95 protein-coding genes and 1 tRNA gene (1 of these 96 running past the window's edge) are annotated in these 115,343 nt (G+C 71.9%); 23 read left to right on the top strand and 73 right to left on the bottom strand.

What is annotated here, in order from left to right; genetic code table 11:
* From QSK26_RS36445 to pyrG, 7 genes are all read right to left on the bottom strand, one after another.
* Window positions 1–506 carry the 5' end (the start) of a pseudouridine synthase gene (locus QSK26_RS36445; RefSeq protein WP_285779896.1) on the bottom strand. 1,627 nt of this gene lie to the left of the window's left edge, so only the first 506 of its 2,133 coding nucleotides appear in the window; the start codon lies at window positions 504–506; its stop codon lies off the left edge, out of view.
* The gene (scpB, locus tag QSK26_RS36440) at window positions 503–1,072 is read right to left on the bottom strand and encodes an SMC-Scp complex subunit ScpB (RefSeq protein ID WP_285779895.1); all 570 of its coding nucleotides are present in this window, start codon (window positions 1,070–1,072) and stop codon (window positions 503–505) included. The genes QSK26_RS36445 and scpB overlap by 4 nt, the downstream gene beginning before the upstream one ends.
* A complete protein-coding gene (locus tag QSK26_RS36435) occupies window positions 1,065–1,889 on the bottom strand; it encodes a segregation and condensation protein A (RefSeq protein ID WP_285779894.1) in 825 nt (274 codons plus the stop codon). Before QSK26_RS36435 ends, scpB begins: the two co-directional genes overlap by 8 nt.
* A gap of 40 nt (window positions 1,890–1,929) precedes the next feature.
* Window positions 1,930–2,877, bottom strand: coding sequence for a ParA family protein (locus QSK26_RS36430; protein WP_502888793.1), 948 nt, complete (start codon window positions 2,875–2,877; stop codon window positions 1,930–1,932).
* 93 nt (window positions 2,878–2,970) lie between these two features.
* The gene (locus tag QSK26_RS36425) at window positions 2,971–3,867 is read right to left on the bottom strand and encodes a site-specific tyrosine recombinase XerD (protein WP_285779893.1); all 897 of its coding nucleotides are present in this window, start codon (window positions 3,865–3,867) and stop codon (window positions 2,971–2,973) included.
* Between the two features lie 33 nt (window positions 3,868–3,900).
* On the bottom strand, window positions 3,901–4,509 hold the full coding sequence (locus QSK26_RS36420; RefSeq protein ID WP_285779892.1) for an NUDIX domain-containing protein: 609 nt from the start codon (window positions 4,507–4,509) through the stop codon (window positions 3,901–3,903).
* Complete coding sequence (pyrG, locus tag QSK26_RS36415; protein WP_285779891.1) at window positions 4,506–6,191, bottom strand: CTP synthase; 1,686 nt, start codon at window positions 6,189–6,191, stop codon at window positions 4,506–4,508. The genes QSK26_RS36420 and pyrG overlap by 4 nt, the downstream gene beginning before the upstream one ends.
* 160 nt (window positions 6,192–6,351) lie before the next feature.
* On the opposite strand from pyrG, the gene QSK26_RS36410 reads away from it, so the two are divergent.
* From QSK26_RS36410 to QSK26_RS36395, 4 genes are all read left to right on the top strand, one after another.
* Complete coding sequence (locus tag QSK26_RS36410) at window positions 6,352–7,035, top strand: acyltransferase (RefSeq protein ID WP_285779890.1); 684 nt, start codon at window positions 6,352–6,354, stop codon at window positions 7,033–7,035.
* Between the two features lie 24 nt (window positions 7,036–7,059).
* Window positions 7,060–8,193 carry an NAD(P)H-dependent flavin oxidoreductase gene (locus QSK26_RS36405; RefSeq protein WP_285779889.1) on the top strand — a complete coding sequence of 378 codons (1,134 nt, stop codon included), beginning with the start codon at window positions 7,060–7,062 and terminating at the stop codon, window positions 8,191–8,193.
* A gap of 35 nt (window positions 8,194–8,228) precedes the next feature.
* Window positions 8,229–8,837 carry a DUF4126 domain-containing protein gene (locus QSK26_RS36400; RefSeq protein ID WP_285779888.1) on the top strand — a complete coding sequence of 203 codons (609 nt, stop codon included), beginning with the start codon at window positions 8,229–8,231 and terminating at the stop codon, window positions 8,835–8,837.
* A 336-nt stretch (window positions 8,838–9,173) separates the two neighbouring features.
* Window positions 9,174–9,824, top strand: coding sequence for a hypothetical protein (locus QSK26_RS36395; RefSeq protein ID WP_285779887.1), 651 nt, complete (start codon window positions 9,174–9,176; stop codon window positions 9,822–9,824).
* A gap of 284 nt (window positions 9,825–10,108) precedes the next feature.
* Here the strand turns inward: QSK26_RS36395 and uvrB are convergent, their stop codons facing one another.
* On the bottom strand, window positions 10,109–12,214 hold the full coding sequence (uvrB, locus tag QSK26_RS36390; RefSeq protein ID WP_285779886.1) for an excinuclease ABC subunit UvrB: 2,106 nt from the start codon (window positions 12,212–12,214) through the stop codon (window positions 10,109–10,111).
* A gap of 192 nt (window positions 12,215–12,406) precedes the next feature.
* Here uvrB and QSK26_RS36385 point away from each other — a divergent pair, with 192 nt between their 5' ends.
* From QSK26_RS36385 to QSK26_RS36375, 3 genes are read left to right on the top strand one after another with little or no spacing between them, the layout of a single operon-like run.
* Complete coding sequence (locus tag QSK26_RS36385) at window positions 12,407–14,023, top strand: SPFH domain-containing protein (protein ID WP_285779885.1); 1,617 nt, start codon at window positions 12,407–12,409, stop codon at window positions 14,021–14,023.
* Window positions 14,020–15,267 carry an SPFH domain-containing protein gene (locus QSK26_RS36380; protein ID WP_285779884.1) on the top strand — a complete coding sequence of 416 codons (1,248 nt, stop codon included), beginning with the start codon at window positions 14,020–14,022 and terminating at the stop codon, window positions 15,265–15,267. The genes QSK26_RS36385 and QSK26_RS36380 overlap by 4 nt, the downstream gene beginning before the upstream one ends.
* Window positions 15,268–15,295: 28 nt before the next feature.
* On the top strand, window positions 15,296–16,069 hold the full coding sequence (locus QSK26_RS36375) for a sporulation protein (RefSeq protein ID WP_285779883.1): 774 nt from the start codon (window positions 15,296–15,298) through the stop codon (window positions 16,067–16,069).
* A 51-nt stretch (window positions 16,070–16,120) separates the two neighbouring features.
* Here QSK26_RS36375 and QSK26_RS36370 read toward each other — a convergent pair whose 3' ends face one another.
* From QSK26_RS36370 to polA, 5 genes are all read right to left on the bottom strand, one after another.
* Window positions 16,121–17,296 (bottom strand): ArsB/NhaD family transporter, encoded by a 1,176-nt coding sequence (locus tag QSK26_RS36370; RefSeq protein ID WP_285779882.1) that lies wholly within the window; start codon window positions 17,294–17,296, stop codon window positions 16,121–16,123.
* Window positions 17,297–17,323: 27 nt separating this feature from the next.
* Window positions 17,324–17,920, bottom strand: coding sequence for a dephospho-CoA kinase (gene coaE, locus QSK26_RS36365; protein WP_285779881.1), 597 nt, complete (start codon window positions 17,918–17,920; stop codon window positions 17,324–17,326).
* Window positions 17,920–18,378: a GNAT family N-acetyltransferase gene (locus tag QSK26_RS36360; protein WP_285779880.1), complete on the bottom strand. Its 459-nt coding sequence runs from the start codon at window positions 18,376–18,378 to the stop codon at window positions 17,920–17,922. Before QSK26_RS36360 ends, coaE begins: the two co-directional genes overlap by 1 nt.
* A 115-nt stretch (window positions 18,379–18,493) precedes the next feature.
* A complete protein-coding gene (rpsA, locus tag QSK26_RS36355) occupies window positions 18,494–19,981 on the bottom strand; it encodes a 30S ribosomal protein S1 (RefSeq protein WP_285779879.1) in 1,488 nt (495 codons plus the stop codon).
* A 748-nt stretch (window positions 19,982–20,729) separates the two neighbouring features.
* Window positions 20,730–23,417, bottom strand: coding sequence for a DNA polymerase I (gene polA / locus QSK26_RS36350; protein WP_285779878.1), 2,688 nt, complete (start codon window positions 23,415–23,417; stop codon window positions 20,730–20,732).
* Between the two features lie 605 nt (window positions 23,418–24,022).
* Here polA and QSK26_RS36345 point away from each other — a divergent pair.
* Genes QSK26_RS36345 through QSK26_RS36330 form a run of 4 tightly spaced genes read left to right on the top strand, consistent with a single transcriptional unit; the run spans window position 24,023 to window position 28,159 of the window.
* Complete coding sequence (locus QSK26_RS36345; RefSeq protein WP_285779877.1) at window positions 24,023–25,324, top strand: branched-chain amino acid ABC transporter permease; 1,302 nt, start codon at window positions 24,023–24,025, stop codon at window positions 25,322–25,324.
* Between the two features lie 13 nt (window positions 25,325–25,337).
* Complete coding sequence (locus QSK26_RS36340) at window positions 25,338–26,327, top strand: branched-chain amino acid ABC transporter permease (protein WP_285779876.1); 990 nt, start codon at window positions 25,338–25,340, stop codon at window positions 26,325–26,327.
* The gene (locus QSK26_RS36335) at window positions 26,317–27,339 is read left to right on the top strand and encodes an ABC transporter ATP-binding protein (protein WP_285779875.1); all 1,023 of its coding nucleotides are present in this window, start codon (window positions 26,317–26,319) and stop codon (window positions 27,337–27,339) included. Before QSK26_RS36340 ends, QSK26_RS36335 begins: the two co-directional genes overlap by 11 nt.
* The gene (locus tag QSK26_RS36330) at window positions 27,332–28,159 is read left to right on the top strand and encodes an ABC transporter ATP-binding protein (RefSeq protein ID WP_285779874.1); all 828 of its coding nucleotides are present in this window, start codon (window positions 27,332–27,334) and stop codon (window positions 28,157–28,159) included. Before QSK26_RS36335 ends, QSK26_RS36330 begins: the two co-directional genes overlap by 8 nt.
* Before the next feature lie 365 nt (window positions 28,160–28,524).
* Here the strand turns inward: QSK26_RS36330 and QSK26_RS36325 are convergent, their stop codons facing one another.
* Window positions 28,525–29,820, bottom strand: coding sequence for an ABC transporter substrate-binding protein (locus tag QSK26_RS36325; protein WP_285779873.1), 1,296 nt, complete (start codon window positions 29,818–29,820; stop codon window positions 28,525–28,527).
* 365 nt (window positions 29,821–30,185) lie between these two features.
* Between QSK26_RS36325 and QSK26_RS36320 the strand changes: the two genes are divergently transcribed.
* Complete coding sequence (locus QSK26_RS36320) at window positions 30,186–31,100, top strand: hypothetical protein (RefSeq protein ID WP_285779872.1); 915 nt, start codon at window positions 30,186–30,188, stop codon at window positions 31,098–31,100.
* A gap of 14 nt (window positions 31,101–31,114) precedes the next feature.
* On the opposite strand, the gene QSK26_RS36315 is transcribed toward QSK26_RS36320, so the two are convergent.
* Complete coding sequence (locus QSK26_RS36315) at window positions 31,115–31,714, bottom strand: ANTAR domain-containing response regulator (RefSeq protein WP_285779871.1); 600 nt, start codon at window positions 31,712–31,714, stop codon at window positions 31,115–31,117.
* Window positions 31,715–31,832: 118 nt separating this feature from the next.
* Here QSK26_RS36315 and QSK26_RS36310 point away from each other — a divergent pair.
* Window positions 31,833–31,905, top strand: a tRNA-Leu gene (locus QSK26_RS36310).
* 340 nt (window positions 31,906–32,245) lie between these two features.
* Here the strand turns inward: QSK26_RS36310 and pyk are convergent.
* From pyk to QSK26_RS36215, 19 genes are all read right to left on the bottom strand, one after another.
* Window positions 32,246–33,676, bottom strand: a complete 1,431-nt coding sequence (gene pyk / locus QSK26_RS36305; protein ID WP_285779870.1) for a pyruvate kinase — start codon at window positions 33,674–33,676, stop codon at window positions 32,246–32,248.
* 78 nt (window positions 33,677–33,754) lie between these two features.
* Window positions 33,755–34,126, bottom strand: coding sequence for a DUF2784 domain-containing protein (locus tag QSK26_RS36300; RefSeq protein WP_285779869.1), 372 nt, complete (start codon window positions 34,124–34,126; stop codon window positions 33,755–33,757).
* Between the two features lie 78 nt (window positions 34,127–34,204).
* A complete protein-coding gene (locus QSK26_RS36295) occupies window positions 34,205–35,878 on the bottom strand; it encodes a S8 family peptidase (protein WP_285779868.1) in 1,674 nt (557 codons plus the stop codon).
* Window positions 35,879–36,060: 182 nt separating this feature from the next.
* Window positions 36,061–37,545, bottom strand: coding sequence for a glutamate synthase subunit beta (locus QSK26_RS36290; protein WP_285779867.1), 1,485 nt, complete (start codon window positions 37,543–37,545; stop codon window positions 36,061–36,063).
* A 16-nt stretch (window positions 37,546–37,561) separates the two neighbouring features.
* Window positions 37,562–42,070, bottom strand: a complete 4,509-nt coding sequence (gene gltB, locus QSK26_RS36285; RefSeq protein WP_285779866.1) for a glutamate synthase large subunit — start codon at window positions 42,068–42,070, stop codon at window positions 37,562–37,564.
* A 338-nt stretch (window positions 42,071–42,408) separates the two neighbouring features.
* Window positions 42,409–43,053 (bottom strand): hypothetical protein, encoded by a 645-nt coding sequence (locus QSK26_RS36280; RefSeq protein ID WP_285779865.1) that lies wholly within the window; start codon window positions 43,051–43,053, stop codon window positions 42,409–42,411.
* Between the two features lie 28 nt (window positions 43,054–43,081).
* A complete protein-coding gene (locus QSK26_RS36275; protein WP_285779864.1) occupies window positions 43,082–43,900 on the bottom strand; it encodes a hypothetical protein in 819 nt (272 codons plus the stop codon).
* A 25-nt stretch (window positions 43,901–43,925) separates the two neighbouring features.
* Complete coding sequence (gene lgt / locus QSK26_RS36270) at window positions 43,926–45,071, bottom strand: prolipoprotein diacylglyceryl transferase (protein ID WP_502888791.1); 1,146 nt, start codon at window positions 45,069–45,071, stop codon at window positions 43,926–43,928.
* 110 nt (window positions 45,072–45,181) lie between these two features.
* Window positions 45,182–45,931, bottom strand: coding sequence for a DsbA family protein (locus QSK26_RS36265; RefSeq protein ID WP_285779862.1), 750 nt, complete (start codon window positions 45,929–45,931; stop codon window positions 45,182–45,184).
* The gene (locus QSK26_RS36260; protein WP_285779861.1) at window positions 45,931–46,461 is read right to left on the bottom strand and encodes a MauE/DoxX family redox-associated membrane protein; all 531 of its coding nucleotides are present in this window, start codon (window positions 46,459–46,461) and stop codon (window positions 45,931–45,933) included. Before QSK26_RS36260 ends, QSK26_RS36265 begins: the two co-directional genes overlap by 1 nt.
* A gap of 224 nt (window positions 46,462–46,685) precedes the next feature.
* A complete protein-coding gene (trpA, locus tag QSK26_RS36255; RefSeq protein ID WP_285779860.1) occupies window positions 46,686–47,480 on the bottom strand; it encodes a tryptophan synthase subunit alpha in 795 nt (264 codons plus the stop codon).
* A gap of 53 nt (window positions 47,481–47,533) precedes the next feature.
* Window positions 47,534–48,724, bottom strand: coding sequence for a tryptophan synthase subunit beta (gene trpB / locus QSK26_RS36250; protein WP_285779928.1), 1,191 nt, complete (start codon window positions 48,722–48,724; stop codon window positions 47,534–47,536).
* A gap of 50 nt (window positions 48,725–48,774) precedes the next feature.
* Window positions 48,775–49,614, bottom strand: coding sequence for an indole-3-glycerol phosphate synthase TrpC (trpC, locus tag QSK26_RS36245; protein ID WP_285779859.1), 840 nt, complete (start codon window positions 49,612–49,614; stop codon window positions 48,775–48,777).
* 224 nt (window positions 49,615–49,838) lie between these two features.
* On the bottom strand, window positions 49,839–50,276 hold the full coding sequence (locus QSK26_RS36240; RefSeq protein WP_285779858.1) for a DUF2752 domain-containing protein: 438 nt from the start codon (window positions 50,274–50,276) through the stop codon (window positions 49,839–49,841).
* Window positions 50,276–50,728 carry a CD225/dispanin family protein gene (locus QSK26_RS36235; RefSeq protein WP_285779857.1) on the bottom strand — a complete coding sequence of 151 codons (453 nt, stop codon included), beginning with the start codon at window positions 50,726–50,728 and terminating at the stop codon, window positions 50,276–50,278. Before QSK26_RS36235 ends, QSK26_RS36240 begins: the two co-directional genes overlap by 1 nt.
* Window positions 50,729–50,872: 144 nt before the next feature.
* Window positions 50,873–51,490, bottom strand: coding sequence for a TIGR02234 family membrane protein (locus QSK26_RS36230; protein ID WP_285779856.1), 618 nt, complete (start codon window positions 51,488–51,490; stop codon window positions 50,873–50,875).
* The gene (hisI, locus tag QSK26_RS36225) at window positions 51,490–51,840 is read right to left on the bottom strand and encodes a phosphoribosyl-AMP cyclohydrolase (protein WP_285779855.1); all 351 of its coding nucleotides are present in this window, start codon (window positions 51,838–51,840) and stop codon (window positions 51,490–51,492) included. Before hisI ends, QSK26_RS36230 begins: the two co-directional genes overlap by 1 nt.
* A 97-nt stretch (window positions 51,841–51,937) precedes the next feature.
* Window positions 51,938–53,704, bottom strand: coding sequence for an ABC transporter ATP-binding protein (locus QSK26_RS36220; protein WP_285779927.1), 1,767 nt, complete (start codon window positions 53,702–53,704; stop codon window positions 51,938–51,940).
* A 2-nt stretch (window positions 53,705–53,706) separates the two neighbouring features.
* The gene (locus tag QSK26_RS36215; protein WP_285779926.1) at window positions 53,707–55,533 is read right to left on the bottom strand and encodes an ABC transporter ATP-binding protein; all 1,827 of its coding nucleotides are present in this window, start codon (window positions 55,531–55,533) and stop codon (window positions 53,707–53,709) included.
* Between the two features lie 153 nt (window positions 55,534–55,686).
* On the opposite strand from QSK26_RS36215, the gene QSK26_RS36210 reads away from it, so the two are divergent.
* From QSK26_RS36210 to QSK26_RS36200, 3 genes are all read left to right on the top strand, one after another.
* Window positions 55,687–56,319 carry a TIGR03085 family metal-binding protein gene (locus tag QSK26_RS36210; protein ID WP_285779854.1) on the top strand — a complete coding sequence of 211 codons (633 nt, stop codon included), beginning with the start codon at window positions 55,687–55,689 and terminating at the stop codon, window positions 56,317–56,319.
* A 229-nt stretch (window positions 56,320–56,548) separates the two neighbouring features.
* Window positions 56,549–56,710, top strand: coding sequence for a hypothetical protein (locus tag QSK26_RS36205; protein WP_285779853.1), 162 nt, complete (start codon window positions 56,549–56,551; stop codon window positions 56,708–56,710).
* Window positions 56,711–56,874: 164 nt separating this feature from the next.
* Entirely contained in the window at window positions 56,875–58,263 is a 1,389-nt protein-coding gene (locus QSK26_RS36200; RefSeq protein ID WP_285779852.1) for a glutamine synthetase family protein, read from the top strand.
* Window positions 58,264–58,275: 12 nt separating this feature from the next.
* Here the strand turns inward: QSK26_RS36200 and QSK26_RS36195 are convergent, their stop codons facing one another.
* From QSK26_RS36195 to hisD, 15 genes are all read right to left on the bottom strand, one after another.
* The gene (locus QSK26_RS36195; protein WP_285779851.1) at window positions 58,276–58,788 is read right to left on the bottom strand and encodes a MarR family winged helix-turn-helix transcriptional regulator; all 513 of its coding nucleotides are present in this window, start codon (window positions 58,786–58,788) and stop codon (window positions 58,276–58,278) included.
* A 94-nt stretch (window positions 58,789–58,882) separates the two neighbouring features.
* Window positions 58,883–59,995, bottom strand: a complete 1,113-nt coding sequence (locus tag QSK26_RS36190) for an LLM class flavin-dependent oxidoreductase (RefSeq protein ID WP_285779850.1) — start codon at window positions 59,993–59,995, stop codon at window positions 58,883–58,885.
* Complete coding sequence (locus tag QSK26_RS36185; protein ID WP_285779849.1) at window positions 59,992–60,993, bottom strand: ABC transporter substrate-binding protein; 1,002 nt, start codon at window positions 60,991–60,993, stop codon at window positions 59,992–59,994. The genes QSK26_RS36190 and QSK26_RS36185 overlap by 4 nt, the downstream gene beginning before the upstream one ends.
* Entirely contained in the window at window positions 60,990–61,760 is a 771-nt protein-coding gene (locus QSK26_RS36180) for an ABC transporter ATP-binding protein (RefSeq protein WP_502888789.1), read from the bottom strand. Before QSK26_RS36180 ends, QSK26_RS36185 begins: the two co-directional genes overlap by 4 nt.
* Window positions 61,733–62,557 carry an ABC transporter permease gene (locus QSK26_RS36175; protein WP_285779848.1) on the bottom strand — a complete coding sequence of 275 codons (825 nt, stop codon included), beginning with the start codon at window positions 62,555–62,557 and terminating at the stop codon, window positions 61,733–61,735. Before QSK26_RS36175 ends, QSK26_RS36180 begins: the two co-directional genes overlap by 28 nt.
* Window positions 62,558–62,684: 127 nt before the next feature.
* Complete coding sequence (gene bioB / locus QSK26_RS36170) at window positions 62,685–63,764, bottom strand: biotin synthase BioB (RefSeq protein WP_285779847.1); 1,080 nt, start codon at window positions 63,762–63,764, stop codon at window positions 62,685–62,687.
* Between the two features lie 100 nt (window positions 63,765–63,864).
* A complete protein-coding gene (locus tag QSK26_RS36165; RefSeq protein ID WP_285779846.1) occupies window positions 63,865–64,635 on the bottom strand; it encodes a pirin family protein in 771 nt (256 codons plus the stop codon).
* A 180-nt stretch (window positions 64,636–64,815) separates the two neighbouring features.
* Complete coding sequence (hisF, locus tag QSK26_RS36160; RefSeq protein WP_285779845.1) at window positions 64,816–65,586, bottom strand: imidazole glycerol phosphate synthase subunit HisF; 771 nt, start codon at window positions 65,584–65,586, stop codon at window positions 64,816–64,818.
* A gap of 70 nt (window positions 65,587–65,656) precedes the next feature.
* On the bottom strand, window positions 65,657–66,379 hold the full coding sequence (gene priA, locus QSK26_RS36155) for a bifunctional 1-(5-phosphoribosyl)-5-((5-phosphoribosylamino)methylideneamino)imidazole-4-carboxamide isomerase/phosphoribosylanthranilate isomerase PriA (RefSeq protein ID WP_285779844.1): 723 nt from the start codon (window positions 66,377–66,379) through the stop codon (window positions 65,657–65,659).
* A 4-nt stretch (window positions 66,380–66,383) separates the two neighbouring features.
* Window positions 66,384–66,722 (bottom strand): hypothetical protein, encoded by a 339-nt coding sequence (locus tag QSK26_RS36150; protein WP_285779843.1) that lies wholly within the window; start codon window positions 66,720–66,722, stop codon window positions 66,384–66,386.
* 38 nt (window positions 66,723–66,760) lie between these two features.
* Window positions 66,761–67,396: an imidazole glycerol phosphate synthase subunit HisH gene (gene hisH / locus QSK26_RS36145; protein ID WP_285779924.1), complete on the bottom strand. Its 636-nt coding sequence runs from the start codon at window positions 67,394–67,396 to the stop codon at window positions 66,761–66,763.
* Entirely contained in the window at window positions 67,387–67,542 is a 156-nt protein-coding gene (locus QSK26_RS36140; protein WP_285779842.1) for a CG2302 family histidine operon protein, read from the bottom strand. Before QSK26_RS36140 ends, hisH begins: the two co-directional genes overlap by 10 nt.
* Window positions 67,539–68,132 (bottom strand): imidazoleglycerol-phosphate dehydratase HisB, encoded by a 594-nt coding sequence (gene hisB, locus QSK26_RS36135; protein WP_285779841.1) that lies wholly within the window; start codon window positions 68,130–68,132, stop codon window positions 67,539–67,541. The genes QSK26_RS36140 and hisB overlap by 4 nt, the downstream gene beginning before the upstream one ends.
* The gene (locus QSK26_RS36130) at window positions 68,129–69,223 is read right to left on the bottom strand and encodes a histidinol-phosphate transaminase (RefSeq protein WP_285779840.1); all 1,095 of its coding nucleotides are present in this window, start codon (window positions 69,221–69,223) and stop codon (window positions 68,129–68,131) included. Before QSK26_RS36130 ends, hisB begins: the two co-directional genes overlap by 4 nt.
* Window positions 69,220–70,527 carry a histidinol dehydrogenase gene (hisD, locus tag QSK26_RS36125; protein WP_285779839.1) on the bottom strand — a complete coding sequence of 436 codons (1,308 nt, stop codon included), beginning with the start codon at window positions 70,525–70,527 and terminating at the stop codon, window positions 69,220–69,222. Before hisD ends, QSK26_RS36130 begins: the two co-directional genes overlap by 4 nt.
* 139 nt (window positions 70,528–70,666) lie before the next feature.
* Here hisD and ybaK point away from each other — a divergent pair, with 139 nt between their 5' ends.
* Window positions 70,667–71,164: a Cys-tRNA(Pro) deacylase gene (gene ybaK / locus QSK26_RS36120; protein ID WP_285779838.1), complete on the top strand. Its 498-nt coding sequence runs from the start codon at window positions 70,667–70,669 to the stop codon at window positions 71,162–71,164.
* A 13-nt stretch (window positions 71,165–71,177) separates the two neighbouring features.
* Window positions 71,178–72,635 (top strand): amidase, encoded by a 1,458-nt coding sequence (locus tag QSK26_RS36115; protein WP_285779837.1) that lies wholly within the window; start codon window positions 71,178–71,180, stop codon window positions 72,633–72,635.
* A gap of 1 nt (window position 72,636) precedes the next feature.
* Here QSK26_RS36115 and QSK26_RS36110 read toward each other — a convergent pair whose 3' ends face one another.
* Window positions 72,637–73,146, bottom strand: coding sequence for a hypothetical protein (locus QSK26_RS36110; protein WP_285779836.1), 510 nt, complete (start codon window positions 73,144–73,146; stop codon window positions 72,637–72,639).
* A 101-nt stretch (window positions 73,147–73,247) separates the two neighbouring features.
* Between QSK26_RS36110 and murA the strand changes: the two genes are divergently transcribed.
* Window positions 73,248–74,567, top strand: a complete 1,320-nt coding sequence (gene murA / locus QSK26_RS36105; protein ID WP_285779835.1) for a UDP-N-acetylglucosamine 1-carboxyvinyltransferase — start codon at window positions 73,248–73,250, stop codon at window positions 74,565–74,567.
* 53 nt (window positions 74,568–74,620) lie between these two features.
* Window positions 74,621–76,999, top strand: coding sequence for a transglycosylase domain-containing protein (locus QSK26_RS36100; RefSeq protein ID WP_285779834.1), 2,379 nt, complete (start codon window positions 74,621–74,623; stop codon window positions 76,997–76,999).
* A gap of 20 nt (window positions 77,000–77,019) precedes the next feature.
* Here QSK26_RS36100 and QSK26_RS36095 read toward each other — a convergent pair whose 3' ends face one another.
* The 5 genes from QSK26_RS36095 to QSK26_RS42000 form a co-directional block, all read right to left on the bottom strand.
* A complete protein-coding gene (locus QSK26_RS36095; RefSeq protein ID WP_285779833.1) occupies window positions 77,020–78,066 on the bottom strand; it encodes a PHP domain-containing protein in 1,047 nt (348 codons plus the stop codon).
* 106 nt (window positions 78,067–78,172) lie between these two features.
* Entirely contained in the window at window positions 78,173–79,210 is a 1,038-nt protein-coding gene (locus QSK26_RS36090; protein ID WP_285779832.1) for a hypothetical protein, read from the bottom strand.
* 28 nt (window positions 79,211–79,238) lie between these two features.
* Complete coding sequence (locus QSK26_RS36085; RefSeq protein WP_285779831.1) at window positions 79,239–79,580, bottom strand: PadR family transcriptional regulator; 342 nt, start codon at window positions 79,578–79,580, stop codon at window positions 79,239–79,241.
* Window positions 79,581–79,677: 97 nt separating this feature from the next.
* Complete coding sequence (gene dnaE, locus QSK26_RS36080) at window positions 79,678–83,199, bottom strand: DNA polymerase III subunit alpha (RefSeq protein ID WP_285779830.1); 3,522 nt, start codon at window positions 83,197–83,199, stop codon at window positions 79,678–79,680.
* Window positions 83,200–83,314: 115 nt separating this feature from the next.
* Window positions 83,315–84,232 carry a chorismate mutase gene (locus QSK26_RS42000; protein ID WP_352244464.1) on the bottom strand — a complete coding sequence of 306 codons (918 nt, stop codon included), beginning with the start codon at window positions 84,230–84,232 and terminating at the stop codon, window positions 83,315–83,317.
* 429 nt (window positions 84,233–84,661) lie between these two features.
* On the opposite strand from QSK26_RS42000, the gene QSK26_RS36065 reads away from it, so the two are divergent.
* Together QSK26_RS36065 and QSK26_RS36060 are read left to right on the top strand one after the other, a co-directional pair.
* Complete coding sequence (locus tag QSK26_RS36065; protein ID WP_285779829.1) at window positions 84,662–89,557, top strand: serine/threonine-protein kinase; 4,896 nt, start codon at window positions 84,662–84,664, stop codon at window positions 89,555–89,557.
* A gap of 77 nt (window positions 89,558–89,634) precedes the next feature.
* Window positions 89,635–91,122 carry a serine/threonine-protein kinase gene (locus QSK26_RS36060; protein WP_352244463.1) on the top strand — a complete coding sequence of 496 codons (1,488 nt, stop codon included), beginning with the start codon at window positions 89,635–89,637 and terminating at the stop codon, window positions 91,120–91,122.
* A gap of 57 nt (window positions 91,123–91,179) precedes the next feature.
* On the opposite strand, the gene QSK26_RS36055 is transcribed toward QSK26_RS36060, so the two are convergent.
* The 3 genes from QSK26_RS36055 to QSK26_RS36045 are packed head-to-tail and all read right to left on the bottom strand — an operon-like array spanning window position 91,180 to window position 93,136.
* Window positions 91,180–92,112: an RluA family pseudouridine synthase gene (locus tag QSK26_RS36055; protein WP_285779828.1), complete on the bottom strand. Its 933-nt coding sequence runs from the start codon at window positions 92,110–92,112 to the stop codon at window positions 91,180–91,182.
* Window positions 92,109–92,765: a signal peptidase II gene (lspA, locus tag QSK26_RS36050; protein WP_285779827.1), complete on the bottom strand. Its 657-nt coding sequence runs from the start codon at window positions 92,763–92,765 to the stop codon at window positions 92,109–92,111. The genes QSK26_RS36055 and lspA overlap by 4 nt, the downstream gene beginning before the upstream one ends.
* On the bottom strand, window positions 92,729–93,136 hold the full coding sequence (locus QSK26_RS36045) for a TraR/DksA family transcriptional regulator (RefSeq protein WP_285779921.1): 408 nt from the start codon (window positions 93,134–93,136) through the stop codon (window positions 92,729–92,731). The genes lspA and QSK26_RS36045 overlap by 37 nt, the downstream gene beginning before the upstream one ends.
* Window positions 93,137–93,623: 487 nt before the next feature.
* On the opposite strand from QSK26_RS36045, the gene ileS reads away from it, so the two are divergent.
* A complete protein-coding gene (gene ileS / locus QSK26_RS36040) occupies window positions 93,624–96,791 on the top strand; it encodes an isoleucine--tRNA ligase (RefSeq protein ID WP_285779826.1) in 3,168 nt (1,055 codons plus the stop codon).
* 344 nt (window positions 96,792–97,135) lie between these two features.
* Here ileS and QSK26_RS36035 read toward each other — a convergent pair whose 3' ends face one another.
* The 15 genes from QSK26_RS36035 to QSK26_RS35965 form a co-directional block, all read right to left on the bottom strand.
* A complete protein-coding gene (locus QSK26_RS36035) occupies window positions 97,136–98,992 on the bottom strand; it encodes a hypothetical protein (protein WP_285779825.1) in 1,857 nt (618 codons plus the stop codon).
* Window positions 98,993–99,037: 45 nt separating this feature from the next.
* Window positions 99,038–99,913, bottom strand: coding sequence for a DivIVA domain-containing protein (locus tag QSK26_RS36030; protein WP_285779824.1), 876 nt, complete (start codon window positions 99,911–99,913; stop codon window positions 99,038–99,040).
* 49 nt (window positions 99,914–99,962) lie between these two features.
* Window positions 99,963–100,250, bottom strand: a complete 288-nt coding sequence (locus QSK26_RS36025) for a YggT family protein (protein ID WP_285779823.1) — start codon at window positions 100,248–100,250, stop codon at window positions 99,963–99,965.
* Window positions 100,251–100,345: 95 nt separating this feature from the next.
* Window positions 100,346–100,837, bottom strand: a complete 492-nt coding sequence (locus QSK26_RS36020; protein WP_285779822.1) for a cell division protein SepF — start codon at window positions 100,835–100,837, stop codon at window positions 100,346–100,348.
* Window positions 100,838–100,958: 121 nt separating this feature from the next.
* On the bottom strand, window positions 100,959–101,663 hold the full coding sequence (locus tag QSK26_RS36015; RefSeq protein ID WP_285779821.1) for a YggS family pyridoxal phosphate-dependent enzyme: 705 nt from the start codon (window positions 101,661–101,663) through the stop codon (window positions 100,959–100,961).
* Window positions 101,664–101,789: 126 nt separating this feature from the next.
* Complete coding sequence (gene ftsZ, locus QSK26_RS36010) at window positions 101,790–103,217, bottom strand: cell division protein FtsZ (RefSeq protein ID WP_285779820.1); 1,428 nt, start codon at window positions 103,215–103,217, stop codon at window positions 101,790–101,792.
* 227 nt (window positions 103,218–103,444) lie between these two features.
* The gene (locus tag QSK26_RS36005; protein WP_285779819.1) at window positions 103,445–104,182 is read right to left on the bottom strand and encodes a cell division protein FtsQ/DivIB; all 738 of its coding nucleotides are present in this window, start codon (window positions 104,180–104,182) and stop codon (window positions 103,445–103,447) included.
* Window positions 104,179–105,585: a UDP-N-acetylmuramate--L-alanine ligase gene (murC, locus tag QSK26_RS36000; protein ID WP_285779818.1), complete on the bottom strand. Its 1,407-nt coding sequence runs from the start codon at window positions 105,583–105,585 to the stop codon at window positions 104,179–104,181. Before murC ends, QSK26_RS36005 begins: the two co-directional genes overlap by 4 nt.
* A gap of 43 nt (window positions 105,586–105,628) precedes the next feature.
* Window positions 105,629–106,729, bottom strand: a complete 1,101-nt coding sequence (murG, locus tag QSK26_RS35995) for an undecaprenyldiphospho-muramoylpentapeptide beta-N-acetylglucosaminyltransferase (protein ID WP_285779817.1) — start codon at window positions 106,727–106,729, stop codon at window positions 105,629–105,631.
* A 19-nt stretch (window positions 106,730–106,748) separates the two neighbouring features.
* Window positions 106,749–108,056, bottom strand: a complete 1,308-nt coding sequence (ftsW, locus tag QSK26_RS35990) for a putative lipid II flippase FtsW (RefSeq protein WP_502888788.1) — start codon at window positions 108,054–108,056, stop codon at window positions 106,749–106,751.
* Window positions 108,053–109,435 carry a UDP-N-acetylmuramoyl-L-alanine--D-glutamate ligase gene (murD, locus tag QSK26_RS35985; protein WP_285779816.1) on the bottom strand — a complete coding sequence of 461 codons (1,383 nt, stop codon included), beginning with the start codon at window positions 109,433–109,435 and terminating at the stop codon, window positions 108,053–108,055. The genes ftsW and murD overlap by 4 nt, the downstream gene beginning before the upstream one ends.
* Window positions 109,432–110,493 (bottom strand): phospho-N-acetylmuramoyl-pentapeptide-transferase, encoded by a 1,062-nt coding sequence (gene mraY / locus QSK26_RS35980; protein ID WP_285779815.1) that lies wholly within the window; start codon window positions 110,491–110,493, stop codon window positions 109,432–109,434. The genes murD and mraY overlap by 4 nt, the downstream gene beginning before the upstream one ends.
* Window positions 110,490–111,863 (bottom strand): UDP-N-acetylmuramoyl-tripeptide--D-alanyl-D-alanine ligase, encoded by a 1,374-nt coding sequence (locus QSK26_RS35975; protein WP_285779814.1) that lies wholly within the window; start codon window positions 111,861–111,863, stop codon window positions 110,490–110,492. The genes mraY and QSK26_RS35975 overlap by 4 nt, the downstream gene beginning before the upstream one ends.
* Entirely contained in the window at window positions 111,860–113,395 is a 1,536-nt protein-coding gene (locus QSK26_RS35970; RefSeq protein WP_285779813.1) for a UDP-N-acetylmuramoyl-L-alanyl-D-glutamate--2,6-diaminopimelate ligase, read from the bottom strand. The genes QSK26_RS35975 and QSK26_RS35970 overlap by 4 nt, the downstream gene beginning before the upstream one ends.
* 40 nt (window positions 113,396–113,435) lie before the next feature.
* A complete protein-coding gene (locus QSK26_RS35965; RefSeq protein WP_502888795.1) occupies window positions 113,436–115,166 on the bottom strand; it encodes a peptidoglycan D,D-transpeptidase FtsI family protein in 1,731 nt (576 codons plus the stop codon).
* Window positions 115,167–115,343 lie beyond the last annotated feature (177 nt).

Below are 115,343 nucleotides of genomic sequence, written 5' to 3'. Positions count from 1 at the left end.
CCGTAGCCGCGGTCGTCGCGGGAGGAGCCGCCGTAGGAGCCGCGGGAACCCGCGCCGCGCGAGTCGGAACCACGCGAGTCGCGGGAGTCACGGGAGTAGGAGCCGCGGGAGTCGCCGGAACGGCCCGCGCCCGGCCGGCCGCCGGACGGGCGGCCATCGGAGGAACGTCCGCCGGACGGGCGGCCGTAGCGGTCGCCGGAGCCTTCGCCCCGGCCGCGGTAGTCGCCGGAGCCGCCGGCACGCCCGCGGGAGGCGTCGCCGGAGCCGCCGGTACGGCCGCGGGGGGCGCCGCCTGAGCGCTCGCCGCGGAAACCGCCGCGGTCGCCTTCCTGGCGGCCGTAGCGCTCGCGGGAGCCGCCACGGCTCGCGCGGAGGGCGCCGCCACCCGAGCGGCCACCGGAGGCGTCGCGGCCGCCTGAGCCGCGCCTGCCGTCGTCGCGCCGGCCGCTGTCGCCGCCGCGTGCTCTACCGCGTCCATCACCGGACGGGGTACGCCTGTCGTTCACTTGGTCTCCTCTAGAGATTCCACATCGTCAGGAAGGAAGGGCGCGAGTTCGGGGAGCTCGTCGAGGCTCCTCAGGCCCAGTCGTTCCAGGAAGTAGGAAGTGGTCCGGTAGAGCACGGCCTGGCTCTCCGGGTCTGTGCCGGCCTCTTCGACGAGGCCCCTGGCGACAAGGGTGCGCATGACCCCGTCGCTGTTGACGCCGCGGATCGCGGCCACCCTCGCTCGGCTCACGGGCTGCCGGTAGGCAACCACGGACAAAGTTTCGAGGGCGGCCTGCGTCAGCCGCGTCTGCTGGCCGTCGCGGACGAACCGCTCGACCAACGGCGCGCACTCGGCCCGCGTGTAGTAACGCCAGCCTCCGGCGACCTCTCTCAAGTCGAAACCACGCCCGCCCTCGGTGTATTCCTGGGACAGCTCGCGCAACGCGGCGGCGACCTCGTGGGTGGGACGCTCGACGACCTGGGCGAGCGTGATCTCGGCGACCGGCTCGTCGATCACAAGCAGGATCGCCTCCAGCGCCGCGCGCAGGGTCGGCTCGGCGCCCTCGTGCGTGCCTTCCTCACTCATCGGCCGGCTTCTTCCCCGCGCTCTCGTCGTAGTCGTCGGTCACGGCGACGTCTCCGTCGTCGCTGCCCGTCCAGGTCACATGCAGCTCTCCGAGCGGCTCGATCTGCTCGAAGGAGACGGCCGCCTCCCGGAAGAGCTCCAGAACGGCCAGGAATCGCGCGACCACCTCGAAGGGACCCTCGCAGTCGGCGGTGAGCGCCCGGAACGTCGCCGTGCGGGCACGCCGGAGCCGCTCGACAAGGATAGCCGCTTGTTCACGCACGCTGGCGAGCGGTTGGTAGATGTGCGCGGTGGACACGGATGGCGGCAGCTTCGGCTTGAAGGCGTTGGCCGCGATCCTCACCAGTTGGTCGGGGCCGATGCCCAGGATCAGCTCGGGGAGCAACCCGGCGAACTGCGGCTCCATCGGCACGATCCGCGGGAAGCGGAGCGCCTCGGCGGCCATCCGCCCGGAGAAGACCTTGGCCACCTCCTTGTAGGCGCGATATTGCAGCAACCGCGCGAAGAGCAGGTCGCGCGCCTCCAGCAGGGCGAGGTCCTCCTCGTCCTCCACCTCGCCGGTGGGCAGCAGCCTGGCCGCCTTGAGGTCGAGCAGGGTCGCGGCGACGAGCAGGAAGTGGCTCGCCTGGTCGAGGTCCCACTCCGGGCCGCGGGCGCGGATGAAGGCGATGAACTCGTCGGTGACCTTGTGCAGCGACACCTCGGTGATGTCGAGCTTGTGCTTGCCGATGAGCCCGAGGAGCAGGTCGAAGGGGCCCTCGAACACGTCCAGATGCACCTGGAACGTGTCGGGCCGCGTCGCCGGCTCCTCCGTCACACTCCCATTGTCCTCCGGATCACCACCTGCGAGGCGGCGGTCACGCACTGGGGTCCGGCCACCTCGCCAGAACCTCGCGGGCCAGCTCGCGGTAGGCGCTGGCGCCGAGCGAGGAGGAGTCGAAGCTGGTGATGGGCTCGCCGGCCACGGTCGCGTCGGGGAACCGGACGGTGCGGTTGATCACCGTGTGGAAGACCTTCTCGTCGAACGCCTCCACCACGCGGGCCAGCACCTCACGGCCGTGCAGGGTGCGCGCGTCGTACATCGTGGCGAGCAGGCCCTCGATCTCCAGGTCCTCGTTGAGCCGCTCCTGGACCTTGGTGATGGTGTCCATCAGCAGGGCGACTCCGCGCAGGGCGAAGAACTCGCACTCCAGCGGGACCATGACGCCGTGCGCGCAGGTGAGCGCGTTGATCGTGAGCAGGCCGAGGGACGGCTGGCAGTCGATCAGGCACACGTCGTACTCGGGGAGCAGCGGCTTGATCACCCGGCCGAGCACCTGCTCGCGGGCGACCTCGGTGACGAGCTGGACCTCGGCCGCGGACAGGTCGATGTTGCTCGGCAGCAGGTCCATGCCGTCGACGTTGGTCTTCAGCAGCACCTCTTCGGCCGTGACGCCGCGCTCCATGAGCAGGTTGTAGACCGTGAGGTCGAGCTGGAGGGGGTTGATGCCGAGTCCCACGGACAGGGCGCCCTGCGGGTCGAAGTCGACCAGCAGCACCTTGAGCCCGCATTCGGCGAGCGCGGCGCCCAGGTTGATCGTGGTGGTGGTCTTGCCGACGCCGCCCTTCTGGTTGACCATGGCGACGATCCGGGCCGGTCCGTGCGTCGTACGCGGGCGCGGCTCGGGGAAGATCGGGCGAGGGCGCCCGGTCGGACCGAGCACTCCGCCGCCACGAGGGGTCGTGGCGGTCTTGGTGTCACCCCAGGGGTTGTCAGGGGTGCCGGGGGTCGCGTCCCGGTTAGAAGCGTCGGTGGTCAAAGTCACCAGTTGAACCTCCCTGACGGCCCCGAACCGGACCGTCCGGACGGACACTATGGCGTCAACACGTATGCGGCAAGGCGGCACGCCCTGCGACGGTCACGGCCTGGCGCGGGGGTGCGCCGCGGCATAGACCTCGCGGAGCTTATCAACCGTGACCAAGGTGTACACCTGGGTGGTGGTCACCGAGGCATGGCCGAGCAGTTCCTGCACCACCCTAACGTCCGCACCGCCGTCCAGGAGGTGAGTTGCGAACGAATGTCGCAACATATGCGGCGAGACTCCGGCCAGCCCGGCCCGCTCGGCGGCGGCCTGGAGCACCTCCCAGGCCCCCTGGCGGGTGAGCCGGCCGCCCCTGGCGTTGAGGAACACCGCGGGGGTGCCCCGGCCGTGCGCGGACAGGACGGGCCTGGCGCGCACGAGATAGGCGTCCAGCGCCTTCCTCGCGTACCGCCCGAGCGGCACGATCCGGCTGCGGCCGCCCTTGCCGCGCAGCAGGACCTGCTCGGGCTCCAGGTCGTCGACGACCAGGCCGACGGCCTCGGAGATGCGGGCGCCGGTGCCGTAGAGGAGTTCCAGGAGGGCTCTGTTGCGGAGGGTGAGCGGCGCGCCGTCGGGGCCGGCGGCGGCGATCAGCCGCTCGGCCTCGTCGACGCTGATCGCCTTGGGCAGCCTGCGCAGGCCGCGCGGCGGCCGTACCTCGTGCGCCGGGTCGTGGCCGGCGACGCCCTCGCGCAGCGCGAAACGGTGCAGCCCGCGCACCGCGGAGACGGCGCGCGCCGCCGAGCCCGCGGCCAGGGCCTGGTGGGCCTCGTCGCCCTCGCACAGCGCGGCGAGGAAGGCGAGGACGTCGTCCTCGGCCACCTCGCCGAAGGTGTGCCGGCCCCGGCCGGTCAGATGGTCCACGTAGCGCCGCAGGTCGCGCCGGTAAGAGGCGAGCGTGTTCGCCGCGAGGCCGCGCTCCACCGCCAGGTGGGCGAGGTAACTCGACAGCACCGCCTCCGTCTCGCTCAGGGCGCTACCTCCTCATCACTCCGGAGCGTCGGCGGGCCGCAGCGAGGCGAACCCGTCGGCCGAAGCCGCGTATGCGGCGAGGATACCGGCCACGGCCGGAGAATTGTGGATCTCACCCGCGAGCGCCTTCTGAACCGCCTCTACCAGCGGAATCCACACCACCGGCATGTCGATCTCCTCGTGGTGGTGCTCGAAGTCCCGCTCGTCCTGCGGGATCTCGGAGACCCCGCGGGCGAGGAAGACCCGGATCCGCTCGTCGCTCATCCCCGGCGAGTTGAACAGGTCCAGCAGCGTGTGCCAGGTCTCGGCCCGGTAGGCGGCCTCCTCGGCCAGCTCCCGCTCCGCGGTCCGCACCGGCGCCTCGCCCGCCACGTCGCGCAGGCCGGCGGGCAGCTCCCACAGCAGCCGCCGGACCGGGTGGCGGTACTGCCGCAGCAGCAGCACCCGGTTCTGGTCGTCGAGGGCGAGCACCGCGACGGAGCCGGGGTGCACGACATAGTCGCGGTCGGCGACGGCGTCGCGGGGCATGCGCACCGTGTCGGTGCGCACGCCGATCACCCGCGCCTGGAACCGCTCGGCGGTGGCGAGGACCTCCCACTCCTCCGGGACGTCGGCGACCTTCACTGCCCCCTCCCCGCCTTGACGGCCACACCGCGCGAGTCGGCGAAGGCGAGGGCGGCGGCGACGAGACCCTTGAACAGCGGGTGCGGCCGGGTCGGACGGGACCGGAACTCCGGATGCGCCTGGGTGCCGATGAAGAACGGGTGCAGGTCGGCAGGCAACTCGGCGTACTCCACCAGGCGGCCGTCGGGCGAGAGGCCCGAGAACACCATGCCGGCCTTCTCCAGCCGCTCCCGGTAGGCGTTGGCCACCTCGTAGCGGTGCCGGTGGCGCTCCTCCACCCGGGCCTTGCCGTACAGCCGGCGGGCGAGCGAGCCCTCGGCGAGGTTGGCCGGGTAGAGGCCGAGGCGCATGGTGCCGCCCATGTCGCGCTCGCCGGCCACGACGTCCTCCTGGTCGGCCATCGTGGAGATCACCGCGTGCTCGACCTCGGGCAGGAACTCGGAGCTGTTGGCGTCCTCGATGCCGGCGACGCTGCGGGCCACGTCGATCACCATGCACTGCATGCCCAGGCAGATGCCGAGCAGCGGCACCTTGTTCTCCCTGGCGTGGCGCACCGCGCCGACCTTGCCCTCGATGCCGCGCACGCCGAAGCCGCCGGGCACCAGCACGCCGTCCACGCCGTCGAGCTCGCGGGCGGCGCCCTCCTCGGTCTCGCAGTCGTCGCTCTTGACCCAGCGGATGTTGACCCGCACGTCCGAGGCGAAGCCGCCCGCGCGCAGCGCCTCGGTGACGCTGAGGTAGGCGTCGGGCAGGTCGATGTACTTGCCGACCAGCGCGATCGTCACCTCCTTGGCGGGGCGGTGCACCCGCCGCAGGAGCTGCTCCCACTCCTTCCAGTCCACGTCGCGGAAGGGCAGGCCGAGCCGCCGCACGACGTAGGCGTCGAGGCCCTCGGTGTGCAGCACCTTCGGGATGTCGTAGATCGACGCCGCGTCCACCGCGCTCACCACGGCGTCCTCGTCCACGTCGCACATCAGGCTGATCTTGCGCTTGAGGCTGGTGGTGATCGGCCGGTCCGAGCGGCACACGATGGCGTCGGGCTGGATGCCGATGCTGCGCAGCGCCGCGACCGAGTGCTGCGTCGGCTTGGTCTTCAGCTCGCCGCTCGGCCCGATGTACGGCAGCAGCGACACGTGCAGGAAGAAACAGTTGTCCCGGCCCACCTCGTGCCTGACCTGGCGGACGGCCTCCAGGAACGGCAGCGACTCGATGTCGCCGACGGTGCCGCCCACCTCGGTGATCACCACGTCGACCTCGGGACCGGCCATGCTCCGGATCCGGTCCTTGATCTCGTTGGTGATGTGCGGGATCACCTGGACGGTGTCCCCGAGGTACTCCCCGCGGCGCTCCTTGGCGATCACGTTGGAGTAGACCTGGCCGGTGGTGACGTTGGCCGAGCCGTGCAGCTCGGTGTCGAGGAAGCGCTCGTAGTGGCCGACGTCGAGGTCGGTCTCGGCTCCGTCGTCGGTGACGAAGACCTCGCCGTGCTGGAACGGGTTCATCGTCCCGGGGTCGACGTTGAGGTAGGGGTCGAGCTTCTGCATCGTGACCCGCAGGCCGCGCAGTTTCAGCAGGCGCCCGAGGCTGGAGGCGGTCAGCCCCTTGCCGAGACTGGAGGCGACGCCGCCGGTGACGAACAGATGCTTGGTCTGCGTTTTTCTCGAATGGGCGGCGCTGTGCAAGAAGGGCTCCCGTGGTCGATGCGATCAGGGGCCAACCCTGAAGTGGGCGGCCTCTCGGTCCACGGGCTCTCAGATTATCAAACAACGCCCGCGAAGTGCCCTAACGGGGTCATGCCCCGAGGTTACCCGCGAAGGTGACCTAGCAGTAACTTGGTCGCTTATGTCGATCCGTGATGCCCTGCGGCGGTTCACCGGCGCTCTGATCCACCGTGGCTGGGCCGCGATCCGCGAGGCCGGGGCGGTGACGCCGCTCAGCCCGGGAGGCTACCGGTTCCGCGCGCTGGGCGAGGGGGCGTGCATCGCGTTCCCGGTGGGAGCCATCTTCGGAGAGGCATGGATCGAGATCGGCGACCACACGCTGGTCGGCGAACGGGTGTCGATCTCCGCGGGCATGGGCCCCGGCGTGGACCTCGGTCCCGGCTCCGTGGTGCGGATCGGCCGGGCGTGCTCGATCGGCCGCGGCTCGCACATCGTCGGCCACCAGTCCATCGACATCGGCGACGACGTCTTCACCGGCCCCTACGTCTACATCACCGACCAGAACCACGTCTACGACGACCCCGAGACGCCGATCGGCCGCCAGTGGCCGCGTAACAACCCGGTGGTGATCGGGCCGGGCTCCTGGCTCGGCGCGGGCGCCATCATCCTGCCCGGCACCCGGCTCGGCCGGCAGACCGTGGTCGCCGGCGGCGCCGTGGTACGCGGGGAGTTCCCCGACCACTGCGTGCTGGCCGGCGTGCCCGCGAGGGTCGTCCGCCGCTACGACGCCGCGCACGGCTGGCAGGCCCCGGATCCGGACGGCCCGCCCCCGGCCGTGTGCGCCGGCGGGCACCTGGACCTGTGAGAGGCCCCGGGTTACGGTCGCCGCATGCGGACCGCGATCTGTGCACGCTTCGGCGTCGAATTCCCGCTCTTCGCCTTCAGCCACCGCAGGGACGTGGTCGCCGCGGTCACCAACGCGGGCGGCCTGGGCGTGCTCGGCGCGGTCGGCTACTCCGCCGACCGGCTGGAGGCCGAGCTGTCCTGGATCGACGCCCAGGTGGGCGGCCGGCCGTACGGGGTGGACGTGCTGGTGCCCGGCCGGATCGACGCCGCCGCGGCCGGGCCGGGGACGCGGCTGGCGGATCTCGTCCCCGAACGGCACCGCGACTTCGTCAGCCACCTGTTCGCGAAGTACGGCGTGAGCGGGGGCGAGCCCTACGGCGGGGGGCCGGTCACGCAGCCGGCGGAGTTCGGCCACCGGATCACCGGGGAGGGCGCCACCGGCCTGGTCGAGGTAGCGCTGAAGCACCCCGTCGCGCTCGTCGCCGCCGCGCTGGGGCCGCCGCCGCCCGAGCTGGTCGCCCTGGCGCGGCGGGCGGGCGTGCCGGTCGCCGCGCTGGTCGGCACGGTCGAGCACGCGCGCAGGCAGGTCGCCGCCGGGGCGGACCTCATCGTGGCGCAGGGCGGCGAGGCGGGCGGGCACACCGGGGAGATCTCCACCATGGTGCTGGTCCCCCAGGTGGTGGACGCCGTGGACGTGCCGGTGCTGGCGGCGGGCGGGATCGCCTCCGGCCGCCAGATGGCCGCCGCGATGGCCCTGGGCGCCGAGGGCGTGTGGTGCGGGTCGGTCTGGCTGACCACGGAGGAGGCGGAGACGCCGCCGGTGGTCGTGCGCAAGCTGCTCGCCGCGACCTCGCGGGACACCACCCGGTCGCCGTGCAGGACCGGCAAGCCCGCGCGGCAGCTCACGTCGGCGTGGACCGAGGAGTGGGACGACGCCACCGAGAGCCCGGGGCCCCTTCCCATGCCGTGGCAGGCGCTGCTCGCCGAGGGGGCGATGTCGCGGATCATCCGCTCCGCGGAGTCCGGCGACGAGGGCGCCCTGCGGCTCGCCAGCCACTTCGTCGGCCAGGTCGTCGGCCAGCTCAACGAGGTGAAACCGGTCCGCCGGGTCGTCCACGAGATCATGGAGGAGTTCGCCGGCGCCGCCGAACGGCTGCGGCGCATCTCCGCCGGATGACGCGCCGGGGGCCGGATCGGGGGTAGGAAGGGCCCATGCTCGCGATGCTCACCGGGCTGGGCCTGTCCACCGCGGCGGGTCTCAACGCCTACATCCCGCTGCTCGTGGTCGGCGTCCTCGCCAACGCCTCCGACGCCGTACGGCTGCCGCCGGAGTACGCGTGGCTGTCGAACGGCTGGGTGCTGGCCGTCATCGGCGTCCTGCTGCTCGCCGAGCTGGTGCTGGACAAGCTGCCGGTGGTGGACCACGTCAACGATTTGATCCAGACGGCGGTGCGCCCGGCGGCCGGCGGCGTGGTGTTCAGCGCCACCTCTGCCGCCGCCGAGCTGGAGAACTCCAACTGGATGACCGAGCGCCCCTGGGTGGGCTGGCTGCTGGGGATCGGCCTGGCGCTCGCCGTGCATCTGATGAAGGCCGCCGCGAGGCCGGTGGTCAACGCGGGCACCGGCGGCCTGGGCGCGCCGGTGGCGAGCACGGTGGAGGACGCCGGGTCGCTCGGGCTCAGCCTGGTCGCGATCTTCCTACCGGTCCTCGTCGTGCTGATCCTCGCCGCCCTGGCCGTACTCGCCTGGCTCACCATCAGCCGAGCACGCCGCCGCCGCACCCGCGGCACCCCACTCCCCACCCACGACCCCGAAGGCTAGCCATCCCGCCCGAGGGCTCAGGTACGAAGATCCGTCCACATCCGTAGATCGCCCATCACCCGTCACCCGTCTTTAGTCCCCGGTCCCCGGTCCCCGGCCCCGGGTCGGCGGTCGCCGTTCCCCGGCCCCGGGTCGGCGGTCGGTGGGCGCCGCGCGTCGGGCGGTAAGCGGTGGGCGCCGGACGGCGGCGCCGATCCCGGTTCCAGTCGGCGGACGGCGGGCGGTGGGTGGTGGGTGATCATCCAGCGTTGGGGGGCGGGGGCGGTTATGCTCGATGGCGTCCGACTCTCCGGTGCGGAGGTGCCTGCGATCGACACCCTCATCACGATCATCTTGGTGATCTTCTTGTTCCTGCTGGTCGTCGGCGGCGTCGGGATCTATGTCGCGATCAAGCTGGGCAAGGCCGCCGCACGCAAGGCACGCACGGTCTCGACCAAGCTCGTCACCCAGGTCAACGCGATGGGGACGGGTGAGGCGGCGGAGACCGAGCGGCTGCGGGTGAGCCTGCGGCGCGAGGTCTCGACGACCCGCCAGGCCGTGGACCACGCGCTGCGTCAGGGGTGGGGCCTCGGCGACCTCCCCGCGCTGATCAAGGAGATCGAGGAGCACGCCGCGGTGCTCGACTCCCAGCTCGGCATGTACGCCCAGCACCGGCGCGCCTCCGGCTTCATCGACCACGTCACCCTGGAACGGCTGCGCGACCACTACGCCAAGCTGACCACCACCTGCGCCCGGGTCCGCGCCGACCTGCTCGACAGCCAGGTCGGGCACGCCGCGACCGGCCTGTCCGACCTGCACGACCGGACCGAGCTTGAGCTGGAGGCCCGCCGCGGCAGCGCTGTCCGCGACCCCCTGGACGAGATCGACGAGCTCTACCGGCGAACCGTAGAGCAGCCCCACCCGGTCCAGCAACCGCACCAGCAACCGCATCCGCTACAGCAGCCCCACCAGTACCGGCAACCTCACCCGCCGGAGGACCGCGCCTGACCACGGCCCGCGCCTGACCACGGCCCGCGCCTGACCACGGCCCGCGCCTGACCACGGCCCGCGCCTGACCACGGCCCGCGCCGCGCCCCTAACCACAGCGCAACCGTGGCGAGCACACCACGACCGTTGTGGGCACCCCACGACGAAGCCGGCACAGCGCAACGAAGCCGGCACAGCGCGGCCCGTGCCGGCTACCGTCGCGTAACCCCCTTGGCACCCGTCGCATGGCCCGCTGAGCCACCGGTGGGCGATCGGGGAGCCCGTGGCGGGTGATCGGGGGGCGGTCAGCCGACGCCGGCCTCGCGCATGTCGCGGACCTCGCGTTTGAGCTCCTTGATCTCGTCGCGGAGGCGGGCGGCCACCTCGAACTGGAGGTCGGCGGCGGCCTGGTGCATCTGCTCGGTGAGGGACTCGACGAGCGACTCCAGCTGGGCGCGCGGCATCTCGCCCGCGATGGTCTTGGCGTGCCTGCCCGCCTGCTTGGCGAGGCCGGGGACCGGCGCCTTGCCGCGGCTCACCCGCCGGCCGCCGCCGAGGAGCTGGTCGGTGTCGGCGTCTTCCCTGGCGAGCTGGTCGAGGATGTCGGCGATCTTCTTGCGCAGCGGCTGCGGGTCGATGCCGCGCTCCTCGTTGTACCGCACCTGCTTGGCGCGGCGGCGGCTGGTCTCGTCGATGGCCCGCTGCATGGACGGGGTGATGGTGTCCGCGTACATGTGCACCTGGCCGGAGACGTTTCTGGCGGCGCGGCCGATGGTCTGGATCAGGGAGGTCTCCGAGCGCAGGAAGCCCTCCTTGTCGGCGTCGAGGATGCTGACCAGCGAAACCTCGGGCAGGTCGAGACCCTCGCGGAGCAGGTTGATGCCGACCAGCACGTCGAACTCGCCCATCCGCAGCTCGCGCAGCAGCTCGATGCGGCGCAGCGTGTCGACCTCGCTGTGCAGGTAACGCACCCGGATGCCGAGCTCCAGCAGGTAGTCGGTGAGGTCTTCCGACATCTTCTTGGTCAGCGTGGTGACCAGGACCCGCTCGTCCTTCTCGGCGCGGTCGCGGATCTCGTACACCAGGTCGTCGATCTGCCCCTTGGTGGACTTGACGATCACCTCGGGGTCGACCAGGCCGGTGGGGCGGATGACCTGCTCCACCACCTCGCCCTTGACCCGGCCCAGCTCGTAGGAGCCGGGGGTGGCCGAGAGGTAGACCGTCTGGCCGATGCGGTCCAGGAACTCCTCCCACTTCAGCGGGCGGTTGTCGATCGCCGAGGGGAGCCGGAAGCCGTGGTCGACCAGGGTGCGCTTGCGGGAGGTGTCGCCCTCGTACATCGCGCCGATCTGCGGGACGGTCTGGTGCGACTCGTCCAGCACCAGCAGGAAGTCCTCCGGGAAGTAGTCGAGCAGCGTGTGGGGCGCGGTGCCGGGGCCGCGGCCGTCGATGTGCCGGGAGTAGTTCTCGATGCCGGAGCAGGTGCCGATCTGCCGCATCATCTCGATGTCGTAGGTGGTGCGCATGCGCAGCCGCTGGGCCTCCAGCAGCTTGCCCTGCCGGTCGAGCTCGGCGAGCCGCTCCTCAAGCTCCTGCTCGATGCCGCGGATCGCCCGCTCCATCCGCTCGGGGCCCGCGACGTAGTGCGAGGCGGGGAAGATGTAGAGCTCCTCGTCCTCCGTGATGACCTCGCCGGTGAGCGGGTGCAGGGTGGAGAGCCGCTCGATCTCGTCGCCGAACATCTCGATCCGGACGGCGAGCTCCTCGTACTGCGGGATGATCTCGATCGTGTCACCGCGGACCCGGAACGTGCCCCGGGAGAAGGCCACGTCGTTGCGCGCATACTGCATGTCGACGAGGCGGCGGAGCAGGCGGTCGCGCTCGAACTCCTGGCCGGTGCGCAGCCGGACCATCCGGTCGACGTATTCCTGCGGGGTGCCCAGGCCGTAGATGCAGGAGACGGAGGCGACCACGATCGTGTCACGCCGGGTGAGCAGCGAGTTGGTCGCCGAGTGCCGCAGCCGCTCGACCTCCTCGTTGATCGAGGAGTCCTTCTCGATGTAGGTGTCGCTCTGCGGGACGTAGGCCTCGGGCTGGTAGTAGTCGTAGTAGGAGACGAAGTATTCGACCGCGTTGTTGGGCAGCATCTCGCGCAGCTCGTTGGCGAACTGCGCGGCCAGGGTCTTGTTGGGCTGCATGACCAGCGTGGGCCGCTGCAGCCGCTCGATCAGCCAGGCCACGGACGCGGTCTTGCCGGTGCCGGTGGCGCCCAGCAGGACGTTGTCCTTCTCCCCCGCCTTGACGCGCCGCTCCAGCTCGGCGATCGCCGCCGGCTGGTCACCGGAAGGTGTCATCTCGGTGACGACCTCGAAAGGGGCCACCCTGCGCTGCAAATCTGTTACCGGCCTCACCTGACCCACTCTAGGCGGCGCCACCGACAGAACCGGCCGGACCGGAAGCCGCGCAATCGGCCGTCAAGCGGTTCGCAAGGCCGCCCCCCTTGACTATCCCTGCAGTTACACGTTTCAGCCAATAAAAGTGTACGTACAACTACGTGACGTGATATATCCACCTGTCCAGGTGAATATACGGAGGTGTGATGGATGTCTCGACCACGACAGGCGATCCTCGACCAGGCGATGGGCGTCGCCCAGAGCGTCGCCGGAGGAGGTGACCCGCGCTCGGCGGTCGGGCAGATGGTCGGCGGGCTGGTGAACCAGGCCGCCGGCCAGCTCCAGGGCGGGCAGGGCGCGGCCTTCCGCCTCGACCCGCACGACTTCGCCGCCGCCCGGGACCAGGCGGCGTCGACCGGCACCCAGATCGAGGCCCGCCCGGCCTCCCTCGCCGAGGCCGGCGAGATCCTCAACCGCAGCTTCTCCGGGCAGGGCGAGGGCGGCCGTGCCATGCACGTCATCTCGCCGGTGGTGATCCCCAGGAGCGGAGCGGTGAAGCTGGTCGTGCCGCTGGTGGTGCTCGTGGCGCTCGGCCTGGCCGGGCTGGTCGCCACCGGCCTGCCCGACGGCGCCCGGGTGCTGTTCGGCCCGCACTACTGGGCCGTGCTGCTGGTGGCCGCGGTCTTCCTGTGGTGGCGCCGCAGCGTGGTGATGGTGCCGGAGGGCTGCCGCGCGCTGATCACGAAGTTCGGCAAGCTGGTGGAGATCGCCGAACCGGGCCGGGTGACGCTGTTCAACCCGTGGAAACGGGTCAGCTACATCGTCAACACGACCCGCGAGTACCCCTTCAACGCGCCGATCAGCGAGGCCCCCACCCAGCAGGGCGTCAAGGCGAGCGTCGACCTCTTCCTGCAGTTCCGGATCGAGGACCCGGCGGAGTTCATCTTCGTGCTCGGCTCGGTCGGCGGCTTCCAGGCCAAGCTGCAGAACGCGATCAGCGAGGTCACCCGCAGCCTGATCTACGCCCAGCGCGCCGAGGACATCTACGACCTGGTGGGCGAGAACACGCACGGCATGCTGGAGAACCTCAACCAGCAGTTCCTGCCGGCCGTACGCCTCACCGACGTCAACATCACGCACGCCGAGCCCTCCAGCCAGGAGTACCGGATGGACCTGGCGGCGCCGGAGATGGTGCGGGTCGCCAAGGAGGCCTACACCTACGAGTACGAGCTCCAGCTGCGCAAGGAGCAGAACGAGGGCGACCTGGCCAAGGAACTGGCCGGGCTGCACGAGACGCTGTCCGCGATCCACGCCGAGATCGCCGGTTACCAGGCGCAGATGGACACCGCCCTGGAGCGGGAGTCCCACAAGGCCAAGGCGCAGGCCCGGCAGCGGCTGGTGGAGGCGGAGAGCACGGCGAACGCCAACGCGGCCCTGCTGGAGGCCCAGGCGCTGGACATCAGGGCGCTGTCGGCCGCCGGGGCGCCGGAGATCCTCGACTACCGGTTCCAGACCGACCTGCTGGACAAGCTGGAGTCGGTCGCCGCGCGGCTGCCGCGCGTCGTCCAGGTCGGCGACGGCGGGGCCGGCGGGGACATCGACTTCCTGGCCCTGGCCCAGCAGCTCATCGGCGGCCGCGGCGCCGCGCTGTTCTCCGCCGAGGACATGGCGGCGATCCGGTCCAGGATGGGCGAGATCCGCGACCGGGTCGCGGCGCGGGAGACCGAGATCGCCGCCCTGCTCGCCGCACCCGACCAAGGCTCCGCCGTACGGCCGAGCGCACCGGTCCCGCCGCACCCGGCGGGTGCCGGGGAGGAGGTCCGATGAACCGCGAGTTCTCCAAGATCAAGGATTCCCTGGCCTCCTGGTCCGAGATCCGCCAGTTGCTCCGCGGCGGCGAGCAGGGCCAGCTCGTCCCCGTGGTGATCCCCAAGGACCGGCGCGGCCTGGCGTGGACGTCGCTGCTCTTCCTGGCCCTCTACCTGGCCGGCACCGGGATCTTCGCCGGCGGAGCCCTCGCGCTGTTCGCCTGGCTGGGCGCGGCGGTCTCCCTCGCCGCCGGGCTGGTCTGGGTGTGGCGGCGCTCGATCATCGAGATCGAGCAGGGCACCACGGGCGTGCGGAGCAGGTGGGGGGCGATCACCGGCACGCTGGAGCCGGGCCGGCACTACCTGTGGCTGCCGTGGGACCGGGTGGACGCGGTGGTGGACACCTCGACCGAGATCCCCTACACGGCGCCCATCTCGGCCTGCCCGACGGCCGAGAACGTCCCGCTGAAGGCGATCGAGTTCTTCCTGAAGTTCCGCATCGTCGACCCGGTGGCGTTCGTCCGGACGATCGGCGCGGGCAACTTCGACCTGGTGCTGTCCAGCGCCGTGCAGGACGCGATCCGCCAGCGCAGCCGCAAGGTGCACACCGAGCGCGCCTACGACCTGCGCGGCTCTGATGTGGGCGACATGCAGGACGCGCTGAACCGCCAGCTCGGCAGGTACGGCGTCCGGGTCACCGGCGCGAACATCCCCGACGTGCAGTTGCCCGACACCTACCAGCAGCACCTCGCCACCCGGGAGAAGGTCGCCAAGGAGCTGTCGGCCTACGAGCGGGAGTGGGAGCTGACCAGGAAGCGCAGGATCGACACGCTGCTGATGGAGATCGAGCGGGCGAAGAAGACCCGCGACGCCCGGATCGTCGAGGTCAAGGCGGCCCACAACACCGCGCGCAAGGACGTGGCGCGGATGCTGGAGGAGCACGAGACCGAGGCGCAGCGGGTGCGCTGGGAGATCGAGGCCAGGGGCCGCGCCGAGCTGACCTCCGCTGAGAACGAGGCCAAGGCCCTGCGCCGGCTGGCGGACTCCTACCGCGACAATCGCGCGGTGCTCCAGTACGAGCTGGCGCGCCGCAGGCTCGACGTGGGCGCCAAGCTCACCGAGAGCGCGCCGCAGCCGATCGTGGTCAGGACGGCACAGGGGGCCGGGGACTCCTCGGCGCTGTCCACGCTGCTGCTCGCGCAACTCCTGCCCGGGATCACGGGCGGGAACGGGCGGGTCAAGCCGCCCGTTGAACCCAACTGACAACCCACCTCACCCTGGAGTCCACCCGATGGTGTTCCGCAAACTCATGGCCGCGTTCGGCGCCGGTGTCGAGGTCGACACGGTTCTGCACAACTCCAACGTCCGTCCCGGTGAGCTCCTCCGCGGTGAGGTGAACTTCCGTGGCGGTTCCGCCGACCACAAGGTCGACGGCATCTTCATCGACTTCACCGCCGTCGTCGAGGTCGAGAGCGGCGACAACGAGTACCAGTCGAACTACAGCTTCCTCCGCCAGCAGATCACCGGCCCGTTCCAGCTCGCCGCCGGGCAGTCCAACACCGCGCGTTTCGAGATCGCGGTGCCGTGGGAGACGCCGATCAGCGCCATCGGCGGCCACCCCCTGCACGGGATGCGGCTGGGCGTGGCCACCGAGCTCGCCCTGGCCGGCGCGCTGGACAAGGGCGACCTCGACCCGCTGTTCGTCAACCCGCTCCCCGCCCAGGACCACCTGCTGCGCGCGCTGGACAACGCGGGCTTCCGGTTCAAGAAGGCCGACCTGGAGCGCGGCACGCTGCGCGGCTCGACCATGCCGTTCTTCCAGGAGATCGAGTACTACGCGGGCCACGACTGGCGCCGCCACTTCAACGAGCTGGAGCTCACCTTCATCGCCGGCCCGCAGTCGATGGACGTCATCCTGGAGGCCGACACCCGCGGCGGCTTCCTCAACTCCAGCCACGACACCTACAACCGCTTCACCGTCCGCTACGACGGCAACCCGGCCACGGCCGAGCAGGCCCTGCACGCCGGTCTCCAGTCCATGGCCCGCCACCGCGGCTGGTTCTGACCTCCCCGCCCCGTACGGCTCCCGCCGCCCGGCGCCGGCCGTACGGGGCCCTCAGGCGGTCAGCAGCAGCGCGGCGACCGCCGAGCCCACGGCGGCGACCGCCAGGCCGGCGCCGGTCAGCACGACCTTCGCCACCGGCACCCGCACCCGCCCGCGGCGGCACCACTCGAACCACAGCAGCGTGGCCAACGAGGCCCACGGCGTGACCAGCGGCCCGGCGTTGGCGCCGATGAGCAGGGCCAGCGTCTGGTCGCCGTGGTGCAAGGGGACGGCCTGCCGCGCGGCGGCGTAGGCGGGCAGGTTGTTGACCAGGTTGGCCAGCCCCGCGCCGGTGAACGCGGTGCGGTAGGCGCCGCCGCCGCCGATCAGCGTGTTCATCAGGTCGGTCAGGCCGAGGCGGCCCAGGGTGGGGACGACCAGGAAGAGCCCGGTGACGAAGACCAGGAGCCGCCACGGGACCAGGCTCCACACGAGCCGCCGCGGCGCGCGCACCGCGAAGAGCGCGAGCACGAGGACGGCGGCCGCCGCCGCCGCGACGCCCACGGCTACCCCGGCGAAGATCGCGGCGACGAAGGCCAGGCAGGCGCCCCCCGCCCCGGCGCACAGCACCGGGTCCGCGACCGGGACCGGCGCGGGCGGCTCGTAGCGCTCGGCCCCGCGCGCGCCGCGCCGCCAGAAGAACGCCCACAGGAACGCCAGCGTCACCGCGATCGAGGCGGCCTGCGGCGCCCACATGCGTCCGGCGAACTCCACCGTCGTCAGGTTCAGGCTGCTCATCGCGAGCAGGTTCGTCAGGTTGGAGACCGGCAGCAGGAGGCTCGCGGTGTTGGCGAGCCACAGGGTGACCATCGCCAGCGGCAGCGCCGCGATGCCGGCCCTGGCCGCCAGCGCGAGCATGACCGGGGTCAGCAGGATCGCCGTGGTGTCGAGGTTGAGGAAGATCGTGACCAGCGAGGCGAAGGCCGTGCACAGGAAGAACAGCGCGGGATAGCTGCCCTTGCCGGCGATCGCCAGCCGGGTGGCCACGACGTCGAAGACCTGCGCCTCCCTGGTCAGCTCCGAGAGGACGACGACGCCGGCGAGGAAGAGCAGCAGCGGCCCGATCTCCGCCATCGCCGCGGCCGCCTCGCCCAGCGGCAGCAGGCCGGTGGCGACGCAGAGCGCTCCGGTGGCGAGCAGCGCGAGCCGGAGGAGGTCGGGTCCGCCGATGCGCGGCACGCGGCCCATGATCCCACACGCCCGCCGGGCGGCTCGCTAGAGGGCCGCCTGCCGCAGGTGGTGCCAGACCTCGTCCACCCGTGCGTCCAGTTCCTCCAGCGGGCCCTCGTTGGGGATGATGAGGTCGGCGACGGCCAGCCGCTCGTCCCTGGACGCCTGCGCGGCGATCCGGGCCTTCGCGTCGGCCTCGGCCATGCCGCGGGCGTGCACCAGCCGGTCCAGGCGGATCTCGTCGGCGGCGTCCACCACGATCACCACGTCGTACATGGGGGCGAGGTTGTTCTCGGCGAGGAGCGGCACGTCGTAGACCACGATCGCGTCGCCGGGGGCGGCGGCCTGGAGGCCGGCGACCCTGGTGCCGACCAGGGGGTGCACGATCGCGTTGAGCGAGGCGAGCTTCTCCTTGTCGGGGAAGACGATCGAGCCCAGCTTCTCCCGGTCGAGGGCGCCGTCCGCGCGCAGCACACCCTCGCCGAAGACCTCGACGATCCGCGCCAGGCCCTCGGTGCCCGGCTCGACGACCTCCCTGGCGATCTTGTCGGCGTCGATCACCACCGCTCCGCGGGCGGACAGCCGCCTGGCCACCTCGCTCTTGCCCGACCCGATGCCACCGGTCAGGCCCACCTTGAGCATCAAGAACGCTCCTTCCGCAGGTGCACGAGGGTGAGGTGGTCGTGGACCCGCTCGCGGCCGGTCTCACGGTAGCCGTGCCGCCGGTAGAGCCGCAGGTTGCCCTCGGACAGGTGACCGGTGGACGACGCGAAGGCCGTGGCGTCCGGCACCTGCTCGTGCAGGGCGGCGAGCAGCGCGCCGCCGACCCCCCGCCCCTGGCTGTCGGGCGCCACCACCAGGCGGCCCACCAGGCAGGTGGCGTCGGCCATCTGACCGCGCACCGCCCCGATCAGCCGGCCCTCCTCGCACGCCTTGAGCACCGTGCCGGACTCGATGATCTTCCGGATCCGCTCGGCGGTCTCCACCAGCGGGGAGATGAACGGGTCGCCGTAGAGCTGGGCCTCCGTCACGTAGGCCGCCCGCTGCACGGTGAGGATCTCTCCGGCGTCTTCGGGGGCGGCCCGCTCGATCCGCGTCACGGCGCCCACCTTACTCGCTGCCGCGCCCGGCCCGGCTCGGCCCGCCTGGGCGTGAACGCGGACGAGGGCCCCGCCGGAGCGGGGCCCTCGTTGTTACGCGTCGGCTAGAAGCGGGTCAGCTCTGACCGCCGGCCAGCTTCTCGCGGAGCGCGGCCAGCGCCTCGTCGGAGGCGAGGGCGCCGCCGCCCGAAGCGTTGGACGAGCTGGAGCCACCGGCCGCCGGGGCGGTCTCACCCGAGTAGGTCTGCGGGATCTCGCCGGCCTCGGCCTCGGCCTTGCGGGCCTCTTCGACCTGCTTCTTGTGCGCCTCGAAGCGGGTCTGGGCCTCGGCGTACTGCCGCTCCCACTCCTCACGCTGCTTCTCGAAGCCTTCGAGCCACTCGCCGGTCTCCGAGTCGAAGCCCTCGGGGTAGATGTAGTTGCCCTGGTCGTCGTAGGTCGCCGCCATGCCGTACAGCGTGGGGTCGAACTCGACGTCGGCGCCGATCGCGCCCTCGTTGGCCTGCTTGAGGGACAGCGAGATGCGACGGCGGTCGAGGTCGATGTCGATGATCTTGACGAAGATCTCGTCGCCGACCTGGACGACCTGCTCCGGGATCTCCACGTGGCGCTCGGCCAGCTCGGAGATGTGGACCAGGCCCTCGATGCCCTCCTCGACCCGGACGAACGCACCGAACGGCACCAGCTTGGTGACCCGGCCGGGAACGACCTGGCCGATCTGGTGGGTACGGGCGAACTGCTGCCAGGGGTCCTCCTGCGTCGCCTTGAGCGACAGGGAGACCCGCTCGCGCTCCATGTCGACGTCGAGGACCTCGACGGTGACCTCCTGGCCGACCTCGACCACTTCGGAGGGGTGGTCGATGTGCTTCCAGGAAAGCTCGGAGACGTGCACCAGACCGTCGACACCGCCGAGGTCCACGAAGGCGCCGAAGTTGACGATCGAGGACACGACGCCCTTGCGGACCTGGCCCTTCTGCAGGGTGTTGAGGAACGTCTGGCGAACCTCGGACTGCGTCTGCTCCAGCCAGGCGCGGCGGGACAGGACCACGTTGTTGCGGTTCTTGTCCAGCTCGATGATCTTGGCTTCGAGCTCGCGGCCGACGTAGGGCTGCAGGTCGCGGACGCGGCGCATCTCGACCAGGGACGCCGGCAGGAAGCCGCGCAGGCCGATGTCGAGGATGAGGCCGCCCTTGACGACCTCGATGACCGTGCCGGTGACGATGCCGTCCTCGTCCTTGATCTTCTCGATCGTGCCCCAGGCGCGCTCGTACTGCGCGCGCTTCTTGGACAGGATCAGGCGGCCTTCCTTGTCCTCCTTCTGGAGAACCAGGGCCTCGACGTGCTCGCCGACCTCGACGACCTCGGCCGGGTCGACATCGTGCTTGATCGAGAGCTCACGCGAGGGGATGACCCCCTCGGTCTTGTAACCGATGTCGAGCAAGACCTCGTCTCGATCGACCTTGACGACGGTGCCTTCGACGATGTCGCCGTCGTTGAAGTACTTGATGGTCTCGTCGATCGCGGCGAGGAAGGCCTCTTCGGAACCGATGTCGTTGACCGCTACCTGCGGGGTGTTCGAGGTGGCCTCGGTGCTGCTCGTCATGTGTGGAATTGCTCCGAACGCGGACAGATGTCGATGTGGCTGACGCGCGGCAGGCCCTCATCCAAGCCGAGGAATCGTCGTCGACAAGTCGAGCGCGAGCCCGCTCCGTCTGAGGCGCGCGCGAGCCCACAGCGCAGCGATCAGCATATGAGACCTGACGAGCCTGGTCAATCCGGAGGCATGCCCGAATGGAGGATCCTCACTCCTGTGCGGGCGTCTGCGGCCACTGACCTGGCAGATCCGCTTGGTGGTGATATTACCGCGATTTTCTCCATGCTGGAGATCATCATCGCCACCCCGAACGCCGGCCCCCGCTCCCGATCATCATCGCCCCGCGTCGGCTCCCCCGCCCCGGAAGGACGCCGGGACCGGCCCGTAAGCCCGTGACCGGCGAGCGGAACGCCAGGAGGATCATACTCCCGCCACCCCGGACTTTCACCTTCCCCAACCCCACAAAAAGGATATGCAGCCCTAAATCCCCATTAAGGGAAAATTTCCGGATAAGTGCGTCGAAGTCGCCCTCTCGGTGGGTAGAGACCGGGGCCGCCACCGCCACGCCGAAGCGAGCCCGGAGCATCCGGCGAACACGCGCCCCACGCACCCGGGCGAGCCCCGACGCACACACGCGGCCACGAGCCCGGGGCGAGCGCAGACGGACACGCGCGGCCACGAGTCCAGGGCGAGCGAAGGCGGACACGGGCGCGCCTGCCGCCACCGACCGGCGTGGCGAACCCGTCGCCGGAACTGCTCAGTGCCCGGCGTCCTCCCAGGTGCGGCCCACGCCCACGGAGACCTCCAGCGGGACGCGCAGCCGGTAGGCGGCGGCCATCTTGCCGACGACCAGCTCGCGGAGCGCCGCCAGCTCGCCCGGCGCGACCTCGAACACCAGCTCGTCGTGCACCTGCAGGAGCATGCGGGAACGCAGGCCCTGCGCCTCCAGCTCGCGCCGCACGTTGAGCATCGCGACCTTGATGATGTCGGCGGCCGAACCCTGGATCGGCGCGTTGAGCGCCATCCGCTCGGCCATCTCGCGGCGCTGCCGGTTGTCGCTGGTGAGGTCGGGCAGGTAGCGGCGGCGGCCCATGATGGTCTCGGTGTAGCCGTCGGTGCGCGCCTGGGCCACGATCGCCTGCAGGAAGTCGCGGACGCCGCCGAACTCCTCGAAGTATTCGTCCTTCAGGGCGCGGGCCTCGGCGACCGGGATGTTGAGCTGGCCGGACAGCCCGAAGTCGGACAGGCCGTAGGCGAGGCCGTAGTTCATCGCCTTGATCCGCGCGCGCAGCTCGCCGTCGACCTGCTCCGGCGGCAGGTCGAACACCCGCGCGGCGGTGGCCTGGTGGAAGTCGTGCCCGGACTCGAAGGACGCGATCAGCGACTCGTCGCCGGACAGGTGGGCCATGATGCGCAGCTCGATCTGGCTGTAGTCGGCGGTGAACAGGGTCTCGTAGCCCTCCCCCACGACGAAGCCCTGGCGGATGCGGCGGCCCTCGGCGGTGCGGATCGGGATGTTCTGCAGGTTGGGCTTCTCGGAGCTGAGCCGGCCGGTCGCCGCGATGATCTGGTTGAAGGTGGTGTGGATGCGGCCGTCGTCGCCGATCTCCTTGATCAGTCCTTCGACCGTGGTGCGCAGCTTGGTCTGGTCGCGGTGGCGCAGCAGGATGGTGGGCAACTCGTGCTCGGTCTGCCCGGCCAGCCAGAGCAGGGCGTCGGCGTCGGTGGTGTAGCCCGTCTTGATCTTCTTGGTCTTGGGCAGGGCGAGCTTGCCGAACAGGATCTCCTGGAGCTGCTTGGGCGAGCCGAGGTTGAACTGCTCGCCGACCGCGCGGTGCGCCTCCTCCACCGCCTGCTTCACGGCCGCGCCGAACTCCGCCTCCAGCGCGGCGAAGTGGGCGCGGTCGGCGGCGATGCCGTCGCGCTCCATCTCGGCGAGCACGGTCACCAGCGGCAGCTCGACGTCGGTCATCAGGTGGGTGCCGCCGCGGTCGGACAGGAACGTCTCCAGGCCGTCGGCGAGCTCCCTGACGGCCTCCGCGCGCAGGGCGAGGTCGCGGGCCTCGGCCTCGTCGTCGTCGCCGAAGAGCGTGCCCTGACCGCCGGGCTCGGCCTCGGTGCGCAGCTCGCGCCTGAGGTAGCGGATGGCGAGGTCGTCGAGCTTGAAGTCGCGCTGGCCCGGGGTGGCGAGGTAGGCCGCGAGGGCGGTGTCGCAGGTCACCCCGCGCAGCTCCATGCCGTGGGCCCACAGGGCGAGCATCGGCCCCTTGGCTCCGTGCACCGCCTTGGGCCGGCCGGGGTCGCCCAGCCAGGCGCGCAGCGCGGCCTCGTCGTCCTCGGTGAGCGTGGTGGGGTCGAGATGGGCGGCGGCGCCGCCGGGCGCGGCGACGGCGAGGGCGTCGACCCGCCCCGTGCCGCTGCCGTAGACGCAGCGCATGGCGAGGCCGGCGCGCCCCTCCCGCATGCCGCCCAGCCACCCGGCCACCTCGCCGGGGCCGAGCGTGGCCAGCTCGATCTCGAAGGCGTCCTCGGCCTCGGGCTCGACCGCGCCGAAGGTCTTGAACAGCCGCTCGCGCAGCTCGCCGCGGATCTGCAGCGAGTCGAGGAGTTTGTGGATGCCGTCGCGGTCGAACTCGCCGAGGCGCAGCTCCTCGACCTCGGCGTCGACCGGGACGTCGCGCCGCAGCTCGGTGAGCCTGCGGTTCATCATGACCTGGCCGAGGTGCTCGCGCAGCTTCTCGCCGACCTTGCCCTTGACCTCGTCGACCCGGTTGACCAGCTCCTCCAGCGAGCCGAACTCGCGGATCCACTTGGCCGCGGTCTTCTCGCCCACGCCCGGGATGTTCTTGAGGTTGTCGCTGCTGTCGCCGCGGATGGCCGCGAAGTCGGGATACTGCGCGGGCGTCAGCTCGTACTTCTCGACGACCGCCTCGGGGGTGAAGCGGGTCATGTCGCTGATGCCGCGGCGGGTCATCAGCACCGTCACCCGGTCGTTGACGAGCTGGAGCGCGTCGCGGTCGCCGGTGACGATCAGCACGCTCATGTCCTGCTCCGACGCGCGCGTGGCGAGCGTGGCGATCAGGTCGTCGGCCTCGAAGCCGGCCAGGGACAGCCGGGGCACCCTGAGCGTGTCGAGCACCTCGAAGATCAGGCTGACCTGGCCGCGGAAGTCCTCAGGGGTCTCGCTCCTGTTGGCTTTGTACTCGGCGTATTCCTCGTGCCGGAAGGTCGGCTCGGACCGGTCGAAGCACACCACGACATGGCTTGGCCGCTCGTCGCGCAGCACGTTGACCAGCATCGAGGTGAAGCCGTAGACCGCCTCGGTGTGCTGGCCGTCGGTGGTGACGAGGTTGGCCTTCTCCAGCGCGTAGAACGCCCGGTAGGCCAGGGAGTGCCCGTCGAGCAGGAGGAGACACGGACGAGTGGTGGCTTCGGTCTTCGGCACATTGGCAGCCTAGCCGCCTCCTCTGACAGAAAACGTGAGGTCGACCGAGAGGAGGCCGCCGCTTGACGCCCGCGGGGAACCGCCGCACCCCTCTTCCCTCCGGTCGCAGGGCGGCTCACCTGTTTCTTTGCCAACGTCGGCCCCCGGTCGCTACCGTTGTGGCTCAGCGGAGCCCGGGGGATGACCGAGTAGACAACGTGCTGGGCCGGGGAAGCCCAGCACGGCACCAAAGGTCGCCCCCGGGCTCGACTCCTCCGGGACCGTCCGTCCCGTCGAGCCATCTCTTCCGCATGTGCCGGCCGTGAGCGCCCGGACACCGGTCGCGTTCACGGCTTTCCGCATTCCCACCCCCTTCGGAAGGGGGGTAATCAGCCAAACAGTAAGACATCCCTGTCAAGAATTCACTTCGTGAGTAAACCCGCTCTGACCAGGCCCCTTTTTTCTCACGTCAGTGAAACACCCTGGTCACCGATTGGTGACGGACGACCCGGAACCGGTCATCTCGGAGCTAAGCTCCGCCCAGCGTTGCAGGCCGATTTTGCGATGCGCGAGTCGAGTTTGGGGGGGCACCACACCCCCCGCCATGACCTCATAAGGGAGCACCATTGCGCAGAGCCGTGATCGCGTTCACGGCCTTCCTGGGCGGACTCATCTTCCTGCTCGCCTCCGGCCCCGCCATGGCGTGGGCGGAGGGTGAGGGCCTGAAGGGGACTATCCAGAACCAGGGCCAGCCAGTGAACGGCGTGAAAATCAGCGTCGCCGACGAAGGCGGCGCCGCCGTCGGAGACGCCACCACGGACGCGAGGGGCGCCTGGGAGATCCCCGTCCCCAAGGCGGGCACATACAAGGTCACCATTGACCAGGCGACACTCCCGCAGGGCACATCGCTGAGGAACAAGGACCGGGCCACCCTCACCGTCCAGGTCTTCGAAGGCCAGAACCGCAGTGTGCTCTTCCCCCTCGCCGCGAGCGGCGGCCAGGGCGGCACCGGCGCCGCGCCGGACACACCGAGCGCGACCCAGGAGTTCTTCACCCGGTTCGCCCAGCTCGCCTTCGACGGCCTCAGCCTGGGCCTCACCATCGCCCTGGGCGCAGTCGGGCTCTCGCTGATCTTCGGCACCACGGGCCTGACCAACTTCGCGCACGGCGAGCTGCTGACCATCGGCGCCTTCGTCGCCTACATCTTCAACACCACCCTCGGGCTGCACCTGCTGATCGCCGCGCCGTTGGCGGTGGTCGTCTGCGCAGCGCTCGGCTACGGCCAGGATCGGTTCTTCTGGGGCGTGCTGCGCAAACGCAAGACCGGTCTCGTCTCCATGATGATCATCTCGATCGGTCTGGCGCTGTTCCTGCGCAACCTGCTGCTGTTCATCTTCGGCGGCGAGGGCGTGCCGTACGCGCAGTACGTCGCGCAGAGCGGCATCCAGATCGGCCCGATCTTCACCACCCCGAAGAACCTCGTCGCGATGGGCATCCAGATCGTGGTGCTGGTCGCGGTGGGCCTGGCGCTGATCTACACCCGCCTGGGCAAGGCGACCCGCGCCGTCGCGGACAACCCGGCGCTGGCGGAGTCCTCCGGGATCAACGTCGACCGCGTCGTGCGGCTCGTGTGGGCCGTCGGCACCGCCGTCGCCGCGCTGGCCGGCATCCTTCTGGGCACCACGCAGAACCTCAGTTACCAGATGGGCCTGCAGATCCTGCTGCTCATGTTCGCCGGAGTCACCCTGGGCGGCCTCGGCACCGCGTTCGGCGCCCTGGTGGGCTCGCTGATCGTCGGCCTGTTCGTCCAGGTGTCCACGCTGTGGATCCCGCCGGAGATGAAGACGGTCGGCGCGCTGGTCGTTCTGATCCTCGTTCTCCTGGTCAGACCGCAGGGCATTCTCGGCCGGCGCGAGCGGATCGGTTAGGCGGAGGCACACCATGGACTGGACTCTCATCTTCAGCCGGGCCATCGAATCCGGCATCGGCAGCGAGGCGGTCATCTACGCCCTGGCGGCGATCGGCCTCAACGTCCACTTCGGCTACACCGGCCTGCTGAACTTCGGCCAGGCGGCCTTCCTCGCGGTGGGCGGCTACTCCATCGCGGTGACCGTGGCCACCTTCGGCCTGCCGTTCTTCCTGGGTGTCGCCATCGGCATCGCGCTGGCCGTGGTGCTGGCGCTGTTGCTGGGCATCCCCACTCTGCGGCTGCGCGCCGACTATCTGGCCATCGTCACGATCGCCGCCGCGGAGATCGTCCGGCTGGTGGTGCGCGCCGTGGCCCTGGAGGGCACCTTCGGCGGCACCGACGGCCTCCAGGGGTTCTCCGACTCGTTCTACGCGATGAACCCCTACCCCGACGGGCAGTACAACGTCGGCAGCATCATCGGCTTCGACCACCGCACCATGTGGGTGCTCACGGTCGGCTGGATCCTCGTCGCGCTGTCCTGCTTCGTGATCTACCTGCTCATGAAGAGCCCGTGGGGACGCGTGCTGAAGGCCATCCGCGAGGACGAGGACGCCGTGCGCAGCCTCGGCAAGAACGTCTTCTCCTACAAGATGCAGTCGCTCGTGCTCGGCGGCGTCATCGGCGCCCTGGCCGGCTTCATCTTCGCGCTGAGCCGCTCGGCCGTGCAGCCCGACCTGTACAGCACCGACCTGACGTTCTACGCCTACACCGTGCTCATCCTGGGCGGCGCGGCCCGCATCCTCGGGCCGGTCGTCGGCGCGGCGATCTTCTGGGCGCTGCTGATCCTGATCAGCACCTTCCTGGAGGAGGCGGTCAACGCCGGCGTCATCAACGTGATCACCGTGACGCAGGTCGGCCCCATCAGGCTCATGCTCGTCGGATTCGGGCTCATGCTCCTGCTCATATTCCGACCACAGGGCATCTTCGGCGACAAGAGGGAGATCGCACTCGATGCACGCTGACGAAGCCGTACAACCGCAGGCCATCGGCCCGCGCAAGGCGCAGGCCACGGCGGTGTTCGCCGAGCTGGCCTCCGAGCCGGGCGTGCCCAAGCCCGACCCGATCCTCGTCGTGAACAACGTGGTGCGGCGCTTCGGCGGCCTCACCGCCGTGAACGTCGAGCACGTCGAGATCCAGCGCGGCTCCATCACCGCGCTCATCGGCCCCAACGGCGCGGGCAAGACGACCTTCTTCAACCAGCTCACCGGGTTCGACACCGCCGACGCCGGCGAGTGGACCTTCAACGGCAGGCCGATGAAGGGCGTCTCCGCGCACAAGGTCGCCCGGCAGGGCATGGTGCGCACCTTCCAGCTCACCAAGGCGCTGTCCAAGCTGACCGTGCTGGAGAACATGCGCCTGGGCGCCCAGGGCCAGCGCGGCGAGAACTTCCTGCGCGCCCTGGTGGCCGGCCTGTGGCGGGGCCAGGAGAAGGAGATCACCGAGCGCGCCGAGGACCTGCTGCGGCGTTTCAAGCTCGACGCCAAGAGCGCGGACTTCGCGGGCAGCCTGTCGGGCGGCCAGCGCAAGCTGCTGGAGATGGCCCGGGCGCTGATGGTCGAGCCGGAGCTGGTCATGCTCGACGAGCCGATGGCCGGCGTGAACCCGGCCCTGACGCAGTCGCTGCTCGGCCACGTGAAGGACCTGCGCGAGCAGGGCATGACGGTGCTCTTCGTCGAGCACGACATGGACATGGTCCGCGACATCAGCGACTGGGTCATCGTGATGGCGCAGGGCTCGGTCATCGCGGAGGGCCCGCCGGACTCGATCATGTCCGATCCGCGGGTCGTGGACGCCTATCTCGGCGCCCACCACGACGCCCCCCTGTCGGCGGAGGAAGAGGAGCAGCAGCTCGCCGAGGCCGAGGCCGCGCTGGAGGCCGAGGCGCAGGGCGTGGCGGACCCCGCCGACGCCGCGCGCCCGGCGCCCGCGTCGGTCGCGGAGGGCACGAGCAGGAAGGAGCCCGGCGATGACTGAGGCCGCGGGCGCGCCCACCACGCGGGCGGAGGAGACCGGGGAGGCGGCGACGTCGGAGGCCGCCGTCATCGACCGGAGCGAGCACCTGGCGGGCGCGGAGAACGCCGTGCTCCGCTGTGACGAGCTCTTCGCCGGTTACATCCCCGGGGTGAACATCCTCAACGGCGCCGACCTCTACGTCGGCGAGGGTGAGCTGATCGGGATCATCGGCCCGAACGGCGCGGGCAAGTCCACCCTGCTCAAGACGATCTTCGGGCTGGTGAACGTGCGCAGCGGCACGGTGACCCTCAACGGGGAGAGCATCACCAACCTCAAGGCGCACGCGCTGGTGGAGCGGGGCGTGGGCTTCGTCCCGCAGACGAACAACGTCTTCCCCAGCCTCACCATCGAGGAGAACCTCGAAATGGGCGCCTTCCAGGCACCCAAGAAGTTCAGGGAGCGCTTCGAGTTCGTGGCCGAGCTGTTCCCCGCCCTCAAGGAGCGTCGCAAGCAGCGCGCGGGCTCCCTGTCCGGCGGTGAGCGGCAGATGGTCGCGATGGCCAGGGCGCTGATGACCGAGCCGTCGGTGCTGCTCCTGGACGAGCCGTCGGCGGGCCTGTCGCCCAAGCTGCAGGACCAGGTGTTCATCCGGGCCCAGCAGATCAACAAGGCCGGCGTCACGGTGATCATGGTGGAGCAGAACGCCCGCCGCTGCCTGCAGATCTGCGACCGCGGCTACGTCCTCGACCAGGGCCGCAACGCCTACACGGCGAGCGGCCGCGACCTGAGCAACGACCCGAAGGTGATCGAGCTCTACCTGGGCACGCTGGCGCGCGCCTGATCGTCCTTCACCCGACCCGTGTACGGCCCGTCCGGGCCGTACACGGGTTTTCCGTTTCCCGGCCCCTACAGGCCGAAGGCCGTGCACGGGCCTTTCCGCTTCCCGGTCCCTCAGGCCGAGGCAAGCCCGCGTCCGCCGGTGGGGGCGCGGACGGACCAGGAGACGCTCCGCCGTGCCGCCACGGGGCTCTCACCGGCGGCCACGGCGCACGAGGAGCGGTCCGGCTGCCGCGGGGGTACCCGGGGGGCGGCGCGGGCCGTACGACGCGTCTGGGACCGCTCCGGACGACGGGAAAGGGCCCCGGTCGGTGACCGGGGCCCTTTCCTTGTGCCGTCGGGAGAACTTCGCCCGCTGAGCCGGGTAGGTCAGCTGTCGACCTTGCCGGACAGGAAGTTGACGTTCTTGTGCACGTTGTCGTCGCCGTACTCGTAGATGCCGATGGTGGCCTCGGACGGGTCACCGGCGTCGCTGAACTGGACCGGACCGCTCACGCCGTCGTAGTCGATGTCCTTGCCGGCCTTGAGCAGGTCGCTGCAGGCCTTGAAGTCACTGCACTTCTCGCCGTCCTTGCTCACCTCGACGAGCTTGGACGCGATCGCCGTGCCGGAGTCGTCCTTGGCGGCCTCGGCGGCCAGGGCGGTCAGCATGGCGGCGTCGTAGGACTCGGGACCGTAGTTGAAGTCCTTGAGGTCCGGGTTGGTCTTGAGCAGCTTGGCCCGGAAGTCCTCGGTCACGGCCGCGCCGGGCTGGGTGCCCTTGACGCCCTTCAGCGTGCCCTTGGGGAAGTCCTCGGAGTAGTCGGCCAGGTTGCCGTCGACGAAGTAGATCTTGACCTTGTCGGGGCCGATGCCCTGCTTGATGAGCTCGGGGATGAGCTTCTTGGTCTCGTCGAAGGAGATCAGGGCGATCGCCTTGGGGTTGGCGGCCTTGATCTTGGCGACGTCGGCGGAGAAGTCGGCGGCGGCCGGGTCGTAGGCGACCGTGGCGGCCACCGTGGCGCCGCCGCCCTCGACGGACGCCTGGACCTCCTTGGCGAGGCCGGTGCCGTAGGAGTCCTGGCGGTTGAGGATCGCGACGGTGTCGCTGCCGTCGGAGACGATCAGGTCACCGAGCACCCGGCCCTGGAGCACGTCGGAGGGGGCCGTACGGAAGTAGAGGCCCTTGTCGTTGTAGGTGGTGAAGTCGGGCGAGGTGTTCGCCGGCGAGAAGTGCACCACACCCGCGTTCACGATCTTGTCGATGACCGTGAACGACACACCGGAGGAGGCCGCGCCGATGATGACGTCGGCCTTCTGCTGCAGCAACTTGTCCACCGACTGCGAGGCGATGTCCGTCTTGGTGTCGCCGGAGTCAGTGTGGATCTTGGTGACCGGCTTGCCCAGAACACCGCCCGCCGCGTTGATCTCCTCCACGGCCAGGTCAACGCCCGCGAACTCGGGCGGGCCGAGGTAGGCGAGGTCACCGGTCTGCGGCAGCAGGGTGCCAATGGTCAGCGTGCCATCGCCCGGCGCAGGAGCGGCGGAGGAGGCCGGGGCCGAGGAAGCCGGCGCGGAACTGTCGGCCGGAGCGGCAGTGTCGTCGCCACCGCCACAGGCCGTCAGGGCGAGGCTCGCTGCTGCCGCGACGGCCAGCGCGCGCCCGAGGGGGGCAATGCGGATCATGAAGTATCTCCTTCATCCAGGCCGGGATATGTCAGCACCGCCGACCCGTCCCGATCGAATGACGGAAACGTATAAAACTCCACGGGTCACTAGCCAGGCGTAGGCATGAACTGTGGACACTTGGATGCGGAGTCGTAATCAGTCCTCAACTTAGTGAACTCCGGAGAGTTGCGCTGGTATGACGCATCGCGACAAGTGCCGCAACGTAGCGGCCGTCTCGTATGCCGGGCGGGCGATCTCGGATGGCGGAACCGGAGGGACGCGGCCCGGCGCCCGGCCGCGAGGGGTGGCATGGCGTGATATTACGAGCGGTTTTCCCCGGCGCGAGGTTTTGCAATCCTCTTTCCCGGCCTAAAGTGCCGAACGTGACCGGCTCCGCCACACCCGCGTCCCGTGCCCGCCGAAGCGTGACGCGGGCGGCGTCCGCCGCCCTCACGCTCGCCTGCGCCGCGCCCGGCCTCGCCGCCTGCTCCGGCGGCGCCGCGCCCGCCGCGGTCTCCGAGGCCCCGCCGCCGGGCCTGTCCGCCACCCTGCAGCAGGCGCGCATCGACGAGGCCAAGCACGTCCTGTCCGTCGCCGTGCGCAACGACGGCCCGCCGGTGTGGATCGAGCGCCTGCAACTCGTCGCCCCGCCGCTGGAGGTCCTGCCCCCGGCCACCGTGGCCACCGAGGTCGGCACCACCCCGCGGGTGGACCTGCGCCTCACGTACGGCTCCGCGCGCTGCACGGGCGCCACCATCCCCGAGCCCGGCCCCGCCCACGCGCTCGCCTGGATCCGGGAGGGCACCGGCACCAGGCGGATCCGGCTGCCGCTCCCCCACCCCGACCCGCTGCTGACCAGCCTGGTCCGGCTCGACTGCGCCGCGGCGGTCGTGGGCCGGTCGGCGGACATCCGGTTCGGCACGCGGTGGACCCGCGAGCGGCACGGCGACCGGGAAACGCTGACCGGCACCGTGGTCGTGCGGCGGAAGGCGCCCGGCGTCATCACGCTGCAGGACCTGCGGGGCAGCGTGATCTTCCAGTTGACGGCGCCGCGGGCGGAGGGCACCCCGATCGCGGTGCTCGAACCCGGGCGGGACAGTCTGGAGGTGCCGGTGCGGTTCGTCGCGACGGGCTGCGACCCGCACGCCCTGGCCGAGAGTAAGAAGACCTACGTCTTCCCCTACTGGGCGGGCGCCGGCACGCTGAAGCCGCAGTTCCTCACCTTCGGCGTCTCCCCAGAGCTGCGCACCGCCCTGGACCGCCTGATCGCGGACGGCTGTGACACGGGCTCCGGCTGAGCCCCGCCCTCGTCTCAGCCCTGCGGCTGCGGCGGCTCGGCGGAGGTCTCGTTGACGACGATCTGGGCGACCTGGCGCATGCTCAGCCTGCGGTCCATCGACGCCTTCTGGATCCACCGGAACGCCTGCGGCTCGCTCCACCCGTGCTGGGCCATCAGCAGGCCCTTGGCCCGCTCGACGAGCTTGCGGGTCTCCAGCCGGTCCGACAGCGTGCTGACCTCGCGCTCCAGGGCCGCGATCTCCTCGTGCCTGCTCACCGCCATCTCGATCGCGGGCACCAGGTCCGACTTGGTGAACGGCTTCACCAGATAGGCCATCGCCCCGGCGTCACGGGCCCGCTCCACGAGATCCCGCTGCGAGAACGCGGTGAGGATCAGGCACGGCGCCACCCGCTCGGAGACGATCCGCTCGGCGGCGGAGATGCCGTCCAGGATCGGCATCTTCACGTCCAGGATCACCAGGTCCGGCCGCAGTTCCAAGGCGAGCTTGACCGCCGTCTCCCCGTCACCGGCCTCCCCGACGACGGCATACCCGTCCTCTTCGAGCATCTCCTTGAGATCGAGACGAATCAGCGCCTCGTCTTCCGCGATCACCACTCGCCGCTGCGTACTCACGAGCAAGAGGGTACTCAAGTCCGCTAGATTAGAACCACGCCTGGGTCGCCTGGTCGTGGATCTTGCACGCCCGGTGGCTGTCAGGCGTCTGTTGTGATCCTGGTAACCGCAGGTGAACGCCCCGATAGACCAACGGCAGAGTCAATGGCCTCAAAATCCATCAAGTGTGGGTTCGAATCCCACTCGGGGCACCGACCGTCATCCGCCCGGCCCGCCTGAGGCCGGGCGGTCGCATGTACGGCGGGCACCGTCGCGTCCGGCCCCGCGCCACGACCGCCGGAAAGCCCTACAGGCTCCGCGCCACGACCGCCGGAAAAGCCCTTCAGCACTCGCGCCACGGCAGCCGGAAGGCCCCGCAGCGCCCGCGCCACGACCGCCGGAGGGCCCTTCAGCGCCCCGGGCACCCGCCGCCGCCGACGTTGGCCCCATATCGCCGGAAAACGCCGCACAGGGCCGTTGAGGCCATCGGTGAAAAGGAACACCGCCCCGGGATGACCCGGAGCGGTGTGCGCTGGTCGTGCCCGCCGGCGGTCAGCTGGGGTGCGAGACCGCGGCGCCGATCTGGTGGACGCGCAGGGCGTTGGTGGAGCCGGGGGTGCCGGGCGGGGAGCCGGCGACGATGACGACCTTGTCGCCCTTCTCGCACCGGCCCAGGGTCAGCAGGGAGGACTCCACCTGGCGGACCATGTCGTCGGTGTGGTGCACGAACGGCACGTGGAAGGTCTCGACGCCCCAGGTCAGCGAGAGCTGGCCGCGCACGTTGGGCGCGGAGGTGAAGGCGACCAGCGGGATCGGCGAGCGGTAGCGGGCCAGGCGGCGGGCGGTCTCGCCGGACATGGTGAACGCCACGAGAGCCTTGGCGCCGACGATCGCGCCGACCTCGGCGGCGGCGCGGGCGATGGCCCCGCCGGTGGTCTCCGGCATGCGGTCCAGCGTGTGGGTGGCCTCCAGGGAGGCCCGCTCGGCGGCGCAGGCGATGCGGTCCATGGTGGCGACGGCCTCGATCGGATAGTTGCCGACCGACGTCTCCCCGGAGAGCATGACCGCGTCGGCGCCGTCCATCACCGCGTTGGCGACGTCGGACGCCTCGGCGCGGGTCGGGCGCGGCGCGTTCATCATCGAGTCGAGCATCTGGGTGGCGACGATGACCGGCCTGGCCTTCTCCCGGCACAGCTCGATCGCCCGCTTCTGCACGATCGGGACCTCTTCGAGGGGCAGCTCGACGCCCAGGTCGCCGCGGGCGACCATGATGCCGTCGAACGCCTCGACGATCTCCGGGAGCCGCTGCACGGCCTGCGGCTTCTCGATCTTGGCGAGCAGCGGGAGCCGGACCGCCTCCTGCTCCATGATGTTGCGCACCACGTCGGCGTCGGAGGGACGGCGCACGAAGGACAGGGCGATCATGTCGAACCCGGTGCGCAGCGCCCACCGCAGGTCGGCCTCGTCCTTGTCGGTGAGGGCGGGGGCGCTGACGTTGACGCCCGGCAGGTTGAGGCCCTTGTTGTCGGAGATCATGCCGCCGATCACCACGCGGGTGGTGATCCGCTGACCGTCGACCCGGGTGACCTCCAGCACGACCCGCCCGTCGTCGACGAGGATCGTGTCGCCGGCGCGCACGTCGCCGGGCAGGCCGGCGTAGGTGGTGGACACCTGCTCGCGGTCGCCCGGGATGTCCTCGGTCGTGATGGCGAAGACGTCACCGAAGCCGAGGCGCACGGGGCCTTCGGCGAACTTGCCGACCCGGATCTTGGGACCCTGGAGGTCGGCGAGCAGCCCTACACCACGGCCGGCTTCGGCCGCCGCCTCCCTCACCCGGTCATAGATCTCCTGGTGCAGCTCGTGGCTGCCGTGGCTGAGGTTGAAGCGCGCGACGTCCATACCCGCCGCGATGAGCTCGCGGATGCGCTCGGGAGAGGACGTGGCAGGGCCAAGTGTGCAGACTATCTTCGCTCGACGACTCACGAGTCCTACCCTAATTGGTACAGACCACTTGATGATGACGATGGCCGTAGCGGTATCGGAAATCTTGGTGACAACACGCTATCCCACGTGAACGCGGCGTCGCGAACGTCGCAGGAGCGCCCAACCGCCCCAGGAGACCGCGATCAGGACGGCGACCCCGAGCTGCACCGTTCCGGTGTACCGCGCCGGATAGACGACGCCCTCAATGTAGTGGTCGATGAACCCGCTGGGCGGCAACCCGGGCAGCCCGGCGTTGCGCCGCGCCCAGTCCTCCAGCAGGGTCAGCGGGCACTCCACGCCCACGGTGACCGAGACCAGGCCCCAGGCCGCCACCGCCAGGTGGCCGGCGATCGTCCGCGGCAGGACCCAGGCGAGGAACCCGCCCACCGCGAGGTAGCCGAGGAAGAGGAAGTGGACGGTCATCGTGGCGTCCGCGATGAGCGTGTACATGGTCTCCGGGCCGTGGCCCGCCTCCCGAGCAGGGACGTCCGTGTCGCCCTCAGGCTCTCACGGGCGTCCCCCTCCCGGCTACTTGGTGACGGTGGCGGCCCGCTCCGCGTCCACGATGCCGTGGCCGTAGAAGCCGTTGCGCGCCTGGTCCCCCTGGCACGCCTGGGTGTCCTTGATGCCGAAGGGGCTGTAGGTCTGCTTCCCGGAGGCCGGGCACCCCTTGCGGACCGCCGTCTCGTACAGGAGGCGTTCCACGGTGGCGGGGGCGAGGCTGAGGCCGCCGTTGTCGGGCTTGCCGAAGCGGCTGATCAGGATGGCGGCGACGCCGGTGGCGTGCGGGGCGGCCATCGAGGTGCCCTGGAGGTACTGGTAGTAGGCGCAGGTGGAGCCCTTGCAGTCGCGCACGACGGCTGTCGTCTTGGGCTTGCCGTTCTTGTCGATCAGGCCCTGGGCGCGCAGCAGCTGCTCGGGGGCCGCGCCGAGGATGGTGCGGGCGATGTCGCTCTTGGTGCTGCCGGGCGAGAAGTCGTCCCCGCCGGGCGCCGCGAGGTCGGTCTGCTCGATGCCGTAGTCGGAGTAGTACGCCTTGAGCTCGGACGGGCCGACCGAGGAGATCGAGATGACCCCCTTGGACTCGGCGGGCACGTTGAGGCAGGAGTTGTCGATCTTGCGGTCGCGTTCCTCGCCCGAGGGGTAGTCCGGGCTGGTGGAGTCGCGGGTGGGCCGGCCGAGGTCGGTGGAGTTGTTGCCGATCGCGCTGATGAGCGTGACGCCCCGGCTGCGCGCGTAGTCCAGCGCGCGCTGCATCCCGGTGATGATGCCCTGCTGCTCCAGCTGCTGCGCCTTGGAGTCGGACGGGTTGGCCGGGCAGTTGAACAGCCACGGGTCGATGTAGTAGCTCATGTTGACCACGTCGATGCCGGCGTCGGCGGCGTAGGCGAGCGCGTCGAGGCTGGGCTTGAGGAAGAACAGGCCGGCGTCCGTGCCCGCGCGCAGGTTCACCAGGGTCACCTTCGGCGCCACGCCCGCGATGCCCAGGCCGTTGATCGGCGCGGCGATCGTGCTGGCGACGTGGGTGCCGTGCCCCTCGCCGTCGACGTCCACCGGGTCCTTGCAGCCCTTGTACTCGCACGGGCCGTCCTGCGTGTTGCCCTTGGGGTCCTTCGGCGTGTCGGTCACGAAGTTGCGGCTGAGCGCGCGGTCGAAGTTGGGCGCGATGTCCGGGTGCTTGCCGTCGATGCCGGTGTCGATGACGCCGACGAGCACCCTCTTGTCGCCCGGCGCCTTCTTGTAGGACTGGCCGGCGGTGGCGCCGATCAGCTTCATGTCCCACTGCAACGGCGCGAGCGGCTCCTGGCCGGCGGGCGCGGGGGCGTTCAGGCGCTTGCGGTCCACGGTGGCGCGGGTGGCGAGGCCGGCGGTGGGCAGGGCGGCCGCCGAGCCGATCTTCCGGTTGGCGGAGACGCCGGCGATCGCGTCACTGCGGCCGAGCGCCTCGACGAAGGCCGTACCGGGGCCGCTGGCGATGACGTAGCCGAGCCTCGGATCCCCCGCCGAGACCCGCCGGCCCCCCGCGCTCCTGATAGCCGACTCGGCCCGGTCCTGGGCGCCCGCCGTGTAGAAGACCATGTAGTCCCGCGACGTGCCCGCCGGTCCCGTCACCTCCGCCGGCACCGCCACCGCCGCCGAGCCGGTCAGTGCCAGCGCGACCGCCGTCAGGGCACCGCCCAGGCTCCTCTTCCGCCGCCACATGTACGCCTCCATGTCCGCCCGTTCCGGGCAGCATCTTCTCAGTTCAGGTCTCCCCTGCCGCCGGGAATTCACCCTTATTGGTAAATTTCCTCACTTTAGGAAAAGACGCGGGATTAGCGGTGCGGCAAAAGATCATGCGCGCCCCCGGCCGGGGACGCGCATGATCGGGTTCGTACCTGGGCTCAGACCAGCGGCCTCGCGGTCGGCGGGATCGCCACCGGCAGGGCCGTGTGCCCGCTGAGGTAGCGGTCCGCCGCGGCGGCGGCGGAACGGCCCTCGGCGATCGCCCAGACGATCAGGGACTGCCCGCGTCCCATGTCGCCCGCCACGAAGACGCCCTCGACCCCCGACATGTACGAGGCGTCGCGCCTGACGTTGCTCCGCGCGTCGAAGAAGCCCTCCGCGTCCCCGGACAGCTCGGCCAGCTCGGCCAGCAGGCCGCCGTGCTCGGGTCCGAGGAAGCCCATGGAGAGCGTGACCAGCTCGGCCGGGATCTCCCGCTCGCTGCCCGGCACGGGCTTGAAGCCGGACTGCGGCCCCTCCACCTCGACCAGGCGCAGGGCCCGCACGTTGCCCTTCTCGTCGCCCAGGAACTCGGTGGTGGAGACGGCGTAGACCCGCTCGCCGCCCGCCTCCGCGAGCTCCTCGTGCGCGCTCTCCATCTTGAACAGGATGGGGAAGGTCGGCCACGGCTGGCTGCCGGGACGGTCCTGCGGCGGACGGGGCATGATCTCCAGCTGGGTCACCGAGGCCGCGCCCTGCCGCAGCGCCGTGCCGATGCAGTCGGCGCCGGTGTCGCCGCCGCCGATCACCACGACGTGCTTGCCCTGCGCGGACACCGGGGAGACGGCGTGGTCGCCCTCCTGCACCTTGTTGGCCGGCGGGAGGTACTCCATCGCCTGCATGACGCCGGCGAGCTCGCGGCCGGGCACCCGCAGGTCACGCCAGGCGGTGGCGCCGCCGGCCAGCACGACCGCGTCGAACTCGGCCCGGAGCTGCGCGGCCGTGACGTCCACGCCGACGTTGACGCCGGTGCGGAACTCGGTGCCCTCGGCCCGCATCTGGGCCAGGCGCCGGTCGATGTGCCGCTTCTCCATCTTGAACTCGGGGATGCCGTACCGCAGCAGCCCGCCGATCCGGTCGGCGCGCTCGAACACCACCACGTCGTGACCCGCGCGGGTCAGCTGCTGGGCCGCGGCCAGCCCCGCCGGGCCCGAGCCGACGACGGCGACGCGCCTGCCGGTCCGCTCGGCGGGCGGCTGCGGGGTGACCCAGCCCTCGGCGAAGGCGCGGTCGATGATCTCCACCTCGACCCGCTTGATCGCCACCGGCTCGGCGTTGATGCCCAGCACGCAGGCGGCCTCGCACGGCGCCGGGCACAGCCTCCCGGTGAACTCCGGGAAGTTGTTCGTGGCGTGCAGCCGCTCGATCGCGTCCTGCCAGTCGTCCCGGTAGACCAGGTCGTTCCACTCGGGGATGAGGTTGCCCAGCGGGCAGCCGTTGTGGCAGAACGGGATGCCGCAGTCCATGCAGCGTGCCGCCTGCCTGGTCAGCGCGGGCTCGGGGAAGTCCTCGTAGACCTCGCGCCAGTCGCGGATCCGCACGTCGACCGGGCGGCGCGCCGGCAGCTCACGCTCGTGGGTGAGGAAACCCTTCGGGTCGGCCATCGGTGTGTAACCCCCCTTATCCGTGTGAGGCGGCCATGACGGCCTCGTCGACGTCGCGTCCCTCGGCCTCGGCGGCGGCCCGCGCCGCGAGCACCCGCTTGTAGTCGCTGGGCATGATCTTGCCGAACCGGGCGCGCGCGGCGTCCCAGTCGGTGAGCAGGCCCTTGGCGACCGTGGAACCGGTCTCCGCGAGATGCCGTTCGATGACCTCGCGGAGGAACTCGGAGTCGCCCTCCTCCAGGTCCTCGATCTCCACCATCTCCCGGTTGACCCGGGCGGGGTCGAGGTCGAGCACGTAGGCGACGCCGCCGGACATGCCCGCGGCCAGATTGCGCCCGGTCCGGCCGAGGATGACGGCCCTGCCGCCGGTCATGTACTCGCAGCCGTGGTCGCCGACGCCTTCGACGACGGCGGTGGCGCCGGAGTTCCGTACGCAGAACCGCTCGCCGACGATCCCCCGGATGAACACTTCACCCGAAGTAGCGCCATAAAGGCCGACATTTCCAGAGATGACCTGTGTCTCGGCCGCGAACGACGCGTCGGGATGCGGCTGGACGGAGATCCGGCCGCCGGACAGCCCCTTGCCGAGGTAGTCGTTCGCGTCGCCGGTCAGCCTCAGGGTGATCCCGCGGGGCACGAATGCGCCGAAGGAGTTGCCCGCGCTGCCGGTGAAGGACACGTCGATCGTGTTGTCGGGCAGCCCCGCCCCGCCGTACCGCTTGGTCACCTCGTGGCCGAGCATGGTGCCGACCGTGCGGTTGACGTTGCGGATCGGGAGCTCCAGGGTGACCCGCTCGCCCAGGCTCAGCGCGCCCTCGGCGAGCTGGATGAGCGTGTTGTCCAGCGCCCGGTCCAGGCCGTGGTCCTGCTCCTGGACCATCCGCAGCGCGGCGCCCGCGGGCACCTCCGGCCGGTAGAGGATCGGCGACAGGTCCAGGCCGGCCGCCTTCCAGTGGTCCTTGGCCGCCTGCGTGTCCAGCACCTCACTGTGCCCGATGGCCTCGTCCAGCGAGCGGAAGCCCAGCTCGGCGAGGTACTCGCGGACCTCCTGGGCGATGAACTCGAAGAAGTTGACCACGAACTCGGGCTTGCCGGAGAACCGCTTGCGCAGCTCCGGGTTCTGCGTGGCGACGCCCACCGGACAGGTGTCCAGGTGGCAGACGCGCATCATGACGCAGCCGGACACGACCAGGGGCGCGGTGGCGAAGCCGTACTCCTCCGCGCCGAGGAGCGCGGCCACCACCACGTCGCGGCCGGTCTTGAGCTGGCCGTCCACCTGCACCACGATGCGGTCGCGCAGGCCGTTGACCAGGAGCGTCTGCTGCGTCTCGGCCAGGCCGAGCTCCCAGGGGGCGCCCGCGTGCTTGACGCTGGTGAGCGGCGACGCGCCGGTGCCGCCGTCGTGGCCGGAGATCAGCACCACGTCGGCGTGCGCCTTGGACACGCCCGCCGCGACCGTGCCGACGCCGACCTCCGCGACCAGCTTCACGTGCACCCGGGAGACCGGGTTGGCGTTCTTCAGGTCGTGGATGAGCTGGGCGAGGTCCTCGATCGAGTAGATGTCGTGGTGCGGCGGCGGCGAGATGAGGCCGACGCCCGGGGTGGAGTGCCGGGTCCTGGCGATCCACGGGTAGACCTTGTGCCCGGGGAGCTGGCCGCCTTCACCGGGCTTGGCGCCCTGGGCCATCTTGATCTGCAGGTCGGCCGCGTTCACCAGGTATTCGCTGGTCACGCCGAACCGGCCGCTGGCCACCTGCTTGATCGCCGACCTGCGGGTGGCGTCGTAGAGGCGCTCGGGGTCCTCGCCGCCCTCGCCGGTGTTGGACTTGCCGCCCAGCCGGTTCATGGCGATGGCGAGGGTCTCGTGCGCCTCCATCGAGATCGACCCGTAGGACATGGCCCCGGTGGAGAACCGCTTCACGATGCTCTCGACCGGCTCGACCTCGTCGATCGGCACGGGCGTGCGGGCCTTGAACCTGAACAGGCCGCGCAGCGTCATCAGCTTCTCGGCCTGGGAGTCCACCAGACCGGTGTACTCCTTGAAGATCTCGTAGCGGCGGCTGCGGGTGGCGTGCTGGAGCCGGAAGACGGTCTCCGGGTTGAACAGGTGCGGCTCGCCCTCGCGCCGCCACTGGTACTCGCCGCCCACTTCGAGCCGCCGGTGGGAGTTCTCGGCCCGCGGGTAGGCCCTGCGGTGCCGCTCGGCCACCTCGCGGGCGATCACGTCGAAGCCCACGCCGCCCAGGCGGGAGGTGGTGCCGGCGAAGCAGGCGTCGATCACCTCTTCGCCCAGGCCGAGCGCCTCGAAGATCTGCGCGCCGGTGTAGGAGGCGACCGTGGACACCCCCATCTTGGACATGACCTTCAGCACCCCCTTGCCGTACGCCTTGATCAGGTTGCGCACGGCCTTGGGCTTGTCCAGCTTGAGCAGCCCGGTGTCCACCAGGTCCTCGACCGTCTCGATGGCGAGGTAGGGGTTGATCGCCGAGGCGCCGTAGCCGATCAGCAGCGCCATGTGGTGGCACTCGCGGGCCTCGGCCGTCTCGATCAGCAGGCCGACCCGGGTACGGCTCTTCTCCCGGATGAGGTGGTGGTGGACCGCTCCCGTGAGCATCAGCGACGGGATCGCGGCCTTGGCCGCCGACGACCCCCGGTCCGACAGCACGATGATCCGCGCGCCCCCGGCGATCGCGCCGGACACCTCGGCGCAGATCTCCTCCAGGCGGTGCAGCAGCGCCTCGCCGCCGCCCGCGACGTCGTAGAGACCGGAGACCACGTACGGCTGGAAGCCCGGCAGGGCGCCCTCGTCGTTGATGTGGATGATCTTGGCGAGCTCTTCGTTGTCGATCACCGGGTACGGCAGGATCAGCCGGCGGCACGACGAGGGCCCCGGGTCCAGCAGGTTGCCCTCGGGACCGATCGTGGACTGCAGGGAGGTGACGAGCTCCTCCCTGATCGCGTCCAGCGGCGGGTTGGTGACCTGCGCGAAGAGCTGGCTGAAGTAGTCGAACAGCAGCCGCGGCTTCTCACTGAGCACGGCGACCGGGGTGTCGGTGCCCATCGAGCCGATCGGCTCGGCACCCGTCCTGGCCATCGGCGCGAGGATGACGCGCAGCTCCTCCTCGGTGTAGCCGAAGGTCTGCTGCCGCCGGACCAGCGCCTCGTGGGTGGGGATCTCCCGCTCCCGCGCCGGCAACTCCTCGAACCGGATCAGCCCCGCGTGCAGCCAGTCACCGTACGGCAGCGCGGCGGCGAGTCCGGCCTTGATCTCGTCGTCCTCGATGATCTTGCCCTGGGCGGTGTCGACGAGGAACATCCTGCCCGGCTGGAGCCGGCCCTTGCGCACGACGTCCTCGGGGGCGATGTCCAGCACGCCCGCCTCGGAGGCCAGCACGACCAGCCCGTCGGCGGTCACCCAGAACCGGCCCGGACGCAGCCCGTTGCGGTCCAGCACCGCGCCGACCAGGGTGCCGTCGGAGAAGGTGATCGAGGCGGGGCCGTCCCACGCCTCCATCAGGGTGGAGTGGAACTCGTAGAAGGCGCGCCGCGCGGGGTCCATCTCGGCGTGGTTCTCCCACGCCTCCGGGATCATCATCAGCACGGCGTGCGGGAGGCTGCGGCCACCGAGGTGCAGCAGTTCCAGGCACTCGTCGAAGCTCGCGGTGTCCGAGCCGTCCGGGTCGCAGATCGGGAAGAGCCTGCCCAGGTCGCCCGGGATGAGGCCGGTCTCCAGCATGGCCTCGCGGGCCCGCATCCAGTTCCGGTTGCCCTTGACCGTGTTGATCTCGCCGTTGTGCGCGACGTAACGGTAGGGGTGGGCCAGCGGCCAGGACGGGAAGGTGTTCGTGGAGAACCGGGAGTGCACCAGCGAGATGGCGCTCTCGTACCGCTCGTCCGACAGATCGGGGAAGAACGGCTCCAACTGCGGGGTCGTCAGCATCCCCTTGTAGACGATGGTCCGCGAGCTGAGCGAGGGGAAGTAGACGTCCACCTCGTGCTCGGCGCGCTTGCGCAGGCAGAAAGCCAGGCGGTCCAGCTCCACCCCGGTCTCGCCGCCGGTGGAGGAGACGAAAAGCTGCCCGAAGAACGGCATGACGGCGCGGGCGCTGGGGCCGGTGTGCCTGACGTCGACGGGCAGGTCGCGCCAGCCGAGCACGGAGAGACCCTCTTCCGCGGCGATCTCCTCGATCATCCGCACGGCGGTCTTCCTGGCCTCCGCGTCCGCGGGCAGGAAGGCGATACCGGCGGCGTACGCGCCCGCGTCCGGCAGTTCGAAATCGGTCACGGCGCGGAAGAGCCCGTCGGGGATCTGCGTCAAGATCCCGGCGCCGTCACCGGTGTCCGGCTCGCTACCCTTGGCACCCCGATGATCAAGATTGCAGAGTGCCGTCAGAGCCTTCGCGACGATGTCATGACTGCGTCGACCGGCCACGTCGGCGACCATGGCGACACCACAGGCATCATGCTCGTTCGCGGGGTGATACAGGCCCTGGGGCTCGGGGAACCCGAGGCGGGCAGCAGGCATTGAATCCCTCCCGTCGTCTTCGTCTGCTTGTGCTGAGGCGAGGGACGACGTTGGCCCTGCTGCGATAGTGGGTAGAGATTACCCCACCCTGCCGGAATGGTGCCCACCAGGTTCACATCGCGAACATTCACCCACTGATCCACGACCTCTCGATGGCGGCGTCGCCTTCGAGACATTAACGGAGGGCTTTAGCACGATATTCCACCCAGGCCCGCGCTGACCAGCCCCGATGACCCCGCCGGCGTCCTCGCCGGTGCCTTGCCGGTGCCTTCACGGGTGCCTTCACGGGTGCCTCGCCGGTGCCTTCGCCGGTGTCCTCGCGATGGGGCGGCGGTGACTCAGGTGGCGTCGATGACGCGCTGCTGCAGGGGGCGGGTGAGGGTGTCCAGCGCGAGCTGCTGCGCGGTGAGATCCGTCCTGCCCCGGCCGCCGACCGGGCCGACCCATGCGACGGTGACGTAGTGCCCGAGGGCGCGCCCCTGGGCCCGGCTCCTCGCCGGGTCGAAGCCGCCCGGCAGGTCCGGCGCGGGCCGGACGAACCCGCCCGAGGCCAGGGCGGTCAGCAGACGGTCGGCGGCTGCGCCGTCGGGCAGGTTGAAGATCAGGAACTGCGCGGCGACCTTGCCGTCGGCGGACTCGTAGCGTGCCCGCAGTGCCTGCGAGCACCCGCGCACGGCCTCAATCACCCCGTCCCCCCAGACCGCCTCGGCGCAGTCCGTGAGCGTCTCCGTCGCCTGGCGGACCAGCCCGGCCGAGCCGGTGCCGAGCTCGGCCGAGGCGAACAGCTCCTGGACGGTCAGCGGCTCGGGATCCCTGGTCCGGGAGTCGATCGGCGAGTAGAGGGCCGAGGTGCGCTCGGCGCCGAAGACAGCCGGACGGAGCGGATCGCCCTCGCGCAGCAGGAAGAAGCCCGCCCCACCCGCCAGGAGGACGCACACCCCGGCGGCGGCGATCAGACGGGCACGGACCGACAGGGCGGACACACCGGACACGATGGACACGGGGACGGGCTCACTGCTCCTCGGCCGCGCCCGCGCCGGAGGCCGCGACCACCCTGCGGTAGAGCGCCTTCTCCACACTGCGGACCGCCAGGGACAGCGCGACGAAGTCGTCGTTCCTGGCCGGCTCGCCGCCGTTCACCCGGGCGAGCCAGACGAGACCGGCGTAGTGCCCCATCGCGTGCCCGCTGCCCTCGCTGTACCCGTCCACCGGGAACACCGCCCGGGGGTTCGGCAGCGCCTGGGTCCAGTTGCCGCGATACTGCACGTTCAACGCGTTGACCAGGCTGTCGGCTGCCTGCGCGGTGCCCAGGTTGAACATCGTGTAGTGCGCGACGTAGCGCCGGTCCGAGCTGAGGAAGACGCCGCGGACGGCCTGGGTGCAACCGGCCTTGGACAGCTCGCCGATCAGCCCCTGGCCCCAGACGGCCGCCGCGCAGTCGGCGTCCAACTGGCTGTCGAGCAACCTCAGTGTGATCTTCCCGTTTTTGACGGTCTTGGCGCCGAAGATCTCCTTCGCCGTCAACGGCTCGGCATCCGCCTGGCGGTCGGCGATCGGCGCGAACAGCTTCGGCGAGGTCCAGGCCCGGTAGACCTCGGGGCGCGGCTTGCCGAGCCCCAGGGCCGCGCCGGTCTGGTCGGCGGTCACGTCGCGGCCGAGCGAGGCGACCGCGGCGGTGAAGCCCACCGAGCTCGCCAGCACGGCGACGACGACGCCGACGATCAGCAAGATGCGTTGCTGGGTGTGGTTGATCCCGATCGGCGCCAGGAAGTTCTCGTCCGGGGGCGGCTGGTTGCTGCGCCTGCGTTTGCGTGTGGACTCGCGGCTCATGGCGCGCCCCCCGGCCCGCCATGCCTCATTTCTTGCCGGCCTCGCCCTCGCCCGCGGCGAGCACCGCCTCGCCTTCGTCGGCCTGGTCCGCCGGGTGGGCGGGATCGTCGGCCGGCCCGCCCGCGGACGCGTTCGCCGCCTTCACGCCCGGCCCGTCCGCCGGCTCCCCGGCCGTCTCTGCCTTCTCGGCCGACTCGTCCGCCGACTTCCCTGGATCCCCAGCCGTCTCCGCCTTCTCGGCTGACTCTCCGGCCGCGCCGGTCTTCTCCGGCTTTTCGGCCGGCTTGCCGGTGGGCTCGTCCGCCGGTTCCTCCGGATCGCCCGGCTCGGCGGTCTGCTCGTCGTCGGACATGTCGGCGGTGTGCGCGGGGTCGACCGCCTCGGCCTCGACCGGGGCGTCGTCTCGCGGCTCGGGGACGACCACGCCCAGAGACTCCTCGGTGGTCTTGTTCCGGGTCGCCCAGAAGTAGACGAGCGCGCCGATGAACAGCACGATCGCGGTCCACTGGTTGAGCCGCAGCCCGAGGAAGTCGACGGCGTGGTCCACACCGCCGACCGGGTCGACCCGCAGCCCCTCGATCCAGAACCGGCCGAAGGTGTAGCCCGCGACGTAGAGCGCGAACAGCCGGCCGTGCCGGAAGGCGAAGCGGCGGCCGATCCAGATCAGCGCGAACGCGAGCGCGACGTCCCAGATCGACTCGTAGAGGAAGGTCGGGTGGTAGGTGTCCTCGCCGGGGACGGTGCCGGGCCTGCTGGGGTCGATCTCCAGGCCCCACGGCAGGTCGGTCGGGCTGCCGAAGAGCTCCTGGTTGAAGTAGTTGCCCCAGCGCCCGATGCCCTGGGCGAGCACGATGCAGGGAGCCAGGGTGTCCGCCATGGCGCTCAGCGAGATGCCTCGCCGCCGGCAGCCGATCCACACGCCCACGCCGCCGAGCGCGACCGCTCCCCAGATGCCGAGCCCGCCGTTCCAGATGAACAGCGCCTCGATCGGCTCGTTGGGCGCCTGGGGCCCGAAGTAGAGCTGCCAGTCGGTGATCACGTGGTAGAGCCGGCCGCCGACCAGGCCGAAGGGCACCGCCCACACGGCGAGGTCGACGATCGTACCGGGCGCGCCGCCACGGGCACGCCAACGGCGCTCGCCGAGCCAGACGGCGACGACGACACCGAGCATGATGCACAGGGCATAGGCCCTCAGAGGTATCGGTCCGAGGTACCAGACGCCTTCTGAGGGGCTGGGAATCGAGGCGAGGGGCATGTCAGGTGACAGTACCGTGTCGGCGGCTACTTGGAGGCATCAAGAACGGCTTTGCGTAGCTGGGAGGGACTGAACGCCTCGTCCCCCAGCTCCTTGCCGTTCAGGATGACGGTCGGCGTGCCCCGGACCACCCCTTGCTTGAGCACCTTGGCGGTGTAGTCACCCTGCAACGCGGCGTGCTCCTGGGAGGTGACGCACTTGTCGAAGTCGGGCGAGGTGACCCCGACCTCCTTGCCCCAGGCCACCAGCTCGTCAAGCTTGAAGCCCTCGACGGCCTCGCTCGGCTGCCCGGCGAAGAGCTTGTCGTGGTAGGCCAGCCACTGCCCCGAGGGCACGCACCGGGCCGCGGCGCCCGCCCGTACCGAGTTGGACTTCGTGGGCTCGGCGCTGAAGATCGTGATGGGGTGGAAGACGACCTTGACCTGTCCCTCGGCCGCGAGGTTCTTGACCGTGGTGCCGCTGGTCTCCTCCAGCGCCTTGCAGGCCGGGCACTGGAAGTCCTCGTAGATGTCCAGCACGGGCTTCTCGACGCCCGGCTGCGCCATCACGACCGAGCCGTCGGGCTGCAGGGTGACCGGCGCGACCTTGCCACTGGCGGTCTCGGACTGGCTCTGGTTGGCCGCGTAGAGCCATCCGCCGGCCACCGCCGCCACGGCGACGACCGCCGCGAGGGCGTAGGTGACGATCCGCCTGCGCTCGTGGCGCTTGCGATCGGCCTCACGCTGTGCCCTGATCCGATCGCGGGCCCGGGACTCCCGCGTGGCCTTGCCGCCCATCAGTCGCTCCCCTTGTTCTGGGACGCCTCGGCGCCCCCGTCGTCCACCTCGTCGTGCTCGAACTCCGGGTCGTACGGCTCGCGCTCGGGGGCGAGCCCGAGCGCCGAGTCGAGCGCGAGACGACCCGGCGGGAACCACACGACCCAGCCGGCCAGCAGGAAGATCCCCGCGTCACGGACGATCTCCCAGAAATAGCTGGGATCCTGACCCGAGGCGAGCTGGCCACCGCCGCCGAAGCAACCGCAGTCGATGCGCAGTCCCCGTGCCCAGGCGGAGGCGATGCCGATGACGAAGGCGAGCATGAGCAACGCGGCGACGATGCCGGCGACCCTGGTGAGCAGCCCGACGACCAGCAGCACCCCCACCACGATCTCCAGGATGGGCAGGCCGTAGCCCACCGCCGTGGCGACCGAGCCGGGCAGCAGTTCGTATGCTTCGACCGCGTGGACGGACAGCACGGGATTGCCGATCTTCAGCCATCCGGCCACGATCAGCACCCCGGCCACCACGAGCCTTGCGGCGGTTGTCACCCAGGGTAGCGCCATCCGAGCGTTACGCGACCGGAGCGGCGCGGTCTGATCCGAAGTCACGAGCACCATGGTCTCCTAAACGGCGAGCTTGCCATACGCCGGGCGGGGCGGGCGGATGAGGACGCCCACCGTCCCCGCCAGCATCTCACCATGTCATGGATAAGAGCCCGGTAAGCCGTGGAACCCGCCGAGACGGTACGTGACCGGGCGGACACTTCAGGTGTTCAGGTGCGCACGCCGTTCGCCAGCTCCTCGCCGAGCGCGCGGACCGCCTTCAGGCCGGCGGCCTCGTCGGGCGCGTCGAGGAGGCGGCGGATGAACGCCGAGCCCACGATGACGCCGTCCGCGTAGCCCGCGACCTCGGCCGCCTGCCGGCCGGTGCCGACGCCGAGGCCGACGCAGACCGGCAGGTCGGTGTGCGGGCGGGTGCGCTTGACCAGGCCCTCGGCGGCCGAGCTGACCGTCTCCCTGGCGCCGGTCACGCCCATCAGGGAGGCGGCGTACACGAAGCCGGTGCAGCAGGCGGTGACGGCTTCGATGCGCGGCTCGGTGGAGCTCGGCGCGACCAGGAAGACCGTGTCGATGCCCGCCGCGGCCGAGGCGTCGAGCCAGGGGCGCGCCTCCTCGGGGGTGAGGTCGGGCGTGATGGTCCCGGCCCCGCCGGCGCTCGCCAGGTCGCGGGCGAAGCGCTCGGCGCCGTAGCGGTCGATCGGGTTCCAGTAGGTCATGACGAGGGTGGCGGCGCCGGTCTTCGCCACGCCTTCGACCGTGTCCAGCACGTCGGCGATCCGGGTGCCGTTGGTCAGGGACCTGTGCACGGCGTCCTGGATGGTGGGACCGTCCATGAGCGGGTCGGAGTAGGGCAGGCCGATCTCGATCACGTCGCAGCCGGCCTCGACCATCGCGGTGGCGGCGGCGATGCCGCCCTCCTTGGACGGGAAGCCGGCCGGGAGATATCCGATGAGAGCGGCGCGGCCCTCGGAGCGCGCCTTCTCGAACACGGAGGCAAGAGTCGTCATCAATGAGTCCGTTTCATTGGATCGCGCTCACGGTCGCGCGGTCCGCGTCCCGCTTACAGGTTGAAGTACTTCATGGCGGTACCCATGTCCTTGTCACCGCGCCCGGACAGGTTGACCAGGATGGTCGCGTCCGGGCCCAGCTCGCGGCCGAGCTTGAGGGCGCCGGCCAGCGCGTGGGAGGACTCGATGGCGGGGATGATGCCCTCGGTGCGGGCGAGCAGCGAGAACGCCTCCATCGCCTCGGCGTCGGTGACGCCGTGGTAGGTGGCCCGGCCGGAGTCCTTGAGCCAGGCGTGCTCGGGGCCGACGCCCGGGTAGTCCAGTCCCGCCGAGATCGAGTGCGACTCGATGGTCTGGCCCTCGTCGTCCTGGAGCACGTAGGTGCGCGAGCCGTGCAGGACGCCGATGCTGCCCGCGGTGAGCGTGAGCGCGTGCTCGCCGCTCTCCAGGCCGCGGCCGCCCGCCTCGTAGCCGTGCAGCGCCACGCCCTCGTCGCCGATGAAGGCGTGGAAGATGCCGATCGCGTTGGAGCCGCCGCCGACGGCCGCGACGACCGCGTCGGGCAGCTTGCCGGTCAGCTCGATGATCTGCCGGCGCGCCTCGACGCCGATGACGCGGGCGAAGTCGCGGACGATCTCCGGGAAGGGGTGCGGCCCGGCGACGGTGCCGAAAAGGTAGTGCGTGTGCTCGACGTTGCTGACCCAGTCGCGGAACGCCTCGTTGATCGCGTCCTTCAGCGTCTTGCTGCCGTTCTCGACCGGGACGACGGTGGCGCCGAGCAGCTTCATGCGGGCGACGTTGAGCGCCTGGCGCTCGCAGTCGACGGCGCCCATGTAGATCACGCACTCCAGGCCGAGCAGGGCCGCGGCGGTGGCGGTGGCGACGCCGTGCTGGCCGGCGCCGGTCTCGGCGATCACGCGGTTCTTGCCGAGGCGCCGGGTGAGCAGGGCCTGGCCGAGCACGTTGTTGATCTTGTGGGCGCCGGTGTGCGTGAGGTCCTCGCGCTTGAGGACGATCCGGGCGCCGCCCGCGTGCTCGGCGAAGCGCGGCACCTCGGTGAGGGTGGTCGGCCGGCCGGCGTAGGTGCGCAGAAGGTGCTCGAACTCGGCGACGAAGGCCGGGTCGTTCTTGGCCTCCGCGTAGACGCTCGCCACCTCGTCGAGGGCCGGGATCAGGGCCTCCGGCACATAGCGCCCGCCGAACACGCCGAACTTGCCGCGCGTGTCGGGGTCGTCGCCGTGCACTCCGCCGCCCGCGAGGTCGGCGGCGGTCAGGAGGCTTCCTTCTGTTGCGGTCACTGCTGTCCTTCGGGTCCGTGGTCGGAACGCGTGGCGTCGAGCCGCGTCGCTGGGTGTGCGCCGGCGGTCACCAGGTCGACGACGGCCGCCCTGGGGTCCTTACCCGTGACCAGGCTCTCTCCCACGAGGACGGCGTCTGCTCCGGCCCTGGCGTAGGCGAGCAGGTCGTGCGGGCCGCGCACCCCGGACTCGGCGATCTTGATGACGCCGTCGGGGATCTTGGGCGCGATCCGGGCGAAGACGTCGCGGTCCACCGAGAGCGTCTTGAGGTCGCGGGCGTTGACGCCGATGATCCGGGCGCCCGCCGCCAGCGCGCGCTCGGTCTCCTCCTCGGTGTGCACCTCGACCAGCGGAGCCAGCCCGATCGACTCCGCCCGCTCGATGAGCGAGACCAGCGCGTTCTGCTCCAGGGCCGCCACGATCAGCAGCGCCAGGTCGGCGCCGCAGGCGCGGGCCTCCCAGAGCTGGTAGGAGGTGACGATGAAGTCCTTGCGCAGGATCGGGATGTCCACGGCCGCGCGCACCGCGACCAGGTCGTCGAGGCTGCCGGCGAAGCGCCGCCGTTCGGTCAGCACGCTGATGACGTGCGCGCCGCCCGCCTCATAGTCGGCGGCGAGGGCCGCGGGGTCGGCGATCGCGGCCAGCGCGCCCTTCGACGGGCTGGACCGCTTGACCTCGGCGATCACGGAGACCTTGTCGCCGCCGAGCGCCGCGTAGGCGTCAAGAGGTGCCGGGGCGCGCTCGGCGCGCTGCTTGAGCTCCTCCAGCGACACGGCCTTCTGCCGGTCGGCGAGGTCGGCCCGAACCCCGTCCAGGATCTCGTCGAGCACTGTCATGCCTTCTCCTCGCTGCGGAGCTCGGAGTCCGCGATGGCGAACACGTCAGCCCGATCAGTCCGCTCGCTCACCCGATCAGGGTCCCTCCGGTCGATTCTCTGACTGTGGCCTCGAACCCGCCTCGCACCGCGCGATCCCGCCCGGGCGACGCGTTCGGCCTTGACTGCCGATGGTATCGGCCTCGGTCCACTCGCCCCGCCATCGGGTGGACGGCGGCCGCGCCGTCACGGCGCGAGGAACGCCCCGAAGGGCAGGTTCCTGACTATCCAGTAAACGATGACGAGGGCCAGGAAGGCCCAGATATAGGCCGGGTGGGCGAGTCGCGTGCGTCTCGGCCTGCCCTGCCAGGCGCGCAGCGCCCAGCGGCCCCACCAGTACACCAGGAACGGGACCGTGGCCACCGCGAGCGGATTGAGGCCGAGCGCGGCCACGGGGTCGCCGTGCGCGAGGGCGTGGATGGTGCGCAGGGTGCCGCACCCCGGGCAGTAGAGCCCGGTGGCCCACAGGAACGGGCAGGTCGGGTAGTGGCCGGGCTGGTTGGGGTCGATCACGCCGACGACGGCGAACACAACGCCCGCCGCCGCGGCGGCACCGAGCGGCGCCAGGACGGCCGGCAGCCGCCCCCTGCCGCGCCTCTCGGTGCGCACCGTGTCAAGAGTCATCAGTAACCGTAGACGCCGCCGGTCGGGACGTCAGGCACCTGGGCGAAGATCCACGCCACGAACACCACGTAGGCGACGATGACCAGCACCTCCACGATGATGCCGATGATCAGCGTCCGCTTCCACCAGGTCTTGGCCTCCTCGGAGGCGGTGATGGCGCCCTGGTAGTCGCCTGCCGCCCACCGCGAGTTGACCTGCGACGACTTCACGATCGCCACGATGCCCAGGGGCAGGCAGCAGAAGATCGTGGTCAGGATCGCGGGCACAAGGTGGTTGTCCGGCGGCGGCGGCGGAGTGCCGTAGCCACCGGGCTGGCCGTAACCGCCGCCAGGAGGTCCATATCCCCCGCCGGGAGGGCCGCCGTAGCCGCCGCCGGACGGCGGGCCGTACCCGCCACCGGGAGGTGTTGCCCCGTATTCTCCCGGTCCGCCCGGCTGATTCCCGTAACTCATCAAAGACTCCTATGTGGAACGAGTTGCGGGGCGCAAGCCTAGCGAGGGGCGCAGGGTAGAACGCCTGATCGACGGCTTTGTGGACAAGTTGTAACCGAGCGTCAGCTTAACCGCGTCCTGCCTGGGCATCCAGCGGTTCCGGGGTCAGGTCCCCGTGCCGCGCTCGGGGGTGTCGGCGGTCGGGTCCGCGCCGCGGTCGATCGCGTCCCACAGGGCCCGGTCGCCGAGCGCCGGCGCGGGCACGTCGTCCGCCCGCCGGCCGGTCGCGCCGGGGCGCTCGTAGCGGTCGGACATGCCGCCCCAGCTTCCCGCGCGCACGGCCGCCGTCACCCCGGCGGCCAGCAGGATCAGCCCGCCCGCCGCCGCCGCGGCCGGCCAGAACCAGAGGGTGGCCACGACCGGCTGACCGGTGGCGGCCAGCGCGCTGTGCTCCCTGGCCGCGTCGGCGACCGCCTGGCCCGCCGTGCCGGACAGGGCGCCGGCCGCGACGCCCGAGCCGCAGAGCGCGAGCACGGCGGCCACCAGCCTGCGCCACGGCCCGCGCGCGGCCAGCACGGCCAGCGCGGCGGCCGCGGCGGCCAGGGCCAGCGGGGTCAGCGCGGCGGACAGCTCGCTCCCGGTCACCGGGACCGCGGCCGCGGCGCCGTGCCCGGCTCCGGCTCCGGTGAAGGTGACCCTCGCCCAGTCACGTCCGGCGGCGAGCAGCGTCAGCCCGGCGCCCACCGCGCAGGCGAGGATCCACAGCGCCTGTTCCCTGTGCATCAGCGCGCGCCGGCGACCGTGAGGACGCCCGCGTCGAAGCAGGTGCGGTCACCGGTGTGGCAGGCGGCGCCCACCTGGTCGACCCGGAGCAGGATCGTGTCGCCGTCGCAGTCGAGCGCGACCGACTTCACCCACTGGACGTTGCCCGAGGTGTCACCCTTGACCCAGTATTCGCCGCGGCTGCGCGACCAGTAGGTGGCCCGCCCGGTGGTGAGCGTGCGGTGCAGCGCCTCGTCGTCCATCCAGGCGAGCATGAGCACCTCGCCGGTGTCGTGCTGCTGGACGACGGCGGGCACCAGCCCGTCGGAGGTGCGCTTGAGCCTGGCGGCGACGGCTGGGTCGAGGGACATGCCTCAATTCTGCCCCACGGGGACCTCACGCCCCGCGCCGCCACGGTCAACGGCGCCCCATGCCCTGCCGGGGCCCCGTCAGGGCATGGGGCGCCGGTCAGGAGCGGGCGGCGGAGACCCAGGAGGCGTGCAGGTCGGCGTAGACGCCGGGGCGGGCGACCAGTTCGGCGTGCGGGCCGCGCTGCACGACGCGGCCCCGGTCGAAGACCAGGACCTCGTCGGCCGCCTCGGCGGTGGACAGCCGGTGGGCGATGGAGACGGCGGTGCGGCCCCGGGTGACGCCCTCCAGGGCGCGCGCCAGCCGTACCTCCGTCGCCGGGTCCACGGCGGAGGTGGCCTCGTCCAGGAGCAGCAGGTCGGGGTCGGCGAGGTAGGCGCGGGCGAGGGCGACGAGCTGGCGCTCCCCCGCGGAGAGGGACTCGCCGCGCTGGCCCACCTGGGTGGCGAGGCCCGCGGGCAGTCCCTCCAGCCAGTCGGCCAGGCCCAGCTCGGTGAGGCCGAGCAGGATCTCGTCGTCGGTGGCCGAGGGGCGGCCGAACCGGATGTTCTCGGCGAGGGTGCCCTCGAAGAGGAAGCCGTCCTGGGGGACCATCACGATGCGTTCGCGCAGCGAGGAGAACCTGACGTCGCGCAGGTCGTGGCCGTCGACGAGCACCCGTCCGGCCGTCGGGTCCATCAGCCGGGTGAGGAGCTTGGCGAAGGTCGTCTTGCCCGAGCCGGTCTCGCCGACGACGGCGATCCTGGACCGGGGCGGGATCTCCAGGTCGATCTCACGCAGCACCGGCTTGCCGCCCGGATAGGCGAACTCGACGCCCTCGAAGCGCACCGAGATGGGGCCGCGGGGCAGCTCCACGCCGGCCGGGCCCGGGTCGGCCACGTCGGCCGGGGTTTCGAGCACGCCGAGGATGCGGCGCCACCCGGCGATCGCGTTCTGGGCGTCGTTGAGCACCTCGGTGGCGACCTGGAGCGGCGAGACGAACAGCGTGATCAGGAAGAGGAAGGCCACCAGCTGGCCCTGGCTGATACCGCCGTCGAGGCCCAGGCGCACGCCGAGCAGCACCACTCCGGCGATCGCCAGCGCGGAGACCACCTCGGTGAGCGGGAAGACGGTGGCGACGATCTTCTGGGCGCGGGACTGCGCGGCGTAGTTGGCGCCGATCGCGGCGTCGATGCGCTCCGCCGTACGGTCCTCCACGCCGTAGGCCCGGATGACCTGCGCGCCCACGACCGACTCGCTCACCGCGCCGAGCATGTCGCCGGTGCGCTCGCGGACCTGCGTGTAGGCGCCGGACAGCCAGCGCTGGAAGCGCGGCAGCGCCACCATGAGCGGCAGGAAGCACGCCCACACCAGCATGGTGAGCTGCCAGGAGTAGACCAGCATGAGCACGCTGGCCACCACGAGCTGCCCGCCGGCCACGATGATCATCAGCCCGCCGAACTGCATGAACGTGCTGATCTGGTCCACGTCGCCGGTCACCCTGGAGACCATGGCGCCGCGCCGTTCGGTGTTCTGGGTGAGCACCGACAGGTCGTGCACGTGCCGGAAGCCCCGCACCCGCAGCGTGGCCAGGGACGCCTCGGTGGCCTTGTAGAGGCGCACGTTCATGAGGTAGCCGGCCAGGGCGGTGAGCAGCACCGCGACCGCGCAGATCGCCACGGCGCCGCGGATGTAGGCCAGGTCGGGGGTCGCGTTCCTGAGCCCGGTGTCGATGGTCTGCTGGACCGCGATCGGCACGATGATCTTGCCGACGGTGGCGACCACGGCCAGCGCCAGGGTGCCCGCGATGCCCCTGCGGAACTCCGGCGTCAGCGACAGCCCGCGTCGGACGGTGGCCAGCGCCGAACGTTCGACGGTCTGCAGCATGGTCACGCCGGGACCTCCTCGATGTCCTCGATGTCCTCGATGTCATCCGGCGAGACGCCCGCGGAACCCGCCTCCAGCACGGCCCGCTCGGCCTCCTCCCGCTCGTAGGCGGTCACCAGGTCACGGTAGCCCGCGCAGCGGCCGAGCAGCTCGTCGTGGCCGCCGCGGTCCACGATCCCGCCGTGCTCCATGTAGACGATCTCGTCGGCCAGCGCGATGGTGGCCATCCGGTAGGCGACGAGGACGACGGTCGCCGCCTCGGCGCTGTCCCGCAGGCCGTGCAGGATCCTGGCCTCGACCTGGGGGTCCACGCTGGAGGTGGCGTCGTCGAGTATGAGCAGCCGGGGGCGGCGGGCGATCGCCCGGGCCAGCGCGACCCGCTGGCGCTGGCCGCCGGACAGCGTGGTGCCGCGCTCGCCCACCTTGGTGTCCAGACCGGCGGGCAGCGCGCTGACGAAGCCGTCCGCCTGGGCCAGCCGCAGCGCCGCCCACACGTCCTCGTCGGGCAGGGGCAGGCCGAGGGTGATGTTGCCGCGCACGGTGTCGTCGAACAGGAAGGTCTGCTGCGGCACCAGCGCCATCGCGCGGCTGATCCCGCCGCGCGCCACGTCCCGCAGGTCCACCCCGTCCAGCCGTACGGCTCCCGCCGCCGGGTCGACCAGCCGGACCAGGGTCTGCACCAGCGTGGACTTGCCCGAGCCGGTGGGCCCGACCAGCGCGACCGTACGGCCGGGCGGAAGGTCGAAGCCGATGCCGCGCAGCACCGGCTCGCCGGCGGCGCCGTAGGAGTAGCTCACCCCGGACACCTCCAGCCGGGCCGGGCCCTCCGCGGCCGGTTCCGCGCTGCCGTACTCCATCGAGCCGGTGGCCTCCAGCACGCCCTGCACCCGTTCCCAGCCGACGACGCTGCGCGGCAGTTCGGCCAGCACCCAGCCGAGCGCCCTGATCGGGAAGGCGAGCAGCGTGAACAGGTAGGCGACCTGCACGAGGACGCCCGAGTCGATCGCGCCCTGTTCCAGGCGGACCGCGCCGACCACGAGGACGGCGAGGACGCCGAGGGTGGGCAGCGCCTCCAGGATCGGGTCGAACAGGCCGCGCACCCGGCCGACGGCGATGTTGGCGTCGCGCAGTTCGTGGGCCTTGGCCTGGAACCGCCGGGTCTCCTCCTCTTCGCGGCCGAGGGTCTTGACCACGAGCGCGCCGTCGAAGCTCTCGTGCGCGATCTCGCTGACCTCGGCCCGCAGTTGCTGCGCCCTGGTGGCCAGCGGGCTGAGCCTGCGCTGGTAGACCAGGTTGAGCACGGCGATCGCCGGGAAGATCAGGAAGCCGACCAGGGCCAGCACGGGGTCGGTGACGACCATGGCGACCGCGGCGGTGACCAGCATGACGACCACGCCGACGGCCATCGGCAGCGGCGCCAGCGGGGCCCAGGCGGCCTCGGCGTCCGCGTTGGCGTTGGACAGCAGCTGGCCGGTGGGGTGGCGGTGGTGCCAGGCGAGCGGGAGCCTGAGGTACTGCCTGGTGACTCCGCGTCGTGACCGCGCCTGCATGCGGAACTGGAGGACTCCGGCGAGGATGCGCCGCCCACCGACGCCGAGCGCCTTGAGCACCGCCACGCCGACGATCAGTAAGACGGCCGTGGCCGCCGCGCCGTCGGCGACGTCCCCGTCGGCGAAGGCGTCGAGCACCACGTGCTCGGTGGCCCAGCCCAGGGCCCAGGCCGAGGCGACCGTCATCAGCCCGTAGACCGCGCTGGCGAGCACCGCACCGGCGAACACCACGGGCTCGGTACGGATGGCCACGCCGAGCACCCGGAACCCCTTGCGCATGACTGCTGGGGTGACCTTGCTCGCCACTCGTGAAGGGTCCTTTCGCCACAGTCCGACAAGGAAACGACTTCAGATGGACTTTTCTGCCTATGTGACTATCACGCGGGCCATCTCCGTTATTCCCTTGAACGGTGGCTTGTTAGGATCCCCGGCGTGACCCTTGCCCGCGCGGAACGCGAAGCGATCTGCGACCTGTTCGACGCCCTCGGCCCCGACGCGCCGACCCTCTGCGCGGGCTGGAACGCCTATGACCTGCTCACCCACCTGGTGCTCAGGGAGCGCAGGCCGGACGCCACCCTGGGGGTCCTGCTGCCCGCGCTCGCCGGGCACACGGCCTCCGTCGAGCGTTCGCTCAGAGCCAAGCACGGTTTCGCCGGGCTGGTCCGGCTCGTCCGCTCGGGACCGGGTGGGATCTTCGGGCTGATCCCCGGCCTTGACTCCGCCGCCAACTCGGTGGAGTACTTCGTGCACCACGAGGACCTCAGGCGCGCCCAGCCGGGCTGGGAGCCCAGGACGCTGCCCACCGCCGTCCAGGACGCCCTGTGGCGGCGCCTGTCCGGCGTGGGACGGCTGATGCTGCGCAGGGCCCCGGCGGGCATGCTGCTGCGCGACGAGAGCGGCAGGGCGGCCCTGGCGGGCCCCAAGGACGGCCCCCGGGTCGAGGTGACCGGCCCACCGGCGGAGCTGCTGATGTTCTGCTTCGGCCGCCAGGCGCACGCCCGGGTGGAGCTCAGCGGCGACGAGACCGCCGTGGCCGCGCTGAGGAACGCCCGCTTCGGCGTCTGATCGGCCGCGCTGGCCCCGATCCCACTCCCTCTCGTCCCTCGGTGCGACTCAGGTCACATCCTTGTCCGCCGCCCGCCGCGGGCGGTTATCTTCGACGAGGACGGGCTTCGCGGAGTTCCGGGCGCAGCGCGGCGGCCGGAGAAAGGGAGGCTATGATCACCCATGTTCCCGAGAGCAAGCCGTCAGAACCGGGTATATACGCCAGGGATTGGACTGCAGGAGGCCCCCCATGCAGGTCAAGAAGGTTCTCACCTACGCAGCCGTGGCGTTCGTGGCCTTTTACTTGTTCACCAGGCCGGACGACGCCGCCGCGGCGGTGAACGGTGTGCTGGACGGGATCATGAACGGTGCGGATCAGCTTGCCACATTCTTCAGCGGTGTTCTGACCTGATACGGACGGCGGGAGACGCCTCGGGAGCGCCGACGGAGACGCTCCCGGAGTACCGCCCACTCTGACACCTCGGGTTCTGCCCGGCCCGTCGGCCGGGCAAGGTTCATGGCGCCGAGTCGTCGATGGTGCTTTCCCTGACGGCGGGAACGTGTTACGCAGGCAGGATGAAAGACCGCCACGATGTCAGCGAGGCCCAGCAGCTCGACCCGGCGTCCCGGCGTCTGCTGGAACGCGTCGAGATCGAGGGGATAGAGCTCGTCCGCTTCCTCTACGTCGATCACGGCGGTGTGGTCCGGGGAAAGGCGGCCGCGCGCGGCCGCCTCGCCGAGCGTCTCGGCACGGGCATCGGGCACACCGTGGCCATGATGGCCATGAACATGCTCGACCGCCTGCCCGCCGTACCCGGCATGGGCCCGGTGGGCGAGGTGCGCCTCGTGCCGGACCCGGCGACGTTCGTGCCGTTGCCGTACGCGCCGGGCGCCGCCGCGATGCTGGCCGACCTGCGCGACCTGGACGGCTCGCCGTGGGCCGCCTGCCCGCGGTCGTTCCTGCGTGACGCGGTCGCCGCGCTGGACGCCGAGGGTTACGCGCTGCTGGTCGCCTTCGAGCCGGAGTTCACCCTGGGCAGGCGGCTGCCCGGCGACCCGCTGGACCGGCTGGCGCCCGTCGACGACAGCGCCTGCTACGCCGCCACCGGCTTCGACACGGCCCACGACTACGCCATGCGGCTGCTGCGGGCCCTGGAGAGCCAGGGGCTGCGGGTCGAGCACTACCATCCTGAGCTGGGACACGGCCAGCAGGAGCTGTCGATCCGGCCCGCCGCCCCGTTGCGCGCCGCGGACAACCACGTGCTCTACCGGGAGACGGTCCGCGGAGTCGCCCTGCGGATGGCCATGTGGGCCTCGCTCGCCCCCAAGCCGGTGGCCGGCCAGCCTGGCAACGGCGCCCACCTGCACCTGTCGCTGTGGGACGCCGAGGGCGGGCGCAACCTCCTCGCGGGCGGGGACGGCGAGCTGTCCGACCTGGGCCGCCACTTCGTCGGCGGCCTGATCGCCCACCTGCCCGCCCTGGTGGCGCTCACCTGCGGCACGGTCAACAGCTTCCGCCGCCTGTCACCGCGCTCCTGGTCCAGCGCCTACGCCTGCTACGGGCCGGACAACCGGGAGGCCGCGGTCCGGATCTGCTCGCCGCTGAGCCCGGGGTCGGTCAACCTGGAGCTCAAGCCCTCCGACTCCTCGGCCAATCCCTACCTGTCGCTCGGCGCCGTGATCCACGCGGGTTTGGACGGCCTGCGCCGCCGGCTGGACCCGGGCGAGCCGGTGGACGTCGACCCCGACGACCTGTCCGAGACGGCCCGCGCGCGCCTGGGCGTCCACCGCCTGCCCGCCACCCTGGACGAGGCCCTGGACGCCCTCGAATCCGACGAGTTCCTCATGGAAGCCCTCGGCCCGCTGCGCCGCACGGCCTACCTGGCGGTGAAGCGCTCCGAGGCCGCGGCGTTCGCCGCCCAGGACGAGGCGTTCGAGCTGTTCCACCACTTCCGGGTGTTCTGACCCCGCTTGCCGTCACCTGGCGCCGGCGCGGTCGCCCAGTGACACGAGGACCTCGCGCAGCAGGTCGGCCAGCTCGCGCAGGGAGGTCTCCGGCACGCCCGACAGCAGGTCCGTGTGCGCCTCGGTGGTGGCGAGGACGAGCCGGGTGGCCTTCTCCACGCCGAGCGGGGTCAGGCGCACCCACGAGCTGCGCCCGTCGGCCGGGTCGGGCTCGCGCGCGACCAGCCCGGCGGCCTCCAGCCGTTGCAGGATGTTGCTGGTCCCTCCGGTGGTGAGCATGGAGAGCGAGGCGAGCGTGCTGGGTTTGAGCCGGTACGGCCGGCCGGCCCGGCGCAACGTCGCGAGGACGTCGAAGTCGGCGAAGGTGAGGCCGTGCTCGGCCAGCACCGCCTGGGTGACCGCCTCGATCCGCGCCTTGAGCATCCCGGTCCGCCTGACGACCTCCAGCTCGGTCGTGGCCACTTCGGGGAGCTCGGTCCGCCACCTCTCGATGATCTCGTCCACATGGTCGCGCTCGGTGCCCATGTCGTCGAGGATATCTCCGGCCGTCGGTAGCTTTTAGGAAAGCTTCCATAACATCCGCAGGTCCGGCCGCCCCGGACCTGCGGACGTGCGCCTGCTAGGCGGACCGGAACGCGGGCAGCACACCCTCGCCGAACCAGTAGGCCTCCTCCAGGTGGGGATAGCCGGACAGGACGAACTCCTCGACGCCCAGGGCGGCGTACTCCTCGATCCGCTCGGCCACCTGGGCGTGCGAGCCGACGAGCGCGGTGCCCGCGCCGCCGCGGACCAGGCCGACCCCGGCCCACAGGTTGGGGTGGATCTCCAGGTCCCGCACCGAGCCGCCGGGTGAGAAGGCGGCGTGCAGGTCGAGCATGCGCTGCTGGCCCACCGACTCGCTGCGGCCCAGCACCTCCCGGGCGCGGGCGACGTCGGCCGGGTCGAGCGCCTCCAGCAGCCGGGTCGCCTCGGCCCAGGCCGCCGCCTCGGTGTCCCGTGTGATCACGTGCAGCCGGATCCCGAACCGCAGCTCGCGGCCCTGCTCCTCGGCCAGCCCGCGCATCCAGGCGATCTTCCCGGCCACCTGGTCCGGCGGTTCCCCCCAGGTGAGGTAGACGTCCACATGCCTGGCCGCCACCGGGCCGGCCGCCTGGGACGAGCCGCCGAAGTAGATCTCCGGGCGCGGGTCCGGCGGGGCCGCCACCGTGGCGCCTTCCACCTGGTAGTGCTTGCCGTCGAAGTCGAACGGGGCGCCGCTCCACGCGCCGTGCACGACGGACAGGAACTCGTCGGTGCGGGCGTACCGTTCGTCGTGCGACAGGTGGTCGCCGAACCTGCGCTGCTCGGTGCCCTCGCCGCCGGTCACCACGTTGAGCAGCAGCCTGCCCCGGGAGAGCCGCTGGTAGGTGGCGGCCATCTGGGCGGCGAGCGTGGGCGACAGGAACCCGGGACGGAAGGCCACGAGGAACTTCAGCCGCTCGGTCTCCCTGGTCAGGGCCGCCGTGACCAGCCAGGCGTCCTCGCACCACGTGCCGGTCGGGGTCAGCACCGCCTCGAAGCCGAGTCGCTCGGCCGCGCGGGCGATCTGCGCCAGGTACTCGATGTCCGGTTCGCGGAACCCCGAGGCGCTGAACCGGTGCTCGCTCAGGCCGTGCCCGCGCCCCAGGCCGTGGCCGCCGCCCACGAGGAGACGGCTGTCGCCGGAGGTGGGCAGGAACCAGTGGAACCTCACGAGGCACTCTCCAGGGTGTCGTTGTACCGGCGGTCCACGATGTCGGCGATCCGCACCGTCCCGGGGATCAGCTTCGCCTGGCTGAACGCGTCGGCCACCTGCTGCTCGCGCGCGATGACCTGGTCGTCCAGCGGGAGGTCGGTGAACCCGCCGCGCCTGACGGCGGCGGCGACCACCGGCTCGGGCAGCCCGCTGAGCTCGGAGAACACCTTCGCCCACTCGTCCGGGTGGGAGTTGGCCCAGGTGTGGGCCTTGCGGATGCGGGAGACGTAGTCGCCGAGCGCCTCGGCCTTCGCCTTGTCGGCCAGCGCCTCCTGCCCGGTGATCTGGAACTCGAAGCCGTTGGCGTAGCCCTCGCCGTCCACCAGGATGCGCGCCTTGGCCTGGCTCTCCGCCTGTGCCGTGTAGGGGTCCCAGATCGCCCAGGCGTCGATCTTGCCGGAGGAGAACGCGGCCAGCGCGTCCGGCGGCTGGAGGTACTGGGGCTTGATGTCGGCGAAGGTCAGCCCCTCCTTGCTCAGCACCGCGAGCAGGTGGAAGTTGGCCGAGCTGCCCTTGGCCACCGCGATCGCCTTGCCGCGCAGGTCGGCGGGCGTCTTGATGGGCGATCCCGGCGGGACCACGATGGCCTGGCCGCCGAGTCCCTTCTCCGCCACGCCGACGATGGTGATCTTCGACTTGGCCGCCGCGGCGAACACCGGCGGCGCGTTGCCCACCGCGCCGAAGTCGAGCGAGCCCGCGTTGATCGCCTCCAGGATCGGCGGCCCGGAGGTGAACTGCGACCACGTCACCTTGTACGGCAGGCCGTCGAGCTGCCCGGCGGCCTTGAGCAGGGCCTGCAGCCCGGTGCCCTTCTGGTCGCCGATCCGCAGCGTCACCTTGCCCAGGTCGACCGAGCCGTCCGCCCTGACCGCCTCGGAGCCGCCCGTTTCGCCCCCGCAGGCGCTGACCGTCAGGATCAGGGCGGCGACCAGCGCGGTGATGCGACGCGATCTCATGTGGTTCCCTCCAGGGTGACCCCGAGCCGTTCGAGCAGGGTGGAACGTAGCGCCACGAGTTCGGGGTGGTCGCGGTGCCGCGGGCGGGGCAGGGTCACCTGCTCCTCGTGGGCGATGCGCCCGCCGTCCAGCACCAGGACGCGGTCGGCGAGCAGCAGCGCCTCGTCCACGTCGTGGGTGACCAGCAGGATTCCCGGGCCGTGCCGGGCCCACAGGTCGAGCACGAGCCGGTGGACGGCGATCCGGGTGAGCGCGTCCAGCGCGCTGAAAGGCTCGTCGAGCAGCAGCAGGTCCGGCTCGCGGACCAGCGCGCGGGCGAGGGAGGCCCGCTGCGCCTCGCCGCCGGACAGCGTCAGCGGCCAGGCGTCCGCGCGCTCGGTGAGCCCCACTTCGGCGAGCGCGGCGAGCGCGGCGGCCCGAGGGTCGGGCACTCCCCTGAGCCCGAGGGCGAGGTTGGCGATCACCCGCCGCCAGGGGATCAGCCGCGGCTCCTGGAAGGCGACCGCGACGGTGCCGTCCACGGTGACGCCTCCCCCGGCGTCGTCGTCGAGTCCGGCCAGCGCCCTGAGCAGGGTGGACTTGCCCGAGCCGCTGCGGCCGAGCATCGCCACGAACTCGCCTCGCGCGATGGTGAGATCGACCCCGTCGAGCACCGTCCTGCCGGCGAAGGCGCGGGTCAGCCCCTCGATCCGGGCCACCGGGGTCCGGGGAGGCGCGCCGGGTGGGGCTTCGGGCGGGTTCAGGATGTCAGGAAGCCGCGGCGCCACGTCAGCGCCCTCCTTTCCAGCAGCCGTACCAGGGCGTCGGTGATCAGGCCGAGGACGCAGTACACGACGAGGCCGACCACGATCACATCGGTGCGCAGGAACTCACGAGCGTCGTTGATCATGTATCCGAGGCCGGCGTCGGCGTTGATCTGCTCGGCCACGATGAGGGCGAGCCAGCCGATGCCCAGGCTCTGCCGCAGGCCGACGAGCGTCTGGGGCAGCGCGCCGGGCAGCACGATGTGCGCGATCAGCTCGGCCCTGGTCAGCCGCTGCACCTTGGCGACCTCGGCGAGCTTGCCGTCCACGCCCCTGATCCCGGCGAAGGTGTTCAGGTAGAGCGGGAAGGCGACGCCCAGCACCAGGATCGCGATCTTCGGCGTCTCGCCGATGCCGAACCACAGGATGAACAGCGGGATCAGGCCGAAGAGCGGGATCGCCCGCAGCATCTGCATGGGCGGATCCACGGCGTGCTCGCCGAACCGGGACAGGCCGGCGATCAGCGCCAGGCCGACCCCGGCCACCGCCCCGATGGTGAAGCCGATCGCGACCCGTTGGAGTGACACCAGCAGGGCGGTCTGCAACGTGCCGGCCTGGATCAGGTCGACCGCGGTGCCGACGAGGGTGGCGGGCGCCGCGAGCAGCCGGTCGGGAAGGATCCCCGCGCTGCTCGCGAGCTGCCAGACGACCAGGATGACCAGCGGGCTGACGAGGCGTTTCCAGGCTGTGCCCGGGATCTTGGGCCGCCGCCTCCGCGCGGCTGGGCCTCTCACCGCCAGGTCGAGGACGGGAGCGGACATACACGAACCTCATTCATGATTGACGAGGTGGGCACTGACGTCATCGTCGGCCAGATTACCTACAAAGTCAATCGGTTATGAGGGTTTATTGCCCCGTGGCCGCGGCGGTGGCGCACGGGGCGGTGGATCAGGTGTTGGCGGGCAGATCGGTGCCCGCGCCGCGGCGGCGCACGGCCACCAGGTCGTGCCGCGCGGCCGGCAGGGTCGCCTCCTCCACCCCCTCGACCACGAACCCGGCGTCGGCGATCATCTCCAGGTCCTCCGCGCCCGGCTGACCCTCGCTGGTCAGGTAGTCGCCGAGGAAGATCGAGTTGGCGAGGTGCAGGGCCAGCGGCTGCAGCCCGCGCAGGTGGATCTCCCTGCCACCGGCCAGCCGTACCTCGACGTCGGGGAAGACGAACCGGAACAGCGCCAGGATGCGCAGGCAGCGGTGCGGGGTGAGCTCCCACCGGCCGCCGAGCGGGGTGCCCTCGAACGGGATCAGGAAGTTCACCGGCACCGAGTCCGGGTCCAGCTCGCGCAGCGCGAACGCGACGTCGATCACGTCGTCGTCCGACTCCCCCATCCCGAAGATCGCGCCCGAGCACGGCGACAGGCCCGCCCCCTGGGCGTCCTTCAGGGTGGCGACCCGGTCGTCGAAGGTGTGCGTGGAGCAGATCTCCCGGTAGTGCTCCTCGCTGGTGTTCAGGTTGTGGTTGTAGGCGTCGGCGCCCGCCTCGCGCAGCCGCTCGGCCTGCCCCGGCTTCAGCAGGCCCAGGCAGACGCACACCTCCACGTCCGGCGTCGACTCCTTGATCGCGGCCACCGTGTCGGCCACCCGTGTGATGTCCCGGTCGCCCGGCCCGCGCCCGCTGGCCACCAGGCAGACCCGCTTGGCGCCCGCCTGCACCGCCCGCCCGGCGTCACGGGCGGCGTCCTGCGGGGTGATCCACGAGTACTTGAGGATCTCCGAGGTCGAGCCGAGCCGCTGGGAGCAGTAGGTGCAGTCCTCCGGGCACAGGCCGCTCTTCATGTTGACGAGGTGGTTCAGCTTCACCCGCAGGCCGAAGAAACGGCGCCGCACCCGCGAGGCCGCGGCCACCACGTCGAGGACGTCCTCGTCGGCGGTGCCGAGGAGCGCCGCGGCCTCCTCGCGGGTCGGGGTCTCCCCCCGCAGGGCCTTGCCGGTGAGCGAGGTGAGCAGATCCTGGACAGCGTTTTCGGTCATACCCTCGATCCTCCCCGCGCCGGCCCGCTCTCCAAAGGACCTATGCCGACAAGAGTGATCACTACATGTTGTAGGCGGGCACCAAGCGCGTCCGGCGAGGTCAGGCGGCCAGCGTGGCGTGCATCTCCCAGAGCAGGATCTCCGCGGGTCCGGTCGCGGTCACCCGCTGCCCGCCGGTCCCGGTGAACCGTACGGCGTCGCCCTCGGCCAGCGCGCCCGCGCCCTCCAGCTCGACCTGGCCCCTCGGCACGAACAGGTGCAGGAAGGGCGCCTCGGGAAGCTGCACGCTCTCCCCGGCGTCCAGCCTGGCCACGTGCAGCGCCGCGTACCTGTTCCTGATCCTGATGGCCGTCTCGCCCTCGTGCCTGGCCATGCCGGAGGCCACCGGGACCAGCCGGCCGCGCAGCAGCTCGTCGCCGATCTCCAGTTGCTCGTACCCCGGTGTGATCCCGGCCGTGTCCGGGACCACCCACATCTGGACGAAGTGCACCGGCTCGGTGTGCTGATCGCCGCCCTGGAGCCGCCAGGAGTCGTTCTTCTCCGAGTGCAGGATGCCGGTGCCCGCGCTCATCCGCTGGGCCAGTCCGGGATAGATCACGCCCGAGTGCCCCTCGGAGTCCTGGTGCACCAGCGAGCCGCGCAGCACCCAGGTGACGATCTCCATGTCCCGGTGGGGATGGGTCTCGAACCCGCTGCCCGGCTTGACGACGTCGTCGTTGTTGACGAGCAGCAGGCCGTGGTGGGTGTTGTCCCGGTCCTGGTGGTGGCCGAAGGAGAAGGAGTGCTTGGAGTCCAGCCAGCCGATCTTCGTGGCGAACCGGTCGGCGGCGCGGCGGACATCGACGGCGGGGTGTACGGCTGCGGCGGTCATGCCATCCTCCCTTGGTAGTTGAACTTTGAACTACATGACCGCGCCGTTTGTTCCCCCGCCGGAAGGGAGGAGGGGGCCGCCGTTTGTTCCCCCGCCGGGAGGGAGGGGGCCGCCGGTTTGTCCCCCCGCCGGAAGGGAGGGGGCCGCCGGTGGTCGCCCCTCTCCCGTGGCCGGCTGGGGTCAGCGGACGGGGTGGCCGGCGGTGCGGAGGGTGTGCTTGATGTCGTGGATCTTGAGCTGGCCGAAGTGCAGGACGCTCGCCGCCAGGACCGCGTCCGCGCCCGCCTCCACAGCCGGCGGGAAGTGGTCGAGGGCGCCGGCGCCACCGCTGGCGATGACCGGGACCGTGACCGCGGCGCGGACGGCGCGGATCATCTCCAGGTCGTAGCCGTCCCGGGTGCCGTCGCCGTCCATCGAGTTGAGCAGGATCTCGCCCACGCCCAGTTCCTCGCCCCTGCGCGCCCACTCCACCGCGTCGATGCCGGTGCCGCGCCGGCCGCCGTGCGTGGTGACCTCGAAGCCGCTCGGCGTGACCGGGCCGCCGACCACCCGACGGGCGTCCACCGACAGCACGACGCACTGGGCCCCGAACCGCTGGGACGCCTCGGTGAGCAGCTCGGGCCTGGCGATCGCGGCGGTGTTCAGCGACACCTTGTCCGCCCCGGCCCGCAGCAGCCGGTCCACGTCCTCCACCGCGCGCACCCCGCCGCCCACGGTGAGCGGGATGAACACCTGCTCGGCCGTGCGCCGGACCACGTCCATCATGGTCTCGCGCTCGCCGGAGGAGGCGGTGATGTCGAGGAAGGTCAGCTCGTCGGCGCCCTCCTCGTCGTAACGCCTGGCCAGTTCGACGGGGTCGCCCGCGTCCCGCAGGTTCTCGAAGTTGACGCCCTTCACGACCCGCCCGGCGTCCACGTCCAGGCAGGGGATGACTCGTACGGCGACGCTCACCGCGTCCCTCCTTCCCGCTGTCCGCGGCGCGCTCCGTACCGGGGCGTCCGCCGCGCGTCGCTGCGGCGCGTCACGCGCTCACCGCGGCGAGCGCCTCCTCCAGCGTGAACGCCTGCGCGTAGAGCGCCTTGCCCACGATGGCGCCCTCCACACCCGCCGGAACCAGGGTTTCGAGCGTGCGCAGATCCGCGAGCGAGGACACCCCGCCGCTGGCGATCACCGGCTTGTCGGTACGGGCGCAGACCTCACGCAGCAGCTCGACGTTGGGGCCGCGCAGCGTGCCGTCCTTGGTGACGTCGGTGACGACGTAACGCGGGCAGCCGTCGGCCTCCAGCCGGTCCAGCACCTCCCACAGGTCGCCGCCCTCCTTGGTCCAGCCGCGGGCGGCCAGCGTGGTGCCGCGGACGTCGAGGCCGACGGCGATCCGGTCGCCGTACTCCGCGATGATCTTCGCGCACCAGGCGGGGTCCTCCAGCGCGGCGGTGCCGATGTTCACCCGGCGGCAGCCGGTGGCCAGCGCCGCCTCCAGGCTCTCGTCGTCCCTGATCCCGCCGGACAGCTCGACCTGGACGTCGAGCGCGGCGACCACGGAGGCGAGCAGCTCCCGGTTGGAGCCGCGGCCGAACGCGGCGTCGAGGTCCACCAGGTGGATCCACTCGGCGCCCGCCTCCTGCCAGGTGAGCGCGGCCGACAGCGGGTCGCCGTAGGACGTCTCGGACCCGGCCTCGCCCTGGACCAGGCGCACGGCCTGGCCGTCGGCGACGTCCACGGCGGGCAGCAGCACCAGCGACATATGTTCACGACCTCCGGTCGAACACGACGGTGACGAACACCGGCAGCAACAACAACGACAACACCAGGACCCCGAGCCGCGCCGCCCAGCCGGACACCAGCAGCCAGGCGATGACCTGGACGATCAGGAAGAGCACGGCGACGACGCCGTTCTGCGCGCGATGGCGGCGGGCCAGCACACCGCCCTGTCTGGCGACCCGCACCGGGCGGGGCACCAGGGCGGCGAGCCGGGCGCGTAATCGCCTGCGGCGGGCGAGCCGCTCCTCGCGCTCGGCGCGGACGGCGGCCAGCCGAGCCTGCTCCGCCTCACGCTCGGCTCTGCGCCGGGCGCGCTCCTTGCTCACCGTCCCTCACCGCACTCTCGTCGCCGGCCGGTCACCGCTCACGTGATGGCCCGCACCCAGTTCTCCAGCAGCGCGGCGCCCGCGTCGCCGGACTTCTCCGGGTGGAACTGGGTGGCCATCAGCGGGCCGTTCTCCACCGCGGCGACGAACGGGACGCCGTGCTCGGACCAGGTCACCAGCGGGTCGGTGAACCCGGGACCGGCGGCCAGCTCCCACTTGCGCACGCCGTAGGAGTGCACGAAGTAGAACCGGGTGTCGGCGGAGAGCCCGGCGAAGAGCACCGACTCCTCCGGGGCGTTCAGCGTGTTCCACCCCATGTGCGGCAGGACGGGCGCGTCGAGACGCTCGACGGTGCCCGGCCACTCCCCGCAGCCCTGGGTGCGCACGCCGTGCTCCACACCCTCCTCGAACAGGATCTGCATGCCGACGCAGATGCCGAGGACGGGCCGCCCGCCGGCCAGGCGGCGGGCGATCAGCCGGTCGCCGTGCACGGCGGTGAGCCCGGCCATGCACGCGGCGAACGCGCCGACGCCCGGCACCACCAGGCCGTCCGCGTTCATCGCGGCGTCGTGGTCGGCCGTCACGGTCACCTCGGCGCCGACCCGGGCGAGCGCCCGCTCGGCCGAGCGCAGGTTTCCCGAGCCGTAGTCGAGGACGACGAGCTTCACCACCAGAGCACTCCCGCCGTGATCGCCAGCACCGCGCCTACGCCGACCAGCGCGGCGAAGACCTTGAGGCCCTGCTTGAACAGGGAGAAGACGCCGCCCGCCATGAACAGGCCGATGAAGACCATGGCACTGGCCGTCCAGTTGCTGCTCACAGCACGCCCTTGGTGCTGGGCACCCCGGTGGCCCGCGGGTCGAGCTCCGACGCCTCGCGCAGCGCCCTGGCCAGCGCCTTGAACTGCGCCTCGACGATGTGGTGCGCGTTGCGCCCGTAGGGCACGTGCACGTGCAGGCAGATCGCGGCCTGGGCGACGAAGGACTCCAGGATGTGCCGGGTCATCGTCGTGTCGTAGTCGGGCCCGATCATCGGGGCCATGCCCTCGGGCTCGGTGTGCACGAGGTACGGCCGGCCGGACAGGTCGACGGTGACCTGGGCCAGCGACTCGTCCAGCGGGCACGACGCACTACCGAACCGCCGGATGCCGGACTTGTCGCCCAGCGCGTCGCGGAACGCGGCGCCCAGCGCCAGCGAGGTGTCCTCGATCGTGTGGTGGGCGTCGATGTGCAGGTCGCCCTCGGTCTTCACGGTCAGGTCGAACAGGCCGTGTTTGCCGAGCTGGGCCAGCATGTGGTCGTAGAACCCGACACCGGTGGCGACGTCGACCCGGCCGGTGCCGTCGAGGCCGACCTCCACGAGTACCGACGTCTCCTTGGTCACGCGCTCGACGCGGCCGATCCTGCTCACAGCACTTCCTCCAGCGCGGCCCGGAAGGCCGCCATCTCCTCGGTGGTCCCGATGCTGACGCGCAGCCAGCCGGCCGGGCCTGTCTCACGGATCAGCACGCCCCGCCGCAGCAGACCCTCCCAGATCGCGTGCCGGTCGGGGAAGCACCCGAACAGCACGAAGTTGGCGTCGGAGTCGGCCACCCGCAGCCCCTGCGCGCGCAGCCAGCCGACCGTCGCGTCCCGCTCGGCGCGCAGCGCGTCGACCGTGCCGAGCAGCTCCGCCCGGTGCGCCAGCGCGACCCGCGCCGCCGCCTGGGTGAGCGTGGACAGGTGGTAGGGCAGCCGGACCAGCAGCAGCGCGTCGATCACCGCCGGGTGCGCGCCGAGGTAGCCCAGCCGGGTGCCCGCCATCGCGAACGCCTTGGACATCGTCCGGGTGACGATCAGCCTCGGGTGCGCGGGCAGCAGGGTTAGCGCCGACGGCGTGCCGGTGCGGGCGAACTCGAAGTAAGCCTCGTCCACCACCACCATGCCCGGCGCCGCGGCGACCACCCTGGCGATCACGTCGGGGGCGAGCGCGGTGCCGGTCGGGTTGTTCGGCGAGGTGAGGAAGACGATGTCGGGCCGGTGCTCCTCGATCGTGGCCACCGCCTTGTCCGGGTCGAGCCCGAAGTCCTCCTCGCGCGCCCCCTCGATCCACTCGGTGGCCGACCCCGCCGTGATGATCGGGTGCATGGAGTAGGACGGCTCGAAGCCCAGCGCCGAACGGCCGGGGCCGCCGAAGGCCTGCAGGATCTGCTGGAGCACCTCGTTGGACCCGTTGGCCGCCCAGACCCGCTCGGTGGTCAGGCCGTGGCCGAGGTAGGCGGCCAGGTCGGTGCGCAGCGCCACGGCGTCGCGGTCGGGGTAGCGGTTGAGCCCGGCCGCGCTCTGCCGTACGGCCTCGGCGAGGTCGGCCACCAGGGACGGCGAGGGCGGGTAGGGGTTCTCGTTGGTGTTGAGCCGGACCGGCACGTCGATCTGGGGCGCGCCGTAGGGGACGCGCCCGCGCAGGTCGGGGCGGAGCGGCAGGTCGGCGAGCGAGAACGCGCCGGCGGCTTCCTTCGTCACTGCGGGATCTCCCAGTCGAACCTCGAACGGACGGCCGCGCCGTGCGCGGGCAGGTCCTCGGCGTCGGCCAGCGTGCACACGAACGGCGCGGCCTCGGCGAGCGCCTCCTTCGTGTATTCGACGACGTGGATGCCGCGCAGGAACGTCTGCACCGACAGCCCGGAGGAGTGGCAGGCGCAGCCGCCGGTGGGCAGCACGTGGTTGGAGCCGGCGAGGTAGTCGCCGAGCGAGACCGGCGAGTAGGGACCGACGAAGACGGCCCCGGCGTTGCGCACCCGGGCGGCGACCTCCGCGGCGTCGGCGGTCTGGATCTCCAGGTGCTCGGCGGCGTAGGCGTCGACGACCTTGATGCCGTCGTCGATGCCGGCGACGAGCACGATGCCGGACTGCCGGCCGCCGAGTGCCTCCGCGACGCGCTCGGCGTGGCGGGTGGCGGCGACCTGGCCGGGCAGCTCCTTCTCGACGGCCTCGGCCAGCTCGGGCGAGTCGGTGACCAGCACGGCGGCGGCGATCACGTCGTGCTCGGCCTGGCTGATCAGGTCGGCGGCGACGTGCACCGGGTCGGCGGTGCGGTCGGCGAGGATCGCGATCTCGGTGGGACCGGCCTCGGAGTCGATGCCGATGCGCCCCTTGAGCAGCCGCTTGGCCGCGGCGACCCAGATGTTGCCCGGTCCGGTGACCATGGCCGCCGGGGCGCACTCCTCCGTGCCGTAGGCGAACATCGCCACGGCCTGGGCGCCGCCGACGGCGTAGACCTCGTCGACGCCGAGCAGCGCGCACGCGGCGAGGATGGTCGGGTGCGGCAGGCCGCCGAACTCCGCCTGCGCCGGGCTGGTCACGGCCAGCGAGGACACGCCCGCCTCCTGGGCGGGCACGACGTTCATCACCACGCTGGAGGGGTAGACGGCCCGGCCGCCCGGCACGTAGAGGCCGACCCGCTCGACCGGCACCCAGCGCTCGGTCACGGTGCCGCCGGGGACCACTCTGGTCGTGGTGTCGGTGCGGCGCTGGTCGCGGTGGACGAGCCTGGCGCGGCGGATGGACTCCTCCAGCGCGGCCCGAACCCGCGGGTCGAGCTCGTCGAGGGCGCGGGCCACGGCCTCGCCGGGGACGCGGGTGGTGGAGATCTCCACGCCGTCGAAGCGGGCGGTCAGCTCCCGCAGCGCCGTCACGCCGCGATGGCGCACGTCCTCGCAGATGGGCCGCACCTTCTCCAGGGCGGCCTCGACGTCGAGGTCGGCTCGGGGCATGACGTCGCGGAGGTCCTCGGGCAGGCCCTCCCGCAGATCGATACGGGAAATCACCCCACCAGTCTACGGAGACCGGCCACCGGAACCCGCTTCGTCCACCATCTGGACGGTACGGGTTTTTCCAAGCCCACCGTTTTCCAAGCCCAGCGCCTTTACATTGTAGATTCTTGGCATTGGTCTAGGCTGCCGGGTTGTGAGCAGGACGAAGGGCAGAGGCGGGCAGGGCACGCCCGCGACCCTGGCACTGGGCAAGGCCGAGATGGGCTTCACGCTCCATCCCTACGACCACGATCCGGGCGCCCAGGCGTACGGGGAGGAGGCCGCCGACGCGCTCGGCGTGCCGTACGAGCGGATCTTCAAGACGCTGGTGGCCGAGGTGGAGGGCGGGCTCGCCGTCGCCGTCGTGCCGGTGGCCGGGAAGCTGGACCTCAAGGCGTTCGCCGGGGCGCTCGGCGGGAAGCGGGCCGCGATGGCCGACGCCGCCAAGGTGGAGCGGGTCACCGGTTACGTGGTCGGCGGGATCAGCCCGCTGGGACAGCGCAGACGGCTGCCCACGGTGGTGGACTCCTCGGCCCTCGGCTTCGAGACGATCTACTTCTCCGCCGGGCGCAGGGGTCTGCAGATCGAGACCTCGCCCGCCCACCTGGTCGAGCTCACCCAGGCCGTGACCGCGGCCATCGCGAAGATCTGACCCGAGGACCGACATGACCGACCTGTGCGACCTGACCGCGGTGGAGATGGCCGCGCTGCTGCGCGCGCGCGACGTGCGCGCGGTGGAGCTGACCGAGGCGCACCTGCGCCGGATCGAGCAGGTCAACGGCCGGGTCAACGCGATCGTCACGCTCGTCGCCGACCGGGCGCTCGCGGAGGCCGCGGCGGCCGACGCCGACCTCGCCGCCGGCCGCCCGCGCGGCCCGCTGCACGGGCTGCCGGTGGCGCACAAGGATTTGGTGGACACCGCGGGCGTGCGCACCACGTACGGCTCGCCGCTGTTCGCCCGGCACGTGCCCGCGCAGGACGCGCTGATCGTCCAGCGGATGCGGGCCGCCGGCGCGATCACCCTGGGCAAGACGAACACGCCGGAGTTCGGCACCGGGTCGCACACCGTCAACGAGGTGTTCGGCGTGACCCGCAACCCCTACGACACCACGCGCAGCGCGGGCGGCAGCAGCGGCGGCGCGGCGGCGGCCCTGGCCACCGGCATGGTGGCGCTGGCCGACGGCTCGGACATGGGCGGCTCGCTGCGCAACCCGGCGTCCTTCTGCAACGTGGCGGGACTGCGGCCGACGCCCGGCCTGGTGCCCTCCCCCAGCCCCACGGCCGCCTGGTACACGCTGTCGGTGTCCGGGCCGATGGCCCGCACGGTGGGCGACCTGGCGCTGCTGCTGAGCGTGATCGCCGGCTTCGACCGGGCCAGCCCGCTGTCCCTGCCCGGGGACGGCTCGCGGTTCGCCGGACCGCTCGGGCCGCCGGAGACCGGGTCACTGGAGACCGGGTCACTGGAGACCGGGCCGCCGGAGACCGGCGCCGGTCTGGCCGGGCTGCGCGTGGCCTACAGTCCCGACCTCGGCGGCCTGCCGGTGGACCCGGACGTGGCGGCGGTGACCGCCGCCGCGCCCGCGGTGTTCGAGAGCCTCGGCGCCCGGGTCGAGCGGGTGGACCTGGACCTGTCCGACGCCGAGGACGCCTTCCGCGTCTACCGGGCCTGGCACTACGCGCTCTCCTTCGGCGACCTGCCGCAGGACCGCCTCGGCGGCAACGTCCGGTGGAACGTCGCGCGGGGCCTGGAGGTCACCGGCGCCGACCTGGCCCGCGCCGAGCGCCTGCGCAGCGGCCTCTACCAGCGGATGGACGCCTTCTGGCGGGAGTACGACCTGCTCCTCGCCCCGGTGAGCCAGGTGCCGCCCTTCCCCGCCGAGGACCCCTACGTGACCTCGGTGGCGGGCGTGCCGATGCCGGACTACCTCGCCTGGATGCGCTCGGCCTACTGGGTGAGCGTGCTGCACGCGCCGGCCGCGTCGGTGCCCTGCGGCTTCACCCCGGCGGGGCTGCCGGTGGGCGTGCAGCTCGTCGGGCCGCCGTTCGAGGACCTCGCCGTGCTGCGGGCGGCCGCCGCCTTCGAGGCCGCGACCGGCCACGGGTCCCGCCGCCCGCCGTTGTAGGTCAGTCCTCCGGGTCCGCGGGCGTCTCGGCCCGGCGCGGCGGGTCGCGGTAGACGTTGACGCCCATCAGCACGCCGAAGGCCGCCACGGCGAGCAGCGGCCAGGTGGTCACCACGCCGGTCGCGGTGAGTCTCAGCGCTCCGGGGACCACGGCGGCGGTGGCGCCCGAGGCGGACACCGCGGCGGTGCCGAAGCTGACCGCGCCGCCGGTCCACCGGGCCAGCCAGGCGGCCAGGATGCTCCCGCCGGTCAGGCCGAGCAGGATGAGCAGCCGCTGTCGGCCGAGCACGTAGGCGAGCACGCCGCAGACCAGCCCGGCCACCCCGGTGATCACGGCGAACCAGCCGTCGGCGGCGATCAGCGCCTGCGTCGAGGGGTCGGCGAGCTGCGCGCCCTCCGGGGTGCTGACGTAGGGGGCGCGGGGCGCGACGAGCGACCAGATCAGCCCGGCCAGGACGCCGAGCACTGCGAGGGTCAGCACGGTCACGGCCACGTCGCGCAACTGCCGCAATGAAACTCCCCTCACCGTTTTATGCGGACGTGTCCGATGTTACAGAAGGCGGACGGCCGGTACCGGTACCGCTGCGGCGCGGCCGGTTAGGCTTGTGGCCCGTGAAGGAAGAAGAGGTCTGGCTGATCGAACCCTCGGGCCCGCTGCGCGGCGACGTCGAGGTGCGGGGGTCCAAGAACGGCGTGTCCAAGCACATGGTCGCGGCCATGCTCGGCACCGGGGAGAGCACCATCCACAACGCCCCGGAGGTGGGCGAGGTCGAGATCACCGCGGCGATGCTGCGGGCGCTCGGCATCAACGTGGAGATCACCCAGCGGGAGATCACCATCGCCCGCGGCCCGGTGATCCAGCCGCAGGTGCCCGCCGCGTTCACCGGCCTGAACCGCATCCCGATCCTGATGCTCGGGCCGCTGCTGCACGTCGCCGGGGAGGCGTTCGTGCCGCTGGTGGGCGGCGACCCGATCGGGCGGCGTCCGGTGAACTTCCACGTCGAGGCGCTGCGCTCGATGGGCGCCGAGATCACGGTGGGCGACGACGGCATCACGGCGAAGGCGACCCGGCTGCGCGGCGCGCGGATCGAGCTGCCCTATCCGAGCGTCGGCGCGACCGAGACGGTGCTCATGTCGGCCGTGCTCGCCGAGGGCAAGACCGTGCTCAAGGGCGCGGCGATGGAGCCCGAGGTGGTGGAGCTCGCGCTGTTCCTGCAGCGGATGGGCGCCCGCATCGAGCTGAGCCCGGACCGGCGGATCGTGATCGAGGGCGTCGAGTCGCTGCGCGGCGCGTCCACCTGGCTGGCCGGGGACCGCATCGAGGCGTTCTCCTACCTCGCCGCCGGTCTGATCACCGGCGGCCAGGTCAGGGTGCACGGCTGCCCGCAGGACCGGCTGGTCACCGCGATCACCACGCTGGCCAGGATGGGCGCGCAGGTGGACATCACCGACGACTGGCTGTCCGCGTCCGCGCCGAACGGGCTGCGCCAGGCGGCCGTGCAGACCGACACCCATCCCGGGTTCATGACCGACTGGCAGACGCCGCTGATGGTGCTGTTCACGCAGAGCCAGGGCATGTCGGTGCTGCACGAGACCGTGTTCGAGAACCGGCTGGTCTACGTGCCGGCGTTGCAGAAGATGGGCTGCGAGATCGAGGTCTTCGACGTGTGCCTCGGCGGCCCGGCCTGCCGCTTCCACGACACGAACGCCAAGCACTCGGCGGTCGTGCGGGGCGTGTCGAAGCTGCGCGGCGCCGACGTGACGCTGCCCGACATCCGGGCGGGCTTCTCGGCGGTGCTCGCCGCCGCGACCGCGGAGGGCACCTCCACGCTGCGTGGCGTGCACCACATCGAGCGCGGTTACCACCGGCCGTTCGAGCAGTTCGCCTCGCTCGGGTTGAAGATCAGCAGAGAAATGGCCGTGGCCGGGTAAAAGGAGGGCAGCCGGGCGTTTGGAAGTGATCGCCCGGTTGCATTTTCCTTCTCGTGACATCCCGGAGATTCCCGCTCGGCACCCGCTCGGACGGGTCGCCAGGCGGGGGGCGGGCCGTGCGGCGCGGCGTGGGCCCGCTCGCCGGTCTCGGGGCGGCCGGAGTGGCCGGCGGAGTGCTGGCCGCGGCGATCCTGCTGCCCGTCGTCGGCGGCGCCGGGATCACGGTCAACAACGTGACGAAGACGTTCACCGACCTGCCGAGCCCGCCGCGCGAGGACCCGCTCCCCCAGGTCACCAGGCTGCTCGACCGGTACGGCAGGCAGTTCGCGCAGTTCTACTTCCAGAACCGGACGGCGGTGCCGCTGGCCGAGGTCGCCCCCGTGATGCGCCAGGCGGTGGTGGCGATCGAGGACGCCCGTTTCTACGAGCACGCCGGCCTGGACGTCAAGGGCACGCTGCGCGCGCTCATCACCAACACCCAGGCCGGCGGCATCCGCCAGGGCGGCTCGTCGCTGACCCAGCAGCTCGTGAAGAACATGCTGGTGGAGGGCGCCGAGTCGGAGGCGGAGCGGGACAGGGCCCGCGCGCCCAACCTGCAGCGCAAGATCACCGAGCTGCGTTACGCGCTGGCCCTGGAGAAGAAGTACACCAAGGACCAGATCCTGGAGCGGTATCTCAACATCAACTACTTCGGCGCGGGCGCGTTCGGGGTGGAGGCGGCTGCCCGGCGGTTCTTCTCCACCTCGGCCAGCAGGCTGACGCTCACCCAGGCGGCCACCCTGGCGGGCGCGGTCCGCACGCCGTACGCGACCGACCCGGCGCTCGGCGAGCAGCGCAGGCGGCGGCTGAAGGAGCGGCGGGACCTGGTGCTGGACCGGATGGCCCGGGTCGGAAACATCACCGCGGCGCAGGCGGCGGAGGCCAAGCGGGCGCCGCTCGGCATCAGGATGCGCGCCGAACCCGGCGGCTGCTACGAGAGCAAGACGCCCTTCTTCTGCCTGTACGTACAGAAGGAGCTGCTGGCCAACCCGGTCTTCGGGCACACCAGGGCCGAGCGGGAGCGCCGGCTGACCCGGGGCGGGCTGGTGCTGAAGACCACGCTGGACCCGGTCGCGCAGCGGGCCGCCGAGCAGGCGATCGCCGCCCGGGTGAACCCGGAGGACCCGCAGGTGGCCGCGGAGGCCATGGTGGAGCCGGGCACCGGCAAGATCAGGGCGCTGGCGGCGAGCAAGCGGTACGGGCGCAACCCGAAGAACAAGAAGGACGGCCCGAAGACCACGTACAACCTGCCTGCCGACAGCGCGCACGGGGGCGGTCTCGGCTTCCAGGCCGGCTCGACGTTCAAGGTGTTCACGCTGGCCACGGCGTTGAGCGAGGGGTGGCGTTTCGACCAGGGTTTCGACACCCCGGGTAGTTTCGTGCCCTCCCAGGGGTACCGGAACTGCCGCGGCCAGCGGGTCAACGACCCGGGCACGGTGATCCACAACGCCAGCGGCGAGGGCACCGGCGGCCCGCACAGCATCTCCACCGGCACCTGGCGGTCGGTGAACATCTTCTACATGATGCTGGAGCAGCGGGTCGGCCTGTGCGACGTGGTCAACACCGCGCGCAAGCTGGGCGTCACCCGCGCCGACGGCGCGGAGCTGCGCGAGGTGCCGACGTTCACGCTCGGCGTCAACGAGATGGACCCGCTGACCGTGGCGTCGGCGTTCGCCGCGTTCGGGGCCAGGGGACGGTACTGCCGGCCGATGGCGATCACCGAGATCGTCGACCAGGACGGCCGGGCGACCGCGGTGCCGCCGAGCTGCTCGCGGGCGCTGGAGCCGGAGGTCGCCGACGCGGTCAACCACGTGCTGGAGGGCGTCTTCACCGAGGGCACCATGCGCGGCAACTCCATCGGGCGGGACGCGGCCGGCAAGACGGGCACGAACAACGGCTACACGTCGGCGTGGTTCGCCGGGTACACGCCCGACCTGGCCGCCGCGGTGAGCGTCGGCGACATCCGCGGTTCCTACCGGTACCCGCTGCGCGGCGTGGTGATCGGCGGCGACTACTACGGGTCGGTGCAGGGCGCCTCGCTGCCCGGCCCGATCTGGGTCGCCTCGATGACCGCCGCCCTGCGGGACACGCCGGCGACCCTGTTCACCGCGCCCGACATGAACCGCTTCGGCGGCGGCTTCACCCCCGGCCTGAAGGAGGCCGAGGAGGAGCGCGGCGAAGGCGAGGGCCGCGACCGGCGCAGAGGGGAGCGCGATGACCGGTTCGGGCGGTACGAGCGGGAGCGTGAGGAGTTCCGGGGCCGGCTCAACCGGTGGGAGCGGCGGTGGCGGCGCGAGGTGGCGGACCTGTTCGAGGCCCGGCAGCAGGGGTACCCGCGCGAGGGGTATCCGCGTGGCGTCGTGCCGCTCCCCGGCGACCTCTTCGGCCGCTGAGTCCCCGCGGGCCCTCGTCCTCAGGCCCCGGCGGGCACCGGCTCGTCGCCGGACGTCCAGGCCAGCAGGGTGGCGAGCGGCCAGGTGTTGACCACGCGGCCGGCGTCGATGCCGCAGCGGGCGGCCCGCTCGCAGCCGAAGCGCTGCCAGTCGAGCTGTCCGGGGGCGTGCGCGTCGGAGTCGATCGCGAACACGCAGCCCATCTCGTAGGCCAGCCGCATCAGCCGCTTGGGCGGGTCGAGCCGGTCCGGCCGGGAGTTGATCTCGACGGCGACGCCGAACCTGCGGCACGCCTCGAACACCAGCTCGGCGTCGAACTCCGACTCCGGGCGCGGCCCGCCGCGCCGGGTGCCGCCCTTCACGATCCGCCCGGTGCAGTGCCCGAGCACGTCGACGTGCGGGCTGGCGATGGCGGTCACCATCCGCCTGGTCATCTCGTGGCGGTTCATCCGCAGTTTGGAGTGCACGCTGGCGACCACGACGTCGAGCCGGGCGAGCAGTTCCTCCTCCTGGTCGAGGGTGCCGTCGGCATTGATGTCCACCTCGATGCCGGTCAGGATCCGGAACGGCGCCAGTTTCTCGTTGAGCGCCTCGACCCGGTCGAGCTGGCGGCGGAGCCGGGCGGGCGACAACCCGTTGGCCACGGTCAGCCGGGGCGAGTGGTCGGTCAGCGCGAGGTACCCGTGGCCGAGGGACCTCGCGGTCGCGGCCATCTCCTCGATCGGGGACCCGCCGTCGGACCAGTCGGAGTGGGCGTGCAGGTCGCCCCGCAGGGCGGCGCGCAGCGACGCGGTCTCCTCGTCCAGGTCGCTGCCCTCCGTGGCACGCAGCCTGCGCAGGTAGGTCGGCACGTCGCCGTCCAGCGACTCGGTGACGACCAGGGCGGTGACCTTGCCGATGCCGGGCAGACCGGCGAGCCCGCCCCCCTGCGCCAGCCGGGCCAGCTCGTCGCCGGGCAGCCCGGCCACCACGGAGGCCGCGCGGCGGAAGGCCCGCACCCGGTAGGCGGGCTCCCCCGCCCGCTCCAGCAGGAACGCGATGTCGTTCAACGCCTCGACCGGATCCATGCCGCAAACGTACTCCAGCCCCGCGGCCGGACCGGCGAGCGGTCAGGCGCCGGCGAGCGGTCAGGCGGGGTCGCGCGGCGGGAAGCTGCTCCGGGGCAGGGAGCGGTCAGGCGGGGGTCGCCGCGGTGGGGAGCTGCTCCGGGGCGGGGAGGCGGCGCAGCGCGCGGACGCCGGCGGCCAGCAGGGCCGGGGCGGTCAGGGCCAGTGCCACCGCCCCGGCGGTTTCGACGACGAGGTAGGGCATGACGAAGGGGACGCTCGCCCAGTAGGCGGCCAGCAGGGGGAGCCACGCGCCCAGCGTCGGTACGGCCAGCGCGAAGAGCGCGAGCGGCACCTGCGGCCCGCTCCAGGCCGCCGCCCACCGCGCGTACCGCCCTCGCTTCCCCGGGCCGGGCTCCGCCGCCCGCCGGGTGACGGTCAGCCAGGTCAGGCCGCCGATCAGCAGGGCGAAGCTGTACACCTCGTACACGGAGCCGAGGCTGGGCAGGAGGCCGTGCAGGGCGAGCAGCGCGGCGCCGGCCGGCGGGACGGCGAGCCAGCGGTGGCCGGGGTGCGGGGCGTCGCGGTGGAAGCCGGTGGCCAGCGCGACGGCGGGCACGACCATCAGGGCCGTCCACGACGCCCAGATGACCGCTTCCGAGCCGCTGAGCAGGGCGGTCAGGCGCTCGGCGTCGAGGGACGCGAGGACCTGTGCCGCGGCCACCGCGAGCACCAGGACTCGGGCGGGCCGCGCGAAACCGGCGATCAGCAGGATGAAGGCCGCGGTCCAGCCCAGGGTCAGCAGGACGTCCGGCCAGGTCAGGGTCCAGACCGGTGAGCCGCTCCGGCCGGGAAGGAGGGCGCGGGCGGCGCCGTGCAGGGAGATCGCCACCTGGGCGGCCACGCCGAGCAGCGCGACGAGGCGGACCGTCTCGCCCCGGGCGAGGGAGCGGGCGGGCGCGCCCGTGCCGCCCAGGCGCACCCGAACGGCCAGCCCGGCGATACCGCGCGCCTCGGACCAGCGCGGACGGCCGAGGCCCTCCTCCTCGGTGCCGGTCATGCCCTCCAGGTAGGTGGCGACCATCTCTTCCTCGCGCCGCGCGCGGTAGCCCGCGGGAAGCATCCGCAGCAGGAAGCGGTAGCGCTCCTCCAGCAACGTCCTCATGCGATCCTCTCCCCTCGCGGCCGGCGTCTCATGCCGTCGCCGGTCGTGTCCTGCGGGCGCGCAGCCGCTCGGTGGCGGCCCTGACGTTCGCCTCCAGCCGGCGGGCCTCGGCGGCCAGCGCCTCGGCCCCCGGGTCGGTCAGCCGGTAGTAGCGCCGCAGGCGGCCCTGCTGCACCTCTTCCCGGTCAAGCTCGACCAGCCCTTCGCCGGCGAGCCGGTCGAGCACGCCGTACAGGGTGCCGACGGGCATGCTCACCCGGCCGTCCGACAGGCGCTCGACCTCGCTCACGATCCCGTATCCGTGCCGTGCCTCGCCCGCGAGCGCGGTGAGCACCAGAAAGGCGGGCTCGGTCATTCCTCGTGCGACCACCCCTCCAATATATCGTGAGCCGAGATATCTTGCGAGAGATGGCATGCGGGACGAAGAAGGGGCGGCCGGGTGGACCGGCCGCCCCTCCCGGGTGGTGTCAGGCGCCCAGGCAGGCCGGGCCGAGAAGCTGCTTGAGGTCGCCCATCAGGGCGGGGGACGGGGTGACGCGGAGCCGGTCGTCCAGGCGCATGACCGTGGTCCGCGGGCCGTTGTGCACCTGGAGGTGGATCTCGGTGGTGCCGGGGTGCGTGGTCAGCACCTCCTTGAGACGGCCCACGACGGGCGGCGTGCACCGGTTGAGCGGCAGGCTGACCAGCAACGGGCCACCCGACTCCTGGGTGAGGTCGGGGGCGGTGACCTCCATCGCGATGATCTTCGCGACGTCCTCCCGCTTGTCGACGCGGCCCTTGACGAAGACGATCGCGTCCTCGGCGAGCACGGTGGAGCAGAGCTGGTAGGCCGAGGGGAAGATCATCACCTCGGTGGCGCCCTCCAGGTCCTCCAGCGTGGTCAGCACCCAGGTGTCGCCCTTCTTGGTGACCTTGCGCTGCAGGCCGGTGAGGATGCCGCCCACGGTGACGATCTGCCCGTCCGGGCGGGTCTCGTCCTGGAGCGCGGCCACCGAGCAGTCGGCCCCCTGGCTCAGGATGTGCTCGACCCCGAACAGCGGATGGTCGGAGACGTAGAGCCCGAGCATCTCCCGCTCGAAGGTGAGCAGCGTCGTCTTGTCCCACTCCCCCGGCGGGATCTGCACGTCGAAGGTCTGGTCCTCGGCCCCCTCGACCGCGCCGAACAGCGAGTCCTGGCCGATCGCCTCGTTCTTCTTGATGTCGATGATCGCGTCCACCGCCTGCTCGTGCACCATCACCAGGCCCTTGCGGACATGGCCGAAGGAGTCGAAGGCGCCCGACTTGATCAGCGACTCGATGACCCTCTTGTTGCACACGATCGCCGGGACCTTGCGCAGGAAGTCCTTGAAGTCGCCGAACCGGCCCTTCTCCTTGCGGGCCGCGATGACGCCGTCCACGACGTTGCCGCCGACGTTGCGGATGGCGGACAGGCCGAAGCGGATGTCGGTGCCGCGCGGGGTGAAGTCGAAGTCGGAGTCGTTGACGTCCGGCGGGAGCACCTTGATGCCCATCCGGCGGCACTCGTTGAGGTAGAGCGCCGACTTGTCCTTGTCGTCCTTCACCGAGGTGAGCAGGGCCGCCATGTACTCGGCCGGGTAGTTGGCCTTGAGGTAGGCGGTCCAGTAGGAGACCAGGCCGTAGGCGGCGCTGTGCGCCTTGTTGAACGCGTAGTCGGAGAAGGGGAGCAGGATGTCCCACAGCGTCTTGATCGCCGCGCCGGAGTATCCGTTGTCCTTCATGCCCTTCTCGAAGGACTCGAACTGCTTGTCCAGCTCGGACTTCTTCTTCTTGCCCATCGCGCGGCGGAGCAGGTCCGCTTTGCCGAGCGAGAACCCGGCGACCTTCTGGGCGATGGCCATGACCTGCTCCTGATAGACGATCAGGCCGTAGGTGGTGCCGAGGATCTCGGCCAGCGACTCCTCGAACTCGGGGTGGATCGGCTCGATCTTCTGCTGGCCGTTCTTGCGCAGCGCGTAGTTGGTGTGCGAGTTGGCGCCCATCGGGCCGGGGCGGTAGAGCGCGCCCACGGCGGAGATGTCCTCGAAGTTGTCCGGCTTCATCAACCGCAGCAGCGACCGCATGCCGCCGCCGTCCAGCTGGAACACGCCCAGGGTGTCGCCGCGGCCGAGCAGCTCGTAGGTCTTGCGGTCGTCCAGCGGGAGCTTGAGGAGGTCGATCATCTCCCCGGTGTTGCCCTGGATCATCTTGAGGCAGTCGTCGATGATCGTGAGGTTCCGCAGGCCGAGGAAGTCCATCTTCAGCAGGCCGAGCGTCTCACACGTCGGATAGTCGAACTGCGTGATGATGACGCCGTCGGAGTCGCGGCGCATGATGGGGATGTTGTCGGTGAGCGGCTCGGCGGACAGGATGACGCCGGCCGCGTGCACGCCGGTCTGCCGGATCAGGCCCTCCAGGCCCCTGCCGAGGTCCACCGCCGCCTTGACGTCGACGTCCTCCTCGTACAGCTTGCGCAGCTCGCCCGCCTCGTTGTAGCGCGGGTGCTCGCTGTCGAAGATCCCGGACAGCGGGATGTCCTTGCCCATCACGGCCGGCGGGAACGCCTTGGACACCTTGTCGCCCAGCGCGTACGGATAGCCGAGGACGCGGGCGGCGTCCTTGATGGCCGCCTTCGCCTTGATGGTGCCGAAGGTGGCGATCATCGCGACCTTGTCGGCGCCCCACTTCTCGGTGACGTAGCGGATCACGTCGCCGCGCCTGCGCTCGTCGAAGTCGATGTCGACGTCGGGCATGGACACGCGGTCGGGGTTGAGGAACCGCTCGAAGATCAGGCCGTGCGGGAGCGGGTCCAGGTCGGTGATGCCCAGCGCGTACGCGACCAGCGAGCCCGCCGCGGAACCACGGCCGGGACCGACCCGGATGCCGTTGCGCTTGGCCCACATGATGAAGTCGGCGACCACGAGGAAGTAGGACGGGAAGCCCATCTGCTCGATGATCCCGATCTCGTACTCCGCCTGGGCGCGGTGCTGCTGGTCGAACCCCTCCGGCCAGCGCCGGTCCATGCCCTCCCAGACCTGCCGGCGGAAGAAGCTCTCCTCGGACTCCCCCTCGGGCACCGGGAAGCTCGGCATGAGGTTCTTGTAGCCGAACATGTCCGCCGGGTCGACCCGCTCGGCCACCAGCAGCGTGTTGCGGCAGCCCTCGGCCCACAGGTCGGAGGAGTCGATGGCGCGCATCTCGTCGGCGGTCTTGATGTAGTAACCGCTGCCGTCGAACCGGAACCGGTCGGGGTCGGAGAGCTGCTTGCCGGTCTGGATGCACAGGAGGGCGTCGTGGCTGGAGGAGTCGGACTCGTAGGTGTAGTGCGAGTCGTTGGTGACGACCGGCGGGATGTTCAGCTCTTTGCTGATCCTGGTCAGGCCGTCGCGGACCCTGCGCTCGATGTCGAGCCCGTGGTCCATGACCTCGAGGAAGTAGTTGTCCCTGCCGAAGATCTCCTGGAACTTCGCGGCGGCCTTGACGGCCTCGTCGTACTGGCCGAGGCGCAGCCGGGTCTGCACCTCGCCGGACGGGCAGCCGGTGGTGGCCATCAGCCCGTCGGCGTGCTCGGCGAGCAGCTCCGCGTCCATCCGCGCCCACTTGCGGACGAAGCCCTCGGTGAAGGAGCGCGAGGTGAGCTTCATCAGGTTGGACAGGCCCGTGCGGTTCCTGGCCCAGATGGTCATGTGGGTGTAGTAGCCGCCCGCGGAGACGTCGTCGCGCTTCTGGTGCGGCTCGCCCCACAGCACCGGCTTCTTGTTGTGCCGCATCTCGGGCGCCACGTAGGCCTCGATGCCGATGATCGGCTTGATGCCCGCGGCGGTCGCCTGCTTGTAGAAGTCGTAGGCGCCGTGCATGTTGCCGTGGTCGGTCATCGCGATCGCCGGCATCCCCAGGTCACCGACCTGTTTGAACATCTGCTTCAACCGAGCCGCTCCGTCGAGCATGGAGTACTCGGTGTGGACGTGCAGATGGACAAACGACTCGCTCATGCGGCTCCTCACACACCACTCGCTTCACGGGTTGCCGACGAGCCTACGCGCGTCGGGACCGCTCCCGTGACCGCCTCGCCCCAGTCGTATCACCCGTCCGAGGGATCGGTGCCGCTCAGGGGGCGGGCCGGTCCAGGCGGCGGTCCTCCTCGGCCAGATGGAGCCCGGCCTCGATCACGGCGTTCATCACCGGCGCCAGCCGTACGGCGCCCAGCCTGGGGGCGTAGCGGGCCATCGCCTCGACGAGACGGCGCTCGCGGTCCATGTCACGGCCGGCGAAACCGCCCACGGGCTTGAGCCGTTGCACCACGCCGGCCAGCGCGGCGCGGCGCTCCAGCAGGGTGGCCAGGGCGGCGTCCACCCGGTCGATGGCCTCGCGCGCCGCCTCGACCGACCCGGGCGTGCCGCGCCGCTCGGCCGCGCCGGCCAGCGCGCCCACCACGAGCGCGGCCCGGCGGGCCGCCGCGACGACGCCGGGACCCGCCTGCGGGGCGAGGAACAGCCCGTCCGCGCCCGCGGCGACCGCCGCCGCGGCCAGCCCCGGGTCCTCGCCGAGGTCGGCGAGCACCGGCCGGCCGGACCGTTCCCGCGCCGCGCGCAGCAGCGGCAGGTTGGGGGCGGCCCGTCCGCCGGGACCGCGTCCGCCGCTCTCGCAGAGCACCACCCGGTCGTTGCCCGCCGCCGCGCAGTAGTCGGCCACCGCCAGCCATTCCCCCAGCGAGGCGGCGCTCCCGCGCTGCACGACCACCGGCAGGCCGGCCGCCGCCACCGCCCGCACCAGGCTCAGGTCCCGGGTCCACGCGCCGCCCACCACGAAGCCGTCCACGAGCCGCGCGAGGTCCGCCAGGCCGTCCGCGGAGCGCGGTTCGGCCAGCAGGACGCCCGGGCACGCCGCGCGGGCCTCCTCGGCGACCTCGGCGGCCGGACGGGCCGGCCGGTCGCCGCGCAGGCTGATCCACCGCCCGTCCTGCTCCCCGCCGGGCACGCCGCCGAACACGGCCACCTTCCCGCCGCCAAGAGAGAGATCCCCCACTTGTACGGCTTTCGCCGCCGGCTGTGCGGTATCAACGGCTGATGACATATCGGCTCCTCAGAACTCGGCCGGTCGCCATCTCCGCGGCCGGCGCAACAGTTGCGGAAAACAAAAAGGGCAGAGACCTTGACGTCTCTGCCTGCGCCGACTCCGGTTGGTCGCTAGATCAGGCCCGAGCGACCGGCCCTCCCGGAGCCGGCTCGGTAAACGCGTGACAGCGATGCATGCCTACGACCTTAAGCCATCCCGCGCCCCGGCTGCCACTTTCCGGACACACGTCTCACTCCGCGGACGCGGGCAGCGGTGACAATAGAAGGCCGGGTTGGACGGCATGAGGGCCGGAGGCGAGGGAACCTTTGCCGAGCGGTCTCGCGGTATCCGCCGCTATGGAAGGATTTCTGACCCTGGGAAGGGGGTTCGAAGTCAGTGATGTCGGATGGGCAGGGCAGCGGACGTGTGGTCGCCGGGCGCTACCACTTGCTCGCACCCATCGGCCGGGGCGGCATGGGAGTGGTCTGGAGCGCGCACGACGATCTGCTGGACCGGACGGTCGCGGTCAAGGAGGTGCGCTACGCGAGCGTGCTGGGCGACGAGGTGCAGCAGCTCAACCGGCGCACGATGCGGGAGGCCCGCGCGGCGGCCCGGCTGACCCACCCGAACGTCGTCGTCGTGCACGACGTGATCGAGGAGGACGGCCGCCCCTGGATCGTCATGCAACTCGTCATCTCCCGCTCGCTGGGCCAGGTCATCCGGGAGGACGGCCCGTTGTCGCCCCGCCGGGTGGCCAAGATCGGGCTGGAGGTCATCGACGCCCTGCGCAGCGCGCACAAGGCCAGGGTTCTGCACCGTGACGTCAAACCGGAGAACGTACTGCTCGCCGACGACGGCCGCACCGTGCTCACCGACTTCGGCATCGCCACCCTGGAGGCGGAGACCTCGCTGACCATGACCGGTCTGGCGGGCACCCCGGCGTTCATCGCGCCGGAGCGGCTGCAGGGGCGTCCGGCCCGCCGCGAGTCCGACCTGTGGTCGCTCGGCGCGACCCTCTACGCGGCGGTGGAGGGCCGCCCGCCGCACGAGCGCGGCGGCGCCCTGGCCACCATGCACTCGGTGCTCAACGACGAACCCGATCCCGCCGTGCACGCCGGGCCGCTGCTGCCGGTGATCGAGGGACTGCTGCTCAAGGAGCCGATCCAGCGTCTCACCTATGACGAGGCGTCCACGATGCTGGAGCGCATCATCGCCGGCGGCTCGCCCACCCACCCGTGGCCCGCCGTCCGCCCCAAGCCCCGCCCACGCCCCGCCGCCGCACCCCCCGCCGCCGGCCGCCCAGCCCCACCCCAGGCCCCGGCCCGCCCGGCCTCCCCCGCCCGCCCACCCGCCGCGGACCCCGCCTCCCCCCTCGGCCGCCCCGGCCCGCAGCCCACCCCGGGCCGCCCCGGCAACGCAGGCCCGTCCCCGGCACCCGGCCGTCCGGGCAACGCAGGCCCGTCGTCGGCACCCGCGCCCGGCCGTCCCGGTGGCACAGGCCCGTCCCCGGCACCGGCACCCGGCCGGTCGGCGGGATCCGGTCCCGCCTCGGGACGTCCGGCGGGTTCGCCGCCGGCGCCGGGACGTCCTTCCGGTCAGCCGCCCGCTGGGGGCCGCCCGGGCTCCGGCCTCGCGCCGGGCCGCCCTTCGGCGACCCCGTCGTCCGGCCGTCCCGGCCAGGCGCCGGAGCAGGCCGGTCCGTCCGCCGGGCAGGCGGCTCCGGGCGCGCGTGAGGCGCAGGGCGATCCCGCCGCGGGAGACCAGGCGGTACGGCGGCGCGCCCCCTACGCGTCGGCCGCCCCCCGCCCCGCGTCCGCGTCCGCCCAGGGCCCCGGCTCGACGAAGCCGGACGCCGACGCACGCGAAGCGGCCCCCGCCCGCGCGGAGGACAACCCCGCCGCCACGATGATCTTCCAGGCCCTTCCGGCGGGCCTCCTCGCCGATCCCGGCGCCTCCCCCGACAGCGACTCCCCGGCCCCCCGGCCCGGCACGCGCAAGACCGCCACCCCCGGCACGGGCAAGGCGGGCACCCGCGTCCCAGGTACGGCGGGCCCCCGCAGCACGGGCACTCCCGGCACTCCGGGCACCGGCACGACAAGCACACCCGCCACGGGTACGACGGACGCGCCCGACGCCGGTACAGCAGGCACATCCGGTGCCGGGACCGCAGATGCGCCCAACGCCGGGACCGCAGGCGCGTCCGGCGCTGGGACCGCAGGCGCGTCCGGCGCGGGCGTACGGCCGGACCCGGCCACGAAGCCCGACGTCGACCCTCCGGCCACCGGCGACAAGGCCGGGCCCGGCGCGAAGGGCAAGGCCAGGCGCCCGGCGGATGCGGGCTCGCGGCCGGACCCGAAGTCCCCCGGCAAGAGCCGCACGGCGAACCACCCCGAGACGGAGCCACAAAACGAGAGCGAGTCCACGGACGGGTCCGCGAAGATCGCCGGTCCCACGGACAGTTCCTCGGACGAGGCCAGGTCCGCGGGTAGGGCCGAGTCTCCAGGCGAGCCGGGGTCAGCGAGCAAGCCCGGATCGGTGGACAAGGCCGGACCTGTGCGCAAGTCCGGATCCGCGGGCAAGGCCGGGCCGGTCAACAAGGCCGGATCTGTAGGCACGGCCGGACCGGTGGACGAGGCCGGACCGGAGGCCGGTGAAGTCGAGCCCTCCGCCGTCGAGGCATCAGGCACAAAGACGTCGAGCGCCAAGGCGTCAGGCGCAGGGAGGTCCGCCTCCGCGTCCACCGCCGGAACGCCGGGCGCCGCGACATCCGACGCGGCCCCGTCGGACGAGGCGGACGAGGGAGACGAGACGAGCCTCGCCGCCGGAGCGTCCAGCGCCCGCCCCAAGGGCGGGACCTCCGCCGGTACCCCCCGCGCGGGCGCCTTCGGAACCGACGCCCCCAAGGCCGACGCCTCCGGAGCCTCCCCCGCCAAACTCGGCGCCTTCGGAGCCCCCTCGGCCACTCCCGGCACCTCCGGAACGGCCTCCACCGACACCGATGGCAACGACACCGGCACCGGCGACACACCGGACTCCGGCGACAGACCCCGATCGCCCGCCAAGAGCGGAACAACCGCAAAGAACAGAACAAGCACCAACAAGAGCGGCACAACCGGCAAGCCGGAAACAGCCAAGCGACCGGCACCCCCGGCATCCGCCGCAGACCGAATGCCTCCGGCCGACGACCCGGTGCCGCTCCTCGACGTGACCTCGCCGGGCGAGGACGGGGCATCACAAAGGGGCGACGACGCGGTGTCGCCCGGCGACGAAACGACGTCTTCCAGGGACATCGACTCCGCGTCCCCGCCGTACGGTCGCGAAGTCGTGTCCCCGCTGGACAATCGCGATGCCGTGTCCCTGTTGGGCGACGACTTCGACATCGTGCGGGAAAGCGACTCCGACACCGCCCCCGACCTGGTGCCGCCCGCCGTACCCGGCGCGGCCCGCCGGGACGACCCGGACGGCGGCCAGCGGGCGACCGGCGCGACGAAGTCCCTGGGCGGGCCCGGCGCCACCGCCTCGACCGGCGCGACCGGCGCGGGCAAAGCAGTTGGCACGACCGGCGCGACCGGCGCGGGCAAAGCAGTTGGCGCGGGCGGCGCGACCGGCGCGGGCGAAGTGGTTGGCGACGGTGGTGGCTGGGCTGGCGGGGACGACGCCGGGACCGCGTTGCTGCCGGCGGTGGACGGTACGGCGGGGCGCGAGGACGACGGGCCCGGGACGGCGCTGTTGCCGCCGGTCGGCGGTGCGGCCCGGCAGACCGCGGCGTCCGCCGGGGCGCCGGGACGCAGCGGGCTCGCGGGCGATCTGCCGCAGGAGACGAAGATCGGCGAGTTCGCCGCCATACCGGGCGAGGCGCGGATCGATGCGGATGTACCGGGCTTCGGCGGGCCGCGAGGTTCCGAGGCGAAGGCCGCCGAGACGCTCGGGGACCTCGGGCAGCGGGCGCGGGTTCTCCTGGCGCGGCTGGGGGTGCTCGCGGGGATCGCGGCCCGGCGGGCCCAGGTGCTCGCGGCGGCGGCCGGGCGGCGGCTCGGTGTGCTCAGCGCGGCGGCGCTCAGGCGGCTCCGCCGGCTGGCCGCCGCGGCGCGGCGACGGCTCCCCGTGCTGATGGACACGGCCCGGGAACGGCTCCGCGCCATCAGGACCACCGGCGCGAGCGCCTCCACGCACACCCCCACCTCCCACGCCCCCACCTCCCACGGCCACCCCGACACCCTTGCCTCCGGCGGCCACCCGGACACCAAGGCCGCGGGCACCCCCGTCGGCGGCTACCCGGCCTCCCGCACCCCGGGCGACTACCGGGACGTCTCCGCCGACGCCTACCCGGACCCCTCACCCGGCGGCTACGCAGACCCCGCGACCCGCGGTTACGCGGATCCCGCGTCCGGCGGCCACGCGGCCCCCTCATCGGGCGGCTACGCGGCTCCCGCGAACCGTGGTTACGGGGATCCCGCGTCCGGTGGTTACGTGGACGCAGGTGGGCCGGGTGCGGGTGTGCGGCTGCCGGAGGAGATGACGATGGCGGGGCTGCGGGTGCGCCGGTCGTCGTCGATCAAGAAGGCGCTGCCGGTGGTGCTGATCGCCATCCTCGTGGTGGCGGGCGTCTCGCTGTGGCTGGGGATGCGCAGCGCGGAGGAGGCGACGACGCCGGCCACGCCGGAGATCACGAGTACGGGACGGCCGCCGGCCACGCCGAGCGGTGAGGCCACGCCCCCGGCCGCCGCCCCCGGCACCGGCGCCGCCCCGAGTACCGGCGCCCCGCCGAGCACCGGGGCCGCTCCCGCCACCCCGAGCGCCGAGCAGTCCCCCTCGGAGGAGCCCGCCACGGAGGCGGCCGGGAAGCTGCCGGCCGGCTGGCGCGCGTACAAGGACCCGCTGGGGTTCTCCATCGGCCTGCCCAAGGGCTGGAAGGAGTACAAGCGGGAGGGGCGTACGGTCTGGTTCCGCGGGCCGGGCAGCGCGAAGGGCAGCTATCTGCAGATCCAGGAGGCCACGCAGACCAAGCCCGACCCGGTGAAGGACTGGCGGGAGCAGGAGCGGGTCGCCCGGGGGAACTTCCGCGGCTACAAGCACGTCAGCATCCACAAGGTGGACTACATGGACGCGGCGGCCGACTGGGAGTTCACCTGGCAGATGAGCTCGGGCCGGGCACATGTGGTCAACCGGGGCTTCCTCACCGGAAACGGCCGCGGTTACTCGATCTACTGGCACACCCTCGACTCCAGTTGGAAGCGCGACTACCGGTTCTTCGAGGGCTTCACCGCCACCTTCCAGCCCGCGAAGGCGAAGTGACGCCGGACTGAGCGGGTCGCCCCCGCCGGCAGTGCGACGAATCCGGCCCGCCACCTGGCGGGCCGGTTTTCGTGGGCATGCCCGGCCCTACTTGGGGTAGCTCGTCCCGCATGTCTGAATCCGGTGAGTCAGACCACATGCTGGGCGGCCGATACCGCCTCCTTGAGCCGATCGGCCGGGGAGGTATGGGCACCGTGTGGCGAGCGCGCGACGAAGTGCTCGGCAGGGAGATCGCGATCAAGGAGATCAACCCGCCGCCCGGTCTCGTCGGCGAGGAACGGGAGACCTTCGCGGCGCGTACGTTCCGGGAGGCCAGGGCCGCGGGGCGGCTCAGCCATCCGAGCGTGGCCACGGTCTACGACGTCCTTGAGGAGCACGGCCATCCGTGGATCGCCATGGAGCTGCTGCCGTTCCGTACACTGGGCGCGCTGGTCCGGGCCCGCGGCCCGATGTCCCCGTCGCGGGCGGCCGGGGTCGGGCTGCAGATCCTGGCGGCGCTGGAGGCGGCGCACCGGGCCGGGGTGCTGCACCGTGACGTCAAGCCGGACAACGTGCTGCTGTCGGACCACGGCCGGGCGGTGCTCACCGACTTCGGCATCGCCACCGTGGAGGGCGACCCGTCGGTGACCCGCACCGGGGCGATCATCGGCACGCCCGCCTTCATCGCGCCGGAACGCGCGTCGGGCGGCCCGGCGCAGCGCGCGTCGGACCTGTGGTCCCTCGGCGTGACCCTGTACGTGGCCGTCGAGGGCCGCGCCCCCTTCCACCGCGCGCACGCGCTGGCCACCCTAGCGGCCGTCCTCAACGAGGAACCGGCCCCGTTCGCGCACGCGGGCGCCCTCGCGCCGGTGATCACCGGGCTGCTCCGTAAGGACCCCGCGACCCGGACCACCGCCGCCGAGCTCGGCCCCCGGCTGCGCGCGATCGCGGCGGGCCCGGAGGCTCCCGAGCCGACCATGCCGATCGCCTTCCCCCCGCCCCCGCCGTCGCCGGCCCCCGCCCCGCGGCGGCCCGCGCCGGCCGCCGTCCCCGCTCGGCCGCCCGAGCGGCGGCGAGCCGGCACGGACGGTACGGCGGTCGCCCCGCGCCGGGGCCCGCGCACACCGGTGATCGCCGGGCTGGTGGCACTGGTCGTCGGCGTGGCCGTGATCGTCGGGGCGGTGTCGTGGCTCCTGGCGCCCGCTCCTGGGCAGCGTCCGGACCTGCCGGGGATCGTCGTCACGCCCTCCGCGCGGACCGGTGAGCCCGTGTCGGGCCAGGAGGAACGGCGGGCGCCCTCCTCCTCGCAGCCGCCCCCGGCGGAAGGGGACGCGCGGCCCTCGGACCCGGCCGCCCCGCCGGCCGCGCCGCAGGACGACGAGCCGCGTACCGACGCCCCGGGCGACGACGAGACCGGCACCCCGCAGAACCAGGACCAGGACCAGGGCCAGAGCCAGGGACAGGGACAGGGCCAGAGCCAGGAACAGGATCAGGACCAGGCGGGGGATGACTCCGGCTCGTCGCCCCCGGCCTCGGAGGCCCCGGGCGAGGTCGGCCCCACCCCGGCCGATCCCGGCACGGAGTGACCGCCGACCGGCCGCCGGCGGGGACCCCGCCCGGAACCCGGCCGGCGGGCGCGGCTTTCAGGACTCGCCGCGGACCAGGTCGACGGCGCGGGCGAGGTCGTCGGGGTAGTCGCTGGTGAAGGTCACCCATTCGCCGGTCGTGGGGTGTTCGAAGGACAGGGAGAGGGCGTGCAGCCACTGGCGGGTCACGCCCAGCCGTTCGGCCAGGGTGGGGTCGGCGCCGTAGAGGTGGTCGCCGACGCAGGGGTGGCGCAGGGCGGACATGTGCACCCGGATCTGGTGGGTGCGCCCGGTCTCCAGCTTGATGTCCAGCAGCGACGCCGCGCGGAACGCCTCGATCGTGTCGTAGTGGGTCACGGACGGCTTGCCGCCCGCCACCACGGCGAACCGGCCGTCGCCGGAGGGGTGCCGGTCGATGGGGGCGTCCACGGTGCCGCGCAGCGGGTCGAGGTGGCCCTGGACCAGCGCGTGGTACCTCTTGTCGACCGTGCGCTCCTTGAAGGCGCGCTTGAGCCGGGAGTAGGCGACCTCGCTCTTGGCCACGACCATGGCGCCGGTGGTGTTGGCGTCGAGCCGGTGGACGATGCCCTGGCGTTCGGCGGCGCCGCTGGTGGCGACCTGGTGGCCCGCCCCGAGCAGGCCGCCGATCACGGTCGGGCCGGTCCAGCCCACCGTGGGATGGGCGGCCACGCCGATCGGCTTGTCCACGACGACGATGTCCGCGTCCTCGTAGAGGATCTTCATGCCGGGGACCGGCTCGGCCACCGGCGCGAGGGCGGTGGGCGGCGGGGGCAGCGTGACGTCCAGCCACGCCCCGGCGTGCACCCGGTCGGACTTGGCGGCGGAGGTGCCGTCGACCAGCACGTCGCCGGAGACGATCAGCTCGGCGGCGCGGGTGCGGGAGAACCCGAACAGGCGGGACAGCGCCGCGTCGAGCCGCTCCCCCTCCAGTCCGTCGGGCACGGGGAGGCTGCGCTGCTCGCCGCTCACTTCTCCGCCCCCTGCCGGGTGCCGTCGATCTGGTAACCGCGCCAGGCGAGGTACACCGCGAGGATCCCGCCGCAGACGATCGACGAGTCGCTGATGTTGAAGATCGGGAAGTGCGTCGCGGGGAAGACCTGGATGAAGTCCACCACGTGGCCCTGGAAGGGCGCGGGCGAGCGGAAGATCCGGTCGGTCAGGTTGCCGAAGGCGCCGCCGAGCAGCAGGCCGAGCGTGACCGCCCAGGGCAGGCTGCGCAGGTTGCGTGCCGTACGGAGGATCGCGATCACCACCACGGTGGCGATGATCGTGAAGACGATGGTCATCCCGGTGCCGATGCTGAACGCGGCGCCGGAGTTGCGGATCACCCGGAACTGCAGGTACTCCCCGATGACCTGGACGGGCTCGCGGCCCTCGATGAACTCGACGACCAGCACCTTGGTGACCAGGTCGAGCACGTAGATCACGACGGCGATCACGGAGAGCACGCCGAGCCTGCGGCGCGCGGTCGCGGGCGCGCCCTCCGGCGGCGGGGCGCTCTCCGGGTCCTGTGGGTCCTCCGGGAGCCCCGTCGGGTCGGGGGCGGCGGCTTCGGGCGGCCGCCCCTTTCCGGTCTCCTCGCCGCTCAGCGGCGCTCCTCCCGCTGCTTGCAGGCCACGCACAGCGTCGCCCTCGGGAACGCTTGCAGCCGTTCCTTGCCGATCGGCTTGTGGCACGATTCGCACACTCCGTAAGTCCCTGCGTCTATCCGGGCGATCGCTCGCTCGTTCTGCGCGAGCAGGTCGCGTGAATTCAGGGTAAGGGCGATCTCGCGTTCCCGCTCATAGGTCTTGGCCCCGGCGTCCGCCTGGTCGTCGCCCGCTCCCTCGGTGATGTCCCCGGAGGCGATCTCCGACTCCGAACGGGAGATGATCGCGCGAAGCTCTTCGACCTCCTTGTTCAGACGCTCACGGACGGCCGCGAGCTCTGCCTCGGTCCAGATGTCCTCGCCCGGGTCGGTCGCGCTCTTGCCGGCGCGCGCGGGTGCGGCCATGGCGGCCTCCTTGCAGATCAGCGCAGGTGACAGTTCGGTGAGCATAGGTCGCCGCCAACCGAACGGCAAACGACTCGCCGGGACATTTACCCCTCCCGTGGCAACACACCCCGATCTGGCACGACCTTCTCATTAATGCATGCCGTACCCGCCCATGACGCCTGCGCGGGAGTCAGCGGGAAGCACCCGGGCCGCCGGTGCGTTATCGTGCTAACTGCAAGGCGTAGATGGGGACGAGTAGCTTCGAGCACCCTCGCCAGAGCGACCCGGAGACGGTGTGAGTCCGGGGCGAGAGCCGGAATGAAGATCACCCCGGAGCCGCTGGAAGAAAGATTCCCGTTTCGTGGGGATTCAGTAGACCCGGCAGCACGATAAACGAGTGGGCCTCACGTTCGGCGTGGGCCAAGGAGGGTGGTACCGCGGAGCCCCCGGGCTTCGTCCCTCCACGCAGGGTAAAACCAGGCTTTCGCGTGGAGGTCCGCCCACGATGTCATCTTATTTCCGCCCCCTACCGGCGCAGGTCGATCTGCCGGCCCTCGAACACGAGGTGCTGGAGCGATGGCGCGACGGGAAGGTCTTCGAGCGCTCGCTGGAGCAGAACGCCACGGGACCCTCCTGGATCTTCTACGAGGGGCCGCCCACCGCCAACGGCATGCCCGGCGTGCACCACGTCGAGGCCCGCGTCTTCAAGGACGTCTTCCCCCGCTACCGGTCCATGCGCGGCTACCACGTGCCGCGCAAGGCCGGCTGGGACTGCCACGGCCTGCCCGTCGAGGTGGCCGTGGAGAAGGAGCTCGGCCTCACCGGCAAGAAGGACATCGAGGAATACGGCATCGCCGAGTTCAACGCGCGCTGCCGCGAGAGCGTCCTGCGGCACGTGGACGCGTTCGAGGCGATGACCGAGCGGATGGGCTACTGGGTGGACACCGCCCAGGCATACCGCACGATGGACGCCTCCTACGTCGAGGCCGTCTGGTGGTCGCTCAAGACGATCTGGGAGAAGGAGCTGCTGTTCCGCGACTTCCGGATCACGCCCTACTGCCCGCGCTGCGGCACCGGCCTGTCCGACCATGAGCTCGGCCAGCCGGGCGGGTACGAGACGGTCTCCAGCCCGTCGGTCTACGTGCGGTTCCCCGTCGAGTCCGGGCCGCTCGCCGAGCTGGGCGCGTCCCTGCTCGTGTGGACGACCACGCCGTGGACGCTGGTGTCCAACACGGCTGTCGCCGTACACCCCGAGGAGACCTACGTCGTGGCCCGCGCCGCGGGGTCCGACGAGCTGCTGGTGGTGGCCGAGCCGCTGGTCGCCGCGGTGCTCGGCGAGGACGCCGAGCGGGTGACGTCCTTCCTCGGCGCCGACCTGGAGCACACCACCTACCGCCGCCCGTTCGAGCTGGTGGACATCCCGGCCGCGCACTACGTGGTGCTGGCCGACTACGTCACCGTCGAGGACGGCACCGGCCTGGTCCACCAGGCGCCCGCCTTCGGCGCCGACGACATGACCACCTGCAAGCGGTACGGCCTGCCGGTCGTCAACCCGATCGGCCCCGACGGGCGTTTCCTGCCCGACGTGCCGATGGTCGGCGGCCAGTTCTTCAAGGACGCCGACGCGGCCCTCACCGAGGACCTGCGGGGCCGCGGCCTGCTGTTCCGCGGCGGCCACTTCGACCACAGCTACCCGCACTGCTGGCGGTGCCACACGCCGCTGCTCTACTACGCGCTCCCCTCCTGGTACATCCGCACCACGGCGATCAAGGACCGCCTGCTGGAGGAGAACGAGAAGACCACCTGGTACCCGGACACGATCAAGCACGGCCGCTACGGCGAATGGCTGCGCAACAACGTGGACTGGGCGCTGTCCCGGTCGCGGTACTGGGGCACGCCGCTGCCCCTGTGGGTGTGCACCGCCGACGACTCGCACGTCACCTGCGTCGGCTCGCTCGCCGAGCTGGGCAGGCACGCCGGCCGTGACCTGTCCGCGCTCGACCCGCACCGGCCCTATGTGGACGACGTCACCTTCCCCTGCCCCACCTGCGGGGAGGAGGCCCGCCGGGTGCCCGACGTCATCGACGCGTGGTACGACTCGGGCTCGATGCCGTTCGCCCAGTGGGGGGCGCCGCACGTCGACAAGGACCTCTTCGAGAAGGCGTTCCCCGGGCAGTTCATCTGCGAGGCGCTGGACCAGACCCGCGGCTGGTTCTACTCGATGATGGCCGTGAACACCCTGGTCTTCGACCGTTCCGCGTACGAGAACGTGCTGTGCCTCGGCCTCATCCTCGCCGAGGACGGCCGCAAGATGAGCAAGCACCTGGGCAACGTGCTCCAGCCGATCCCGATGATGGACCGGCACGGCGCCGACGCCCTGCGCTGGTTCATGGCGGCCAGCGGCTCCCCGTGGTCCCCCCGCCGGGTCGGCCACGCGGCGCTGGAGGAGATCGTCCGCAAGGTCCTGCTCACCTACTGGAACACCGCGTCGTTCTTCGTGCTCTACGCCAACACGGAGTCCTGGTCGCCGTCCGCCCTCGCCTCCGCGCCGCCGCCCGGTGAACGCCCGCTGCTCGACCGGTGGGCGCTGTCGGAACTGCACCGCACCGTCGCCGACGTCTCCGCCGCCCTGGAGGAGTACGACACCGCGCGCGCCGGGCGCAGGCTCGCCGGTTTCCTCGACGACCTGTCCAACTGGTACGTGCGCCGCTCCCGGCGCCGGTTCTGGGCGGGCGACGCCTCCGGGTTCGCCACCCTGTACGAGTGCCTGGAGACGGTCACCCGGCTGATGGCGCCGATCACGCCGTTCCTCACCGACTACGTGTGGGACGTGCTGCGCGCCGCCGAGGCGCCCTCCTCGGTGCACCTGTCCAGCTGGCCGGTCGCCGACGAGGCGCTGGTGGACCCGGCCCTGTCGGAGCGGATGGCGCTGGTGCGTCGCCTCGTCGAGCTGGGCCGCTCGGCGCGGGCCTCCTCCGGGGTCAGGACGCGCCAGCCGCTGGGCCGGGCGCTCGTGGCCGCTCCCGGCTGGTCCGGGCTGTCCCGCGAGCTGCGCGACCTGATCGCCGACGAGCTGAACGTCGAGTCGCTGGAGGACCTGTCCGGTTTCTCCGCCGATCTGGTGGCGTTCACGGTCAAGCCCAACTTCCGGGCCCTGGGCAAGCGGTACGGCTCCCAGACGAAGGTGGTCGCCGCCGCCGTCTCCGCCGCCGACCCGGCCACGGTGGCCGGCGCGCTGCGCGCGGGCCGGCCGGTGACGCTGGACGCCGGCGAGGTGGGCGTGGTCGAGCTCGGCCCGGACGACGTGATCGTCACCGAGCAGCCGAAGGCCGGCTGGGCGGTGGAGAGCGGCGCGATCGGCACCGGCACCGGCGAGACCGTCGCGCTGGACCTCGCCATCACCGACGACCTGCGCCGGGCCGGCCTGGTCCGCGAGGTGATCCGCCTCGTCCAGGAGGCCCGCAAGTCGACCGGCCTGGCCATCACCGACCGGATCGACCTGTGGTGGACCGCCACCGACCCCGACCTGGCCACCGCGCTCCGCACCCAGGGCGGCGCGGTCGCGGGCGAGGTCCTCGCCCTCAGCATGACCGAGGGCACCGCCGGCACCCTCCCCCAGCACCAGGACCCCGACCTCGGCCTCACCTTCCAGCTCCGCCGCACCACCGCCTGACCCACCCCCTCGCCGCCCAGCGAGGAGAACCCTGAACCACGGGCCCTCCCCCGGCACCCACCGCCAGAGGAGGGCCCACTCCTTTCCCACCGCCCCCGGCCGCCAGGAAACCGGGTGAACCCGGCCCTGTACGGCAGGCATAGGGGACGGTCCACGGCGGGCCCGGGTCCGTCCCTTACAGGCGACCGTGGCGACAGGCCCTGGGCGCAGCAGGACCGCCTCGGCGGTGTGCCCACGCCCCCTGCGGTCTCGTCTGTGGGTGTGCCCCACGCTCCCGTGCTCTCGTCTGGCGGTGTGCCCACGCTGTCGTAGCAGACCCGGCGACGGGCCTGCGGGAGTGAGAGTTACTCGCCGGGGCGGGGGTCCTTCGCCTTCGGGTGGGGCGTGGGGGCCGTGGAGGGCTCTTCGTCCAGCGGGTCCGGGGCCTGCGACTGGGCGGGCGCGGGCTGGGAGGGCGCCCGGTCCCCGGACGGCCTGCCCGAGGCGGCATCCGTGGCCGGCTTCGCCGACGAGCCGGGCGACGCGCCAGGGGCCGGCAACCCGCCACGGGACGGCGGCTCGACGTGGACGATCGGCTCGGCCGGGGAACCGGTGCGGGCGGCGGAGGCGGGGGCCGCGCGGTCGGGCTTCTTGTCGCTCTTCTTGTCGCCGCCGGGAGCTGAGGAGGCGGCGTCGTCCGGGTCGGAGTCCTGGCGGCTGAACCACGAGATGGTCGCCGACGACGAGGACTCTCCCTCGGCGGGCTCACCCGGCCCGGGGCGGGCGCCGGGGAGAGGACCCCCCGGGGCGAAAGGCTTGGAGGCGGCAGAGGCCGCGAACGCGCCGGCGCCATGGGACACCGGGGCGGAGGCGCCCGGAGCGGAGCTCTGGGACGGGAAAGGTGCGCCGGGAACAGGACGCCCGGCGGATCCGGACCGCTCCTGGGACTCGGCACGCTCCCGGGATTCGGCGCGGCCCGCGGAGCCGGCACGCCCCTGGGAGTCCGAACGCCCCTGGGAGTCGACCTCACCACGGCCGCGTACCCCGGCACCACGGCCCACCACATCGGACCCGGCACGGCCCGTTGCGTCGGACCCGGTGCGGCCGGAGACCTCGGAGGCACGACCGGGAACCTCGGAAGCACGGTCGGTGGCTCCTGCGCGGCCCTGCCACTCCGGACCGGAGCGGCCGGGGGCCTCGGACCCGGTGCGGCCCGGGGGGTCGGAGGCGATGCGTCCCTGCGAGTCGGCGACGGCGCGACCCGGCATGTCGGGCGCGATACGTCCCGGCGTGTCGGCGGCGGTGTGGGCCGGTGCTTCGGGACGTGGGCGCTCCGGGGGACGGGGAACGTCACCACCCGGGGAGCTGGAAGCCGGTGAGCCGGAGGGGGATGCCTGGACCGGAAGGGACGGGACCGAGGACGAGACGTGGACCGGCGGGGAGCCCCCGGCGGCGGAACCACGGCCCGACGAAGAGGTCCCGGATGAAGGGGTCCCGGACGGAGAGGTCCCGGATGGAGGGGTCTGGAGGGATGGGGAGGCGGGGGCGCCGGTGGACTCGAAGGTCTGGGCTCCGAGGTCCTGGCGGCCTCCCTGACCGGGGGTCTGACGACCGGTGGACTCGTACGGCGACGGTCCGGCGGGAGGTGCGGTCTCGCCGCGGGACGGCGCGGGCTCGGTGGCGGGGGGTGTCTGGACCCCACCGAGAGCGGCGTCGGGCAGGCACGCCGTACACGGCGTGAAGCCCTCTTCCCTCGCCTCTTCGTAAGTGAGTTCCTCGTGACCGCGGCCGGCGAGCTGACGGCAGCCCGCGACGTGGTAGCGCTTGCGCCCGGGGATGACCAGGACGATCGCGTCCGGGGAGATCCCGGATGCGCGTCCCGCGACGGCGGACGCCGTCCCGGTGGCCATGTGAGGGGCGCGGTGCGGAGCGGTGAGCGTCGCCGCACCCTGCCGGTAGCCCTGCGGCGCCATCACGGGCGGCGCCATCGGACCGGTGGGGTGGGGGACGGACGGAGGTGCGACCGGCACCTTCGCACCCTCGTCGTGCCCACCGCGGGGGAACAGCTCGTGCCGCTTCAGCAGGACCGCGATCAACAGGAAGACCGCGGACAGCACGCTGACCACGATCGACCACATGACCAGGACCGGCTCGGCCAGCACGAACCCCGCGATCAGCAAAACGATCGCCGCGAACACGAACCCAGCGCTGACAAAGATCACAGGGAAACTCCCGCTTACGGGTCAGGAAGGAAGTTGACCCGAAGCTTACCTGCGGTCGTTGTGCGGACCGTCGGCCGTCTGGAAAGCCCCCTGGTGCTGCGGCTGCTCACCGAAAGGGTTGCCGGGACCTCCGGGAAGCGGCTGCTGGGCGCCGGGCGCCACGGCGTGCTGCATCCCCTGCGCGGGACCGGGCATCTGGCCGCCGACCATCGGGAAGCCACCGCTGCCCTCGGTCGCGACGTTGAGCTCGGCCAGCTGGTTCTCCAGGTAGAGCTTGAGCCTGCTGCGGTATTCCCGCTCGAAGCTGCGCAGCTCCTCGACCTTGCGGTCCAGCTCGTCACGGGTCTGCACCAGCGAGCCCATCGCCTGGCGGTGGCGCTCCTGGGCGTCGCGCTCCAGGGTCTCCGCGCGGGCGCGCGCGTCACCGATGATCTGCTCGGCCTGGCGGCGGGCCTTGCCGAGGATCTCGTCGGCCTCACGGCGGGCCCGGGTCACCGTCTCGTCCGCCTCCCGGCGGGCGTCGGCGATCGCCTGGTCGGCCGTCTGCTGGGCCAGCGCGAGCACGCGGGCCGCGGTGTCCATGTTGTCCTCGGCGGGGGGCATGCCCATGCCGACCGGGACGGGCTGCTGCGGCTGGGGCTGCGGCTCCGGCGGTTTCATCGGCTCGGGCTGCGGCGCCATCATCTCCGGTTTGGGCTCGGCCACCGGCGCGGGCGCCATGGCCATTCCCATGCCACCGGGGACCTTGCCCCGCATGCACTCCGACAGCTTGGCGCGGAGCTCCTCGTTCTCCTGGATGAGGCGGTCGAGCTCGGCCTCCACCTCATCGAGGAAGGCGTCTACCTCTTCCTCGTCGTAGCCCGGCCTCAGCCGGGTCGTACTGAACTGCTTGTTCCGCACATCAGCGGGCGTCAGCGGCATTTCGGTCTCCTTGGCGCGCTTGGAGTCTGTCCGGGAGGGACGGTACCCGTCATGGAAGCGCGGACACGAGTCGGATCAAGACCAAGACCACAATAAAGAGCACTGTGAAGCTTAGGTCAAAGGCCACCGTACCCAACCGGAGTGGCGGAATGAAACGGCGGAGGAACTTGAGAGGTGGGTCGGTCACGGTGTATGTGGCCTCCGCCACCACCAGCACCACCCCGGTAGGCCGCCACTGCCGGGCGAACGCCTGAACCGTCTCAAAGATCATCCGGCCGATCAGCAGCACCAGATAGATCGACAGGACAATCACCAAGATCTCGCCAACGATCCCCACCGTGTTGCCGTGCCTCCGTCCCTGGCCTGCCACCATCCCCATCCCCGGCGGCGCCGAGAGCCACTGGGGTGGTTCCTCACGTGCTAAGTGGAACTCTAACTCTGGTTGAAGAACCCGCGCTCCGCGATTCGAGCCTTGTCCTCGGCGGTCACCTCGACATTGGCCGGGGACAACAGGAACACCTTGTTCGTAACACGTTCGATGCTGCCGTGTAGGCCAAAGACGAGACCTGCCGCGAAATCGACCAGCCGCTTGGCGTCGCTGTCAACCATCTCCGTCAAGTTCATGATCACCGGCGTGCCGTCCCTGAAGTGCTCGCCGATCGTCCTCGCCTCATTGTACGTGCGGGGATGCAGGGTGGTGATCCTGGCGAGGTCGGTGGTACGGCGCTCGATGACGGTGGTCGCGGGCCGGGGGGCGGGCACACCGGCGTCGGTGTCCTCCTCGCGCTCGGCCATCGCGCTCTCGGCCCGTCTCGACTCGTCGTACTCGTCGTAGTCGTCTTCGGGGTAGCTCTCGTACCTCTCGTAGCGGTCGTCCTCCACGAGACCGAGGTAGACCGCCATCTTGCGCATCGCGCCGGCCATCGCTACTTCGTCCTCCGTCGTGCGTTGAAGGTCCGTTTGCGGCAAGCTCTACCCCCTGAAGCCGGCCGCTGATTCGACCCCTACTGGAGCGTGGACGGCAAGGTCCACACTTGGAAGGACATTACCTGACGAAGGGCTTGCGACGACCGAGCAACGCCGTACCGACCCTAAGGTGTGTCGCGCCGCAGGCGATCGCCTCGGCCAGATCACCGCTCATTCCCGCCGAGACGATACCGGCCTCCGGATGGGCGGCGCGCACCGTCCCCGCCACCTCGCGCAGCCTGGTGAACGCCTTGACGGGGTCCGCGCCGAGCGGGGCCACCGCCATCACCCCGCCGAGCCGCAGCCCCTCGGTCCCGGCCAGCGCGTCGGCCAGCGCCGGGACGTCCGCCGGGCGGGCCCCGCCACGGGCGGGGTCGTCGTCCAGGGCCACCTGTACCAGGCAGGTGACCTCGCGTCCGGCGTGGACGGCCTCGCGGCCCAGGGCGGCGGCCAGCCTGATCCGGTCGACGGAATGGACCACGTCCGCGTACGCCACCACGGAGCGGGCCTTGTTGGTCTGCAACTGGCCGACGAAGTGCCAGGTCAGCGACAGGTCGGCGCACTCCTGCGCCTTGGCTGCGGCCTCCTGGTCGCGGTTCTCGCCCACGTCCCCGACGCCGAGCCCGGCGAGGATCCGCACGTCCGAGGCGGGATAGGTCTTGGTCACGGCGACGAGCGTGAGCTCGTCACGGGCCCGGCCCGCCGCCTGACAGGCGGCGGCGATCCTGGCCTCGACCTCGGCGAGCCCGCCCGCGATCTGATCCCGCCGTGTAAGGTCCTTCACTCGTCCGCCGCCCGCTCACTCGTCCCGGAAGGTGTCATCCGCGGATGACCGTGGCGGACGACTCTGGCGGCATCCATCGTGCACCTCGCCCCGGAGCGGCTCGAACCCGGCCCGGGGTGAGGAATGTCACTTGAGGAAGTCGGGGACGTCGAGCTCCTCCTCCTGCTCCTCGAAGACCACCGGACGGCGCCGGGCGGGCTCGGAGAGCCGGGAGTTGATCGGCGTCGGCGGGGTGGGCGGCTCGGGTGTCGGCCGCGGGATCGCCACCGGCGAGGAGTCGTCGTCCTCCTGGGCGGCGGACGCCGCCTCGGCGGGCAGTCCGGCGCCGATGGGACGCACCGGGGCGTGCTGCTCGGGCCGGGACTCGGGCCGCGGTTCCGGCGACCTCGGCTCGAAGCGCGACTCGAGTCGCGGCTCGGGGCGGGCCTCGGGACGCGGTTCGGGCCGGGGTTCGGGACGCGGGTCGAAGCGCGACTCCATGCGCGGCTCGGGACGCGGCTCCGCCTTGACGCTCGGCGCCGGAGGCCGGGCGGGCGCGGGCGGCGGGGCGGCGGGCGCGGGGCGCGCGGGCTGCTGCCGAGCGGTGGGCGCGGCGGGCGTCTCCTTGGCCGGCTCGTCGAAGCCGGCCGCGATCACCGTCACCCGCACCTCGTCGCCGAGGGCGTCGTCGATGACCGTGCCGAAGATGATGTTGGCGTCGGTGGCCGCCGCGTTGGAGACGAGCTGGGCCGCCTCGTTGATCTCGAACAGGCCCAGGTCGGACCCGCCCGCGATGGACAGCAGCACGCCGTGGGCGCCGTCGATGCTGGCCTCCAGCAGGGGGCTGGAGACGGCCATCTCGGCCGCCGCGACCGAGCGGTCGTCCCCTCTGGCGTGGCCGATGCCCATCAACGCCGAACCGGCACCGGACATGACCGACTTGACGTCGGCGAAGTCGAGGTTGATCAGACCGGGCGTGGTGATCAGGTCGGTGATGCCCTGCACACCGGAGAGCAGCACCTGGTCGGCCGCCTTGAAGGCGTCGAGGACGCTCACCTGCCGGTCGGAGATCGACAGCAGCCGGTCGTTGGGGATGACGATGAGGGTGTCCACCTCGTCACGCAGCGTCTCTATGCCGGCCTCGGCCTGCATCGCCCTGCGCCGTCCCTCGAAGCTGAACGGCCGGGTCACGACGCCTATGGTCAGCGCGCCGAGCGAGCGGGCGATGCCGGCCACCACGGGCGCGCCGCCGGTCCCTGTGCCGCCGCCCTCCCCCGCGGTGACGAACACCATGTCCGCACCCTTGAGGACCTCCTCGATCTCCTCTCGGTGGTCCTCAGCGGCCTTCCGGCCCACCTCGGGGTTGGCCCCCGCGCCCAGGCCGCGTGTGAGCTCGCGGCCGACGTCCAGCTTGACGTCTGCGTCACTCATCAGCAGCGCCTGGGCGTCGGTGTTGATGGCGATGAACTCGACGCCCTTGAGTCCCTCTTCGATCATTCGGTTGACGGCGTTGACACCGCCGCCGCCGATGCCGACGACCTTGATGACCGCGAGGTAGTTCTGCGGTGCTGCCACGACGAGGGGCCTTTCCGCTCGTTGACTTGCGATTTCCAGCGGTACGGCGACGCCGCGACCGCGATTCCAAAACTCTCACCCTCAAGTTGAGATTTAGATTTATGTCAACCTGAGGATTGATACGGACAGTAGGAGTTACGCTCTAGGCGGGTCAACTAACCGCGCCGCAACCACGCCCGGCGTGTCGCGCACTGTCCTTTTCGCACGCCGCTCCGCCCGGGTCGCGCTCACTGCACGGTCACGACCTCGGGGGAACTCACATCGTAGGTGTTCGCGGGGCGCCGCAGCAGCGTGTCCAATATTCGCGCCTTGTCGCGCGAGCGGTCCGCGCCGCCCCACACCACCGACCGGCCGTCCCGCAGCATCAGCGAGACGCTCTCGGCGCTGGCGGCCCGCACCGCCTGCACCCGCACGGCCAGCCCCTCGGGCAACCTGTCGATCACCGACAGGGCCGCCCTGGTCGCCGGATCACCCGGTCCCGGACGGTCCACGCGCAGGATGGGCAGCCGGGGCGGGGGGACCGTCCTGATCTCGGTCACCACGCCGTGCCGGTCCATCAGGGCCGCCTTGCCCTGGGCAAGGATCACCGCGATCGGCCGGCGCTCCACCACCTTGATCCGCAGGGTGCCCGGCCAGGACCGGTCGACGGTGGCCGACTCGATCTGCTGGATGCCGAGCACCTTGCCCTGGACCGCGGCGAGGTCGACCGTGGCGAGCGGATGCCGGATCGGCACGCCTGCCGCCTGCTGGATGCGGGTCCGGTCCACGGTGACATTTCCCACAACCTCGATCCGGCTCACCCCCAGCACGGACGAGAAGAACACCAGCCACGTGGCGCTGCCCACCACTCCGGCGGTCAGCACCACGATGAACACGGTGCGCCAGTGCTGGCGGCGCGGGCTCCGGCCGGCCGGTTCGTCCTCGTCCTCCTCGCCGGGCCCGCCCGGCTCCTGCGACGGCGTCACCGCTCGGACAGCTCCGCCACGATGCGCGGGCCGAGCTCGGTGACGTCGCCCGCGCCCATGGTGAGCACGATGTCCCCGGGCCGCGCCCGCCCGGCGACCACGCCGGGGACGGCCGACCGCTCGGTGACGTAGGCGACCCGCTCGGGCGGCAGCGGGACCTTGCCCGCCACCAGGGCGCCGGACACCCCGGGCTCGGGGTCCTCCCTGGCGCCGTAGACGTCGAGCACGATGGCCTCGTCGGCGAGTCCGAGCGCGGCGCCGAACTCGTCGGCGAAGAACCTGGTCCGGGAGTACAGGTGCGGCTGGAAGACCGCGATGACCCGGCCGGAGCCGGAGTAGGACGCCACCACGTCGCGGGCCGCCCGCAGGTCGGCGGTCAGCTCGGTCGGGTGGTGGGCGTAGCTGTCGTAGACGGCGACGCCGCCCGCCTCGCCCTTGGCCTCGAACCGCCGCTTGGCCCCGGTGAAGGCGGCCAGCCCGTCGCGGATCTCGTCGAAGGGCAGGCCGAGCTCGGCCGCCACGGCGACGACGGCGGCGGCGTTGAGCGCGTTGTGCCGGCCGGGCACCGCGAGGCGCACCGGGCCGTGCCCCGCCACCTCGAAGACCACGCCGAAGCCGTCGGGGGTGATGCCGCCGACCCGGAAGTCGGCGTCCTCGGCCTCGCCGTACGTGCGCACGGTCAGGCCGCGCGAGCGGGCGATCGGCACCAGGGCCGCCGCGCCCGGGTCGTCCGCGCAGACGATCAGGGACTGGCCGACCCGCTCGACGAAGCGCGCGAAGCTGTCGTGCACCGCCCGGGAATCGCCGTAGTTGTCCAGATGGTCGGCCTCGACGTTGGTGACCACCGCGATCCGCGGGGCCAGCATGAGGAAGGAGCCGTCGCTCTCGTCCGCCTCGGCGACGAAGACCTCGCCGGTGCCCTCGTCGGCCCCCAGGCCGGTGGTGACGAGCTGGCCGCCCACGCAGTAGGACGGGTCGGCCCCGCACTTCTGCAGCGCCACGGTGAGCATCGAGGTGGTGGTGGTCTTGCCGTGCGTGCCGGCGATCGCCACGGCGTTGCGTCCCGCCATGACGGCGGCGAGCGCGGCGGCCCGCGGGATGACCCGCAGGCCCTGGCGCAGCGCCTCGCCGAGCTCCGGGTTGGAGTCCCGGATGGCGGTGGAGACGACCACGGTGTCGACGCTCTTGATGTGCGAGGCGGCGTGCCCGATGTACACCGTCGCGCCCAGCCCGCGCAGCTCGGCGACCAGCTCGGAGCTGCGGGCGTCGCTGCCGGAGACCGCGACTCCACGTTTGAGAAGGATGCGCGCGATGCCCGACATGCCGGACCCGCCGATCCCGATGAAGTGGACCCGCCCGAGATCACCGGCCGCGATCGGATCGACCAGCTTGACCAGACTCATCGAACGCTCACCGTTCCTCGCTCGCACATCGTGCCCCTCCTCATCATCGCTGCCCACGGGAGGCGGCCGCGATGCGCATGACGCGCTGGGCCAGCGTCACGTCGGCGTCCCTGCGGCCCATCCTGGCCGCGCCCTCCGACATCATCGCCACCCGCTCGGGGTCGGACAGGATGGGCAACAGGTTCCGCACGATCCATTCGGGGGTCAGGTCCGCGTCGTCCACCAGCAGCCCGCCGCCGGCCTGGGCGATCGGGGCGGCGTTGAGCCGCTGCTCGCCGTTGCCGTGCGGCAGCGGCACGTAGGCCGCGGGCAGGCCGACGGCCGTGAGCTCGGCGCAGGTCATCGCCCCGCTGCGGCAGAGCGCGAAGTCGGCGGCCGCGTAGGCGAGGTCCATCCGGTCCACGTAGGGCAGCACGACGTACTGCGGGTCGCCGGGCGGGGGCTCCTCGTGCGGTTCCAGCGTGTTCTTGGGGCCGATCACGTGCAGGACCTGGATGCCGGCGTTGCGCAGGGTCGAACCGGCGGCGAGGGCGGCCCGGTTGAGCGAGCGGGCGCCCTGCGAGCCGCCGAAGACCAGCAGGGTCGGCAGGTCGGCCTCCAGCCCGAACCAGGAGCGCGCCTTGTCCCCGGTCGAGAGCCGGTCGAGGTTGACGATGTCGCGGCGCAGCGGGATGCCGACGTACTCGGCGTGCGGCAGCGCGGCCTCCGGGTGGCCGGTGAACACGTGTTCGGTGAGCCGGGCGCCGAGGCGGTTGGCCAGGCCGGGCCGGGGGTTGGCCTCGTGCACGACGATCGGCACCCCCCTGCGCCGGGCCGCGAGATAGCCGGGTGTGGCGACGTAGCCGCCGAAGCCCACCAGCACGTCGGCCTGGACCCGGTCCATGATGCCCGCGGCGGCGTTGATCGCGCCCGCGAGACGCCCGGGGACGGTGAGGAGCTGGGGCGTGATCGCCCGTGGCAGCGGCACCGCCGGCACCAGTTGCAGGTCGTAGCCGCGTTGCGGAACCAGCCGGGTCTCCAGGCCGCGCTCGGTGCCAAGGCAGGTGATCCCGATGTTCGGGTCCAGTTGGCGTAGCGCGTCGGCCAGGGCCAGCGCAGGCTCGATATGGCCAGCCGTCCCGCCGCCTGCGAGGACCACCCTCATGTCGGTCCTTTCACTTCACCTATCGATTGTGCGTCGCGCGCCCCGCACGACGATTCTTCGCCGCCGGACCACCCAGGCCAAGCCAGCTTAGAGCCCGCGCCACCGGTCCCGGGCCACGCGCGGCCAGAGCCTCGCGCGCCCCGGGCTCTCGTCTGGCGAACGACAACAACATGCCAAGCGCCGCCAGAGTGGGCAACAGGGCTGAACCACCATAAGACACCAATGGCAAAGGGATGCCTGTGATCGGCAGGACGCCTATGACCGCGCCGATGTTGACGATGGCCTGTCCGGCGATCCAGGCGACCATGGCGGCGGAGGCGAGCCGGATGAACGGGTCGTTCACCCGGGACGCGACCCGCAGCCCCGCGTACCCCAGCAGGCCGTAGAGGGCCACCACGGCCAGCGTGCCGGCCAGGCCGAGCTCCTCGCCGAGGATGGCGAAGATGAAGTCGCTCTCCGCGTGCGGCAGCCAGCTCCACTTCTGCCGGCTGCTGCCCAGCCCGAGCCCGAACCAGCCGCCCGAGCCCATGGCGATCTGGCCCTGCACCGACTGGTAGCCGTCTCCCTGCGCGTCCTCCCAGGGGAACAGGAAGGAGCTGACCCGCGCCAGCCGGTAGGGCTCCACTATGATCATGATGGCGGCGGCCAGCACGGCGACCGCCAGGATGCCGGCGAAGAGCCGCAGCGGCACCCCGACCACCCAGAGCAGGGCGAGGAAGATCAGCAACAGGACCAGCGTGGTACCGAGGTCGCGGCCGAGCATGACCATGATCGCGATGATCGCGGTGCCCGGCATCAGCGGGATGAGCAGCTGCCGCCACTCGATCCGCCCGGCCCTGGCCCGGCGGGCGAGCAGGTCGGCCCCCCACAGCGCCAGCCCGAGCTTGGCCGGCTCGGAGGGCTGGAGGTAGAACGGGCCGATGTCGATCCACCGCTGGGCGCCGAGCTGCGAGGTGCCGACGAAGATCACGATCAGCAGGCCGAGGATGGACAGCGCCATCAGCGGGTAGCCGGCCAGCCGGAAGAACCGCTGCGGCAGCCGTGAGCACACCCACATCAGCGGCACGCCCAGCGCGGCGAAGAGCAGCTGCTTGAGGAACCAGTAGAACGGCGTCTCCGTCTCCTGGAGCGCCTCGATGCTGGAGGCGGAGAGCACCATCATCAGCCCGAGGGCCAGCAGCAGCGAGCTGCACCCGATGATCAGGTAGTAGGAGGTCAGCGGCCGGTCGAGCAGGTCCATCACCGGGGCGAGCTGCTCGCGCAGCCACCCCTTCCCGTTCGCGCCGCGGCGCCGCGGCGCCACCGGGTGGGCGGACTCCGCGGTCATCCCAGCCGCCCGTCCTCCGGGCCCGCCAGGCGGTGCACGGCGGACGCGAAGGCCTCCCCCCGCGCTCCGTAACCGTCGAACATGTCCAGCGACGCCCCGGCGGGGGCGAGCAGCACGGTGTCTCCGGGGGCGGCGAGCCTGGTGGCTTCGGTGACGACGCGATCCATGACACCAGTGTCTTGCCCCGGCACCTCCACCACGGGGACATTCGCGGCGTGTCGCGCCAGAGCCTCCCGAATTCGAGCACGATCCGCGCCCAGCAGCACCGCCCCGCGCAGCCTGGGGGCCGCCCGCCGGACGAGGTCGTCGATGTCCGCGCCCTTGAGCTGCCCGCCGGCGACCCAGACGATCGAGGGGTAGGCGGCCAGGGAGGCCGCCGCCGCGTGCGGGTTGGTGGCCTTGGAGTCGTCCACGTATCGCACGCCGCCGAAGGTGGCCACCGTGGCGATCCGGTGCGGGTCGGGCGTGAAACCGGCCAGGCCCCGCCGTACGGCCTCCGCCTGGACGCCGTGGGCGCGGGCCAGGGCGGCGGCGGCCAGGGCGTTGGCGACGTTGTGCGGCGCGAGCGGCCGGATGTCGGCCAGCGTGCCGAGCTCCTCGGCGGCCCCCACCGGGTCGGCCACGAACGCCCGGTCCACCAGCAGGTCCTCCACCAGCCCGAGCTGCCCCGGCCGGGGCACGCCGAGCGTGAAGGACACCTGCCCGCCGTACGGCTCGGCCAGCGCGGCGGCGGCCTCGTCGTCGGCGTTGTGGACGACGGTCCCGGCGCGTTCGAAGATCCGGCCCTTGGCCCGCGCGTACTCCGCCATCGAGCCGTGCCAGTCGAGGTGGTCGGGCGCGACGTTGAGCACCGCCGCGGCCCGCGGGGCGAGACTGGAGGACCAGTGCAGCTGGAAGCTGGACAGCTCGACGGCGAGCACCTCGTGCGGGCCGAGCACCGCCTCCACGATGGGCGTGCCCACGTTGCCCACCGCGAGGGCCTTGTGCCCCGCGGCGGTGAGCATCGAGGTCAGCATGCGCACGGCCGTCGTCTTGCCGTTGGTGCCGGTGAGCGCCAGCCACGGGGCGGCGCCGTCCGGGCGCAGCCGCCAGGCCAGCTCGACCTCGCCGATGACCTCGATCCCGGCGCGCGCGGCGGCGGTCAGGCACGGGTGCGTGGGCCGCCAGCCGGGCGAGGTGACGACCAGCGAGGTGCCCTCGGGCGGCTCGTCCGGCTCGCCGAAGCGCACCTCGACGCCCAGCGCGGCCAGCTCCGCGGCGGCGGCGAGCTGCCGCTCGCCGCGGCGGGCCTCCAGGACCACGACCCGCTCGCCCCTGGCGGCCAGGATCCGGGCGGCGGCCTGCCCCGAGACGCCGAGCCCGGCGACGGCGACGGTCATGCCCTGGGCATCCATTCCACGTAGAACAACCCGAGGCCCACCGCGGCGCACAGCGCGGCGATGAGCCAGAACCGGACGACGATCGTCGTCTCGGCCCAGCCCGCCAGCTCGAAGTGGTGCTGCAACGGAGCCATCCGGAACACCCGTTTACCGGTCATCTTGAAGAAGCCGACCTGGATGATCACCGAGAGCGTGATGATGACGCACAGACCGGCGAGGATGACCAGCAGCAGCTGGGTCCGGGTGGTGACGGCCAGACCGGCGATCACGCCGCCGAGGGCCAGCGAGCCGGTGTCGCCCATGAAGATCTTGGCGGGCGGCGCGTTCCACCACAGGAAGCCGACCAGCGCGCCGAGCACCGAGGCGGCGACGACGGCGAGGTCCAGCGGGTCGCGCACCCAGTAGCAGTGCGGGCCGAGCTGGGTGACGCAGCTGTTCCTGAGCTGCCAGTTGCCGATCAGCACGTAGGACGCGAGCACCACGCCGGTCGCGCCGGAGGCCAGGCCGTCGAGGCCGTCGGTGAGGTTCACCGCGTTGGAGAAGCCGACGATCATCACGAGCACCCAGATGGTGAACGCCACGATGCCGATCGACGGCGGGCCGAAGTCGCGCAGGAAGGACAGCCGGGTCTCGGCGGGCGTGATGTCGTAGGCGTTGGGGAAGCGGACCACCAGCACGGCGAAGATCGCGCCCACCACGAGCTGGCCGAACGCCTTGGCGCCGCTGCGCAGGCCCAGGCTGCGCTGCTTGTAGATCTTGATGAAGTCGTCCAGGAAGCCCACCATGCCGAGGCCGGTCATCAGGAACAGCACGAGCAGTCCCGAGACGGTCGGCGTGGAGGACGTGGCCGCGTGCGAGGCGGCGTAGCCGAGGAGGGCGGCGATGACGATCACGGTGCCGCCCATGGTGGGCGTGCCGCGCTTGTCGTAGTGGCCCGAGGGGCCTTCTTCGCGGATGCTCTGGCCGATGCCCCGGCGGGAGAACAGCCGCATGGCGATCGGCGTACCGATCATGGACAGGACGAGCCCGACGGCCGCCGCGACGATGATGTCCCTCATTGGTGCTCACCTCCCAGCAGCAGCTCGGCCACCCGCTCCAGTCCCAGTGCCCGTGGTCCCTTGATCAGGACCACGTCTCCCGGCCCGAGTCTGGGCGCGAGCTGCGCGGCCGCCGTCTCGGCGTCCGGCACGTGCAGCAGCGGCGCCCCGGCCGCGCCGGCGAGGACCGGCTCCGCGTCGGGGCCGACGACGATCAGGCCGGTCAGGCCCGCGCCGCCGGCCAGCCGGCCGACCTGCTCGTTCAGCGACTCGCTCTCCTCGCCCAGCTCGCGCAGCGCGGCGATGACCGCGAACCTGCGCCGTTCGCGGCCGAGGTCGCCGAGCGCCACGAAGGCGGCGCGCATGGAGTCGGGGTTGGCGTTGTAGGCGTCGTTGATCACCGTGACGCCGTCGGCCCGGTCGGTGACCTCCATCCGCCACCGGCTGCCCGGCTCGGCCTCCGACAGCTCGCCCGCGATGGTGGCGACCGGCAGGCCCAGCTCGTATCCCGCCGCGGCGGCGGCCAGGCTGTTCTCCACGGCGTGCTCGCCGTACAGGCGCAGCGCCACCGGGGCCGCGCCCGAGGGGGTGCGCAGCGTGTAGCGGGCCCGGCCGCGCTCGTCGACCGTGACGTCCTCGGCGCGCACGGCCGCGTCGGCCGAGCGGCCGAACCAGGTCACCCGGGCCTTGGTGCGCCCGGCCATGCCGCGCACGTAGGGGTCGTCGGCGTTGAGCACGGCGACGCCGTCCTCGGGGAGGGCCTCCACCAGCTCGCCCTTGGCCTGGGCGATCGCCTCCCTGCCGCCGAAGACGCCCAGGTGGGCGGTCCCGACGTTGAGCACCACGCCGATCCGGGGGGGCGCGATCCTCGCGAGGTAGGCGATGTGGCCGATCTCGCGGGCGCTCAGCTCCAGGACGAGGTACTTCGTGGACTCGTCGGCCTTGAGGACCGTGAGCGGGTGGCCGAGCTCGTTGTTGAAGTTGCCGGCCGGGGCGACGGTCGGGCCGATCCGGGCGGTGAGCCTGCCCAGGAGGTCCTTGGTGGTGGTCTTGCCCGCCGAGCCGGTCACGCCGATCACGGTCGCGGCGGGCAGCTCGGCGTGCACCGCCGAGGCCAGCTCGGCCAGCGCCGTCACCACGTCGCCCACGATCACGGTGGGCGCCTCGGTCGGGCGCGCGGCCAGCACCGCGGTGGCCCCGGCCGCGCAGGCCGCGGCGGCGAAGTCGTGGCCGTCGGCCCTGGCGCCCTTGATCGCCACGAACAGGGATCCCGGCTCGACGGCACGCGAGTCGATCACCACGGGCCCCCGTACCAGCGTGTGGGGGTCGGCCATGCCCATGAGGGCCCCCGATGTGATCTCGGCGATCCTGCCAAGAGGCAACGGGATCATGCTTCTTCCCTACTCTCCGTATCAGCTCTGCGGCCGATGGCCTCCGCGACCACCTGCCGGTCGTCGAACGGGAGCACCTCGCCGGCGATGTACTGGCCCTGCTCGTGGCCCTTGCCCGCCACGACCACGACGTCTCCCCGCTCTGCCCGGTCGATGGCCAGGCCGATGGCGGCGGCACGGTCGGGCTCCATGATCACATGAGCCCGGGCGTGCCCCGGCACCAGGAGCGCTCCCTCAAGCATGGCGGACAGGATGTCCAGTGGGTCCTCCGACCGGGGATTGTCACTGGTGAAGATCGCCACATCCGCGAGGCGGGCGGCGGCCTCCCCCATCATCGGGCGCTTGCCCCGGTCGCGGTCGCCGCCGCAGCCGAGCACCACGGTGAGCCTGCCCGCGGTGACCTTCCGCAGGGAGCGCAGCACCGACTCCACGGCACCCGGTTTGTGAGAGTAGTCGACGATCGCCTGGAAGTCCTGACCGGCGGTGATCCGCTCCATACGGCCCGGTACGCCGCCCAGGGCGCCCACGCCGTGCACGGCGGCCTGGAGCGGGATCCCCGCCTCCACGAGGGCCACGACGGCTCCGAGGGCGTTGGCGACGTTGAACGGCCCGGGGAGGGCCACCGTGGCGTCCGCCTCGACGCCGCCGGGCCCGATCACCCGGAAGGCGCTGCCGTCCCCGCCGAGCCGGACGTCCACGGCCCGCCACTCGGCCGCCGCGTCACCCTCCGCGGAGAACGTGGTCACCGGGATCTTGGCCCGGTGGACCAGCTCCCGGCCGTACGGGTCGTCGAAGTTGACCACGCCCGCCCGGCTCAGCTCCGGCGTGAACAGCCGGGCCTTGGTCGAGAAGTAGTCGTCGAGGTCCCGGTGGAAGTCCAGGTGGTCCTGGGACAGGTTGGTGAACAGCGCCACGTCGTAGTGGATGCCGCCGACCCGGCCGAGCGCGAGGGCGTGGCTGGAGACCTCCATGGCGGCCGCCGTGACGCCCTCCTCGCGCATCAGCGCGAACAGGCCGTGCAGGTCACTGGCCTCGGGGGTGGTGAGCGAGGAGGCGAGGCGCAGGTCGCCGACGTGGATCTCGACGCCGCCGACCAGCCCCGCCCGGTGCCCCGCGGCCCGCAGGCCGGCCTCCAGCAGGAACGTGCAGGTGGACTTGCCGCTGGTGCCGGTCACGCCGATGAGCATCACGTCGTCGGACGGCTCGCCGTACACCCACGCGGCCACCTGGCCGAGCACGGCCCTGGGGTCGGGGGTGACGAGCACCGGCAGGCCGGTCGCGACGGCGGCCTCGCGGCCCTGCGGGTCGGTGAGGATGGCCGCGGCTCCGGCCGCCAGGGCCTCGGCGGAGAAGTCGGCGCCGTGCGCCGACCTCCCGGGCAACGCGACGTAGAGGTCACCGCGGCAGACCCGGCGGGAGTCGATGGTGACTCCGGTCACCGCGGCGAGCGGCGCCTTGGGCGTGCCGGACGGCGCGCCGAGCAGGGTCGCGAGCCCGGACAGCGGCCGGGGCGGACTGGTCGTTGGACGCATGGACGACGGGGGACGCACGGCGGCAGCGTACCCTCACTCGTCACTCATCGGTGCGTATCCGCACCGGAGGCGGGGTCGTACCGGTGGGTGGGATCTTCCTGCTCTTTACCGCGAACGTCATCACCTTCTTGAACACCGGCGCGGCGATCTCGCCACCGTAATGTCCGTTGTGCGGGTCCTGGAGCACGGCGAGGGCCACCAGGCGCGGCGCGTCCGCCGGCGTGAACCCAACGAATGTCGCCGTATATCCACAATAACCTTGACATTTCTCGTCGTACCGCATGGCCGTGCCCGTCTTGCCCGCCACCCGGTACCCCGGGATCGCGGCGAGGTTGCCGGTGCCGTCCTCGCCCACGGCCGCCTCCAGCATGCCCGCGATCTGCTTCGCGGTCTGCTCGGTCACCACCCTGGTCCGCTTGCCCGGCTCGGCGGGGACGACCTTGCCGTCCTCGCCGGCCACGCCCGCCACGATCTGCGGCGCCACCCGCACGCCGCCGTTGGCGATGGTCTGGTAGACGCTGGCCATCTGCAGCGCCGTCACCGAGACGCCCTGGCCGTAGGCGACCGTGCAGCGCTGGCTGCCCGACCAGCCCCGCCAGTCGGGCAGCAGGCCCGCCTGGGCGCCCGGCACTCCCCCGCCCGGCCGCGTGCCGAAGCCGAACGCCTTGAGCATGTCGTAGAGCTTCTCGTCGCCGACCCGCTCGGCGGCCATGATCGTGCCCACGTTGCTGGAGGTCGCGACGACGCCGGAGAAGGTGAGCCGCTCCGGCTTGTGCGGGTGGGAGTCGCGCAGGACCTGGTCGGCGCAGCGGATGTTGTCCGGCACCGTGAACACCGTGTCCGGCTTCACCGCGCCCGCCTCCATCGCGGCGGCGGCGGTGATCACCTTGTTGGTGCTGCCCGGCTCGAACACCTCGGCCGCCGCCCGGTTGATCTGCAGCTCCTGCGGGCTCTTCTGCCAGTTGTTGAGGTCCAGCTCGGGGGCGTTGGCCATGGCGAGGATCCGGCCGTCGCGCACGTCCATGATGATCACGCTGCCGCTGCGCGCCCCGGTCGCCTTCACCTGGTCGGCGATGGCCTGCTGAGCCGCCCACTGGATGTCGCGGTCGATGGTCAGGCGCACCTCCCTGCCCGGCACCGGCGCCTGGGTGGTGTCCCTGGTCATCGGGATGCGCTGGCCCTGCGCGCCGACCTCGATGCTCTGCCGGCCGTCCCGCCCGGCCAGCGTCTTCTCGAAGGCGCTCTCCACACCGGCGAGGCCGTTCCCGTCGACGCCGACGAAGCCGACCAGGCTGCCCGCCAGGTCGTCGCCGGGGTACAGGCGGCGGTACTGGGCCTTGCTGCTGACGCCGCGGTAGTCGTGGGCGAGCACCTTCTCGGCCACCATGGGGGCGACGTCCCTGGCCAGGAGCTGGTAACGGGTGTTGGTCCTGGCCAGCGCGGTGGCGATCTCCTGCTGCGGCCTGCCGAGATCCCTGGCCAGCACCGCGGCCACCGAGGCGCGCTGCTCGGCCGAGATCAGCGTCGGGTCCACGGAGATCTCCCTGGCCTCCACGGTGACCGCCAGCTCGTGCCCGTTGACGTCGGTGATCGGCCCGCGCCGCGCGGGGAGCCGTTCGGGCTGCACCCGCTGCTCGGCGGCCCGCTGCTCGTAGACCTTCGAGTCGAGGCCCTGCAACTGGACGAGCCTGCCCGCCAGGATGGACATCAGGAAGGTCATGCCGATCATGCCGACGCTGATCCTGCGGCGCGGGTTGCCCAGGCGCAGCATCGTGGGCGGGCGGACCGGCGGCCGGGGGGGTCGCGGGGGCTGCGCGGGCTGCCGTCCCGGCGCCCAGGTCTCCTCCTCCGCCCGCGGCGGCCGGCCACGCGGCGGGCCCGCGGGCCGGCGCGGCTCCTCCGCCGCCGGCCGGCGCACCGGGCGGCGCGACCGCGCCTCCTCCCCCGC

It is taken from the genome of Microtetraspora sp. NBRC 13810 (assembly GCF_030268685.1).
Classification (GTDB): Bacteria; Actinomycetota; Actinomycetes; order Streptosporangiales; family Streptosporangiaceae; genus BSRQ01.
The sequence above is the reverse complement of the archived record's forward strand: the minus strand, read 5'-3'. Positions and strand labels throughout refer to the sequence as shown.

Coding starts and splice junctions, on each gene's coding strand:
- hisI (WP_285779855.1), bottom strand. CDS start 51,840: ATGTCCCTCGACCCAGCCGTCGCCGCCAGGCTCAAGCGCACCTCCGAC.
- QSK26_RS36045 (WP_285779921.1), bottom strand. CDS start 93,136: ATGGCCGCACCCGCGCGCGCCGGCAAGAGCGCGACCGACCCGGGCGAG.
- QSK26_RS36220 (WP_285779927.1), bottom strand. CDS start 53,704: ATGCTGCAGACCGTCGAACGTTCGGCGCTGGCCACCGTCCGACGCGGG.
- murD (WP_285779816.1), bottom strand. CDS start 109,435: ATGACCGTCGCCGTCGCCGGGCTCGGCGTCTCGGGGCAGGCCGCCGCC.
- QSK26_RS36020 (WP_285779822.1), bottom strand. CDS start 100,837: ATGGCCGGCGCGATGCGCAAGATGGCGGTCTACCTCGGTCTCGTGGAG.
- QSK26_RS36230 (WP_285779856.1), bottom strand. CDS start 51,490: ATGCACAGGGAACAGGCGCTGTGGATCCTCGCCTGCGCGGTGGGCGCC.
- lgt (WP_502888791.1), bottom strand. CDS start 45,071: ATGCTCGGTGTCGTCGTCGCCGTCTGGCTCGGCGAGCGCCGTTGGCGT.
- QSK26_RS36235 (WP_285779857.1), bottom strand. CDS start 50,728: ATGAGTTACGGGAATCAGCCGGGCGGACCGGGAGAATACGGGGCAACA.
- QSK26_RS36330 (WP_285779874.1), top strand. CDS start 27,332: ATGACTGAGGCCGCGGGCGCGCCCACCACGCGGGCGGAGGAGACCGGG.
- QSK26_RS36400 (WP_285779888.1), top strand. CDS start 8,229: ATGCTCGCGATGCTCACCGGGCTGGGCCTGTCCACCGCGGCGGGTCTC.
- bioB (WP_285779847.1), bottom strand. CDS start 63,764: ATGACCGAAAACGCTGTCCAGGATCTGCTCACCTCGCTCACCGGCAAG.
- QSK26_RS36325 (WP_285779873.1), bottom strand. CDS start 29,820: ATGATCCGCATTGCCCCCCTCGGGCGCGCGCTGGCCGTCGCGGCAGCA.
- QSK26_RS36095 (WP_285779833.1), bottom strand. CDS start 78,066: ATGGATCCGGTCGAGGCGTTGAACGACATCGCGTTCCTGCTGGAGCGG.
- QSK26_RS36370 (WP_285779882.1), bottom strand. CDS start 17,296: ATGGGCCGCGTGCCGCGCATCGGCGGACCCGACCTCCTCCGGCTCGCG.
- QSK26_RS36205 (WP_285779853.1), top strand. CDS start 56,549: ATGCAGGTCAAGAAGGTTCTCACCTACGCAGCCGTGGCGTTCGTGGCC.
- ileS (WP_285779826.1), top strand. CDS start 93,624: ATGTCATCTTATTTCCGCCCCCTACCGGCGCAGGTCGATCTGCCGGCC.
- scpB (WP_285779895.1), bottom strand. CDS start 1,072: ATGAGTGAGGAAGGCACGCACGAGGGCGCCGAGCCGACCCTGCGCGCG.
- murC (WP_285779818.1), bottom strand. CDS start 105,585: ATGAGTCTGGTCAAGCTGGTCGATCCGATCGCGGCCGGTGATCTCGGG.
- QSK26_RS36060 (WP_352244463.1), top strand. CDS start 89,635: ATGCCCGGCCCTACTTGGGGTAGCTCGTCCCGCATGTCTGAATCCGGT.
- QSK26_RS36290 (WP_285779867.1), bottom strand. CDS start 37,545: ATGGCCGACCCGAAGGGTTTCCTCACCCACGAGCGTGAGCTGCCGGCG.
- priA (WP_285779844.1), bottom strand. CDS start 66,379: ATGTCGCTGGTGCTGCTGCCCGCCGTGGACGTCGCCGACGGCCAGGCC.
- ftsW (WP_502888788.1), bottom strand. CDS start 108,056: ATGACCGCGGAGTCCGCCCACCCGGTGGCGCCGCGGCGCCGCGGCGCG.
- QSK26_RS35975 (WP_285779814.1), bottom strand. CDS start 111,863: ATGATCCCGTTGCCTCTTGGCAGGATCGCCGAGATCACATCGGGGGCC.
- QSK26_RS36405 (WP_285779889.1), top strand. CDS start 7,060: ATGCGGACCGCGATCTGTGCACGCTTCGGCGTCGAATTCCCGCTCTTC.
- QSK26_RS35970 (WP_285779813.1), bottom strand. CDS start 113,395: ATGCGTCCAACGACCAGTCCGCCCCGGCCGCTGTCCGGGCTCGCGACC.
- murG (WP_285779817.1), bottom strand. CDS start 106,729: ATGAGGGTGGTCCTCGCAGGCGGCGGGACGGCTGGCCATATCGAGCCT.
- coaE (WP_285779881.1), bottom strand. CDS start 17,920: ATGCTCAAGGTGGGCCTGACCGGTGGCATCGGGTCGGGCAAGAGCGAG.
- QSK26_RS36385 (WP_285779885.1), top strand. CDS start 12,407: ATGTCTCGACCACGACAGGCGATCCTCGACCAGGCGATGGGCGTCGCC.
- QSK26_RS36375 (WP_285779883.1), top strand. CDS start 15,296: ATGGTGTTCCGCAAACTCATGGCCGCGTTCGGCGCCGGTGTCGAGGTC.
- trpA (WP_285779860.1), bottom strand. CDS start 47,480: ATGACGACTCTTGCCTCCGTGTTCGAGAAGGCGCGCTCCGAGGGCCGC.
- QSK26_RS36115 (WP_285779837.1), top strand. CDS start 71,178: ATGACCGACCTGTGCGACCTGACCGCGGTGGAGATGGCCGCGCTGCTG.
- QSK26_RS36195 (WP_285779851.1), bottom strand. CDS start 58,788: ATGGGCACCGAGCGCGACCATGTGGACGAGATCATCGAGAGGTGGCGG.
- QSK26_RS36295 (WP_285779868.1), bottom strand. CDS start 35,878: ATGTGGCGGCGGAAGAGGAGCCTGGGCGGTGCCCTGACGGCGGTCGCG.
- mraY (WP_285779815.1), bottom strand. CDS start 110,493: ATGAGGGACATCATCGTCGCGGCGGCCGTCGGGCTCGTCCTGTCCATG.
- QSK26_RS36200 (WP_285779852.1), top strand. CDS start 56,875: ATGAAAGACCGCCACGATGTCAGCGAGGCCCAGCAGCTCGACCCGGCG.
- QSK26_RS36065 (WP_285779829.1), top strand. CDS start 84,662: ATGTCGGATGGGCAGGGCAGCGGACGTGTGGTCGCCGGGCGCTACCAC.
- QSK26_RS36265 (WP_285779862.1), bottom strand. CDS start 45,931: ATGGGCGGCAAGGCCACGCGGGAGTCCCGGGCCCGCGATCGGATCAGG.
- trpC (WP_285779859.1), bottom strand. CDS start 49,614: ATGACAGTGCTCGACGAGATCCTGGACGGGGTTCGGGCCGACCTCGCC.
- QSK26_RS35965 (WP_502888795.1), bottom strand. CDS start 115,166: ATGCTGCGCCTGGGCAACCCGCGCCGCAGGATCAGCGTCGGCATGATC.
- QSK26_RS36030 (WP_285779824.1), bottom strand. CDS start 99,913: ATGCCGCTGACGCCCGCTGATGTGCGGAACAAGCAGTTCAGTACGACC.
- QSK26_RS36380 (WP_285779884.1), top strand. CDS start 14,020: ATGAACCGCGAGTTCTCCAAGATCAAGGATTCCCTGGCCTCCTGGTCC.
- rpsA (WP_285779879.1), bottom strand. CDS start 19,981: ATGACGAGCAGCACCGAGGCCACCTCGAACACCCCGCAGGTAGCGGTC.
- QSK26_RS36185 (WP_285779849.1), bottom strand. CDS start 60,993: ATGAGATCGCGTCGCATCACCGCGCTGGTCGCCGCCCTGATCCTGACG.
- QSK26_RS36275 (WP_285779864.1), bottom strand. CDS start 43,900: ATGAGCCGCGAGTCCACACGCAAACGCAGGCGCAGCAACCAGCCGCCC.
- QSK26_RS36215 (WP_285779926.1), bottom strand. CDS start 55,533: ATGCGCAAGGGGTTCCGGGTGCTCGGCGTGGCCATCCGTACCGAGCCC.
- QSK26_RS36300 (WP_285779869.1), bottom strand. CDS start 34,126: ATGTACACGCTCATCGCGGACGCCACGATGACCGTCCACTTCCTCTTC.
- QSK26_RS36175 (WP_285779848.1), bottom strand. CDS start 62,557: ATGTCCGCTCCCGTCCTCGACCTGGCGGTGAGAGGCCCAGCCGCGCGG.
- QSK26_RS36410 (WP_285779890.1), top strand. CDS start 6,352: ATGTCGATCCGTGATGCCCTGCGGCGGTTCACCGGCGCTCTGATCCAC.
- dnaE (WP_285779830.1), bottom strand. CDS start 83,199: ATGAGCGAGTCGTTTGTCCATCTGCACGTCCACACCGAGTACTCCATG.
- QSK26_RS36240 (WP_285779858.1), bottom strand. CDS start 50,276: ATGACTCTTGACACGGTGCGCACCGAGAGGCGCGGCAGGGGGCGGCTG.
- QSK26_RS36335 (WP_285779875.1), top strand. CDS start 26,317: ATGCACGCTGACGAAGCCGTACAACCGCAGGCCATCGGCCCGCGCAAG.
- QSK26_RS36165 (WP_285779846.1), bottom strand. CDS start 64,635: ATGACCGCCGCAGCCGTACACCCCGCCGTCGATGTCCGCCGCGCCGCC.
- QSK26_RS36090 (WP_285779832.1), bottom strand. CDS start 79,210: ATGAGGACGTTGCTGGAGGAGCGCTACCGCTTCCTGCTGCGGATGCTT.
- gltB (WP_285779866.1), bottom strand. CDS start 42,070: ATGCCTGCTGCCCGCCTCGGGTTCCCCGAGCCCCAGGGCCTGTATCAC.
- QSK26_RS36340 (WP_285779876.1), top strand. CDS start 25,338: ATGGACTGGACTCTCATCTTCAGCCGGGCCATCGAATCCGGCATCGGC.